Source organism: Acinetobacter sp. CS-2, assembly GCF_016599715.1.
In the GTDB taxonomy this organism is placed as follows: Bacteria; Pseudomonadota; Gammaproteobacteria; order Pseudomonadales; family Moraxellaceae; genus Acinetobacter.
Window position 1 is genome coordinate 1,203,767 of sequence record NZ_CP067019.1, and the last position, 112,879, is coordinate 1,316,645.

Genomic DNA, 112,879 nt, shown 5'->3' on the forward strand with positions numbered 1-112,879 from the left:
AAAATATTGAGACTTTTAATAAGAAAAATATCAATATTTATCACAATACCTGTTTATGAAAATAAAGTATTTAGTAATGAGACCTCTTTCATAAAGCAAAAACATACAGCTTTTGGGTAATTATCTGTACCGAAAATCTTGTAGGATTTATACATCATCTATGGATGATATATATGGATATAAAAATTTTTCTGACCCTCAGTTCAAGCTATACACGGTTATCTCCTGGTCAGCTTTTTATTTAATACTTGATCAATTACAGAAGCCTATCCCGTCTGAAGGCAGATCACCTAAGTGAAGCTTAGACAATCAGATTCTTCTCTATCTTTGCTGAACGTTATCGAAATAAAGGGAAAATACTCAGTTTTAGATTTAATTTAATCACTGGAATCTACAGCATGGAAATGAGTAAAAAATGATTCATTAAAGCAGTCTATTCTTTCTTTTTATCCTTTATATAAAAATATGAAATTCTAAGAATAAATACTACATAACATTTTAATTAAAATGATTTTCTTCGCTTATTAAATTATAAATAGTCTTTAAAAATAATGTTAGCTTTTATCCATTATATATAGGGTAACTAGAGCATTTTATAATGACATCCAAAATTGAAATAAATCTGAAACATGCAGACAATATTCCAAAAGATTTTTATCAACATGACCAATTGGCACATGTTATACAGTCAGATGAAGAAGCAATTGAAGTGGCGCAGCAGCTGGCGGCTGTTTTTGCCAAAGAGGCTTCCAAACGTGATCATGAACGCCTTTTGCCTTTGCAGGAAGTGCAGCAGTACTCAGCTTCAGGCTTATGGGGAATTACGATTCCAAAGCAGTTTGGTGGTGCAGGGGTTAGCTATAAAACTCTTGCAGAAGTGGTAAAAATTATTTCCAGTGCAGATTCCTCATTGGGTCAAATAGCACAGAACCATTGGGCCTTTTTGGAACATATCCGTCTGGATGCCAGTTCAGAACAGCAGGCATTCTTCTTTGACCAGGTGCTAAAAGGACAGCGTTTTGGCAATGCCTTTTCAGAAAAAGGCTCAAAAACAGTGGCAGATCTGAGCACCAAAATCGAGTTCAAGGATGACCATGCGGTGATTAACGGCCAGAAATTCTTTGCTACTGGTGCACTGCTGGCACACTGGATTCCTGTGGTTGCGGTCAGTGATGAAGGCAAGCCATTTGCAGCACTGGTGCCACAGCATACACCGGGTTTAACCATTGTGAATGACTGGAGTGGTTTTGGCCAGCGTACCACTGTGAGTGGTTCAGTACTTCTAGACAATGTACAAGTCGATCTGAAATATGTTGTGCCGATCTATCAGGCATTTGAACGTCCTACGGCAGCAGGAGCAATTTCACAATTTATCCAGTCTGCTATTGATGCGGGTATTGCGCGCGGTGCAATTAACGAAACCATTGCTTATGTACGCCAGCATGCACGTCCGTGGATTGACTCTGGTCTGGAACAGGCCGTGCAAGACCCGTACACCATTGCCAATATCGGTGAATTAAAAATCAAGCTGCGTGCGGCCGAAGCAGTTCTGGCTTTAGCCGGTGAAGCGATTGACCGTGCTTTGGAAAACCCGACGGAAGATACGGTATCTAAAGCGACGTTAATTACGGCCGAATCGAAGGTACTGACCACTGAAATTGCCCTGTTGGCTGCCAATAAGCTGTTTGAACTGTCTGGCACACGCTCAACACTTTCTGAATTGAACCTAGACCGTCACTGGCGCAATGCACGCACACATACTTTACATGACCCTGTACGCTGGAAATTTAATATCGTCGGGAATTATTACCTGAATGATGTTCCACCACCGCGTCATGCATGGAGCTAAAAGGAAAAATATTATGACTCTTCAAGCCAATCAAAACTTATCTCTGGGTGCAGATTACCAACAGGTTGCGGCTAAATTCCGCCCGATTTTTCAACGAATTGCAGATGGTGCGCTGGAGCGTGAAAAGACCCGCACACTCCCGTATGAACCAATTCAGTGGCTGAAGCAAGCCGGTTTTGGTGCGATTCGCGTACCCACTGCTTTTGGCGGTGACGGTGTATCGCAGAAACAGCTGTTTCAACTGCTGATTGAACTGGCAAAAGCCGACTCCAATGTGGCTCAAGCATTACGCGGCCATTTTGCCTTTGTCGAAGATCGCTTAACTGCCAATAAAACTCAATCTCAAAACCTCTGGTTTCAGCGCTTTGTACGGGGTGAAATCGTTGGAAATGCCTGGACGGAAACCGGCAAAGTTGAAATTGGCGATGTGGTGACCCGTGTCACTGAAAATCCACAGGGCCAGCTGGTGGTGAATGGTCAGAAATACTATTCCACTGGAACCATCTTTGCCGATTGGATCGACTTATTTGCCTGGGATGAAACCACGAATCAGCATGTGATTGCTGCGGTGTCGACTCAAGTGCCAGGCATTCAAGTGGTGGATGACTGGAACGGTTTTGGCCAAAAAACCACAGGCAGTGGTACCTTGACCATTCAGCAGGTTGACATCAACCGTGATCATATTTTGCCATTTGAAGAACGCTTTAAATACCAAACTGCCTTCTATCAAGTGGTGCATTTAGCAACCTTGGTCGGTATTGCACAAAGTGCTGTAGAAGCATTTACTCAAGAAGTCCGCAAGCGCACCCGTATTTTCAGTCATGGCAATGCGGATTTGGTCCGCGACGATGCACAAATCCTGCAAGTGATTGGTAAAGCGTCTGCACAGGCTTATGCGGCTGAAGCGATTGCTTTGCGTACTGCTGAAGCACTGGATGGTGCCTATATCAGTCATTTTCAGAATAATGCGGCGGCTGATCAGCAGACAAATGACCGTGCTGAACTGGAGTCTTCACAAGGGCAGGTGGTCATTTCAGAGCTGGTACTGAATTTGACTACAGAGCTGTTCAATGCACTGGGTGCCTCTGCCAGCACTACCGAAAAGCAGCTGGACCGCTTCTGGCGCAATGCCCGTGTTGTGTCTTCTCATAATCCACTGATCTATAAACAGAAAGTCATTGGTGACTGGGTAGTGAATCAGGCACCTTTGCCTTATGTTTGGCAGATCGGCAACAGTCCGGTAGCTAAAAAGCAGGAAATTGCAGCATAAATATGATTTAAAAGATTTAAATAAAACCGCATTGATATGCGGTTTTATTTTATTGAGAGGCTCGAAAAATATAATCTCAGCTTTATTTTAATTCATGTATTTCAGATATTTTTAAATCTTATTTTCTATCTTAGTTTCCAGAATTAAACCTGACCAAAGCCGTTCCAGTCGTCAATGATGGTTACACCTGCAGCATCATGCGGAATCAGTATGCAGGCTGGGTTGCCATTCAGATCGGTCATCCTGACATCCACCCAGTCAGCATACAGGCTGCTGGTGGTATAGTATTTTTGCCATTCAGCACCACAGTCCCGTTTTTTCATTGTGCAAGATGCGTGCTAAATTGTTCAATGGACTCTTTACCGCCTTCCGACCAGGCACTGCCAACTGTTCCACCTTTGTCGATATATTGCAGCCATAACGCTTTAAAAGCCTCATTCTGGCTCAGCAGCAGATCTTCAGTAAAGCCAAAATGCACACGCAATGCCTGAGGTAAATTGGCATCTGCCTGTGCGAGTAATCAGCAGGGTAAACAGTTCAGGAAGGGTGGTATCAAAATCATGATAAGCCTGCATACAGCCGCTGATAGCGGAATGTTGATGATTTATCTGGAGCAAAAAAGAGCACCCGAAAGTGCTCTCATGCTGCATGCTTCCGCACACATTTAGAATGAATGGAACATTAATGAAAAACGGTTTCCAACGCCTTTAAGCCGACTTTAGGGTCGAGCAGGCCATTATAAATGTCTGGGATTTCACGTTCTACGCCAAAAAACTCGTAAATGGCAATCATGGCACCACGTACTGAATATTCCACGGTAAACACTACATCCTCTTCAATTTCCACAAACTGGCCTAAGAATGCAAAGTTTTGCGAGCCTTGAGGGATGACTAAAGGGCGATATCGCCAGGTTTACGGCAGGCGAACAAGGCAGATGCATAGGGCATCATGGCGGTGGTAATGTCGGTGCTTTGCAGCACATGGTCTAAAATGTCATCAAAACCGAGCTGCTTGACCAGTTCCGTTAAAATCTCTTTGCCTGTCGCTTGTGACATGGGCTTTTTGATGTAATCACCTGTATGGTCAATTTGGAAACCGTAGCCCCAAAGGGTGTACATGCCTTCAGGCAAATCGGCAAAGTGTGGCTGTGCCGGAACAACAATAGATAAATGCCAGCCAGACTCAAACCAAGTCATCAGTGCACCTGTACCCGGCTCATTACCGGTATAGTCAATGATGCGTTTTAACAGTACCTCATCTTTCATGGTCAGGGTAAAAGACTCCCATTTATGTTCATCGACATTGCCATAAAAGGTCATGGGACGGCCAAAATCCGGTGCCTTTTTAGCTAATGTATCCCACAATGTCCAGCCATGATCCAAACGGTCACGAATTAATGCAGGTACATCATCCTTGCCACCATAGCGAGAATCTGCGGTAATCGAACCTAGAGTGAAAATGGCCAAGTCATGCGCTTTCAGCTCAATCTGCTCTGTGCCTTCAGGTAGTTTGACATACAGGCGTGTAGCACGGCGCTCTTGTGTGTCTGCATCAGTCATGAAGTCTGCATCTGTTACATAATTGCCAAAGCGCACATCGACACCTTGCTCCACTAGCCAGCGCTGTAGCGGCAGAATCATCGAATCATACTGATTGTATTTGGTGTGCTTTACCCCTGCGAGCGTATGAATGCGTGGCAGCTCTTGAATGAAGCGCAAAAAATAGCGGCGTAGTTCGGCGGCGCTATGCCATTTTTGAAAGGCGAATGTCGTACGCCACATGCGCCAGAAGTTGGTTTCAAAAAATGTTTCATCAAAAAATTCATCAATACGGCGACTACCGATTTTCTCTTCTTTAGACGCCAACAAGCGCAGCATTTGCGCACGGTGCAGGGTATTGAGGCCTAGTTTTGCAGCATCGGCAATGACATGCTGCGCATCAATCAAACGCGCTTGAGCATGTGTTTTCACCTGTTCATTAAACTCACGGCATTCTTCACGTACGGAAATTTCAGGGTTTTCCAAAGAGGGAATACTGGAAAATAAATCCCAAAGGCATAAGTAGGTTTCATCGGTCAGCATGCGTCCACCCCGTGTGACCCATGCCTGTGCAGCATTGGGAGTAGGGCCGCCGTCCATTGATCCACCTGAAATATCCAGTTCTTCCAAAATATGAATATTTTTTGCAGGTACTTTCGCATCACGGATTGCAAAGGCCGCTGCTGCCATACCAGCAATACCGCCCCCGATAATCCAAAGATGGGATTGCTGTGCATCTAACCCATAGCGTTTGTTATTTTGCATTATTAGCCCCTCGTTTAATTAATATGATGTGCAAACGGTTTTAAAACCATAAATTTAGTATGCTTTTTTATATATGAAAAATGTATTAAATATAAAGTTATTTATCCACAATTTTTGTAATTAAAGATTTACTTATTATGGTTTTTATGAATGCTTAACGGACATTAAATGATTTTAATTTATAATTAAAATATTGAATTAAAAATACTTATTTAGTTATTGCTCTATATTATTTTTTAAAATAAAGATTTTTATATAATTCACAAGTGAATTTAAATTTATAATAAAAATCTATCATTAATGTGAAAGGCTTGGTCTATACGGTTTTCAAAGCTGGCTCTGCTGTTGTCACACTGAATTATTAGATCAAATCAGGAAGATATCATCTTTGAATGGTATCTCGAATTCAGTGAATCATAAAATCATTCAGCTTCAGTGGATATGCAATAAAGTCACTGATGCCGGTTTTACTTTTCATTAATAATTCAGTACACAGACTAAAGAAACTTTAAAAACAGGTTTCGATGTGGGCTGTCTTGCGGCAACACTTCCAGCAGGTGCTGTACGGCATCTATCCGCTCAGGGGCACGACCAATAATCCGCAGCAACTGGTCGATATCCTGCATTTGGTAAATTAACTGGCTCAGTCGCGCATCAAAACTATTGCGCCAGATAGTTAAAAATGGACTTTCGGATTTGCTTAAAAAACTTCCTTTATACAAATTGAAAGTACTAGTAAGAAGACCCGCATTCAACGATTGTTCTGCCCGTAAAAAGTCACATTGAATTTCACAGCTCAATTTGTAAATACGCGGTTCAATACAGTTGGGCAGCAGGTTACGCAGTTGGGAAAGTTCAGCTTTAAGGGTCTTGATACTGACATCACGTTCGCCGTACAAGGCATAATGCAGTTCATCTAGGCTGATGCCGTATGGATGCAAGACCAAAATACACAGAATCTCAATCTGCCGGTGAGTCAGGCTTAAAACATGCTGATTAAACTGAATCCACGGCGTGCCCAGCGCTTGAATATACAGGACATTTTTTGTTCAAACTGGATGGCACGCTGTACCAAATCGGCACAGCGCTCTACCGCAAGCAAGCCGAGCGGCGTATGTTTTTTATATTTGGTTGAAAGGTTAATAATGCCATGAAACTGGCCAGAGTACGGATCTAAAATGGGGGCTGCATAGCATACCCAGTCACGGACGCTATCCATTTGGTTTTCATGCGAGTAAACACAGCTGGAGGTATGGCTGTTCAATGTCAGTCCGATGGCATTGGTTCCAACGGCCTGAGTGGACCAATGTCCGCCTTCGACAAAATGAACCTGTTCAGCCGAAGAGAGCATGGCCGAACTGCTCCATGTCCATAACAAGGTACCCTGATGGTCGGTCAAGCCTATTGCCATGCCGGAATCATCCGCAATTTTCAGCAAATCGGCATAATTATGCTGAATGGAACGGCAGAACAAGGAGGGCTGGGATTCCTGGGGTAAAGTCTATATAGGTCACAGTCTTGGATATGCGATTTAACACATGTTCAGCTAAAGCCCACTTCATAAGTTTTATGAACTTACTCACTGAACCAAAATTTTCGATGATGAAAATGGCTTAATCAGCCTAATATTCGATAGTTAACTGTTTAAGCTTTGAAATTAATGGTGTTGCATCTTGTTCATGACTTTTTGCGAGAGTCAGTTTTTGATATCCAAGTTTGTGTGATATAGCGATAGGGTGAGTATCTAACCCTGATATCCAGCTATTTAGATAGCATTAGGTAAAGTGAATATCTTGATATTTTCTAATTTTAAGATGAGATAAATTCACATAATGATTAGAAGACATATTTTTATATCATATTTGGTTTTGGAGATTTTCTGCATCTCATTCAGCATTTCTACTCAAAAATTTAATAATAAAAATAAATAAGTATTTATTATTTATAGATTTATTAGATTAAGAATACTCAATTTTTTAAAGGATAAAGTAGAGCAGGTTCATCCTCATCAAACTAAAGACGAGCAAAGAATATATAAACATGAATTTTACTCATCTTTTTATTAGACTAAATCATTTTTATTCATTTAATCATTCGCGTATAAATTATCCCATTCAGAAATTTTGGTTTTATCTCAAAAATTAGGGTAGCGGATCACTATGAGTAAAGAGTTTGCATGTTCAATTAAACGAATTCGTTTTGACGAAAACTATCAGCCAGCAGACAGCACACGTCTGACTACGAATTTTGCCAATTTAGCACGCGGTGAAAGCCGTCAAGAGAATCTGCGCAGAACTTTAGTGATGATCAATAACCGTTTTAATAGCTTGGCAGCTATTGATAATCCAAAAGGAGATCGCTATTCACTTGAAATCGATATCATCTCTGCAGAACTAGACGTTGAAGGCAACGGTAAGACTTTTCCATTCATTGAAATGCTGAAAAGTACGATTACCGACCATAAAACCAATGAACGTATTGAAGGCATGATTGGTAACAGTTTTTCATCTTATGTACGTGATTATGACTTTAGCGTTGTATTACCGGCATTGGGCTGTAAAACAGATGAGAAGCCAGAGAACTTTGGTGATTTGCATGGCAAGCTTTATCAACACTTAGTCAATTCAGAGATCTTTAAAGCAGAGTTTAAGAAACAGCCTGTGATTTGCCTCAGTGTTTCAACAACAAAAACCTATTACCGTACCGCGAATGTGCATCCTGTATTAGGGGTGGAATATAAAAATGATGAATATTCACGCACAGATGACTATTTCAAAAAAATGGGCTTACGAGTGCGTTATTTCATGCCTGCTCATGCAGTTGCACCTTTGGCATTCTACTTTAGCGGTGATTTACTGCGTGACTACACCGATTTTGAGCTCATCAGTGCGATTAGCACCATGGAAACTTTCCAAAAGATTTACCGTCCTGAAATTTACAATGCCAACTCGAACGCAGGTTTAGTCTATCAGCCAAGTTTGAACTATCAGGATTATTCATTGACGCAAATTGTCTATGACCGTGTTGAGCGCGGCCAACTGGCAGTTAAACAAGGTCAATGGACTGAAGAAAACTTTATCAAGCCTTATAAAGACATTCTTGAGCAATGGGCTGCAAGCTATGCCATTGAAAGCCAAGCTGCTTAATTTATTCAATATAGATGATTACTGATTATGAAAATTTTATTACCGACTTCAACAGCGGGCAGCTTACCGAAACCCTCTTGGCTGGCAGAACCTGAAAAACTTTGGTCACCCTGGAAACTGGAAGGTGAACAACTGCTTGAAGCAAAGCGAGATGCTTTAAGTTTGTCGTTGCATGAACAATTGCAAGCAGGCATTGATATTGTCAGCGATGGTGAACAAACCCGCCAGCACTTTGTGACCACGTTTATTGAACATCTTGAAGGTGTCGATTTTGAGAAACGTGAAACGGTTCGAATCCGTAATCGTTATGATGCAAGCGTACCTTCAGTGGTGGGTGCAGTATCACGTAAAAAACCGGTGTTCGTGGAAGATGCAAAGTTTTTGCGCAGTCAAACCCATCAGCCGATTAAATGGGCGTTACCTGGTCCAATGACCATGATTGATACGCTGTATGATGAGCACTATAAAAGCCGTGAAAAACTGGCTTGGGAATTTGCCAAAATTCTTAATCAAGAAGCTTTGGAATTAGAAGCTGCAGGTGTCGATATCATCCAGTTTGATGAACCTGCTTTTAATGTGTTCTTTGATGAAGTGAATGATTGGGGCATTGCAACTTTGGAGCGTGCACTTGAAGGTTTGCAATGTGAAACTGCGGTACACATTTGCTACGGTTACGGCATTAAAGCCAATACCGATTGGAAAAAGACTTTAGGTTCAGAATGGCGTCAATATGAAGAAATTTTTCCTAAATTACAACAGTCTAAAATTGATATCGTATCACTGGAATGTCAAAACTCACGTGTGCCGATGGATCTGATTGAACTGATTCGTGGCAAAAAAGTGATGGTCGGGGCGATTGATGTGGCAATCAATACCATTGAAACCCCAGAACAAGTAGCAGAAACCTTGCGTAAAGCATTGCAATTTGTTGATGCAGACAAGCTGTATCCTTCAACCAATTGCGGTATGACACCTTTATCTCGTCAAGTCGCTCGTGGCAAACTTGAAGCATTAAGCGCAGGTGCTGCGATTGTTCGTCAAGAGCTTGGTGCTTAACACGAAGTGTGGCTAAACCAGAGCAGGGCGAATGATCCCTAGATCATTTGCCATACTTGAGTCTAGGTACGTCATAAATACATTTGAGATAGAAGATATGATTGAAGCAACTGACTTTAGAAATGCAATGTCCTTGTTAACCACTGCTGTGAATGTAATCACAACACAAGGTACGGCAGGGATGCATGGCTTTACTGCATCAGCCGTATGCAGTGTGACCGATACACCGCCCTCATTGCTGGTCTGTATGAATCAATCCTCTCGCTCACATGCACATTTTATTGAAAATAAAGTGCTATCAGTCAATGTGCTCAGCACACAGCATGAACACATCTCTAATGCATTTGCCTCAAGCAAATTCAATTCTGAAGATCGCTTCAAATTTGGTGATTGGACTACACTCGAAACAGGATCACCTGTGTTAGAAGATGCTTTGGTGAGTTTTGATTGTCAGATTGAAGATATTCAAAACGTCGGTACACATAGCATTTTCTTATGTCGTGTCTTAGCGATTAAACAAAGTCAGCAAGAGGAAAGCCTGGTCTATTTTAACCGCGCTTATCATCAAGTCGGTCAATTAGAAATGGCTTAACCGTCCATTGCTTTAATACTCCATTCTTTAAAAGTCAGCATATCGTGGAACTTATTATTTTTTTAGCCATTGGGGCGCTTGCCGGATTTGCAGCAGGGCTCTTTGGTGTGGGTGGTGGAACAATTATTGTCCCGCTCTTATTTATTGTCTTTACCCAAATGGGTTACAGTGCTGACGTCATTATGCATTTGGCCTTAGGCACTTCTTTGGCAACCATTGTGGTTACCTCGATCAGCTCATTGATGGCTCACCATAAGAATGGCGCAGTCATATGGCCTGTATTTAAAAATCTCGCACCAGGAATGGTGATAGGAGGCTTTGTTGGGGCCGGAATTGCAGGATTACTTTCTGGAATTCATCTTCAGCTGATTGTTGGCGTATTTTTGCTTTGGGTGGCTTACACCATGTTTACAGGTTCCAGAAAAGTGGTAGATACCCATAAAGTACTGCCTTCATCGCCTAAACAAGTAGGTGCAGGCGCTGGGATTGGTGTAGCTTCTGCAATTTTCGGTATCGGCGGTGGCAGCTTAACTGTGCCTTATTTAAATCATTATGGTGTAGTCATGCAAAAAGCGGTTGGAACCTCAGCTGCATGTGGTTTACCCATTGCGATTGCTGGTGCTTTAGGATTTATGATTTTTGGTATGAATGCCCACGCCGCTGTGCCCAATAGTATTGGCTTTGTACATATTTATGCCTTTTTAGGCATTAGCCTGATGAGTTTCTTTACAGCAAAATTTGGTGCAAAAGCAGCACATGCATTATCACCACAAATGCTGAAAAAATGTTTTGCCATATTGCTGTTTATCGTTGGATGTTTTTTCCTTTTTAAAGGACTGCGTTGAAACATATTCAATCTTCAGTATGATGAAAAAGCCCATGGAATATGGGCTTCTGTATTTTTGCAATAGCTAGAATGATTGTCTGAGACGCAGTTGTCTTACTCGGACTGAGGTAACTGATTGTTGAGTCATAAGTATCATTGAACAGCCAGAATGAAATTTGACTTGCTGAAACAAGGACGAAATGTGCTGAAAACAAAAAATAATTTCACAAAATAGTAGGCAGGATTGCTATGTACTTTATACAAAATGATTTAACCCATTTTTGTATGAATCTGATAAGCAAATTCGTGCCATTTGACCAATCAAATCTAAGAAATATGGGGAAAATTTAGATGAAATTTTAAAAGTGAAAGGACGGAAATTTTATATTTATTGATTCTACAGACTTTACTACTGTGCTTGAACATCCGGGGTATTCTGAAGGACAAGACGTCATTGTGATTCCCAGAATCCGTATTGCAGATAAAACAGCCGGATTTCTTTCAGTAGATGGAAAAGCTTGTCAGGCAATATTGGGTACAGAATTCGTTGCCGTGAGCGTATTTACTATCATTGGGCTAAAAATAGCAGAGATAAACTATTAGATACGAACTAATATGAAAACAGGATTTATTATCCACGCATTTATAAAATATACAATAATAGTTTCTTTGAATTGTTGTGTATAAATGTTGAGCAGGGTTGCCTATTTCATTTTCGAGTTTTATATTAAAAATACAGTAGGTCGAGAGACGCTACAAAGTGGTTGGACGGATCAATGACAGCTTGTTGAGCTTGCAACCTTCGGGTTGAAGCAAAAAATCAGCACTAGCCTTCCAACATAAAAGCCCGCAGTAATGCGGGCTTTCTTATTTTAGGGCTAAAAAAATTTCCAATGGACCAATACTCTAGAATTTATTTTAGATAATTGAAGAAATTGATCGAGGCGATTTATTATAAAAATTAAACGTTTTCTAAATAACATGTTTAAGAGAAATATCATCTATTTGTTTATAAAAAATTACATTGCCAAAAAATCTAACATCTCTAAATTATGAATAAATAAAATTTATGCTATAAAAAGTTTATTTAAATAAAGAGAGCAGGGAATAATATGAGCCAATTAATAGAGATAAAGGTTAAAGACCAATTTAGCAATATTCATGCAGTACAGGCATTATTACAGACAATTCCGGAAAATTCAGCTTTGCATAAACTCTCATTATTTCAAAAGATCGAACATATCGTGGTCAAAGGTGAAATTATTCGTCCAAGTATTGAACTGCTTTTTGAAAGCCGTATTTCCACGAGCATTTACCGTATCATTGAATAATGAAAGTATGATAAAAACTCACTATTAAAGGTGAGTTTTTATAAAAAGTAAAAAAATGATTAAAAATAATCAATACATGGCGTTACAGAGCAATATTTAAATCAAACTAAGTTCGACGTCATATTTATTAAACTCTTCTATCAGGTTTTCAATGACTTTGATTCCAATCGCATCACTACAACTGAATATTTCATCCTTACCTTGAGCACTGTTATAACAGATGATTTGCTGGATTAACCAGCGATTTTCAATTTCTGTTTGATCAATAATGATTCGAACAGGTTGCAGGTTTTCACTGACTTGGCGTGGTAACACACTGGTAATCGCAAGTTGGATATGGGTCAGATCTTCTCTAGGACTCAAAAATGTTATTACCCAATTACCTATTTTTTTTAAGTATACGGGATGGTCTGCCGGATGAAATTCTAAATAATGTAAGGATGTCATCGTGAATTCCCCTGAAATAGTTAATATATGCGGTTTTTAGCAATACTTTACCATTCAGCTAAGGTCGTATTTAGAATCACGCCATGGGTTCTTGTTTAATCTAGTTATTGTGTAATAAATCCAATCTTATTGTTTTATAAGTATAAAAATAAATATGTCTTAGATAGCTAAGACCTTAAATAAATAATGAAACATAAAAAAACTCTTAAGCTTGATCAGCTTGGAAGCTTCTTTAGAGAAAAATTGATCTGATTGAGGTAGCAGTTTAATTCCTGTGGAGTAATGCGGCTTTCCTGTAAGGTGGTAATCCATTGCATCTGGCACTGTTTTAAACTGCGTAAATCGTCAGCAGACAGAATACGGCTAATCAGCTGTTTTGCCATTAAACCGCAATGACGTTGCAGCAGTTCAGCCATGAATTGCTTGACCTGTTCAAAATCAAGGATTTCTAGCGTTGTTTGAACTTCATTTTGACAGGATGCCTGCTCAGCTTTTTCATCCGTGATTGAAGATGGGGAAATGCTGGGAACAACAATCTCTTCGGCAGAGTGATCCTTAAGTTGAGTGCTGTGCAGCGCAGGGCTGGTTTTAATTTCTGTATCTAGGTTGTCGGATGTCAAGGGTGTTTCAATGGACGGGTTAGCCGCACGGCTGATCAGTCCCATTTCCAGCAACTGTTCGAGTAATTCGGGTGGCGCGATACGATGCCTGAATTGTTCAGAAAGCAGGTCAAAATCATCGGTGCCAATCAATAGTAATAGTCTGCGCTGACGAGCATTCAGATTCATTGAACGCTGTTTTAAACTTTCAATGCCTAAATCAGTTTTATGAAATTGAGTCATGCTTTAATTTACGTTGCAATAAATTAAGGCTGATTGTAGGGAGGAATCATGACAGGAATATTAAATAATATTACAAATCATTATATTACAGGGTAACAATACTGGTTTTCTCTAGAGCCTTGCGCAAATAAGGGTCCAGATCTTCCTGACGAAGCAGCCATTGCATATAGTCTGCAGGTAAATCTGCTATTGCTGTGCCTCGGTGCTTGCCAAAATTAATGGTTCGAGGAATACGCGCGTCTTCCGATGCCAGATAAAGCTCTTCAATATTTTGAATGTTTAAATGATGGATTTCATGCATTAAAATATTGGCGGTTAAGATAATATCCATATCGGCACGATGTGCTTTTTTAATCATTTCACGGGCTTTTTCACTGCCTTTGCTGATCATATAAATAAGGGCAGAAATATTGTGAGCTTCGGCATCCGGCCAGACTAAACGTGCCAGGGCAAGGGTACAAATGGCTTTGATCTTGCTGGTATCTACACCGCATTTCTCAATGGCACGAATATCATAATCAATATTGTGACCAATAATGTACGTGGTTTCCTGTGGAAGGCTGAAAGTCGTGTAGTGAGGCTGACCCACCAGCTCGGATTCCAGAATATGATGCACTGCCATGGCTGCATACGAAATCGGTTCATCGACACTATAAAGCTGGTCGAAAATTTCGCTCTTGTCTAAGGAAAGTTTGCTGTCATGAATTTGGATGGGTGCATAAGCAATCTCAATCGGCTGTCCATTTAAAGTATGGGTTTCGGTATCGAGAATAATTGCTTGCATGACAGATCCATAACTGTTGCGATTGTTTGAGTCAATTTACCATTTTCAAAGATACCGATACAAACTGAAAATAGGCTCTTTTCCCTGTTCATGCTGATTTTTGTACCGGACTGCTGGTTAAATACACTGCTTCGAAAGCATCACTCGAAATACAGGCTTGAGATGGATATCAGGATAGCCAGTCATGTTGATCAATGCTTATTTGATAAATCGTAAGCGTACCTTTGGGTTTCTGTTTAATGAATTCACTAATCTGTACGCTATCGCTTAGATGACGGCTTTTATAGGTCAGTTTTGTTGATTAGTTATCGGTGCCGCATAAGAAGTGACCACTTTGCTCACGATTTTTTTAATACTTCTATAGCCTAACTCCACGCAAGCCTGGAATCAGACAAATAAAAGCAGACATATTTTGTTAAATTAATAGTGTTTGATATTTGTAAAAGTAAAAAAATAAAATTTATAAAAATCATTAATTTGTATTAATAAGAATTCGGTTTCTTTTTAAATTTTTTATTTGATGTTAAATCGCATTGTTCAAATATTAAATAAAGGTAATAGTTTGTATTCATAATTACTTAAATCATCAAAATAAAAAGATATAAGGAAATGCAAAAATGAAAAAAACATTATTAACGGTGTTTATCAGTAGTTCAGTCATCCTTTTAACAGCGTGTGGAAGTGGAAATGGTGATTCGGTCTTCAATAGTCCAAATAATGGAATTCCGGTCAATGATATTCAGAACCCGGTCGTTTCTACTCCTACGCCTTATACCGAAACAAATATGACTAGTGTGGCGGGTGAAAGCGTAGTGATGACTTATAAAATGTTGGGGGTGAACAGTAAGCAAGTTCAAGCAACTGCATTGATCTTTACACCGAAAACAGCGGCACCTGCAAAAGGCTGGCCAATTGTGGTCTGGGCGCATGGTACGACTGGTGTGGCAGATCAATGTGCACCGAGTCGAAATGCATTGAATATATATATTCAAGCAATGATTGCTCAACTTTTAACTGCGGGTTATGTGGTGGTTGCTCCTGATTATGAAGGTTTGGGAGAACCAAATGGTAATGAGCTTCATCCTTTCTTGAATGTAAAAAGCGAGGCCTATTCTATTACGGATGCGGTTGTTGCTGCGCGCCATTATTTGGGGACAAAAGCATCCAACCAATGGATGGCAGTAGGACATTCACAAGGTGGACAAGCCGCCTTAGGTGCGGCTCAATATGCTTCACGCGCCTCTAACTTGGTCTATAAAGGAACAGTAGCCCTAGCTCCAGCTTCTAACCTTGCGCTTATTTTGACAGCAGGGGAAAGTGCTGCGGGAAAAGAAACCGACCTGAATAAAAAAATTAAAACGTTGTCATCTTTGGATGCATTTACTGCATTAATTACAGCAGGACTGCGCAATCCTCATCCTGATTTGCAATATAGTCAGGTTTTTAAGTCTCCTACGGATAATATTGCGAAAAATGCAGAAATTGATTGCTATGATCAGTTAGAGCAGAAATTTATTAAAGGGATGGATGATTACGTGGCAACAGCGGGTTCAGTCAATATAAATAATTATCCGCGTACTCAAATGAATTTTATGGGTATTCCTGTAGTTAAAACCTTTTTGGAAAAAGATTCGCAGCCACTTCAGGTTAAAGTCTCAACGCCAGTGATTATTTATCAGGGATCACTGGACCCTACCGTTCCCAAACAAGTGACTGACGTACTTTATTCTTCAGCGATACAACAAAACACCAATATCCGTTATTTGACCGATGAATCAGCTGCAACGAAATGGGATCATGGAACGGTCTATGCTTTAAATATTCCTAATATTATTGCAGATGTAAAATCTCTAATGCCAATTCAGTAATTTGTTTTGACTATATATGCTCATGTTTTTTAATCATGAGCATTTTTTTATTTAAAACTGAGTAAAGTTCATTCTCAACATTTATAAACTTCATGCTACAATACGCGCCAATCTTAGCACGGCTTAAAAGCCCTAATTTAATAGGACCTCGCTAATGTTTGCCAATATCTCTATTGCCGAATTTGATCCAGAAATCGCTCAGGCAATCGCTAATGAAGATGCTCGCCAAGAAGCGCACATCGAGTTGATTGCTTCTGAAAACTATTGCTCACCAGCAGTAATGGAAGCTCAAGGATCAAAACTCACTAACAAATATGCAGAAGGCTACCCAGGCAAACGCTATTATGGCGGTTGTGAATATGTAGACGTTATTGAACAATTGGCAATTGACCGTGCTAAAGAACTTTTTGGTGCTGATTATGCTAACGTTCAACCGCATGCTGGTTCTCAAGCAAACTCAGCTGTTTACTTAGCTCTTCTTAACCCGGGCGACACAGTTTTGGGTATGAGTCTTGCTCACGGTGGTCACTTGACTCACGGTGCAAAAGTAAGCTTCTCTGGTAAAACTTATAACGCAGTTCAATATGGTTTAAACCCAGAAACTGGCGAAATCGATTACGAAGAAGTTGAACGTTTAGCTGTAGAACATAAACCACGTATGATCGTGGCTGGTTTCTCTGCTTATAGCCAAGTTGTAGACTGGCAGCGTTTCCGTGACATCGCGGACAAAGTTGGCGCTTATCTTTTCGTAGACATGGCTCACGTAGCTGGTCTGGTTGCTGCTGGTGTTTATCCAAGCCCAGTGCAAATTGCTGACGTAACGACTACGACTACTCATAAAACACTTCGTGGTCCGCGTTCAGGTTTAATCCTTGCTAAAGCAAACGAAGAAATCGAGAAAAAATTACAGTCAGCTGTATTCCCGGGTAACCAGGGTGGTCCATTGGTTCACGCTGTAGCTGCTAAAGCAATCTGCTTTAAAGAAGCAATGGCACCTGAATACAAAACTTACCAACAACAAGTGGTTAAAAACGCTCAAGCAATGGCTGAAGTATTAATCGCTCGTGGTTATGACGTAGTTTCTGGCGGTACTAAAAACCACTTGTTCTTGTTGTCTTTAATCAAGCAAGATATCACTGGTAAAGACGCTGACGCTTGGTTAGGTGCTGCTCACATCACTGTGAACAAAAACTCTGTACCTAACGACCCACGTTCTCCATTCGTGACTTCTGGTATTCGTATCGGTACCCCAGCTGTTACAACTCGTGGTTTCGGTGAAACTGAAGTACGTGAACTTGCTGGCTGGATCGCAGACATCCTGGACAGTAAAGGCGACGAAGCTGTAATTAACGCTGTAAAAGCGAAAGTTGAAACTGTATGCGCTAAATTCCCTGTTTACGCAAAATAAGTTCTGACTTGAGAAAAGCCCCCTCAAGGGGGCTTTTTTTATATATATTAAAAGTCATATTTTTCAAAGCTGGTATTTCTGCTATAACAGAATAAATCCCCCTATAAAAGCTATAAATATTTTGCTGTTGCTGTAATGACATTTTTCGTCCAAAGGAATCAGATAAATGGCTAAACCCACTATTATTATTTCACAACAAGATCTGGAACGTTTAGAAACGATGCTTGAGCATCAGTCTAAACTGACGCCAACCATGCAGCATCTGGAAGATGAGCTTGCACGTGCCCAAGTGGTTGCCCCGCAGGATATGCCGGCAAATGTGGTGACAATGAATGCACGGGTATCAATTACCATTGCCCCTGCGAATGAACCAACTACGATAACCCTGGTTTACCCACATGATTTTCTGGGTGAGAAAGGACAGGTGAATGTACTTGCACCAATCGGTGCAGCAATTCTGGGACTGGCTGAAGGTCAGGAAATTGAATGGCCGCAGCCAGATGGTCACTTAATGAAAGTGAAAATTGAAAAAGTATTGTATCAGCCAGAACGTGTAGGCAATTATCTATAACTTTTTCAAATAAATAGCCCCCCCATTTAGGGGCTATTTTGATGTACAGATAAAAATAATTAATGCTTAATGATTTTATCGAGACAACACATCATCAATGCTGAAACGACAAAGCTCTGGTGCATGTTATTCCCCAGATTATTTTCTTGATGTTTTGACTTGATCATCAATAAATCGCTTTAAAAATTTGACATTTTTATGTTTTTTAATTGCTTGTATTTTTTAATTGTCTGAATAATTTCAGGGTTGAGAAATCTAATCTCAAAATTCTAAATCAGGAAAGTTCAAAACTTCAGCAGGTATTATGCTGATCACTGTCAACGCTTTGACAGTGTTTATGGCCTATTCAGGGCAGACTGTATTTCAACAACATAACGTTGCAATAAAAATTGAAATATAAGGAATCGCCATGAGCCAAACTCAAACCAAACCCTATGATCCGAACTATCAATATCAACATATTCAGGTAAAACCGATTACCGGGCGTATTGGTGCGGAAATTGAAGGGGTTAAATTGTCTTCAATTCTAAATCAAGACACGGTCCATGAAATTAACCATGCTCTCATCAAGTACAAGACCATTTTCTTTAAAAACCAACAACATTTAACTGATGATGAACAGGAAGGCTTTGCCGCTTTATTGGGCAAGCCCTTGAATCATCCAACCGTTCCGGTCAAAAGTGGCACAGCACATGTGCTTGAGCTGGATTCACGTGGTGGACGGGCAGATACCTGGCATACTGATATCAGCTTTATTGAAGATTATCCAAAAGCTTCCATTTTACGCAGTATAGTTGCGCCTGCAGCTGGCGGTGATACCGTTTGGGCAAATACCACAGCGGCTTATAATGATTTACCAGAAGAACTGAAAGCATTGGCAGATCGTTTACGGGCAGTGCATAGCAATGATTATGACTATGCCTCTAAAGTAACCACAAGCCCGCGTATCGATGCAGAAAAATATCGTGCGCTATTTAATTCAACCGAATATGAAACAGAGCATCCATTGGTGCGCGTGCATCCGGAAAGTGGGGAAAAGACCCTGTTATTGGGTCACTTCTTTAAACGTTTTGTGGGTTATAACAGCCAGGATTCACGCCGCCTGTTTGATTTATTCCAGGACTATGCCGTGAATTTAGAAAACATCGTGCGCTGGCGCTGGAGTGTAGGTGATGTTGCCATCTGGGATAACCGTGCTACCCAGCACCGTGCAATTAATGACTATGGGGATGAGCTGCGTGTTGTGCGCCGTGTCACCATTGAAGGGGATATTCCAGTTGGTGTAGATGGTCGCCCAAGTGTGAACCTGAAGAAAGTGGTGAAACAGGACATTTCTAATTTTACCTTTGAAAATGGTCAAATTTTAGAAAAAGCATCTTAATGGTTAGATGCATTGATTTAGGCTGTATGGACTTGTAGGGATCTGAATTCGAGATATACATAGCGCTAAAAGTTGGTTGGTTTAAGCATATAAAAAACCTAGTATTTATATATTAGGTTTTTTATTTTGAATGAGATCATCAATTTCATATGCTCAGTCGCGCAGAAAAATTACAGCAGATTTTTGGGCAGGATGCTGTGTTTTCTGCATTCAATACACAATCCCATCAAACCTTATTGCAACATGTGAAATATCTGCGTTTTTTACCACAGCAACAGATCTTGCATTATCAGCAAAAAATGGACGATATCTATGTACTGTTGTCCGGACGGATGCAGATTGGCTGGCTGCTCAGTGATGGCGAGTTTAAAGTCAGTGATTATGTGAAAATGTATTCGGTATTTAATCTGGTGCCATTTTTACAGCAAAAACCGCTGAATTTTGATTTTTATGCCGTAGAAGTAGTTGAAGTGGCTGTAATTTCAGGTCAGGTTTTTCTGGAACAATTACAACAGCAGCCGCAAGCCATGTGGCAGATCATTCAATTACTGAGTGAACGGATGTATAGTTTGATGGAGAAAAACCGTTATCTGCAAACTGCGAGTATGACGCAAAAAATTGCGCGTCATTTAATAACCTTGGGTCAACAGGCAAGACCAGTAGGTCAGGAAAAATCAACCATTCAATTTAAAATGAGCCAGCAGGAATTTGCCGAATTACTGCATGTGTCCCGGCAAACCTTAAACAAGCAACTACAATATTTTATCCAGCAACGCATTGTAGAGTGGAATTATAGCCAGATTCGGATTATCGATATGCAGCGCCTAAAACAGCTTAGCCAGTTCTAAAGAGATGGCTGAAAAGTTGCCTGGCTAACTGAAATAATCTCGGATAATTGAATGGGATAAGAAATTCAAGGCAATAAAAAAGGCAAAGTCAAAACTTTGCCTTTTATGATCGCGGGCGATCTTAGTGGTGATGACCACCAGCACCGTGTACGTGACCGTGTTCTAATTCTTCAGCAGAAGCTGCACGAATTTCAACGATTTCAACTTCGAAAGTTAAATCTTGGCCAGCAAGTGGGAAGTTAGCGTCTACAACAACGTTGTCGCCTTCAACTGCTTTAACAGTCACGATTTGAACGCCGTCATCAGTTTGAGCCTGGAACTGCATACCCGGTTGGATGTTGTCCACACCTTGGAACATTTGAGCTGGAACTTCTTGTACGAGGTCAGGGTTGTATTCACCATAACCTTCAGCAGCAGGAACGTTTACAGTGAATTTTTCACCAACAGTTTTGCCTTCTAAAGCGTTTTCTAAACCAGGGATGATGTTGCCCGCACCGTGCAAATATGCAAGTGGCTCACCTTGTGATTGGTCGAGAGTTTCGCCCTCTGCGTTAGTCAACGTGTAGTGGAAAGAAACCACGAGGTCATTTGCAATAGCAGTCATGTTATTGATCCATTCAATTTTTTAAGGGTACATCATAAAGTGAAAAGTAGGTTTTGTAGACTAGATTTAGCAAAAATCTGCATTTTTCCCACTCTTATGGTGTTTTTTTAATAGTGGGGATGGTTTTTTTAATTTCAATGAAATTTTAATCTTTTTAGCTGTTTTTCTTGTGACAAAATCCAGAGCTCTTGATTTGTCCAGTCATACGTCAGTAGTTTGATAATGGTTTAACAACACGGCAAGACTTTGAGTGGGAAATTTGAGCATACTATACTGGGGCAGTGAGGAAAGTTGAATTTGAGCTGTCAGGTATTTAGGAGTCATTAGTGTCAGTAAAAAGAAGATGATAAATATCTACCATCTTCTTTTTATTACTTTTATCCAAATGATTATTTTATGAATAGAATTTTTCTGTCATCTGACTCAAGTCAAAACTATTCATCCTTTAGCGTAGAGGATAAATTTTGACCCGAATGTCATCGCTTGAGAAAAAACTAAAAAGCTGTTTAAACCATAGGGCAATTTTCTGGAAAAAATTGGCTTCTTCAATTTGCACATCATTTTCAATGGCAATGGTGCGGATCAACTGGTTATTTTGATAAACCTGCACGGTGGCCAGTTGCATGACTTTGGCTAAAGGTGCTGTCAGGTATTTTTCCGTGATTTCAACATTCAAGTGTGTCTTGGTTTCTTGTAAGGGCTCAATAGCTTGAATCGTACCATTGCCTGTATTCAGCATAACACGCTGATTGACCGTATCATAAGTTTGCAGATCAATCGCATAAGGCTGATCATATAAAGACGTGGTCACAATTTGCGGTTTGCTGGTTTCCAGTTTAAACATTTTTAAAGTAGATTTCACCACAGGCAATTCAGCAATCAGCTGTTTATCTTTAATCGCCACCTCATTACGGGTATAGGTATAGGCCATATCCATCAGGATGTGGGCAACTTCCGCACGTTTTAATGCATTTTTTGTACCCATCACCACCACAATCAGACGACGTTCAGGCAGTGCAGGACTACCAGTAGGGCGATGTGCAGTCAATGCCAGGTTATAACCTGCCGCCTTGGTGAAACCTGTTTTTAAACCATCTACACTTGGGTCAAATTTGAGTGCCAGATTGGTTGCGCGGTGAAAACGCTGGTTATAGCTGAAACTTGGCATGACTGAATAATGCAGATATTCAGGCGTCTGAACGGTCAGTGCTTGACCCAGCAGGGCCATGTCATGAGCAGATGAGTAATGGTCCGGCATGGTCACGCCTGGTGCATTGGCAAAATGCGTATCCTTCATTCCTAAGGCTTTGGCTTCTTTATTCATGCGTTGGATGAAAGCTGGTACAGTACCTGAAATGCGTTCTGCCAAGGTCACCGCTGCATCATTGGCTGACATCACGATCAAACCTGCCAGAAGCTGATCTACAGTAATCTGATCACCTTGTTTAAGATACATCTGCGACTCATCCCACTGCACCATTTTTACTACTGGTGTCGCCGTGATGATTTCATCCTTTTTTAAACGGCCAGCTTCAATTTCTTTCAATGCAATATACGCAACCATCATTTTGGTCATGGATGCCGGTGCACGTTGCTCATGGCTATTATGCTCTGCAATGACCTGACCTGATTGGGTATCAAGAATGGTCCATGCCTGGGCTTCAACGCTTTCAGGAACAAGGTTGAGTAATGCAGCATTGACTATCGTGGAACACAATAAACTTAAGGATGCGAGGAGGTAGATGACAGCTTTCAATGATCTTCCTTATTTACCAATCCATTGGTGGTAGAAATGCAAAAAATATGAGGAATGCTATGCCTTTTTTTTAAGAATGGCTAGTCGGAATTGCAGACAATTGCGACAGTTCAGCATTGCCGGACAAAAAATGCTAAGCTAATTGTTAAGTTAACTTTTTTATATTTTATATTGCCCATTATGTTGCATTATCAAATCGAATTTGACGATTATCGTCAGCATCTTATTCACGTGACACTTCGCTTTTTGGCAGATCCTACTCAAGTATTATCATTGCCGACCTGGATTCCGGGTAGCTATCTGATTCGCGAATTTTCAAAGCATATTGAGTCGGCTCGTGCTTATGATGAAGATGGGCGCATTTTACAAATTCAGAAATTTGAAAAGAATAAATGGCGCCTGTTTAACACTGATCATGAACTGATTACGGTTGAATATGATGTTTATGCATATGACTTGTCTGTACGCGGTGCCTATGTGGACCAAACACGTCTCTATGTGAATCCGGCCTGTACATGTTTGGGACTAGAAGGGCAGGAAGATAAAGCAGTTGAAGTTGAAGTGTTCCTTCCAGATGAACTGAAACATTTCCAGCTGGCAACAGGTTTAATGGCTAAAAGTCTGGTTAAAGGTCGTTATACCTTAAAGGCGGATAACTATGCCCAGTTGATTGATTCACCTTTTGAGCTGGCAGAACAAACACGTTTTAGCTTTGAAGCCAATGGTATCCCGCATGAATTTGTGGTGTCTGGCAAACATGCCATTAATGCGGCACGCATGCAGCAAGATATTGAAAAAATCTGTGCCACTGAAATATCAATGTTCGGTTCTGCACCATTTAGCGATTATACCTTTATGACCATGGCGACAGGCAATAGCTATGGAGGCTTGGAGCATCCGAACAGTACCAGTCTGATTACCCCACGTGACGATTTGCCTAAAGCCGATGAACCTGCTGAACCCTCTGCGGATTATCAGCGTTTTCTGGGGTTGTGCAGTCATGAATATTTCCATTCCTGGTTGGTAAAATTTATTCGTCCTGAAAATTTCGTCAATTATGATTTGAACAAAGAAGGCTACACTTCATTATTGTGGATTTTTGAAGGTTTCACTTCTTATTATGATGACCTGATTTTGCTGCGTAGTGGGGTGATTTCTCAAGAATCCTATCTGAAATTATTAAAGACACAGATTGACCGTTATTTACAAAACCCGGGACGTGCGATTCAAACCGTTGCAGATTCAAGTTTTGATGCCTGGGTGAAATTCTACCGTCAGGATGAAAACTCCAACAACGCCGGTACCAGTTACTACAACAAGGGGTGTTTAGTGGCGCTGTGTCTGGACTTGGGCTTGCGTTTACGCGGTTCAAGCCTGGATGTCTTAATGCGTAAATTGTATAAAAATGCGCAAAATGGTATTCAAGTTAATGAGCGTACCATCTTCGAATTGTGTAATGAGTTGACCGGTGATAACTGGCTTGAACAGATCAATCATTTGATTAATACCACCGATGAATTACCGCTAGATCAGTTACTTCCTGAATTTGGTCTAAGTTTTGATGTTAAAAATGACAAGTCTTTGCCATTTGGCTTAAAGCTTGCCGATAAACCCGAAGGTGTGGTGATTCAACAAGCACGTCGTGATGGTGCAGGGGCAAAAGCAGGTCTTTCTGCGCAAGATATCATTCTCGCGATTGATGGCTTGAAAGCGACCAGCAAACTGGTAGAAAAGTATGCGAAGCAGGAAGGTATATACACCGTTCATGCTTTCCGCCGTGATGAGTTGATGACTTTTGAAGTTCAGGTCGGTGGTTCTGAATTGACGGAAGTTGAACTCAAAGTTGAAGATCAGGCCAAAGCTGAGAAGTGGTTAAAGGCTTAATTTGTATACTCTTTAAACTTTATGTAAAACCGATGCTTAGGCGTCGGTTTTTTATTTATCTAAAGAAAAATCAATAAAAAGAGAAGAACCTGTTATTTTGCAGGATTTTTCAAGGAAGAAAATAATTGGCATCAGATCAAGACGTACTATGCATTGAGCCAAGTTGATGAAGCATATGACAAGTTAAATCAATAATACTTATTAAAGAAAAAAGCCCACTTTCGTGAGCTTTAATTTGAATACTAAAAATTAACCGCGACCACGCCCACGACCACGCGGTGCTTTGGTGTTCGGACGCGTTGTACCGTTGGTCTTGCGACGTGGTTTCTCGCTTTCATCCATTTGCCAGATACGTTTCGTACCAGATGACTTCTTCACGGAACCATCTTTGTTCTTGCGAACCATTGGCTTACCGCCTGTACCACCTGGTTTTTTCACATAAGAACGTGAACGGTAGGGTTCTTCCGCAGGTACATCTTTAAAGTCCGGGTATAACAAAGGCTCGATTTCTTTAGTTTCACCTGGTTGTAAACCCAATTGAACAAGATCAATAGAACCAATTTTCGTACGAATCAAACGTAAAGTTGGAAAACCTACCGCAGCAGTCATACGGCGAACCTGGCGGTTACGACCTTCACAGATTGAAATTTCAATCCAAGAGGTGGGCACAGATGCACGGAAACGAACCGGTGGATCACGGTCCCATAACCATTCTGGCTGTTGTACTTTAATGGCTTTGCCTGGAAGGGTCATACCATCTTTCAGTTCAACCCCTTTACGCAGCTGTTCAAGCGCTTCTTCAGTGACATCACCTTCAACCTGTACCAGATAGGTTTTAAACTTCTTGTTGGCCGGGTTGGTAATAAATTGGTTTAAACCGCCGTGGTCGGTTAAAAAAACTAAACCTTCAGAGTCCATATCTAAGCGACCCGCCAAACGTAAAGTCGGATCGTCTACGAAGTCAGCCATGGTCATGTGTGCTTCGTCTTTACGGAATTGGGAGAGGACGTCATAAGGTTTATTGAGAATGACGATTTTCATAGCAAATAACTTCTTTAATTACATAAGACTAAAAAGGTTAAGTTTTATTCAATGGGGAAATGTTGTTATTTCCCGTATAAATCTTAAACACAATGGAATTCAATTAAACTATTATGCGTTAAGAAAGGACGAAAGTATTGCCTAATCGGCAATTATTTTTAGATATCGCTAGATACAAAGGGAGAACCTAGACAATGGGTTATCAGAAGATCGTTGTTCCTGCGGATGGTAGCAAAATTACCGTAAATGCAGACTTGTCACTCAATGTTCCAAACAATCCTATTATTCCTTTTATTGAAGGTGATGGTATTGGTGTAGATATTACACCGGCCATGAAAGCAGTGGTTGATGCTGCAGTTCTAAAAGCTTACGCTGGTAAACGTTCGATCGAATGGATGGAAGTATACTGCGGCGAAAAAGCAGACAAAATCTACGGCACTTACATGCCGGAAGAAACCTTTGAAGCTCTTCGTGAATTTGTTGTTTCTATTAAAGGCCCGTTAACAACCCCGGTTGGCGGTGGTATCCGTTCTCTAAACGTTGCATTACGTCAGGAATTAGACCTGTACGTATGTGTACGTCCAGTGCGCTGGTTTGAAGGCGTACCTTCTCCGGTTCAACATCCTGAACTGACAGATATGGTGATTTTCCGTGAAAACTCTGAAGATATCTATGCGGGTATTGAATGGAAAGCAGATTCACCAGAAGCCAAAAAAATCATTCGATTCCTGAAAGAAGAAATGGGTGTGACAAAAATCCGTTTCGAAGAGAATTGCGGGATCGGGATTAAACCGGTATCTAAAGAAGGTACTCAGCGTCTGGTTCGTAAAGCGATCCAGTTTGCGATTGATAATGACAAGCCAAGCGTGACGCTGGTCCACAAAGGTAACATCATGAAGTACACCGAAGGTGCATTCAAGGAATGGGGCTATGAAGTTGCGCTTGAGCGTTTTGGTGGCAAACTTCTGGATGGTGGGCCATGGGTCAAAATCAGAAACCCTAAAACTGGTAAAGACATTATTATTAAAGATGTGATTGCGGATGCCTTCCTGCAACAAATCCTGATGCGTCCTGCTGATTACTCGGTGATTGCCACGCTGAACCTAAACGGTGACTACATCTCTGATGCGCTTGCAGCCGAAGTGGGCGGTATAGGGATTGCGCCGGGTGCCAACATTGGGGGAGCCATACAGATGTATGAGGCGACTCACGGGACTGCTCCTAAATATGCCGGGCAAGACAAAGTCAATCCGGGTTCAATTATTCTTTCTGCTGAAATGATGCTACGTGACATGGGCTGGACTGAAGCGGCTGACTTGATCATCAAGGGTATTTCTGGTGCAATTGCCAATAAAACTGTGACTTATGATTTTGAACGCTTAATGCCGGACGCGACTTTGCTACGTTGTTCGGAATTTGGTCAAGCGGTCATTAACAACATGGAATAAGTCATTTGACCTGAATCTGTATAAAAAAAACCTGCGCATATCGCGGGTTTTTTTATGGTTACGGCACACGATTTTTTATAGATCAGGAGCGAAATTTATCATGCAATCTACACAATAGCATGAATAGTTAAGCGGTATGTTCTAGCATCGAACAAACGCGAGCAAGATAGTCAGTATGCGTCTTATTGCGACCGTTATGCTCATTTTGGGAGGTCAGCCCTGGTATCTGGTGGTACAGCAGGCATAGGTTATGCCATCTGCCTGAATTGAAACAGGCTATGCTGGCTTACTGGTTTTGAATTTAGCTGTACGAGTATGCCAGACCAGTTGTAATGTTCCCAATAATAAAACTATCGCAGCCAAGACAAACTGTTGATGATAAGTCACGCTAAAATGTTGCAGGGTACTAAAACTTAATCCGCCAATCAGCTGCACAGATGCAAAGCATAGTGTGGCAATACTCCAGAGCTTTTTATATGCCAGACCATAGAGTTGCAGAATGGTATAGGAGGTTAAAAACACCACTGCCGGATTGAGCATGCCGGTAAAAAAGGAAGAGGCAAAAGTCAGCACTGGACTGGTGTTTAAGGTTGCAATAAAAATGGCCACTATATACAGACTGTAAAGAATTTTTAGGGCGAAAAAATTGCCAAATTTTCTTGCCAGTGAATAGGCAGCAAAAGCTCCTAAAGCACTGCCTAAGCCATACAGAATCCAGTTGAAATTGATCCAGAACAGGTTCAGACCCAGTTCATGGCTCAGGTAGTCAATCCAGAATAATGAATGGGGAATATAGGCAAATGCACTGCAGGCATACACAACCAGCAAACTATAAAAGATTGTGTTGAGTGGAGTTTTAGATTGAGCCGGCACTTTTTGTGCAGACAGATGATGCTTAAATTGTTGCAGTAAAATACTTAAGCAGGCACAAATAATCAGCGCGAAACCACATAAAATCAGCCAGGCAGTCTGTATGGAAATCTGGTCCAGATAAGGCAGGAACAGGGTCGCCAATAAAACCCCCAGACCAATTCCGCTAAAACCAATAAAATTGATTTTAAAACGGTCCTGAATCTCACAGCATTGTGCCACCACACTCGGGGATAAAATCATCAGCAGGCCGCCACTGATTCCCGAAATTACACGCCAAAAAATATACCAGGCTTGCGGAAAACCGGAAAATGCACAGCACATTAAACTGAACATTCCGGCAATCGCGGCAATCTGAATATATAGGGTCATGCTTTTGTTTTGAGGCAGTCGCATGGCTGCAAAGGCACCCATCAGATAACCGAGTAAGTTGGCACTACCTAAAAGACTGGCAAAACCTGTTGACCAATCAAACGCTTCACGCGTGCTGGGTAACAAGGCGGTATAGGAGAAACGTAAAATACCAATCCCCAAGCACATACTGAGGCATAAAAAAAGACTAAGCTTGATATTGGTTGAGGACATCCATGTACTCACAGTATTTATTATTCATTCATCATATAAATAGCATGTGTACCGAACAATAAACAGGATCAGAACAAATAAACACTATAAAAACATGCATGCATACGTGATTAAGTAATCTTTAAGAGTGGTTCTATAAAATTGGCCAAGATATAAATCTTTTATTTTGTAAATTGAGTTTTCTGAATAAAGGCATACAATTTTGCTTCTTTATTATACTTTGTGAAATGATGAATTTCTCCTATCGTGCTGATATCGATGGCTTAAGGGCAATCGCCGTTTTATTGGTGATTTTTAACCATGTCGGATTATCTTTCTTTTCAGGAGGATATATTGGTGTGGATATCTTTTTTGTCATTTCAGGTTATTTAATTACCCTTATTTTAACCCACGATATTCAGTGCAAACGGTTTTCTATTGCACGGTTTTACAAGAAACGTGTGGTACGCCTGGCACCTGCTTATTTTACCGTACTCAGCGTTGTCAGTATTATTGCCTGGCAGGTGATGCTACCTGGGGATCTGACGCAATATTTTGACAGTGTGATGTATGCCACTCTGCTCATGGCGAATATCTATATGCGCAATGAGGTGGGAGATTACTTCAGCCAGGATGCCGAAGGTATTCCTTTATTGCATTTATGGTCGCTTGGGGTTGAAGAGCAGTTTTATATTTTCTGGCCGTTATTGTTGTTGCTGTTTGTTGGAAAGGTGTCGCGTAAATATACCTGGGCCATCATCACGACATTAATCGTAACTTTACTGTTTTATGCCCAGCACACGTTAACGCAAAATGCAGAGAAGGCTTATTACAGTATGCCGGTCCGTGCCTTTGAGTTGCTGATTGGCGCATTAATTGGCTTCCTGCCCCAGCTCAAGCTGCCAAAAAAAATAGTGCAAAGTCTGGTTTGGATCAGTTTGATCGTTTTATTTGCGGCGGCAGTAAATTTTGATCAACAGACACCTTTTCCTGGCGCAATGGCACTGATCCCGTGTTTGGCAACTGCATTTATCATTTATCTCGGGCAATGTTCACCCTCAAGTAATGTGTTACTGAGCAATCGTTTAAGTACCTGGATAGGAAGAATTTCTTATCCCTTGTATTTATGGCACTGGCCGATTATCGTGTTATTCGGCATTTATATGCAGCCATTAAATGTCGAAAATCAGGTGGTGATTGTATTATTGTCCATCCTGTTGGCATTTTTAACCTATCAGCTCATCGAAAAACCCAGCAAACGTTTTGTGATGGCGGCGAATTACAAGGTGATCATTATTGGTTTTCTGGTGCCAGCCCTGAGTTTTATCGCCATTGCCAAGACCGTCAATATAAATCAGGGATTTCCAGACCGGTTTCCACATTCTGTTTATCTTAAACAGGAAGCACTCAACTCATTTGCGCATATCATCCGAAATAAATGTATGGATATTGAGGACCCGAAAGCTTTACCACAACAGGATGACTGTGTATTGGGCAAGCGGAAAACGGCTATCGATTTTTTGTTGATTGGTGATTCGCATGCCAATGCTTATAGCGCAATGCTGGATGTCTGGGCCAAAGATGCCAATTTACGCGGTTATGATGTCACACAAAGTTCAACCTTCTATTTACCTGGAGTGCGGCGTTTTGAATCTAATTTTAATCGCTGGGAAGAGCTGAGCGAATTTAAATTAAGAAATGATGCGATTACTGCTCATCTTGCAAAAACACATTACCGCACCATTATCTTGGCAGGTTCCTATGTGCCATATTTTGGTGATGAAGTGAAGCTGGAAGATGGTATACATCATTCCAATGCAGAGATATTTAAAACCGGTTTTATGAAAGCCTTGAAGATGGCCTATCAGTCCAGTGATCAGGTCATTCTGCTGAATGATGTCCCTCGGCTAGATAGAGATGGAGTGCCGGCAGATTGTAATCTTCGCAATGAAATTTTACATACCCATGCTCCATGTACTGTGTCCAGAAAAAATTATGAAGCACAGCTCATACAATTTAATCGAATTGTTGCCGAAGCAAAACTGAAATACCCTGACCTGAAAATCATTGACCCGACAGAGGTCATCTGTGATCAGCAGGCGTGTAAAATTATGATTAATGATGTGCCTTTATATCGAAATAAAGACAGCAATCACATTAATAATCAGGGTTCACGGCAATTGGGTATTGAATATTTAAAACAGTATGGCAATCCGCTTAAAGACTAGCAATGAATTGCAGTCATAAAAAAACCGCGCTATATAGCGCGGTTTTTTTGCGATTTCAGAAATCAGGACATTAGCGCATTTTTGACAGGAAGCGACCTAAACGGGTAATCGCTTCACGTAATTCATTTTCGGCAGGCAAGAACACCACACGGAAATGGTCTGGAGTCGGCCAGTTAAAACCGGTTCCTTGAACCAGTAACACTTTTTCCGCACGCAATAAGTCGAGCATGAATTTTTCATCATCCTCAATTGGGTAAATTTCCGGATCCAGTTTAGGAAAACAGTACATGGCACCTTCCGGTTTTACGCAAGAGACACCCGGAATGTCATTTAGCATTTCCCAGGCAATATTGCGTTGCTCATATAAACGGCCACCCGGACGGATCAGGTCATTAATCGACTGATAACCGCCTAAAGCAGTTTGAATGGCATATTGCGCCTGATGGTTGGCACAGAGGCGCATCGATGCCAACATGTCCAATCCTTCAATATAGTCTAAGGCACGTGATTTATCACCAGTAATGGCCATCCAGCCTGAACGGAAACCTGCAATACGATACGCTTTAGACAGACCATTAAACGAGATGCAGAGCTGGTCACCAGCAAGCGCAGCAACAGCAACATGCTCAATACCATCGTAAATAATTTTGTCGTAAATTTCGTCAGCAAACAAAATCAGGTCATATTTTTTTGCCAGATCAACAATTTGTTGCAATACATGACGTGGATATACTGCACCAGTCGGGTTGTTTGGATTGATAATCACAATACCACGGGTATTTGGTGTGATTTTACTTTCCATATCCGCAATGTCTGGATACCAGAAGTTTTCTTCATCACATTTATAATGAATTGCAGTACCCCCAGACAGGTTTACGGCAGCTGTCCATAATGGATAATCCGGCATTGGCACCAGCATTTCATCGCCGTCATCCAGCAAGCCCTGCATCGCCATTACGATCAGTTCAGACACCCCATTACCTACATACACGTCATTCACATGCATGTTGAGAATGCCTTTTTGCTGGTAATACTGACAGATTGCCTTACGCGCAGGGAAAATCCCTTTTGAATCGGTATAACCTACCGCATTGGGCAGGTTTAAAGCCACATCATTAATAATTTCTTGCGGCGCTTCGAAACCGAATGGGGCAGGGTTACCGATATTCAGTTTAATAATCTTATGCCCTGCTTCTTCCATTTCGTTGGCCGCTCGTAACACAGGTCCGCGAATGTCGTAGCATACATGCTCGAGCTTAGACGATTTTTTAATTTCGCGTGGGGTGTGGAAAGTGTTCGACATTTTTATGTTCTCGGAAAGAGTGGAGGTCACTTTTGCATAACGGTATAAATAGCTTTTAAATGTCTCGGTTGTTACCAGATCGAGATGATGTTCATCTCTGAGTAAAGCAACAATTTTTTCATGCGTAAAACCTGTCTGTTGATATTGTTTAATCACAGGCAGCAGATTTTTAAAAATTACGCTCTTTTTCTGCGACATTTTTTAATCCTGAGCAAGAGTAGGATTAAGCCTAACACTAAATTTGCTTACAAAAAAGCATTTAATTTTCAGAATTGCTTACCATAATTTTATATTTGCTTACTTTTTGCTTTTTGAATCATTATATTGATTTTGTAAATTGTTGAATAAAGACTAGAAATTTAAGATTGAATGACGTAAATATACGATTATCCTATTTTAAATAGCACGATATAAAGGGACGTCATCATGGGAAAACTCAATAAAACAGAAAGAGAATGGCAAAGAGAGTTATCACCAGACGAGTTTCGCATTACGCGACAAAAGGGGACGGAGCCAGCATTTACCGGTAAGTATTGGAATACCAAGCAGGCAGGGACTTATCTTTGCCGTTGCTGTGGGACAGAATTATTCTCTTCCGAAACTAAATATGACAGTGGTAGTGGCTGGCCAAGTTTTTATCGCCCTGTAAATAGTTCGGTCATTGAAGAACATCAGGATTCGACGCATGGTATGGTCAGAACTGAAATTGTTTGCCATCATTGTGGCGCACATTTAGGCCATGTTTTTGAGGACGGTCCACAACCTACAGGATTGCGCTATTGCGTAAATTCAGCTTCTTTAGAATTAAAAACACAAGAAAAAAGTGACGAGGAAACCTATCCATGACCAACATTTATCAGTTTGAGGCTGAGTTGTTAGATGGAAAAAATAAATCATTTGCCGATTATCAAGGTAAAGTTTTATTAATTGTAAATACCGCAAGTAAATGCGGTTTTACTCCCCAGTTTGCAGGTCTTGAAAAGTTGTATGAAAAATACAAGGATCAGGGATTTGAGGTATTGGGCTTTCCCTGTAACCAGTTTGGTGGGCAAGATCCGGGTTCCAATGAACAGATTGGTGCATTCTGCCAAAAAAATTACGGCGTGAGTTTCCCGATGTTTGCCAAAGTGGATGTAAAAGGGCCTGAAGCCCATATTTTATTCCGCTATTTGACCAATAACAGCAAGGGAATTTTAGGCAATGGCATTAAATGGAATTTTACCAAATTCTTGATTGGCAAAGATGGCAAGGTGCTCAATCGTTTTGCACCCACCACTAAACCTGAAGAGCTGGAAAGTGAAATTGAAGCAGCTTTAGCGCAGTAAGCTGGAATAATAGAAAATAAATAAAATAGGGCGATTCATGAATCGCCCTATTTTATTTTACAGGCTTAGAAATCTATTTCATTTTCACAAATGCAATCAACAGGTCATTTAATCCATACACTATAAGCCAATCATCCACTGGTGAAACAGTGGATGATGCTTGATCTTATTGTCTCTTTAATTCATTAAAGAATGGCTTTAAGACGCTGAATGGCTTGTTCACATTGTGCGATATCGGCGACCAATGCCATACGGACATGATTTTCACCCGGATTGCCTTGTTCGGTATCACGTGACAGATAACGGCCAGGCAGGACTTTAATATGGGCTTTTTCCATCAGCATTTTGGCAAAAGTTTCATCATTGTCTACTTTTAACCAGTAATAGAAACCTGCATCCGGTTTTTTCAGTGGCAGTAAATGTCCCAGTTCATTTTGAAATAATTCAAATTTGGCACGGTATAACTTACGGTTTTCTTCTACATGCACTTCATCATCCCATGCCGCGATTGACGCCAGCTGGTGCTGAACCGGCATGGCAGCACCATGATAGGTACGGTATTGTAAATATGGTTTCAGTAAAGTGGCATCACCGGCAACAAAGCCGGAACGCATACCCGGCAGGTTTGAACGCTTAGACAGGGAGTGGAACACCACACAGTTTTTGTAATCATCACGGCCGATTTCAGCACAGACTTCAAGCAAGCCTACTGGTGCCTCATCAAACCAGAGTTCTGAATAGCATTCATCTGAGGCAATGACAAAATTGTACTGGTCTGAAATTGCGATCAGTTTTTTAAATTGCTCTTTTGACAATACTGCACCAGTCGGGTTGCCTGGGGTACAGACAAATAGCAATGCAGTTTTTTCCCACACTTCTGCAGGAACCGCATCAAAATCACCCAGATAGTTATTTTCTTCTGTGCAATTAATGAAGTAAGGTTTGGCACCCGCAAGCAAGGTTGCACCTTCATAAATTTGATAGAAAGGATTTGGCATCACCACATAAGGGGTATCTTCACGGTTCACTAAAGCCTGAACAAAAGAAAAAATGGCTTCACGAGTTCCAGAAACTGGCAATACATTGCTCTCTGCACTGATGCTATTGAGCTTGAAGCGACGTGTGAGCCAGTTGGCAATGCTTTGACGTAATTCAGGTAAGCCTTTGCTGTTCGGGTAAGTCGATAAATGCTGGAAGTTGTCAATAATGGCCTGTTTTACAAACTCGGGTGCCGGATGCTTTGGCTCACCAATTGATAAGGCAATAAGGGGTAAATCTGCAGTTTGGATATCCTGAAAAAGCTTATTTAACTTTTCAAAAGGATAAGGATGCAATAATGACAAACTTGAGTTCATGAAATCGATACCGCGTAAATTTAAGTTAGTGGTGACCAGAGACTAGACTTGAGGCTTCATCCAGAGCTGACTTCAATTGGGCAGCAAAAATTTCAGCTTCTGAATCAGTCATTGGCTTACCATCTTTTTTGGTGACAAAGAAAATATCTTCTGCACGCTCACCCAAGGTAGCAATTCTAGCAGAATGAATATCTAAACCCTGCATCATAAATAAACCACCTACTTTAGCAAGTAAACCCGGATGGTCGAGCGTTGCAATTTCAACCATGTTTTGCTGTAAAGCGGCATTCAGGGTGATATCCACGGTATTTTCAATATCAAAATGGCGTAATTGGCGTGGAATACGACGTTGCATTAAGCCCGGGTATTTATCTGACTCGCTTAACGCCTTGACCAAAGCATCAATAACCGTCTGTTCACGCTCAGGGTCGGTCAGCAAGGTACCAAAACGATCTAACACCACATAGGTGTCCAGACTAAAGGCCGTTGATGCGGTGATAATCCGTGCATCCTGAACGTCCAGATTCATCCGGTCCAAAATGGCAACGGTGGTGGCAAATAGATTCGGTTGATCCTGAGTGTAAATAAAGATCTGTACCGCATCTTGTGCCGACTGGCGATGGGCACGCATCAAGACCAGAGGTTCGGTGTTGTTGCCATGCTGCAATATGGCACGGGTATGCCAGGCAATTTCATCGGCTGATTCTTTAATAAAATATTCATCGCCCAGTTCTTGCCAGACTTTTTCGACATTGGCCAGAGAGAAGTCATTGACCAATAATTCACTGGCAGCAAATTTGGTGTCTTCAATCAGCATTTGATAATCCACCGGATGTCCAAGACCGGTACGAATCACATCCCGTGCATGGGTATAAAGCTGACGCATTAAGGAAGCACGCCAGGTATTCCAGAGTTTGGGATTGGTCGCGTTAATATCTGCAACAGTTAAGGTATACAGATAATCCAGATGCTCCATATCACCGAGTTTTTCAGCAAAATCTTGAACTACATCCGGATCGGAAATATCTTTTTTCTGTGCAGTCATCGACATCAGTAAATGACTTTGAATCAGCCAGGCCACCAGATTGCATTCACGTTCGGTAAAGCCATGTTTCCGGCAGAATGCAATCGCATCTTCTGCACCCAGTTCACTATGGTCACCGCCACGGCCTTTGGCAATGTCATGGAACAAGGCCGCCAGATAAACAATGTCGCGACGGCGAAGGCGTTGGAACACTGAACTGACCACCGGGAAATCTTTGGCAAATTCAGGTTCTTTAAAGCGGTTTAAATTACGCAGCAATAACAGGGTATGGGCATCTACGGTATAGATGTGGAACAGGTCATATTGCATCAGCCCCATAATTTGCCCAAAGGCCGGAATATAATTGCCGAGCACGCCATAACGTTTCATCGCCACCAGCGTATCATACAGGCGATGCGGTGAACGGATGATCGCCATAAACAGGGCTTGGTGTTCGGGATTATCGCGATAATCTTGATTAATGCGTTTGGCTGCAAGGGTGAGCAGACGTAAAGTGCGGGCACGGATGCCTTCAATTTCAGGGCGATTTGCCAATAAATAGAAGATTTCCAGGATTGCACTGGGACGTTCCGAGAAAATTTTATGATGCTGTACCGCTAGTTTGCCATCGACCAGTTTGAAATTTTCGTTAATTTCTTCAATTTTACGTTCGTAGTTGGGCAAACGTGGGGTAATCACAGATTCATTAAAGTAAGCCAGCAGCATTTCATTTAAGGTGGATACCTGCTGTGCGCTACGATAATAACGCTTCATGAATTGTTCAATCGGATAATTCGGCGATTTATCTTCTTCACGTGTATAGCCAAACAGGGCCGCAATATCACGCTGATAATCGAACAATAAGCGGTTTTCATCGCGTTTGGTGAGGCGGTGCAGATGATGACGGATTTCCCATAAAAAGCTTTCAGCTTCTTCTAGCACACCCAGTTCGAACTCTGAAATAAAGCCTAAATGCACTAGGTCATAAATACGGTTGACCCGGAAGTGACGTTTGGCAATCCAGCCAATCTGGTTGATATCGCGGATGCCTCCCGGCGCATTTTTAATGTCCGGTTCCAGATTGCTTTCTGTATTGTTGTGCTGAGCATAGCGCTTTGCCTGCTCATCCATTTTGGCATCAAAAAAGGTTTTATCGGTCCAGGTTTGCGAAACAATACGGCGTGGCCATTTGGCCAAATGCCGGTTACCACTAATTAAACGCGATTCAATCAGCGCAGTCGCGACGGTCAAATCATTGGTGGCCTGTTCCACACATTCGTAAATGGTGCGTACACTAATACCGGGTTTGAAATTACCGACATCCCAAAGCGAGGAGATAAAAGTAGAAATCAGTTTTTCCTGCTCGGCAGTAATATCATTTTCCGATAAAATCATGATATCGACATCGGAATAAGGCAGCATTTCCCGACGGCCATAACCACCCACGGCAAACAGGCCCAGATCGGTCTGGTCAAGTTCAGCATGTCTCCAGAGAAACTCCAGGGCTTCATCAATCAAATGGGAGCGGGCCAGGATAATTTCCCGGATGGACTGTCCATTTTCAAAACTTTCCTGAAGCTGATTTTCAACATCGGTGCGCCATTGATTGATCGCCTGAATGTCATGGTTACTTTTAACGTAATTCAGCAGTGGAGAAGTATTGATCATGAACAGTGGTCCGTTAATAAGGTTACAAGTTTAGTTTTGTTGAACACTGACTTGAGACGCAGTCTCTAGTGCAAGTTTACGTGCCTGATCTGTTGTTTCAGCACGTGCAGTTGCGACCCCCATACGACGACGTTTAAAACCTTCGGGTTTACCAAAAAGGCGTAAATCGGTGTTTGGGTTGGCTAAAGCAAGATTTAAGCCAGAAAAAGACAAATTGCGATCATCAACGCCTGCATAAATGACGGCACTGGCTGCAACACTATGACGAGATGTATTTACCGGCAGACCTAAAATGGCACGTGCATGTAATTCAAATTCGCTCTGGAATTGCGATGCAAGGGTAACAAGCCCTGTGTCATGCGGACGTGGAGATACTTCACTAAACCATACTTTATCGCCTTTGACAAACAGTTCCACGCCGAAAATACCGCAGCCGCCTAAAGCAGCCGTGACTTTATGTGCAATGCGCTTAGCTTCTTCTAAAGCCACTGGAGTCATGGCCTGAGGTTGCCAGCTTTCGACATAATCGCCAGAGTCCTGACGGTGTCCAATCGCGTCGCAGTATTGGGTTTCGATTTCACCTGTTTCAGCATTTTTGGCACGAACTGTGAGCAAGGTAATTTCAAAGTCAAAATCGATTTGTGATTCCACAATCACTTTACCCTGATTGACCCGGCCACCGGTTTGCGCATATTCCCAGGCCTCATCGACTTCATCAAAGTTCTTAACTCGTGATTGTCCCTTGCCGGAAGAAGACATTACCGGTTTAACAAAGTTGGGATAGCCAATGTCATCACAGGCTGCACGGAATGATTCAATCGAGTCGGCAAAACGGTAAGCTGAGCTCGGCAAGCCCAGTTCTTCTGCTGCCAGACGGCGAATGCCTTCGCGGTTCATGGTCAGGTTGACGGCTTTTGCTGAAGGAATCACGGTGGCAATATTTTGTTGTTCGATTTCAACCAGAACCTGAGTTGCGATGGCTTCAATTTCGGGCACAATCAGATTGGGTTTGATTTTTTCAATCAGTTGTTTGAGTTCTTCGGCATCTGCCATATTCAAGGTATAAGCATAATGTGCAACTTGCATGGCAGGAGCATGGTCATAACGGTCTGCTGCATGAACTTCTACACCTAAACGTTGCAGAGAAATCACCACTTCTTTACCAAGCTCTCCTGAACCTAATAACAAAACTTTAAAGGCAGAAGCTTGAAGGGGAGTACCAATAGTCACGCTCATGTAAATCATCCATGCTTGATTTTATGGACTTTTAGCATAGCAGAACTGATTGGTGAATTAAGCCCGGATTCACATAAAATAATGATATTGTCCAACAATTTTATTTATAAAGTGATCTCTAGCCTTAATTTTAACTCCCGCTAAGTCGCCCCTTTAAAAAGAGGAGACTTTTAAAACACTTAGAAGGAAACGGGCAGATAAGTGTAAATCAAACCATAGGTCAAGGCGGCGGTTAAAGTCGCCGGGACAATCTTCTTAAACTTAAAATAGAGCCCGGTTAAGGTCAGGAAACCTACAAGCATGGCGAAGCTTTTATTGGGGCTTTCCATCAAGGGGGGGAGAGTTGCCACCACCAGCATGGAACTGATCGCGGCAATGCCAATACTGCCTAAAGCTATTCTGATCCAGACTGAGCCACGCTTTTGAGAATTTTGCTGATGTTTTTGAATGACATAAAACGGACCAAAACGCGAAGCAAAATTGGCAATGCCGACAATGATCCCGACCAGAATAATTTCAAGATTCATGGGCTTCTCCCAATGCATCATCATGCTGTTTTAAAACATAGTGTTTAAATAGGCCAGCCAAAATACCGGATAAGATGCCAATAAAAATGGCTGCTGACAAATTAATGAAATAGCAGGCAATCGCGGAAACAATTAAACAGACCGTGACAATAAAGGTATGTTTCTTTTCAAAGGCAGCGAGCAGGAAGCTGAGGAATAAGGCTGGCAGCAAGAAATCCAGCGCGGCTTGTAAAAACTGCGGTAAGGCACTGACCTGGTCGGCAAACAATCCACCCAGGAAAGAACCTAAAGCCCAGGACATCCAGCTAAACAGGCTCAAGCCCAGCATCCAGGACTCTGACCATTCCTGACGGCGTTGTGACAGTTTAATCATGCCCGAGGCAAACACTTCATCGGTCAGGCCCCAAGCCCAGACGGCAGTTTTCTTTAAATTCAGCTTGTCCTGAATCAGGTTTTGCAAGGCCGGACCGTAAAGTACATGACGAATATCTAAAGCAATCACAGTGAGGGCAGTCATCCATATAGATGTACCACTACCCAGTAAAGCCACGACCAGAAACTGGCTGGCACCGGCATACATGGAGCAGGATAGAAATAGTGCTTCCCAAGAGCTAAAACCGAACTGGCTGGCCGAAACACCAAAAGCAAATGAAACAGGAAGATAAGTAAAAATAATGGCTTGGCTGTCTTTAGCACCTTGCCAAAAGCCGGCAGCTTGAACTGGAGGGATTTTGTGCTCAGACACGACACACCTTTGCGGGAGAGTTGAACAACAGGTCAAATGATGATTGAGTATTGTACTCGAATTCACTAGCATAGTGCCGAATTGTTTATCTAAGCGAGCCTGATATGAGGATGTTGAAGACGCGTGGAATGCTGATTGTTTCTTTATTATGCAGTAGTGTTTTGCTACAGGCTTGTGGAAATGACAGCAATAATGCTGAAAAACCTGAAATTAAGCCGGCACCCAAGCTGACCAATGATGCCACCACTTATGCCAACGAAGCCTGGAAATTCATTAATCAGGTGGATGGTTTGGTCTATGCCAAAAAACTGGATGTATTGGAAGAACAGGTCCGTAAACCTGCACGCAAGCTCAGCACGGATTGGCGCATTAATGTCAAAATGACTGATTCTGTGACTGAAGGTAAATATGCACTCTGCCGTAAAGCCTTGACTAGTCTGGAAATCTGGGCGCGTGAGACGATGGATCAATCTAGCTCAGTGGCCCAGAAACAGGCCGATTACGAACGTGATAAACAGCAATGTAAGGATGCGATTGAGCATCCACAGCTGGGCAATACCGATCCGAAAAAGGTTGGGGTTTAAAAAAATCAAAACGGGGCAAAGGCCTCGTTTTTTTATGCCTTAAATGTCATGGTATTTCCTTTTTTGTTATAGTTTTGAAGAATGATTAAGAGAATAAAACGATAATCTGATAAATATATAAAATTATCTTAAAGTGATAAAATATGTATAATAATTTGTGTTTTTATGATGAAAAATTCAATTTAATTCTAAATATATTTAACTTTAGTAACGATCAGGAGTAATAATGATGTTAAATAAAGTGTTTTTATATATAAGTATAGCTGTTGTTCTAAGCGCTTTGAGTAGTGTTGCCACAGCTGCAGAGCCGCTACAAGCCATCCAGTCATCATCGGACAATGAATATGAAGTTGCGCCATGCACCAATGGTTTTGATGATGTCAATGTGTGCCAATTACGTTCATAAGCACGATGTGTAAAATAAATCCATCATCAGGCAAGTTATTCACCTGTCATGCTTGGCCATAAAATGGCTTATGCTGCAACGGTATACATCTCTGAATTATTTTCATAGTTTAAAATTTCATTCATCTTCCGATTTAAGTATTGGGAAAGGCATGCGCGATGCGATGCAGTTCCGCTACATCCAAAATTTCAATTTTCTTAAAAGATACGCACAAAATATTTTGCTGTTCCAACGCTTGTAGTTCCTGATTGATGGTTTGTCGGGAGCAGGTCAGCATTTGTGCCAGTTGTTCCTGGGATAAATGAATGACATTGTTTTCAATACTTAAATGATTGCCATAGCCATTTAAAATAAACATCAGGCGTTGTGCCAAACGCTGGCTGATGCTTTGCGTTTGAATGGAAATCAGTTCTAAAAAAGCAAAGCGCAATTTTTGACTGGTCAGTTGCGCAATGTGATACCAAAAAACTGGATGTTGTTGCAGCAGGGATTGTAGTGCGGTACTCGGTATATGCAGGAGCAGGCTTTTTTGCGTTGCAATCGCATCGTGCGAACGGGGCTGGGCATCCACCAGCGAGATTTCGCCAAACCACATAACCGGTTCAACAATGGCAGCCACCGATTCCTTGCCATGAATGTCAATATAACCTAGGCGAACCGCACCTTCTAAAACGGCATAGATCCCATTAAATATATCTCCTGAACGGAAGATGCTTTGTTCCTTGTCAAAACGCTGCTGCACAGCACAGTTCACAATAAAATCCTTAAATACCGCAGGCAATTGTGCAAACCAGATATTCTGCTCTAAATGTTTAATATAAATGGGTTCGAGCATTTTTATTCCTTTTTAATCTGAGTTGTCGGCTAGCTGACAACTTGCCCTGATATTTTTTTATATAGTGAAATGAAAATATAAGTCTAACAAGGAAGACGGTCATGACCAAATTAGAACAATTACTGAGCCAGTATGCCGCCTATCATCTGGACCAGAAAAATATTTATACCCATTTTGTGGGTATTCCATTGATTGTATTTTCAATCATGTGCCTGACTGCACGTGCCGGTGTGGTCACTTCAGGTGTCGAGCTGACGCTGGCTTTAGGATTACTATTGGCAAGTACAGTGTATTATCTCAGTCTGGACCGCATCTTTGGCCTGATCATGTTGCTTATCTACACGCTTGCTTATCCATCTGCTTATAGGATTGCGCAGCTGGATATGACTGTCTGGTTAAGCATGAGCATTGGCATTTTTGTGGTGGGATGGGTATTCCAGTTTGTGGGCCATTTTTATGAAAAGAAAAAACCGGCTTTTATGGATGATGTGATTGGTCTGGCGATCGGCCCTTTATTTGTCCTGGCTGAAATGGTGTTTATGTTCGGGTTTCGAAAAGGGCTGGAGCAACGCATGCTGGCAGAAGCACGCAAGCAACGTGCTGCAATGGATGCCAAGACCGTGAATCTGAACTGAAAAAGCTCGAAATAAAAAAAGCCAGCATCATGCTGGCTTTTTAAGCTGTTTTGAAACGTCAGAATGGCTTAAACGTTAAAACGGAAGTGCAGCACGTCACCGTCCTGAACCACGTAAGTCTTACCTTCCAAACGCCATTTACCGGCTTCTTTCGCGCCAGCTTCGCCGTTGTATTGTACGAAGTCATCATAAGCAATACATTCAGCGCGGATAAAGCCTTTTTCGAAGTCGGTATGAATCACACCGGCAGCTTGAGGTGCAGTTGCCCCGACTTTAACGGTCCAGGCACGAACTTCCTGTACGCCAGCAGTAAAGTAAGTCTGTAAGCCAAGCAAGCTGTAACCAGCACGAATCACAATGTTCAGACCTGGTTCTTCCATGCCCATTGCTTCTAAAAATTCAGCGCGGTCTTCATCTTCAAGCAATGAAATTTCAGCTTCAATCTGGTTGCACAGCGGAACCACAATGGCATTTTCTTCAGCAGCCAATTTTTTAACCGCTTCCAGATGCGGGTTGTTTTCAAAACCATCTTCAGCCACGTTGGCAATATACATGGTTGGTTTTAAAGTCATTAAACCGAAACCACGTACCAGTTTGCGTTCATCATCATCCAGATTGGCTGCACGTGCAGGTTTACCTTCATCTAGTAACGGTAAAATTTTGTCCAGAACGGCTTTAGTGGCAACAGCATCTTTGTCGCCACCTTTTGCAGATTTAGCCAAACGCGTAACCGCTTTGGTCACAGTTTCCAGATCAGCCAGTGCAAGTTCGGTATTGATGGTTGCAATATCATCCAGCGGGTCAATTTTTCCGTTTACATGAATCACATTTTCATCTTCAAAACAGCGAACCACGTGTGCAATGGCATCTGTTTCACGGATGTTGGCCAGGAACTGGTTACCCAAACCTTCACCTTTAGATGCACCTGCAACCAGACCGGCAATATCCACAAATTCCATCGTGGTTGGAAGCACGCGTTGTGGTTTAACGATTTCCGCAAGTTTGTCCATGCGCAGGTCAGGTACAGGAACAATACCGGTGTTTGGTTCGATGGTACAGAACGGGAAATTTTCTGCAGCAATAGCAGCTTTAGTCAATGCATTGAAAAGTGTAGATTTACCAACGTTCGGCAAGCCGACAATACCGCAATTAAAACCCATGAAATGACTCACAACGTGTTATTTAAAAATTGCCGCTGATTTTACATGAAAGCCATGACAAAGTCAGGTCATGGCTGGATGCTTTGTTGAAAACTCATAAAATGGATAGGGATTTAAATTTTGCGTTTATCCAGTTGGCTGGAGATGGAATCGCCCGTGGCCTGAACCAGCATGACCAGAATCACCAGCACGACAATCACGGCAAGCATAATCTGCATATCAAAACGCTGATAACCATATCGGTAGGCAATATCGCCTAAACCACCTGCGCCAATGGCACCAGCAATCGCCGATGAGTTGATCATGGTCACCAAAGTCACGGTAAAGCCTGCCACAATCCCGGGCAGCGCTTCAGGTAGCAGCACATGCCAGATGATCTGCTTGCGGTTACAGCCAATCGCTTGGGCGGCTTCAATCAGACCCTGATCGACCTCGCGTAAACTGACTTCTGCAATGCGGGCAAAGAAAGGTGTGGCTGCCAAGGTTAAAGGCACTACCGCAGCCCAGACCCCATAACTGGTGCCGACAATCCAGCGGGTCAATGGAATGAGTGCTACCATTAAAATTAAAAACGGTACTGAACGGGTAATGTTAACTACCCAGCCTAAAGCGTGATTGACGCTTTTGGAAGGATAGATGCCATGTTCGGCAGTACTGACTAAAATGACAGCGATAGGCAAGCCAATGATAAAGGCAACCAGGGCGGATACCCCCACCATCAATAAGGTGTCAATGGTGCCGCTAAGTAATAAATCAATGAGCTGGTCGTGCATAGCCAATGACCTCAATCTGTGCAATGTACTGTTTTAATTTCTGCTGGAGTAGTGTGGTATCTACATGTAGATCGGGAATTGCCACAATAAAACTGCCAACCAGATGGTTCTGGATGCTATCGATATGACTTTGATAGAGATGAACCGATGTTTCAAATTGCTCGAAAATCACTTTCAAATCTGGTGAATGCTGAACACTGGAGGCATAACGTAGTTTTAAAATGCTATGTGAACTGTCGGCAATAATCTCTGGCGTTAGCGAAAAAGGTAATTCCAGCTGTTCCAGATTCAGAAGTTCCTGGGTAATGTTTTGCTGTGGATTAGAAAAGACTGACCACACTTCACCCGCTTCAACAATTTCACCATGTTCAATCACCACCACCTGATCGCAAATTTCACGAATGACCTGCATTTCATGAGTAATCAGCACAATGGTGATGCCGAGTTTCTGATTGATTTCCTTGAGCAGAGACAGCACCACAGAAGTACTTTCCGGGTCCAAGGCCGAGGTGGCTTCGTCACAGAGCAAAATTTCCGGATGATTAACCAGCGCCCGGGCAATCCCGACGCGCTGCTTTTGTCCGCCCGATAACTGGGACGGATAGTTGTGTGCCTTGTCACTCAAACCGACCAGTTGCAGGACTTCATTGACCCGAGCTTCAATCTCGCCTTTGTTATAGTTGGCGACTTTTAGCGGTAGGGCAACATTTTCCCATACGGTCTTGGCTGACATTAAATTAAAGTGCTGGAAGATCATGCCAATGCGCTGACGCAACCGGATCAGTTCAGCATGTTTCAGTTCCGCCAGATCCTGCTGGTGAATGTGAATATGTCCTTCGCTAATCTGCTCCAGACCATTTAACGTACGCAGCAATGAAGATTTGCCTGCGCCACTTTTACCGATAATGCCGAAAATCTTGCCTTCAGGAATATCCAGGTTGATGTTCTTCAAAGCATGTACAGATTGTCCTTGTACTTGATAATATTTGTTCAGGTTTCTGATCTTGATATGGGGAACAGAGAAGTCCACCTGTGAACCAAAACTCACCATCTTATTCTCCTTATTTCCAGCCTTCAAACCACATGCCCGTACCAAAATCCCGGTCTAAAATTGTTTTTACTTTTGTAGAATTCTGGAAAGCTTTGACAAAGGTTTCGAGTTTTTTATCGTGATCGACATAATCTTTTCGGGTCACAAAAAGAATGGCATATTTCTTATCCACCGGATCTAAAAACAAGGCACTGTGAGAATCGGCTTTTTTCGCCATATTTAAATAATGAGGAAAACCAAAAATCAAATCTGCATCGTCATAGGCAAGAGCCGTTTGCGGACCTTCTACTTCTAAAAATTTAAGTTGTTTTGGATTGGCCACAATATCTTGCAGGGTTGACAGCTCATTATGGATATCTTTGATTTGAATCAAACCAGCACGATGCAGCAAAATCAATGCACGAGCCGAGTTTACAGGATCACTAGGAATCACCACACGTGCATTTTGTGGCAAGGCATCTAAGGATTTATATTGCTTGGAATACAAACCGACATGGCTGCCACTGCCTATGCCAAAAGCATGTAGGTCATAATGGGTTTTTTTAATCACATTCTTTAAAAACACGCTTTGCTGGAAAAAGTTGGCATCAATATCGCCATTTTGTACCGCAACATTCGGAGCCTGCCAGTCTGAAAATTCAACCAGCTTGACATGAATACCGTCTTTCTCTACTTCTTTTGCAACTGTTTGTAATAGTTCAGCATAAGGTGGGCTAATACCAATCGTCAGGACATTATCCTGTTGCGGGTTTTGCACATAACGATAGGTCATTAATCCTGCAATGATGACAACGACAGTGAGACCAATCAGCAGTTTTTTAAGATTCAGTTTGGAAATTTTAGACATGATTTAAATCCTTATTTCCAGCCCGGGAACCAGAGTTTGGCACCAAAATCGGCGTCCAACGCCTCTTTCACTTTTGGCGAGTTTTGATAGATCTCGACAAATTTTTTCAGCTTGTCGTTTTTATCTTGGTAATCCTCACGCACGGCAAACAGGATGGCATAACGGTTGTCCTTGTTAGAGTCAAATAACAGCGCCTGTTCGGGATCAGCGGTTTTGGCTAAACGCAAGTAGTGCGGATAACCAAAAGCCAGGTCGGCCTCATCAATTGCACGTGCGGTTTGTGGACCTTCGACTTCAACAAACTGCAAGTTTTTCGGATTGCTTGCGATGTCTTTCAGGTTAGACAGATGGTTTTTAGGGTCTTTCAGGGTGATCAGTTTTGCCTGTTGCAATAAAAGTAGAGCACGGCCTTGGTTGACAGGGTCGTTTGGAACCACAACTTTCGCGCCATCTTTTAACTCATCAAAGCTTTTAATTTTTTTGGAATACAAACCCACATGCGTGGCTGCACCTTTGGCAAAGGCTTTGATCTTAAAGTCGGTTTCTTTTTTTGCATTGTCTAAAAAGGGTTGATGCTGGAAGAAGTTGGCATCAATATCGCCGTGATTCAGGGTAATGTTGGGGGTATTCCAGTCGGAAAATTCAACCAGTTTCACATTCAGGCCTTGCTGTTTGGCCTCGACTGCTGCCACCTGTAAAGGCTTGGCAAATGAAGGACTAATACCAATCACCAGTTCATCAGAAGCTGATTTCTTTTGTTGATTCCAGACCACCAGTCCGATAATCACGGCGGCAATAATCACCCCGATAATGGTCAGTTTGGTTTTTGCTGTTTGTGCCATGTTGCACCTCAAAATTTATGCGGATTGTTTTTGCTTTAAGTTGGAATTCGAAGTTGAGGCGGAGCTTGGACATCGAAATTGCTGAACTGGGTGTGAGGTCGACAGTCGATCGCCTTGATTAAACAGTTTGTGTCTTAAACTGCCATGTTCGTAGGCTGTTTTATAACGGCCGCGCTGCTGTAATTCAGGAATCACCAGACGGATAAAGTCATGGTGTGACTCAGGGGCAACGGTGCGGGTCAGGTTAAAGCCATCAATACCGGTTTCATCGATCAGCTGAATCAGTTTTTCAGTCACAGTGGCACCACTCCCGACAATCAGGGGATAACGGCCACCCAGCACATGCTGGGCTTTTAAATCATTTTTGCTGATGCGCTGTTCTTTAAATTTATTGTTGACTGACGCAATGCTGTTGGTCTTTTGATAAGGAATCGCTTCATCATCGGCAAATTTGGACAGGTCAATGCCGACAGAACTGGAGAAATGTGCCAGACCTGCTTCAGGACTGGCATAAGAGCGATATTCATCCAGTTTTTGCTGTGCCAGTTCATCGGTTTCCGCAGTCACCACGGTAATGCCGACAAAGATTTTAATATCTTCAGGATGACGTCCTTGATCGGTAGCTTGCTGCCGAATCTGATCGACCTGCTTTTTGATTTTTGCAGGCTGATCACCGCCAATAAACATGCCTTCCGCATGCTGGGTGGCAAAGGCCATTCCACGCGGTGAAGCACCGGCCTGAAATAACACCGGTGTGCGCTGAATGGAGGGGGAAACCTGAAATACGCCTTGGCTTTGGTAAAATTGGCCCTGATGATTGACCTGATGTACTTTGGTAGGATCGGTAAATATCCGGTTTTTCTTGTCTTTTACAACGGCATCATCTTCCCAGGAACCTTCCCAGAATTTATAGCAAAGTTGTACAAACTCTTCGGCTTGCTCATAGCGCAGGTCATGGTCTTTTAAGCCTTTTTCACCAATTAATCGCTGTGCGCTGTCCAGATACCCAGTGACAATATTCCAGCCAATACGGCCCTGGGTCAGATGATCCAGACTGGCAAAACGTCGCGCAAATTGATAAGGCGATTCATAACTTAAATTGACGGTAATACCGAATCCAAGGTTTTTCGTCACCGCTGCCATGGCAGAAACCAGAGTGCTGGGGTCATGACTCGGCAACTGAATTGATTCTTTTAACGTCAGGTCGATATTGTTTTGATAGACATCATACACCCCGGTAATGTCGGCAATAAATAGGCCGTCAAACAGGCCTTGTTCCAGGGTTTGGGCTAAATCTGTCCAGTAGCTCAGCTCATTAAAACGCTGCGACTCATCACGCGGATGGGCCCATAATCCGTGATTGATATGGCCGACACAGTTCATATCAAAAGCATTTAACAAGATTTTTTTTGGTATAGATTGTGATGCCATTGTCATTACAATGTCCCCCGACGCGGTGGCAATACGCCATTTAAAATATGATTGGCAATGAAATAATATTTCCAGCGCGAAGCATCATGCAGCGTGTGCACGCGGGCATTGCGCCAGAAGCGGTCCAGACCATCTTCGCGCTGGCTACCACGGCTACCGGCCAGTTCAATCAGTTTTGAAGAGGCTTTGAGTGCAGTTTCGGTACTGTGTGCACGTACTTTGGCCACATCTAACGATGCTTTGGCGATATTTTCTGCGGTCGGTGCAGGTCTGGCGGCATCAATTGAACGGGCGGCCTGTTTCAGTAAAACTTCAGAGGCACGCACATCGGCTACAATCCGTCCCAGTTCGAACTTTGTCAGTGGGTCATCTGTGGCTTGATCTACGCCAGAATCAATCCACGGACGGGCCTGACGCACACGGTTTAAAGTTTCTTCAAAGGCGGCACGGGCAATTCCGGTTTCAATAGAGGCATGCAGCAATTGCGCAAATGGACCCGAGATGGTTGGCTCTGAATAGGCAATATCAAATGGCACCACATCTTCAGCCAGCACTTGCACATTATTGAATTTCACTGTGCCGCTGCCTGTGGTACGTTGCCCGAAACCACTCCAGTCATCGATTAAAGTCAAACCTTGGCTATTACGCGGAACAAAAGCCAGGAACTGCTGATCCTGTTCATTGACCACCAGTGTGGGAATGCGATGGGCAAATAAACTGCCGGTGCAATAAAACTTTTCACCATTAATCACATAGCCCTGATCAGTTTTGCGTATCGCGGTTTGGCGTTGTGCAGCGGTTTTGGTTTTAAACTCGGCAAGGGCATTGCCAAAGCGGGCACCTTTTAACACTTCAGCATAGAGTTTCTGTTTTTGCTGTTCGGTGCCGCTATTACGCAGAATCTCCAATCCATAAAAATGGTTTTGCGGAATCTGTCCAATGGAACCATCTACACCACTCATCAGTGCAATCACTTGCGCTACGGTATAGCTAGAGACCTCTGCACCACCATACTGTTTTGGGACGGTAATGGCCCAGAGTCCAGACTGACTATAAGCTTCAATTTCTGCAAAAGGCAGAATGCGCTCGGCATCGCGCTGAATGGCTCCAGCTTTGAACTGTTCCGCTAGATTGCGTGCAATTTCCAGCGCTTCTGCATCGGATTGAATAATATGTGCATGCGCCAATTGCTCTGAATTAAATGAAATAATATTTTGATATGAAGTCATGAGCGATGTCCTTAAATCCAGGCGTGGCGGGCAGGGAGTGTGTGATTGAGGTAATAATCCCCAAGCGCATGTAGCTTCCAGCGCACCGGATCATGCAAGGTATGCACACGGGCATTGCGCCAGTGCTGGTCCAGGTTGTGCTGACTCAGGCTGGAACGGCTACCGCCAAGTTCCAGTAATTTTTCAGAAATGTGCAGTGCAGCATCATTGGCATAAATCTTCGCTTCAGCGACTAAAATAGAGGCTTTGGCCGCCTGTTCATCAGTGACTGATTGCAGCTGATCCAGTTCATCCAGATATTCAGCTGCTTCATCAAGCAGCAAAATGGCAGCATCCAATAGCACCGCAGACTTGCCGACTTCCTGCAAGGTATAGTGTTCAAAGCTGGCTTTTTCCACTTGTGCATCGACAATCGGGCGTGCTTTATGCACCGCCGTCACGGTATCAGCAAAGGCCGCTTCAGCAATACCGACATCAATGGCAACTTGTAATAACTGTGAATACGCGCCGCGGTAATTGGGCTGACTGGAAAGCAGGCGTTCATCAAAAATTAGCAGTGGATCAACTTCAACATGCTCAAGTCTGACTGTGCCACTTGAAGTGGTGCGCTGTCCAAAACCATTCCAGTTATCAATCACATTCACGCCTTCAGCCTGAGCATTGACGATAGTCAGTACTACATAACCTTCGGGATGAATAGCTTTAATCGCGAGCCAGTGAGCAAAACTGCTGCCCGTTGAATAGAATTTTTCGCCATCGACAAAATAACGCCCATTTTCAAAAGTTAATGTGGTTGCCAGGGTTTTGGTATCTTTGGTATTACGTTCCGGCCCACCATTGGCTAAGCGTTTACCTTGTAAAATTTCTTGATAAATAAACTGTTTTTGCTGCTCTGTACCCATCATTTGGATCATATTCAGCAGCGCAATCTGATTTTGTGGGATTTGTCCTACACTGGAATCGGCCTTATTCAGAATGCGGAATACATGTGCCAATGTTTTATTGGAAACGAAAGCACCACCAAATTGCTTTGGAATACGAATACCACCTAAGCCTTTCTGGCTGAACAGATCAATTTCAGCAAAAGGCAATAAACGCTGTTGATCACGTTCATTGCGACCTTCCAAAGCAAAATCTGCGACATGATACGCAGCATGAATAGCTTCAAGATCGTTTTCAATTACATGAACATTTTCAGAAATTAAACGAGACATAATGACACCTTAAATCGATATCAGAACGCTACAAGTAATTGAGTTCAAAATTAAGCAATTGCTTTTGCAAAGCTTATGAAAAATCCTGTTTAAGATAAAAACTGCAAGATTTTTATTTATTTTGCATATATTAAGTGTTTAAAAAACAACATGATTTGAATTTTTTTAAACATTTATTTTTTGAAGTTTATGGGTTTATATCTGCTTTAAAGATAATCAAGACAAAAAAATGTATAAAAATAAAAAACGTATGACTGTTAGCACCAAGATGATATTTTGGATAAAAAGCGCATTGTAATTCCCGGATAGGGTGACTAAAGTATCCGACTGAATTAGATGGTTTTGACTTGGCAGAACTAAAAAAATAAAAGCGGAGTTTTTATGCGAATTTTATACCAGTTTCCTTTATCTCATTTTTGTGAAAAAGCGCGCTGGTTGCTCGATCATAAAGAATTGGATTATATCGCACAAAATTTGGTGCCCGGTGTACATCGTGCTTTTGCACAGCTAAAAACAGGGCAAAATAAATTGCCTATTTTACGTGATCAAGATCTTTGGATTGCCGACTCAACTGAAATAGCCTTATATCTGGATGAGGTATATCCGGAACACTCTTTATTGCGTGCCGATCCACAACAACGTCACTTGGCTTTGGAAATCAATGGGCTTGCCAACGAACTGGGCAGACATGTGCGCCGTTGGGGGCTTGCCCATACCTTGTCGGAAAGTGAAGAATCCTTAGATATTTTAATTGGTGAAAAGGGATATCTACGCCAGTTTGAAAAATATTCCAAACCCCTTATCAAAGCCTTACTTTCCAAAGGCTATCAACTAAATGCAGACAAGGTGGCCGAATCTAAACAGCAGATGGATAGCATCATCCAGAATTTAAATGCAAGATTGATAGAGAATCATGGGCGTTATTTTGTCGGTGAACGTCTTGGCCTTGCTGATATTGCGGTCTGTTCGATGCTTGCACCTATTCTGGAAATTCCCGGGACACCTTGGGAAAAAGAACAGGGCGAAACTTTATCTGAAGAATTTCGACAGTATAAAGAACATTTAATGGCATTACCCTTGGGACAATATGTGCTGCGTATCTATCACACTGAACGGAATGCACGGGTCGATTGGCGTGGAGTTTAAAAGCCAGCGATAATAATACGCACTCTATAGCGCGTATTATTGCAAATCAAATGACTGTATTTTTTTGTTTTGGTCGAACATCTTCCTTTTAATCTATTTCTATTCAAATATAAAAGATGAGTGATGATCCGGAGCAGGACACTTGACTGAATGAGTGTTAAATTCGATATAAGTCTTTAATATATAATTAAAATTAACATTGAGTGTTTTTTATTTTTGAGTGGCTCAGGGTACTTTAAGTAGGCGTCAAGATCTTTCTTTATGAGCTGGAAGGCTTATGGAAAATATTTTCATAATCTTAAAATTTTGTGAAAAATAAATAATTGCTATATCACAAAGCTAATGTAATATTTTGCGTAGCTATCGATTATTGAAAAGAGTACAAAATGGAACTAGATCGTTTTGATAAACAGATTCTTGAAATATTGAGTCATGAAGATGTCAACTTAAATGAGCTTTCGGAACGTATTAATCTGTCTGTGAGTTCGGTTCATCGGCGCATCAAGCATCTGATTGAAGCCAATATCATGACCCATTTAAAGCGTGATATTAACTATGCCAAGCTGGGTTTCAGTTTACATGTGCTCTTGCAGGTGTCTTTAAATAAACATGATACGGATACTTTTGCCAAGTTTTTAGAAGAACTGGAAAGCATTCCTGAAGTCATTAAGGCTTTTTTAGTGACCGGGCAATCCGCCGACTTTATTGTCGAAGTGGTGGCTAAAGATATGGAAAATTATAGTGAAATTCTGTTAAAACGCATCGGTAAAATTGAGCATGTGGTTGCATTACATTCCAGTTTTGTGATTAAGGAATACAAGGTATTGAATTGTAGTGGCTTACTGAACCGGGTTTGAAATTATAGTTTAGGTAGCAGTTTTATATAAAAATGCCTTTAAAGCACATAAAAAAACGCACCATCAGGTGCGTTTTTTTATGTGGAAAAAGAATTAATCATCTAATTGAGCTAACACTTCTTCTGTGAATTCAACGTTGGTATAAACGTTTTGAACATCATCCAGATCTTCAAACATATCAATCATTTTGACGATTTTTTTCGCTTGATCGATATCTGAAATTAAGGCTTTAGTTGAAGGGTTCATCACAACTTCAGCATTGTCAGATTTAAGACCGGCAGCGGCTAAAGCATCTTGAACTGTACCAAAACTTTCCGGAGTGGTAATGACCAAGATTTCATCTTCATCAACTTCAATATCTTCAGCACCTGCTTCTAAAGCCACATCCATGATTTGATCTTCTAAAGAAACATCTTCAAAAGTAATCTCACCGCGTTTAGTAAACATATAAGCAACTGAGCCAGCAGTACCTAAGTTACCATCAGTTTTAGAGAAACAGTGACGAACATCAGGCACAGTACGGTTTAAGTTATCAGTCATTGTTTCAATAATAACTGCAACACCTCCTACACCATAACCTTCATAAGTGATTTCTTTTAAATCGGCATTTTCTTCACCGCCAACACCGCGCTGGATTGCACGGTTGATGGTATCACGTGTCATATTTGCGACTAATGCTTTTTCAACGACAGCACGTAAACGTGGGTTAGACGCAACATCACCGCCGCCTAAACGGGCAGCTGTAACAATTTCACGAATGAATTTTGTGAATACTTTAGCGCGGCTCGCATCTTGTTTTGCTTTACGATGCTTAGTATTAGCCCACTTGGAATGACCCGCCATGCGAAATATGCTCCTTGTAGATTGGCCTTATGCCTATCAGATTATGCAAATTCTACCATAAGCCCTTTTTTCTTAGAAAGAGCTAGATTTTGAGTTTTTAAACAAATAGCAACTAGTTTTTAGGTTCAGGGATCACAATATCCAGTCCAACTTTTTCTCTGTAAAGCTGTTTTAACAAAGCCAGGTCGTGATTAATTTCTGTTGGATAAATCTTGCCTAAAATACCACCTTCTTTGGTTTGCGAATTGGCATACATTAAAACAATAGGTACACCAGCGGCTTTGGCAATATACCAAAAACCTGTACGGATGGGCTTTCTAGATTCACCCGTTTTGGCACGGGTCGCTTCAGGTGCAATCACCAGATTGAATTTTTCATTCTGCTGAAAATGCTCAACCATAAGTGAAACAATATCCTGATTTGCTTTTCGATCAACAGAAATTCCCCCAATAGCTTCTAATAAAGGCTTCATGGGACCTTTAAATAATTCTTTTTTAATCAGGGTATGAATTTTTATATCATAAATCTGGAATAGTGCCAGTGAAAGCACGGCATCCATCATGGATGTATGTTCAAATCCAACAATAACCTGCTTATCTTCAAGTACATCTGGTTCAACATGATATTTCCATCCTGCAAGTTTAAATGCAGATTCACCGATAAATTTTTTTAACATGAATGTAGGGGATATTTGACTATATGAAAGTTGGCTAATTTCTGCCTGTTCTTGTATGTAGTCAAGTGTTAATGAATTAAAAATAACCAAATGGATACGCATTATATGATGGATGAAATATGTGTATTAATTGCTTTTATATATTAAATCTTAAGCTTAAAGATTTAATATGTATCAAGTTATATAAAATAAGACTAAATAGTGACTATTCAGATGAAAAAATACCTATTAGACTTTTGTCGAAGATAAAATTTTTTAAACACAGGGCGCGATGTGGCCTAGGTTTAATGAGGATTGAAAAGAATGATGTATGTTTCGACTTTTCTATTAGCATTTTGTTTGTTTATGCTGGTTGTTGTATGGTCTTTAATCGAAATTCGCATTGAAGAGCAAAAAGAACGCAGTCTTTAGCAGTGATTTGCAGTCGAAGCTGGAAAAATCTTTATAGTTGGATTTTAAAAAATATTTCTTCCCAATCTAAATAAAAATTAAAGTAATACTTTTTAGGTATAAGATTTTCATCTTTTTCACATGATTTGAATTTCAAAAACGTGAGTGGATGAGGATTTAATTTTTGCATTTTTAAAAAATTATAGTCCACAATCATTCATTTAAAAGGTGTTGAATATTTAAAATTGTGTATTAATCATTCTGTTTTTTAAGTTTTACTCTTCTTAATTTATAGGAGTGAAATATTAGCTCTCATTTGAATCTTTCAAACACTTACTATAAAGGTTTTTAGCTATAAAACTTACAATCTGTTCACAGGAGGGTGGGGTGGAGTCTAAGGAAAAATAATCCTCCTTTAAAATATGCTCAGTAATTGTTGTGTTACTGTGCAAGTGAAAGTAAAAGTGCTTGTTTTTTGAAAAAATCTTCGTTAGTATTGCCTCGCTTGAACTTGTTGATATATAACAAATTCAGCTTATCAGGGCCTATAGCTCAGTTGGTTAGAGCAGCGGACTCATAATCCGTTGGTCGACAGTTCAAGTCTGTCTGGGCCCACCAAATAAATCAAGCACTTAAGAGTAATTCTCTTGAGTGCTTTTTTAATTCTAAATCCTATGTAAGCAATCAAAAATAAATGGTGTAAGCAGGGTAGGCAATAAAAAAGTCTCATTAAGAAGCTTTTATTTCTTAGATAGTCAAAAATTACATATTCATATTATAGTCTTTATTTTTAATAACCTATTGTTTTATATTGCTTTATTAAGGTTTTTCTAGAAACTAAAATTATTGATTGATTAAAATTTCTTGCCTTTGAGGATAGTCTCGTCTCTTTAGCACTTAAGTGAATTTTATTTTGTAATTTTCTTAAAAATTAGAGTTAAGTTATTTGAATTATCATAAAAATATGTTAATAAATAACCGTGATCTTTTTTTGATCACTTTGGTGTTTCAGGATGAAATATCAGATTATAGAAGCTGAACTTAAAAAATAAACAATGATGGAGTTTAGAAAATGCTTCAATTACTTATGAAATTATTTTGCTTACATGTGTATGAGTATGAGCATATGGAAGAGATCGGAGAACATAAAGAATGCAGAAAGTGTGGCATCAATAAACCGCTTTAAATGAAACTATGGGGATCATTACAAAGTGAGCTTCGGGCTCACTTTTTAGTTCTTAGAAACAATTGAAAAAAAGATTAAACTACCAATTTAGACCTATTTGAAATTGTAGTTATGAGCATTGATTTTACTGCAGATACTTATATTGTCACTGATCAATTAGCAGACACTTTGGTTTGGTTAAGTCATCATCAGGATTGTTTTGATTCGTTCAGTTATGACACTTTTACTCAGGAGTTGGTGGTTTACCATGCCAATGGAGCAGATATCATTCGTCGGGGAAATTATTTAAATACACGTTATGGCATGTTAATTACCTCGGGTTAAATAAAAAAAGCCCTAAAAGGGCTTTTTTAGAATTTGCTCAGTTTAACTAGCCATTGCATCTACAGAGAGTTCTTTGACTGTTGGTTTGGCTTTTTCTGCGATTAAACCTAACTTGTTAAATAACTGTCTGTCCTTACCTTCACCGGCATTCGGTGTGGTCAAGAGTTTCTCACCTGAGAAAAGCGAGTTGGCACCTGCCATAAAAGCCAGTGCCTGATCAGAATCGGACAAAGACTCTCGCCCTGCAGACAGGCGAATATAGCTTTTAGGCATAATAATCCGGGCAACTGCAATGGTACGAATCCATTCAGTCACATCTAGTTTTTCCACATCAGCCAGTGGCGTACCTTCAATTGGCACTAGCATATTGATGGGTACTGATTCAGGATGAATCGCTAAAGTCGCTAACTCATGCAATAAACCAATACGGTCCTGGCTGCTTTCACCCAAACCGACAATTCCGCCACTACACACTTTCATGCCAGCTTGACGGACAAAATCCAGAGTATTTAAGCGGTCATCAAAGGTACGGGTACTGATCACATTGGAATAATATTCACGTGAGGTATCTAGATTGTGGTTGTAATAGTCTAGCCCTGCATCTTTTAAACGTTCTGCCTGCGATTGGTTGAGCATGCCTAAAGTCATGCAGGTTTCCAGACCCAAGGATTTTACTTCCCGTACCATTTCCAGTACATAAGGCATATCGCGTTCATGCGGATTACGCCATGCTGCACCCATGCAGAAACGAGATGAACCAGAAGCAAGCGCTTCTTTGGCTTCCTGAATCACTTTATCCACGGCAATACGTTTTTCGGCTTCAAGTTTCGAATCATAATGCGCCGATTGTGAACAATACTTACAGTCTTCCGGGCATTTACCTGTTTTGATTGAAAGCAGGGTACTGACCTGAATGGTATTTGCAGGAAAGTATTCACGATGAATGCGCTGTGCTTCAAAAACCAGATCTAAAAAAGGTCGGTTATATAAATCCTGAATTTCTTCTCGTGTCCAGTCATTACGTACATTCATTGGTGAAATTCCATAAATATCTTCATTATTACTTTTATCATACATAATTTATGCCAAATCCAAAGGCATAAACGACCAAATTTAATAGCATCTAACGATTGATTTTTAAAGTTTATGGTTATTGTAAGATTGTATATTTAGTTGCAAATTGAAGCTGTTTACTATAAATATCACTGCAAAGTTTTTTTATTATTTTTATAATTTTGTCCTGATCTGGAGTTTATGTTTTTTATTAAGGCAAAACTTTGTCAGTATCTTGAAATTAAAAAACTGGAGTAACGGCTGTTAATTTTGGCTCAGTATGGAACTGGATTTGGCCAGCTGTTCTTGAATTGCCCAGTCAATATGGACTTGCACAATCTCATCATGCTGGTCGCGAGTTTGCTTTAAAGTTTCCATAATTTCTGTGGAAAATGGCGCATTGCCCAAACCAATGGCAATATTACGCATAAAGCTTTGGTAACCGGTGCGCCGTAGTGGACTACCTTCGGTATGGGCTAAAAAAGTCTGTTCATCCCAATGCCATAAGTCCAGTAAACTCACCTGATCTAAACCATGTCGCGGATTAAAATCTTCAATTGTGGCTTTCTTGGCAAAACTGTTCCAGGGACAAATCAGCTGGCAATCATCACAGCCAAATACACGGTTACCAATCCCACGGCGCAATTCTTCAGGAATGATGCCTTGATATTCAATGGTCAAATAGGCAATACATTTACGTGCATCCAGCATATAGGGTTCAACAATCGCCTGGGTTGGACAAATATCAATACACGCTGTACAAGAACCGCAGTGCTTGCTGCTTGGACCATCAAAGGGCAAATCCAGCGATGTAAATAGCTCGCCCAGGACAAAAAAAGAACCTGATTTTTTATGGATCAGTAAGGTATGTTTTCCGGTCCAGCCCATGCCGGCATTTTCAGCCAAAGATTTTTCAAATATTGGAGCAGAATCAGCAAAGGGACGGGATTCAAAATCTCCCACTTTTTCCCGAATTTTGCTGGCCAGGGTTTTGAGACGGCCACGCATGGTTTTGTGGTAATCACGGCCACGTGCGTAACGTGCAATGATGGCGGCATTTGGTTCATCCGGGACATAACGTGGTTTGGGTGTTTCTACCAAGTAGTTCATCCGGACACAGATAATGCTTTTGGTCCCCGGCACCAGTAAAGTCGGATCGGCCCGTTTTTCCAGATTTTCTTCCAGAAATTTCATGTCGCCGTGATAGCCACGTTTCAAATATTCTTGAAAACGTGGCAATTCTTCTTGAGCATCCGGTTTGGCAATGACACAATCACTAAAGCCTAATTGCAATGCCTGGGCTTTAATCCACGCTTTCAGCGCTTCAGGATCGGTTTGATCTAAAGGAATTTTTTGTGATGCTGTGGAAGAAGCCATAATGATATAAAAAAGGAAGAACAATGCCTCAGCAAGTTTACCATAGCCCTGTTTATCATAGCCAAAGTATTCAAGCCTGGGAGCAACGCTGGTTTGCCCGGCAAAACAGTTCTTATGGCTTAATGCAGCAAGTGGCTTGGAGGATTGCGCAGCGCTTAGTTCCTGTTTTCCAGCAACAGAATATACAAAATATTGCAGTGTGCTGTGGGCAGGGCAATAATGCTGGAGATGGTTATCTTACGGCTAAATATTTAAAACAATACGGTTTTGATGTAGATATTTATGCTGCTGAATTGGGCGCATCCAAAGATTTGCACACTGCCTGTCAGGAGGCAGTAGATGCAGAAATCAACATCTATGCAGGGTTTGTATTTCAAAAAAAATATGACGCTTATATTGATGCGCTGTTTGGCATTGGTTTAAACCGTGAGCTGGGTGCAGACTGGCAGCAGATCATTCAAGGAATTAATGCTCAAACAGGTCTGAAAATCGCCATTGATATTCCAAGCGGCTTACACGCCAATAGCGGTCAGCCCTTACCAAGTGCCATCAAGGCAGATTACACCTATACCGCGCTAGGCCTAAAGGCAGGACTTTTTACCGGTCAAGGCAAAGAGTTTGCCGGACAGGTAGAGGTGATTTCCCTCATTCCTGCCGATGCCGAATTACAGCCCATTGCCCAGCTTTCGCCAAGGTCTATTTCTTTGCCACAGCGTGAGGCTTTTGGTCATAAAGGCAGTTATGGCCATGTGCTGGTGGTAGGTGGTCATGAAAATATGGGCGGCGCAGTGATGATGGCGGCAGAATCGGCGTTTAGTGCGGGTGCAGGTAAAGTCACCATTATCTGCCATGAAAAACATCACACTGCAATTTTGGCCCGTGCACCGAATATTATGCTGCGTGATATCAATGCCTTGACCAAAGCGGAGATTCAGCAGCTTTTAGATCATGTTGATGCGGTGAGTTTCGGGATGGGACTTGGCCGTGACAGCTGGTCGGAACAGCAATATTTTAAATGGTTCCCTAAAATCAATGCCGCCGAACATTTACAGGTCGTGCTGGATGCAGATGCATTGTGGTTTCTAGCCGAGCATCCAGAAGCATTAAAATCGGATACTTATGCCACACCGCATCCGGGTGAAGCAGCAAAATTGTTAGCTTGCTCGGTAAAAGAAGTTGAAAGCGACCGGATAGCCGCCATTCATCAACTTCAGGAAAAATATGCCGGACAATGGGTACTGAAAGGTTCTGGTAGTCTGATTCTGCAAGATCAGCTGTGGATTTGTACTGCTGGCAATGCAGGCATGGGAACTGGCGGTATGGGCGATGTATTGGCCGGTATGACTGCCAGCTTAAAAGCCCAGTTTGCCGGGAAAATCCAGCTGCATGAAATTGTAACTTTGCATGCCTTGGCGGGGGATTGGCTGGCGGAGCAAGGCATACGCGGTTTACAGGCCCATTATATGCATGCAGCAATTTATCATGTGGTGAACCAAGGATAGGGTCAATGAATAGGGCAGTTAAACTGATTATTCAGGGCAAGGTTCAAGGTGTCGGTTATCGTCGTGGGCTTGCACAGCAGGTTGAAGAATTAGAGTTGAAAGGTTATGTGAAAAATCTCTCCACTGGTGAAGTGGAGGCCATGGTTGGCGGTGATGAACTGACTATTCAGGAGCTTTTGCAACGAAGTTGGCTAGGACCGAGTCGGGCAGAAGTTTCACGAATTATTCAAACACACCAGCCCAGCCAGATTCGAATCTGAAAGATTTTAAAATATTGTATTAAATGGAAACTTGACCAGAATAATGATCTAAGAGGGAAAGATGGATAAATATCTGATAGTGGCTATAGTCGTGATCGTATGTATATTCATCGTCATTTATACGCAGCGCGCTGATACGGGTACGGCGAGCAGATCATTTAAAGACATTGTGCAAAAAGAATTTAGCCCATATAAAGTTATTGAAAGAAATGGTGTGATTGTTATCGGTGAGCACAATAGGCATGATCAGTTCGAAGAACGAATCTTGATTCGAATTGATCCAAACCAAAAAAAGAACATCAGGAACTTTGGACAGAGAATAACTTTTACCTATAGCAAGCAACCCTCGATCCGGGAAATGCGTCAGGATTTTGCACCTTATCTTTAAACATGCTTAACGTCTTCTACCGCTGTAACGGCTACGACCACGGGCCATACCCCCTAAAGCATTCAGCACCGCCATTTTACTCATGCTGCCTGAAGCATGGGCATGACAAATCGCAGCAGCCAGGGCATCGGCAGCATCCTGCTGTGGTTTGATGCTTAAATTTAAAATCCGCATCACCATCATTTGTACCTGCTCTTTATCTGCTGCGCCATAACCGACCACAGACTGCTTGATTTGACGGGCAGTATATTCGGCTACCTGTAAATCCAGATTTACCAAGGCAGCAATGGCTGCGCCACGGGCTTGTCCCAGCTTTAAAGCAGAGTCCGGGTTTTGTGCCATAAACACCTGTTCGACTGCGGCTTCGGTAGGGCCATGAAATTTAACAATCCGTTCCACACCTGCAAAAATCCGTTTCAAGCGTTCAGGCATTTCCGGGGTTTCGGTACGAATGGTTCCTGCATCTACAAATGTTAATTTTTGCCCATCTTTTTCGATAATGCCATAACCTGTTAAGCGTGAACCGGGGTCAATACCGATAATTAATGACATGCAAAGCCTTTAAAAATAAAATAATGCCCATATTGTTACATAAGCGTAGCAAAAAAGCTTGATAGTGATTAAGCAGTTAATGACTACACCTTATTCATTTTGTTGAGATTAGATTAATTTTCATGAAATTATTTCTTATTGTACTGGTTGGCTTAATCCTGGAAGTTTTTGTCTGGATTGGCGTGGGTGACCTCGTCGGCAGCATGTGGTACGTATTTTTCTGGTTTGTGATTGCCTTCTTTATCGGGATGAACCTGATTCGTAAATATTCAGCGGGTTTAATGCCACAAATGCAGCAAATGCAAATGGGACAAATGAGTGGCGATCCTGCATTGACCAATAATTTGCCTAAAATTCTGGCCGGTTTTTTCCTGCTTATTCCAGGCTTAATTACCGATGTTTTGGCATTGTTAATTTTGATTCCGGGCGTTCAGAATGCCTTTAAAAATGTCATGATGAAAACCATGGCCAAACGTCAGCAAGCGATGATGGATAAAATGATGGGTGGCATGATGGGCAACATGAATGGCATGGGCGGTGATGCTCAAGGGCAAAACCCATTTGCAGATTTAATGCGTCAAATGCAAGACATGCAGCAAGGCGGTTCACAGCGTCGCGATTCCAGCATCATTGATGGTGAAGCACGTGAAGTGACACCAGAAGCGAAAAAAATTGAAATGAAAGATGTTAAAAAATAATTTTTAAAATGACATTTTTTAGCCGAATCATCATGCTTCGGCTTTTTTATGTTCTGAATTTTTATCTAAATTATTTAAAGCTGCCATCATGCAAAAAATTGAACAGGCGATATAATACGTTTTTTAAAAATCTCCACTATTTCTATGTCACTGCTTTTGACCATTTGTGCACTGCATTTTGTTGCACAGCTTAGCCCGGGACCTGATGTTTTATTGATTGCCAGAAGTTCAGCATCGACCTCAAGAGCCAATACATTAAAGATTATTTTGGGTATTTCAGTCGGCATTCTGGTTTGGGTGGTGCTGACTTTGCTGGGTTTCACTGTGCTGGTTGAACAATTTCCATGGATACAACAGATTTTAATGTTGGTTGGTGGACTGTTTCTGGCACGGATGGGCTGGGCCATGCTGAATGGCGGTTTAAAAACCCTTAAACAGCACACCGGCATAGAGACGGATGGTCAACAAGTTGCGACAGCAGATGCGCAAAATTATTTTTTATCGGGATTGTTGACCAATCTATCCAATCCTAAAACGCTGATTTATTTTAGTAGTGTCTTTTCTTTGGCCTTAAGTTCTTCAGCTTCAAGCCATTTAAAAACACAGCTGGCCATTATTATTCCGATACAAACCTTTTTGGTCTTTACTTTACTGATGCTGATTTTGTCCATGCCAAAAATTAAAACGGCCTATCAGCGTTCTGGTAGTTATATTGATGTGGTTTCGGGCGGGTTATTTCTGATTTTTGCCATCTGGTTATGGTATGACGTATTTGCCATGTTTTAATGCTCTTTGCTGATATCATCAGTCGCAGGAGTAGATGAGGGAGCAGGGGATATGACTTCCTCATTTTTTTGTGGCTGTACATAACGGTTGGGTTTTAAGGTCGCTTCTGTATTTTCTGAACCTTTATAGCTACGGCTACGGTTGGCACGTTCGCGTAAGCCGCCTTTTTTAATCAGTTGAACCATAAATCCTCCAAGTCATTTACTGCTATTTTACTAAAAATATGAGTATATGGGGGTAGAATCAAATACCCAGATTTAAGGGTGATTTATTTCCATTATAAATAGAGTCTGTTGACATTTACTGTTCACAATTAAACCTATAAAGGTAGCCATAAAAATATACAGGCTAAAGCAACAGAACTTTGATAATTTCTTTTGAGCTTGTCATATCGAGTAGCTATTCCTCTAAATTGCTTTAATCTACAAAACATATTCTCAACTAAATGTCTGATTTTATATAAATACCAGTCCATATGATCATTGTTTGACTGGCTGTTTGCTTTCTTTGGTCTATTGGCCTTTGCTCCTGTTTTTCTAATCTGTTCACGTAAGGGGTCTGAATCATAGCCTTTATCTGCGCATACCACTTCTGTCTATTTTAAATCTAATGTTGCTATTAAATCAGGTGCAACTTTGATGTCATGTGTAGTGCCATCGGTAATCATGAAATCAATAGGATTGCCATGTGAATCAACAATCAAATGTATTTTTGAGGAGTTTCCTCCTACACTTTTAGAAATGGATTGATTCGCTATACCGGCAGAATGTTGATGAGCACGTACGTGAGAGCCATCAATAAAAATCCACTCCATATCGGGGCATGATGCTAATAATTTGAATAATATAAGTAACTTACCACTGCTTGACCAACGATTAAAACGTTTGAAAATAGAGTTTGATTGACCGAAATAGGAAGGAATATCTCGCCACGGACAGCCTGTTCTGATTCTATGGAGAATAGCTTCAATAAAATTACGTAAATTTGAGTTGTGATGAATAGATAAATTACGCAAAATAGCTTTCAACTTTTGCCAGTGTTGATCTGTCAGCATGGTACGAGGCATAGCGAATAGTAAGGTTGGGTTTGGCGATTTGATTTTACTACTTCGCTATTTTTTATACTAAAAGTGTCAACACACCCTAGAATTTCTTTATTTTGAGGGTTTATAATTTTTATAGAAATTAGTAGGTTAATTGGGCTTTGATAATATTTTGGCTTGGGCAGCTTTATTTGTGACTCAATAGGCTTGTATCACAAAAAATACTGGCCTAATATTTTATTAAAACGCCAGTCCATAAGCGCTAAGGGTGGAAAATAAAAACAAAAATAGTAGAAAGTGGTAGGAGTATACTTATGTTATATCAATATCATTGTGCCTGTTGTAACAAGGTTGTTGAATCAACCGAAAAAAAGTGTACAAATTGCGGTTCACATAATATTAAAAGTCCATACGGTTTCTGGATTTTTTGTATTTTAACCTGCCTGGCAGCCGTGATTTTCTTTAAAATGGTCCAGGTTTATTTACAGGATCATCAAGATGTTCCTGTGCAACCTTCGGTACTTGAAGTGATTAGTACCCGACAATAACAGGATTCAGTTTGAAGGATTGAAAAAATCCTGATTTTTAATGGTCAGGATTTTTAGTGTGGATCAATTTTAGATGTTTAAAAAGTCTGCCTGATTGATGGTAGACAGAGGTTGATTTACTTCAAAAATTTTTCCACGAATATTATCGATGCCAAAACTTTGCAGACGTGCAGTGTGCATGTGTAAGTATTTTTCTGCATTGGCTTGGTTGTCAAATAAATAGATGCCGCCCGCTTCCTTGGTGGCACTATTTTCTGTCCATATTTTCCATAGCAAGCCATCTTCCTGATTAATGCTTTCGGCAAGTTGTTGATAGGCTTGACTCATTTCCTCGCCAAATGGACCTTGAGAAGGGAAGTCAACTTGAAGAATAATAGCCACGTTTTTATCCTATGCCATAAAATGATGATTGATCATAACATTTTAGGCTTTGCTATATTATTTTAAAGCAGAAATAAAAAAGCCCACAAGAATGTGGGCTTTTTGATGGAAAAATTACAGTCCGGCAGAGGCTTTAAGCGCTTCGACTTTATCGGTTTTTTCCCAGGTAAATGCAGTATCTGAACCTTGACGGCCAAAGTGACCATAAGCAGCAGTTTGCTTGTACATCGGTTGAATCAGGTCTAACATGCGGGTAATACCATATGGGCGCAAGTCAAAGTGTTCACGAACCAATTGAATAATGAATTCTTCAGGCACTTTTGCAGTATTAAATGTATTGATTGAAATTGAAGTTGGCTCAGCAACACCAATCGCATAAGACACCTGAATTTCACACTTGTCAGCCAGGCCAGCTGCAACGATGTTTTTCGCAACATAACGACCTGCATAAGCAGCAGAACGGTCAACTTTAGATGGGTCTTTACCAGAGAAAGCACCACCACCATGACGTGCCATACCGCCGTAAGTATCGACAATAATTTTACGGCCAGTCAGACCACAGTCACCTACAGGACCACCAATCACAAACATACCGGTAGGGTTGATGTGGAATTTGGTGTCTGCATGGAACATTTCTGCAGGAATGATTTTCTTCACGATTTCTTCAATCACAGCTTCTTTCAAGTTGGCTTGTGAAATTTCAGGATCGTGTTGGGTAGAAAGTACCACAGCATCCAGACGGACAGGCATGCCATTTTCATAGGCAAAAGTGACCTGACTTTTCGCATCTGGACGTAACCATGGTAACGAGCCATTACGACGTAGCTCAGCCTGTTTTTCCATCAAGCGGTGTGCATATGAAATTGGAGCTGGCATTAACACGTCAGTTTCACGGCTGGCATAACCAAACATCAAGCCCTGGTCACCGGCGCCCTGATCTTCAGGTTTTTGGCGGTCTACACCCTGAGCAATTTCAGGAGATTGCTTACCAATCATGTTGATCACGGCACAGGTTGAACCGTCGAAACCGAGGTCAGAGTGGTGGTAACCAATACCATTTACGGTTTGACGTACGATTGCTTCAAAGTCAACATTTGCAGTTGTTGTGATTTCACCGGCAAGTACTACCGCACCCGTTTTTACAAGCGTTTCACAAGCAACCCGTGCATAAGGGTCTTCTTTTAAGATTGCATCCAAAATAGCGTCACTGATTTGGTCAGCCATTTTATCCGGATGGCCTTCGCTTACAGATTCCGAGGTAAATACAGCGTACTCGCGCATAAGTCCTATCACAGTTAATTCAAAAGACGCAATATGTTACATCGAGTTGGACTTTTGGGCCAGTTCTAGACGATAAAAATGGATGAATTTATTTCAATTCAATGACTTTTTAATTGATATGGGCATCTAAAAAACTGATAAGTCGTTAAAAATGAGCCTGAAACAGTAATTTTGCTTATAACAAAAATTTGCTTAAGCAAATATTTAATCCTTGCTTCAAAAGCATTTCTGTTTAATCAAAAACGATTATAAATATATTTAATGGTTTAAAAATTTATATATATTATTGTTATATATTAACTTCGACAAAAAATCATTTTGAAAAAAGCCTGAGGGGATGAAACTTCATAAAAGTGAAGCGATAAAGTTAAGAGGAATTAAATTTTTCAGTTAGTTTTGTTTAAAGTGAATCAAATTCATTTTTGAGACTTGTGAATGTTTATTCATCAATTGGGTAAGGCCAAAAAAATTTAAGGGGCTGTAGTAGATTAGCTTTGTGATAATCTATTTTTATGAAGATAACTCGATGTAAATTAAATAAAAAAAACTCAAAAAAACTACTAGAGTTTTTTGTCGCTGAAGTTACAGCTCGAACTGCTGCCGATTTGCTTGGTATACAATCCAATTCTGCAGCACTATTCTACAAGAAGATTCGCGAAGTCGTTATGTATCATCTTGACCAAGATGCCTTAGAAGTTTTTCAAGGGCATATTGAATTAGATGAGAGTTATTTTGGTGGAGTTCGCAAAGGAAAGCGTGGAAGAGGTGCAGCTGGCAAAGTGATTGTCTTTGGATTACTTAAACGTAATGGTAAAGTTTATACGATCATCGTTCCTGATACCAAATCAAGCACATTAATGCCTGTAATATCTAAGAAAATCAATCCAGACAGCATAGTTTATACAGATCATTGGCATAGTTATAATGCTTTGGATATCGATGGCTTTAGCCATCATCGCATCAATCATTCAAGCCATTTTGCTGATGGTCAAAATCATATCAATGGCATCGAAAACTTCTGGAATCAGGCTAAAAGATTACTTAGAAAATACAATGGTATTGACCGAAATGCCTTTCCATTGTTTATTAAAGAATGTGAATTTAGGTTTAACTATGGCAGTCCAAAACAACAACTTAAAACACTATTAAATTGGACAGAAATTTAATCTTATCTACTACAGCCCCAAATTTAATTTACCCTGCAATTCTGTAGTGGGCATTTATCAAAGAATAAGCAATAAAATGATTCTGTATATTCTGTACATGAGGAAAAGCTTTAAAGCCTATATTCAATAACAAAGTAGAGGTTTTTCATCATTGTTGGATCTTCTTGATTTTTCCCACATGAAGAAATAAAAGAACTGGTGAAAAAACATTCTCATGCAATTAATAATCGTTAAAATGTCATCTATAAATTTTAGATTAAATAAGCCAAGGTATTTACTCATGCGCTAAGTCGCTGCAAATGATGTGAAATTGAGCTTTGCCTGCATTAAAATATGTCCAGTGGTGAATAAATGCCGAAATGTTAGCTATTAGACTTTACCCCTTGCTGTTTTTTTAAGACAATATAGCCAGCTTTGAATTTTCCTATTCATCATATTCTTTAAACGATTTAGTTGGACTCTGACCTATGACAACCCCGCTTAACGAACGTCGTATTGCAAACGCAATTCGTGTATTGGCAATGGATGCTGTGCAAAAAGCAAATTCAGGACATCCAGGTGCTCCGATGGGGATGGCAGACATCGCTGATGTCGTTTGGCGCGAATTTTTAAATCACAATCCGCAAAACCCGCAATGGGCCAACCGTGACCGTTTTGTATTGTCTAACGGCCATGGCTCTATGTTGCAATATGCACTATTGCATTTGACCGGTTATGATCTTTCTATTGAAGATTTAAAATCTTTCCGCCAGTTACATTCTAAAACCCCAGGTCACCCTGAATTAGGTTATGCACCAGGGATTGAAACCACGACTGGTCCATTAGGTCAGGGTATTGCCAATGCGGTTGGTTTTGCGCTGGCTGAAAAAACTTTGGCTGCTCAATTTAACAAAGATGACATCAAGGTTGTTGACCATTTCACTTACTGTTTCCTGGGTGATGGCTGCTTGATGGAAGGTGTTTCTCACGAAGCATGTTCACTGGCGGGTACTTTGGGTCTGGGTAAACTTGTCGTTTATTACGATGACAACGGCATTTCTATTGATGGTGAAGTAGAAGGCTGGTTCTCTGACGATACAGAACAACGTTTCCACGCTTATGGTTGGCAAGTGATTAAAGTGGATGGTCACGATAGCGATGCGATCCGTCAAGCAACTGTTGCAGCAAAAGCTGAAACGGCTAAACCGACTTTAATTATCTGTAAAACAATTATTGGCCTGGGTTCACCAAACAAACAAGGTAAAGAAGATTGTCATGGTGCACCACTGGGTAATGACGAAATCGCCTTGACGCGTGAAGCTTTGGGTTGGACTGAAGGTCCATTCGAAATTCCTGCTGACGTTTATGCAGCTTGGGATGCCAAAGACAAAGGTGCTCAATCTGAATCCGCATGGAATGAAACTTTTGCTGCATATGCTGCAAAATACCCAACTGAAGCAGCTGAACTTAAACGTCGTTTAAGCGGTGAATTACCGGCTGATTTTGTCGCTAAAGCAGATGCTTATATTGCTGAAGTGAATGCAAAAGCAGAAACTATTGCGACTCGTAAAGCCAGTCAAAATGCACTTCAGGCACTTGTACCATTATTACCAGAAGTTCTGGGCGGTTCTGCTGACTTGGCAGGTTCAAACCTGACCTTGTGGAAAGGTGCGCAAGGCGTACAAGACAATCCGGCGGGTAACTATGTTCACTACGGTGTACGTGAATTTGGTATGACTGCAATTGCCAATGGTGTAGCACTTCACGGTGGTTTCATCCCTTACGTTGCAACATTCCTAATGTTCATGGAATACGCGCGTAATGCAGTACGTATGTCTGCATTGATGAAACAGCGTGTGATTCATGTCTATACCCATGACTCAATCGGTCTGGGTGAAGATGGTCCTACGCATCAACCGGTAGAACAGATTGCCTCTTTACGTGGTACACCAAACTTAAATACCTGGCGTCCATGTGACACTGTAGAAGCTTCTATTTCATGGAAATCTGCATTGTTACGTAGTGAAGGTCCTACAGCGTTAATTTTCTCTCGTCAAAACCTGCCTTTCCAGACCCGTACTCAAGCACAAATTGAGAATGTTGCTAAAGGCGGTTATGTGCTGGCTGAAGAAAAAGGCGAATTAAAAGCGATTATTATTGCGACTGGTTCTGAAGTTTCATTGGCGATGGAAGCATATGCACAGCTTGATGGGGTACGTGTAGTGTCTATGCCATGTGCTGAAGAGTTCGTGAAACAGGATGCTGCTTACCGTGAAGCGGTTCTTCCATCTCATATTCGTGCGCGTGTCGCAGTTGAAGCTGCGCATGTAGATTACTGGTGGAAATTCGTGGGTCTAGATGGTCGCGTGATCGGTATGACCACTTATGGCGAATCTGCGCCTGCAAAAGATTTGTTCCAATACTTCGGTATTACCACTGAAGCGGTTGTTGCAGCAGTAAAAGACATTACCGCTTAATCAATTCGATTAGTAGGTTAAAAAGACGCCCCAGTAAAAGGGGCGTTTTTCATTGAAGAAATAACGATTTGTAACGAATGATTTAAACGTCTAGGTTTAAAATTAATTCATTCATACAGTATTCAGCCCGGAGTGCATGATTGCCCCAAGTGAGGAAAATATGAGCCTTTATGATCAGATTAATGATGAAATTGTCCTGATGGATGCTGGTGAACAGAAATGGATTGGTGCAGACCTCGAACTTGATGCCATGGTTGCTGTGGAACTCATGCTGCAAGACTTGCAGGAAGACAAGGTGATCAAGATCCGCCGTAAGAATCATGAAAAGCATAGCGGTTTAAAGCAAATCGACCGTATTTTGGTTGAAAAGTTATAAAGATGAAACATCTTGAACAAGCCCCAATGGGGGCTTTTATTATTTTGGACATTTAAAAATGTGAACAGTTACGAATAGACGGGCTGTACTTTTCATTACTTGATCATGATTTTTATAAACTGTATATTTTTGTATTAAATATTTAATAAAAACAAGACAGAAGCAACAAAGCCATAAAATTGCAGATCAGGGTTTAAAATAATTTATGATGATGATCAATATATTAAGATGAGGTGACTACATCATTTCATTTATGGAGCTAGATAACGGGTAATTGTTCTATTCTTGCAACATATCGTTTTATCTATATCGGTGAATTAAGATAAGAAAGGTATAGACTAATAACCATTCTAAAGCGAGATAACGACACATGAATTTCAAAGCAATAACTTTAGGTTTGGCGGTTGCATCGGTAGCAACATTGTCTTTGGCAAAACCTGTGACTTACCAAATTGATCCAACCCATACAGCGACTGTATTTACCTGGAACCATTTTGGTTTTTCTACCCCATCTGCAAACTTTAGTGATATTCAAGGTACCATTAACGTAGATAATGCAAAACCTGCAAATTCATCTGTGAATGTGACTATTCCTTTATCGAGTTTAAATACCAATGTAAAAGCATTGGATGAGCATTTAAAAACAGCAGATTTTTTTGATGCAGCCAAATATCCTAACATCACTTTTAAAAGTACCAAGGTTCAAGCTTTAGGTAAAAACAAATACAAAATCACGGGTAACCTGACCGTGAAAGATGTAACTAAGCCGGTAGTTTTGGATGCAGTGTTAAATAAGCAGGGTGTACATCCAATGACTAAAGCAGAGGCTATTGGTTTCAATGCAACGACTTCATTCAACCGGTCAGCATTTGGCGTAGGGGCTTATGTACCAAATGTGGGTGATAAAATCACGGTAAACATTACCACTGAAGCATCAGTAGCAAAGTAATATATTAAATTACAATTACTTAACAGGATTAGCCACTTTCTATAGGTGGCTTTTCTATTTTAAAAATTCACAAAATAGGATTAATTGTCACAGTTTTTACAGCATAATTGGTATTATTGTTAGCAATCTACACCAAATCTGCACCAAGAAATGAAGATACCAAAGCCCATCCAGCGAGGGTCGAGCTGGCGCATTACCGTGACTTATCAAAAGCAAAGGTACTCATGTACTCGTGATACCGCAAAAGAGTGTGAGGACTGGGCAGCAATAAAACTGCTTGAGCTTAAAACTGGTCGAGCAAATGTCGAAAATGGAATTAAGCCGGCATTTCCATTTAAGCAACTTTGTGAAAAGTATTATTCCGAACATGGCAGCAAATTAAAGTCGGCACACATTATTCGAAATAAGCTGGATAATTTGGAGCGCATCACTGGCGAACTAGCCACAAAATCTATTCATGACTTTCATCCGAATGATATTGTCAGGTGGAGAAATAAGCGTGTACTTGAGGTACAAAGCAGCACAGCATTACGCGAGTTCGCCATGTTTTCATCAATATTCAGTTATGCACAAAAAGAGCTATTCCTGATTGAGAACAATGTCTGGAAAACAGTTGTAAAGCCATTCAAAGGAAAACCAAGGAATCAACGAGTATATCCTGAGAATGTAGAGCAGCTGCTGGATCGTCTGAAGTGGGACCAAAATACAAGACCAATCAAAGTTATTCACTATGTTGCATGGTCCATACTTTTTGCACTGGAAACAGCTATGCGAAAGGGCGAGATACTAGCAATGACCAGGGGGGATATTAGGGAAGGATTTATCCATTTACCCATGACTAAAAATGGCGAATCTCGAAACGTTCCGCTGTCTACTGAGGCAAAAAGACTTTTATCCTTAATACCGGAAGATCAGAAAATTATTGTGCCGGTAGGTGAGAAGTCATTTAGGCGGACGTTTTATCGTGTGCGTGGTGAGGTAGGTCTGGATCATATCAACTTCCACGACACACGCCATGAAGCGATTACAAGAATGGTAAAGGTTCGCAAGTTGCCAGTGGAGATACTAGCGAAGATTACAGGCCATAAAACAATTGGCATCCTGATTAATACTTACTATAACCCGGATGCACAAGACTTGGTGGAGATGTTCAATAACACCGAGAGTTAATTAACTCTCGGTCTGCCTTTTCTTACTTTTTGGGTGAGCAGGGTATGGGCAAGTTTTGGATTGTAGAGTGACTTGCCTTCAGTACCTTGATTAATGCTGATCAGCCTGTCACGGATAGTGTTCACACTAAGGTTATAAATTCTTGCCAAGTGTGCAGCTGTCACCAGTTGCACATCAACTTCTTTCAATTCCTTAACAATCCCACCACCAATGTTTTGACCAAGCATAATTGATGGCGGTGTATCAGACTCAAGAATAACAGCGTATTTAAATGCACCCATCAACCCACCTCCAATCTTTTACCTGCTTTGATTTCCGAATCCGTGGCATGAGAAAACCATTTTTTGGGATAACAATAGACTTTACCTTTTTTGCACTTCACAACAATATTTTTCCCTATTGTTGTTTCGTATTTAAAAATCCTTGTTTCCTTAGCATTGCATCTTGAAACAACCAAATCGCCATCTTCAAAAATATTGTGCTGGCGGCGGTATTCAAGCATGTGTTCGCGCAATCCCTGAGCATTCATAATAAAATCAATGTTGGGTTGGTTTAAAATATCCTTGCACTTTTCATAACCGCCAAAATCGCTGATCACTCTTTCATAGAACTTCATGGCACCTCCCTTAAACTTTTCAAAACTTCAAAAGGCAACTTCACATCAACACTGGCTTCGTCATTTCGCATCCAAAAATCAACAGCGATATGATAAAGCGCAGATACCTGCTCAGCCGTAAGCGTTTTGACTGTGCCAGTTTTACTAATTACATGCGGAGCCAAGTCTTCAGCAAAGTCTTTTGCGATTTCTAGAATCTCAGTCATTGTTTTAATCCTTGCTTAATGCGACTGCCGGTCTTAATTTCTTCATCGGTAGCGGGGTCTTTAAGTTGAATAATCACAGGACCGTCACGAAAGTCACTGGACACCATCTGTCCATCTAATTGCTTGCGTTCTCTCATTGTTAAATTGCGCCATTTCGCGATACACCAACTGCCTTTAAGAATCCCAATTGGCATATCCATGCACATTGATCCATAGCTATAGCCATGATCTTGCAACCATTTTCTAGCAGCATTCACAGCACTAAAATCACCAGTTTGATTAAATTCGATTTCAGTCATTGGCTGGCTCCAAATCAGGGTATTTGATTAAATCCATCAAGTACGCGTCAGTTTCACAGGTTGGACAACCATCGTGGATTTCACCTGTATCTTGATCAACAAGGTTTTGCTCAAGATCATAATCACTTTCAAATCCAAGTCCGCAGTTGGTGCAACGAATTGTAATTTCAGTCATTGGCTGGCTCCTGTGTTTCAACTGCCATCCAATGGGTAACTTCCACAGGTTCCTCATATTCATGCCCTGTGTCTGACTCAATATACCCTTGCAAAAATTCACCACCCTTAAACACACAATGCTTAATAGCATCAAAAGCAATTACATCTTGACCATCTATTGGTAGTTTATTCTCAACAGAAACCCATCCCGGCACCGCTTGGGCTTTGGCTGCTTTCCATCCAACGTATGCGTAATCCCTGCGAGTTATCGCACCCTCATCGCCTTGGTTTGCTAAGTTATCAATGCCAAGGTATTCTTTTTTAAACCAAGCCTTAAAACACTTCTCTTTCTTTTCAATATCCATCACTTCACCCTAATACTTGAAAATTGTGGTGTTTTAAATTGATAGCTGTCATTTTTGTACAATGCTGACAGCGTGTTCTTGATCGCCTTTTAAGCTCTGCTTCATCCTCTTTTAGTCGTTCACGCTGCTCGTTTATGTCCTTTTGTATCCGAGCAAAATAACCAACTGAATCTTTAATCCATAAAACTGGATTTACCTTTGCTCCGCATTTTTTGCACAATAACTCAAGAGACTTGGTATCGATTTCAACAATCATGTGCTGGCATTTTTTCGAGTTGATTCGAGGAAATTCCAGAACATTGTTCTCAGTATCAATAACTGTATGTTCCTGGAAAGGGTATTTGTAGTTTGGCTTTACCGGCTCATCCATCACGCCACCTCAACTTTCAAAACGTACTTTTTACCGCCACTGGTGAACTCAACCGCTTCGCCTTTTCCAAGCAGGTAATGCCCAATGGCTTCCAAATTTTTTGAGCTCAAACCTGTTTTGGCTCTTGCTCTGCGGCGGTCACACTCAAGACAGATATTTGATTTCACAGATCGCTCTGAAGTACCGCACGATCTGCATGGCGCAACCGGCTTATAGCTTTTTAAACCTTGCTTTTCAGCACGTGTACGCAAAATGTGATTCTGGTGACTATTAGGTCTTTCAGCACTTTGCAAAACAGTATCTGCATTGCAGTAATTAAACTCGGCTTTATTGGTATTTACGGCCGGCTTAATCTCACCACCATTTGCCACAAATTTTGCGACTGCTTCTGAGTAGTCAGGTTTGATTTGAGTTCCAATCATTACGCCACCTTCGCCAAATTATTCATCATCACAGCCTTGCGAAATTTGCCAGCCATGGCCCATTTCAAGTCATCAACAAAGCTTTTTCCATTGTTGAAATACTGCTTTAAAAACACTTCATAACGCCCGGACAAATAATCATCCAGATCATAAAATTCCTTTACCTCATGGCGCTCGAAATGGATCACGCCACGCTTTGTTGACCCTTTGCACTCTTTAGTGATAACCATCAGGTTCTTTTTGAGTGTAATTTTGTGACCGCCTCGATCTAGCCATTCAATGAAAGCTGGCGAAATACTGTTGGGTAGTCTCATGCTGCTTTCACTCCCTTTACTTGAATGCCAGACGTTGTGTGCGGACAAATTCAACACCCTCACACTCAAGAGATTCACGGCTTTGAAGTAAGGCGCGTTTATCCACCTCAACCACAGTCTTTTCCTTTTTAAATTCAGAAGGAATCTTACCCTCATCTTTAACAACGACTGACCAAGGATTTTGGCGAACCTTTACAGACAAAACCGGATCTTTGATTTCCTCCACACCAAAGGTCAGCATTTGCTGCAATAGCAGATTGCTTAGATAGCCAGCGGTCTGATCTAACTTTTTAGCCTTGTCTGCAATCCGCTTGGACTCGGCAGCAATCATTTTGCTTTCAAGCTCTAACTGGTGGACATACTTAGCAACATTCTTTGCTTTTTCTTTCCAGTTTTCCTCAGTGCCTACCATATCCATAAGCAATTCCTGAACTTGATTGCTGTTTGGGTCCGCACCTTCAGCAAGCAGCTCCTGAATATTTTCAATTTTTACAGCTAACTCAGTGCCAAATTCATATAAAGTTGTCATAATCATCCTCCCCAGGATTGAGGGCTGACTAAGCCCTCAGTTCTTTTTATTTATATATGATTCAAAATGGTAGATCGTCATCTAAGTCAGCAGGTTGAGCCGCCTTTGGCTGATTGCCATATCCTGTATTTTGTGGCTGTGCATATCCACTAGGTTGAGCGCCATTCGACTGACGAGTTGCGTCACCCATCGCAAGCAAACGCTCAAGGGCTTTAGGTAATAGCTCCGGTGTTGTTTTGCGCTCCAATACCTCTTTGGCCATCAACTCACTTTCAGCATTAAATGAAGCGAAAAAGTTCATTTGGTGGCGTTGTTGTCCTTGGCCATTAAGATAATTTTCACGCTGCAATAATAATCCGATACGTTTGCCTGCCATTTCTGGTGCAACAACACAAGTTTTCTTAACTTTTTGACTAATTTCATAGTCCCATTTTTCCAACTGCTGATCAGTAGGAGTGAGTGATCGAACTCCGCAGCATGCTAATAAGGCGTTGACCTTGTGAGTGCCAGATAATGGGTTGCCGTCCTTGCTAACAGTCCAAATTGTAAAAGTGCTATATTCTTTTGAGTCGGTTTCAAAGTTCACCTCAAAGCCTTGTGCGCCATTTTTTGAAGTGATGAACTCCATCGACTTAATAACCCCGACATATTTGCCAGTCTGTTCGATACGACCGCCAGCGTCCGCTTGTTTAGCTGATTCAGTATTTAGTGTGAATTGTTGATAAGTAGTCATGATTTATTCCTTATGCTTCAGTTGCTTGGTTGGTTTCAGTTGTCAGTCCGTAGTATTCACAGATGGCCTTATCAACTGCGTTTAGATCATTCTCGACATGCTCGTTTTCGAACAAGCCGATAGGGGATTTCACTGTGTTATGACCATTGTTTTTGGTCATGAAAACGTGCTGCTCATTAATGATTGCTGTCTGTAGGCAGATTGTAACCATGCCTTCCAGGGTGATTTTTTCATCCAGCATCTTGCCAATGGTTTTAATCTTTGTTTTCCCTGATTCACTTTCCTCTGTATGGCTCAGGATGTAGACGCGCTTGTCATCTGCAAGCTGGGCAGCAGTTGTAAATATTTCCCATGTGCTGCGACCGATCTCGGTAAATTTTGCAAAGCCTGTTTCCTGGCTTCTGCGCATGTATTCGTTCGCCATGACGTACTGATAGTCATCAATCACAATGATTGGGCGGGTTGATTTGTTCATGATTGCCATGATTTGCTGCGGATTGTCTGTAACCACAATCGAACCACCTTCTTTAGTAAGCGGCTTCCAGTCAGCAGATCTGAACGGCAGTGGTTTTTTAACCACCTGGATTAATAGCACTTCACTTGGGTTTAGATTGCGAAGGCTTGTTGATTTACCAGTACCAGACTGGCCTAAAATTAATGTTGCTATACTCATTATTCAGTCCTCAGTATTCAGTATTGATCGTTGGCAGCCTTAAGCCACCATCCCCATTTCAAATTTTTCAACCGCATCCTCTTCAAGCCATTCATTCAACTCATAAACCTGAGATTCAGTTAGAATGAAATGCAAGCCTGCTGGTGTTTCTTCAAAGTCAGATCGAGTGACCAAAGCCAAAGTTTTGTTGTCTACTTCAAGCTTGGTGTAATCCACATCACGGCCAGATTCAGGGTGAAATTGCTGTTCCATATACATTGAATCCGTCAATTCAACCGCTTTGATTTCACAATCAATGGATTGGTTGCCGACCATGAAAGAGAACTGCACGTTGTCTGCATCAACCTCGATACGTGATGAGATTGAAAGCAGCGGAAAACACGGAGCAAACAATTCAGGTTTAGTTTGAGCGTTCATGGTTTGCCTCCATCTGAAACTTAACCGCCTGCACTGCCTGACGATCCACATCATCTGAACAACTACGAACTGCAAAAGGTGTTGCCAAAATTGGCGAACTAAAAACCACTACTGCAATCACGTCACGCATAAAAGCTTTGAGCTTATTGCGTTTATTCGCCCGAGCAATCTGTTCACTAGAAGGCGGCTGCTGGTAAAGAATCCCTGTTGATGGGATATGGCCAAACTCTGGGGTTTGACTGTGGGAAGGTGTTTGGTTCATACTTATCTCACTCTTTGAGTAAAAGTCCCGTCGGTCGAATGTCAGGGACTTTTTTGTTATCTGGTGAAATTTAGTTTACCAAAGGAAACTTCAAAGTCAACAATAAAGTTTATTAAAAGAAACTTATTTTTATATTTGGAAACTTGTATGTTTTAATAGACAAAAGAAAACCCACCGCTGGGGTGGGTTAAAAGTATTTACTAGATATCAATAACAATAATTATTCATTTGCAGCTTGTGGAAGCTCTGACTCTTGATCACTTCTACTTGAATCATACTCTGCTTCGATTTCGCTGCTTCCTGAATCAATTTGCTCACCTGGGTTTTCTCCTCCGCATTCTGGATTATCATTTGCTTGTAATCCTGAGGTAGATGGTAAGTCGGCATTTTGTTGTTCATTTTCAGTGTTCTCTAAAAAGAGGTTTGCATTCATGACTAGATTATGGTCATTTCCATTTTCAAAGGCAATGACCAAGTCTTGTATTTTGGTTAATATTTTTATCTCTTCATGTGTGTTTGGTTTTCGAACATTTTTAAACAGTTCTTTTAATTCTTTTCTATCAATAACAAAACCATGTGATGAATAAGATAATAACAACTTACCTAAAGCATTAGATTTCAATATCTTGTATTTTTCATTTAGCCTCTTACCGTACTCATATGCAATAAAGTTTGCACGTTGTATTTCACCCATTCGAATAGGATCGATTTGTGAGTAAATTGGAGAAAGGAGGTTAGATGTTAAATTGGTTGCAACTTCCGCAGCTAATTTTGTAGAAACCCTACCGCCCATTCTGACGTCAATTAAAGTCTCTCTGAATATTTTGACCGCTTCAGTTTTTAGAGCTTCAAATGCTTGAGGTAAATCAAGACCAGAAGTTTTTTCACCTAATTCAGAAGATTTATTTAATTGTATATCTAAAGGGCCTAGCTCACCTTTGTCGTCTACTATTAATTCATTTGCACCAATACAAATTAATGTACCTGCAGATTTACAATAGGAAGGAATTAGCACACTAAAACCATCTTCATAATAGTGCTGTAAAGCTCTACCAATACGATAGCCTGCATCAGGATCTCCACCAGGTGTAACTAAAATCAAACATGCTTTTTTCTTATTAGATGACTTACCGATTTCTGTAATGCGATCATACCCAGATCTTGAAATATCAGCCATATATAAGATGTAATCAATATCACCCACTAATTATTCTCCACCCGATCTGTTCTAAAGGCTGCGTCGGATTCGCAGTTTTTAAATAGATTCAATATCATCAAAATACTTATTAACAGAATGAACCCACTCAGGTATAGATTCAAAATTTTCAAGTTTTGGAGTTTCACCAAACATAGCAATTATGTTTTGTGACAACGGGTATTTGATATTTCTTTTTTTAGCTAAAGCTGCCACATATTCATCAAATGATTCAAAGTCAGCAATTCTTGGATGATACTTATTTTTTATCAAGCGCTTATATGTGAAAACATAGACAAATAGTGAAATAATTACCGCAAGAAAAGATTCACCCGAACCATTTGATCCAATAAATGTTAAAAGCGACATAAATATAAAAACAGCAATATACTGCCAACGTGCTTTTTTTATATCTTTTAAAGTTATATTTTTACTTAATGCATAGTGAATTAAAGGTATGCATGAAATAATAAAAATATTAGTAATAAAACGAATAGAATCCATAAACCCTCTTATTTTTAATATATTCCTATCCAGCTCGCCAAAATTGACGACCCATAACTTTAAAATTTAGACCGTTTTGCTCCGATACTTCACGATCTCTGTATTTTGCATTTAAGCTATGCAGGGTGAGTTTCCCGCCTTCCTCTTTGAATATCTGCTTAATCATTCCTTCACCCTCAAAATAAACAGCATAAATTTCACCATCTACAATTTCAGTTTGAGAGATATCAATACCCACTAGATCGCCATCATGAATAAAGTCAGTCATGCTGTCGCCCTTGGCTTTAATGATCCTCATACAACTTGGATCAACATGCTTCCTTTGAAAGAATGATGGTGTAAATGGAAACTTCCCATTAATAACATCAAAATGAAATTCTATAGATTCACCAACACCACACGAAAAATTAGCTTCCACGACATCAATCCAAATAAACCCATTTTCTGTTTCGTAATCAATAACAGTTGGCTTATGCACTTCATCAACATCAAATGAAGCATCACTTTTGCCAGTCAAATTATGCTTATTCATAAACTCTTGCATATTGAAATTATTGAAGAGCTTTTCTTCTTCACCTGTAAGCAGCCAGTTCTGAGATGTTTTTAATACTGCTGCTAATGCCGGAAGGAATTCTGCCTTGGGTGTATTTGTTCCGGCTACCCATTTAGATACAGCTCCTTTTGTGGCTCCGGTTGCCTCAATTATTGCTGTTTGTCGAAGACCAAGCTCTTTCATTCTTTGAATTATACGGTCGCTAATAGTGGTCATACAAAATCCCTCATTTCCTGTTTCCTATAGTAAACAAGCACCTTGATATATGAATAAACTTATGGTTTACTAATGGAAACTATTAGTTTATAAAGGTAAACCATGACTGTTGATGAGCTAAAACTTCATTACGGAGTTAAAACCGATTCTGAACTCGCTCAGAAGGTCGGATACACCAAGGGCGCTGTTAGTAAATGGCGAAGCAAGGGCATATCCCTAGAAACCCAAGCTTTATTGCAACTAAAAACAAAAGGGAAGGTTAAGGCCAATCTACAAGCTTTAACTGCATAGGTGAATTTATGAGTCTTGAAAAGAAATCTACACATGTCCGTTTATCTCCGGAAATCCATGAGCGAGCTAAAACACTCGCTGAAATTAAGGGTAAAGACCTTGCTCAATATCTGGCGTTTCTTCTTGAAAAAGAAATCGTCGGTGAGTGGCATGTACTTAATTTACAAGCAAAATCCTTTGAGCGCTTGGGATTAAAAGCTTTAGTGCGGGATATCTCTACTGAGGTGAGCTTCGGAGAGGGACTGGAAGGGATTAACGAGAATTTAGGCAAAGAAAAAGCCTGATGGGAAAGATCAGGCTTCATGTTCTTTAAACGAGGTAAATCATTTTGAACTATCAAATTTTAGCAGAAATTGAACTAAATCGAAAGATAAGTTTGCTTCAAAAAGCCGCTGAAAATTACGCACTAAATCGAACACTTGAAAACTCAATGGCACTCGCTAGAGCTAAGGCTGCGTTGTGTGCTTTTGTGATGGAGGGTGTTTGATGAGCGCATTAAAAATTCAACCTTTGGATAATGTTGACATTCATCCAAGCACAGCAAAAAGGAATGAGCATAAAGCTATGTCCAAAAAGGAAGATGGTTATACACCATTGCCTAATTTTGTTTGTGATGAAGGGTATTTGGCTGCTTTAAGCGGTGAAGCCATCAAGTGCCTTGTTTTGCTAAATAGGCATATCAAAGGATTCCGTGAAGATAATAAATCGATTGGCGAATCTTTAATTTTGAAATTGGCTGGCTTTAAGGATAAGCGAACTGTTCGCAAAGCTATGTCAGATTTAGCAAAATTCAACCTTGTAAAAATCACAAAAACTTTGGGTAAAGCGACAACATATGAGGTCACTTTTGAGGATAGATTATCTATTGAACTAGTAACATCAAATGATACTGGTACATCAAAAGTAGTTACATCAAATGTACCTAGACTAGTAACATCAAATGATACTGGAACTAGTAACATCAAATGTCACTCTGTAAAAGAAAAGAAAATAAACTTAAAAGAAAGGGATCAAGAAAACCCAATCGATGAAGTTATGAATATCTGGAAACCAGACTTGCATCAGCTCAATTCGTGGATGCAAAGATCAGGCTTACCGAAAATCAATCAAACTCAGGTTGATGAATTACTTCTTGAAGTCAACCCTCACTACGAAAACAAAATCCGCACTGGTGCAGTAACCAGCACTCAGATGTATTCAAACTTCGTGAAGTGGATTAAGCGTGACAACAAACTTGTTGAAAAACTCATGCAGCAGGCTGCATCTGCAAATGCTCAACCAGTAATCCCTCAAGACTATCAATCTGACATGGGGGATTGGTAATGTCGAATATTCACAATTTATCAATCGAGCAATGTGTTCTTGTTGCTTTGATGACTGTCCAAAATTCACTTGAAACCGTGATGAATGATCTGGATGCAGAATGTTTTTACGCTGAACGACACAAGGCAATTTTCAACGCCATCACCGACCTGTCGAACGAAAACAAACCGTATGACGTAGTGTTTGTTGAACAAAAGCTGATTGAAACAAAACATCATGAATTGGTCGGTGGCACTGAATACTTGATGCGCATGTTCACCGAATCACCAAGCTCGTTCTACAGCCTGGAATCATATGTTGCTGAACTCAACAAGTTTAAATCACACCGTGAAGTTGAACAGATCGGCCAAAGCATCCAGGAGAAGGCGAAGGACCTAACCGTACCTGATATTCACAATGCTGCTGAAAACATCCTGAGTGGGTCAAACACAAGCGACAAGGCTGAGAAATCCAGTTTTACGTTTGAGGAAGCTTTGAAGCGTGCCGGTGAACAGTTAATCCAGAAAGCTGAAGCCAAAGCAAGTAAGCAATACACCGGCGTTAAGTTCAACCTGCCTCATTTGGACAACGTAGTGGGCACCATTCAGCGCGGACACTTCTGCGTGATCGGCGGTAGACCCGGATCAGGAAAATCGACTCTGGCGCAAATGGTGGCGATTCAGACCGCTATGCAATTCCGTGAAGCGGTATTGGTGGTATCGGCTGAGATGGATGTAGAGACATTCACGAACCGTTGTATCTCCGCATTGACCCATATTCCGTATGACAACATTCACAATGCTGAATTGTACGACGGCATGATGAGAGACTTCGCTAATGCCCAGGAGCGTTTTAACAAGCTACCGATCCATATCGAAGATAAGCAAAAACCAACCATTGCAGAGATTCACTCTTATGCACGCAAGGCCAAGCGCAACTACAAAAAATTGGGCTGCATCATTATTGATTACTTGCAGCTTGTGCGTGACCCAACCAAGAAAGACCGCTATCAGGAAGTCAGCTCAATCAGTCGTGACCTCAAGGCCATGGCCAAAGAGTTTGATTGCCCAGTAATCGCACTGGCACAGCTCAACCGTGAATCAGAAAAAGGAAAACGTCCAAAGCCGAGCGATTTAAAAGAGTCAGGCCAGATCGAGCAGGATGCAGATCAGATTTTGTTGGTTCATCCAATTATGAACAGTGATGACGAAATGCCAAGCGGTGTGACTGAAATCATTATCGGCAAGAACCGTCATGGCAAGAAGGGTGTGGTCCGGGTTGTGGACCGTTTGGATATCTGCCGTTTTTCTTCGATTCGTAGTGATGAGGAACAAGGCTTAGGGGGTGGGGTGTGAAGAATAGATTTTATTTACGTTCACCGCATGGCAATACCGGATCAAACATGGTTTTTCATGCGATTGATGGCAAGGGCTATACCTCAAATTTAGATTTAGCTCATGTTTACACATTGGAAGAAGCACAAAAGGAGTGGGAATTAGCTCGTGATGGTGAATACCCAATTTCCGCAGATCATATTGATTCACTGAGCATCTGGAAGATAGATCACCAGTATTTACCATCAAAATCAGACTTAAGCCCATCTGATAAATATGTGCTTTTTATTAAAGGCATCTGGGATGGAAACGATGTTTACTGGAGCGATTTGAATGGTAATAAATCAACCAATTTTTTACATGCTCAAATAATTGGACGCACAGCTGCTGAGTGCATTAACCACAATGATTATGTAGTGGTGCCTTTTGAATTGGCAGATAAGAAAAAACGTCGGACATTTAATTTTGCTTTGCTTAATCATAGAAAAATGATGATTGCAGCAGGCTTAAGAACTCCAGAACGCATAAAGAAATCATGTCGTAGAGTCATAAACCCAATGACCCGATTTAACTGCCCAACATGCGGAAAAATTAACTGGCAACACAATCCATATGATTTTGATGGATGTAAGCATTGTGATGAAGGGATGCATATTTCTTTTCAGTGGGGTGCCGCATGAAACACCCATTAGACGATAAAACAATCCTACTCATCTGCCTTATTGCTTTGATTTGCTTGTGTGCATTGGCGAGTGGATCTGAAAGTAAAAACTTTGTGCTGGGGTGGGTATGAACGAAATCATTCAACAACGAATTGAGTTTGTGCAAGCGGGCAAAGACATCACTTATGCACAGTTAATCGCTAAGCGTAATTTGCGTGAAGAACTTGAAACCGAAATGGAGAAGTATTTAGCGCGTGGTGGGAGGGTTGAAACACTCAAGGGTACTGAGTTTGTACCACGCCCACCGCGCAAACAAACCAAAATCAAAGGGCATGCGTCAAAGTCCCAGGTGGTGAAAATCAGAAATTGGGTGAATGCAGTAAGCACCACCCCAACCAGGCGCGAACAACTTTCAAGAACTACAGGAATTCATATTAATCGCGTTCGATCACTGCTTGCACCACCAGCAACACATGGTGCACGGATGACACAAAGTGAGTTTTCTTTGTTCATGGAGGCGATTCCATTCATCGAAAGACAAGAAGCGCAAAAGGATGCGGCATGAGCACCGAAGCAGATAAAACTTATATCAATCTCATGATTTTAAGGACTTTAGCAACAACAAAAGGGCGTATCTCAGTTAAGCGGATACATAACGAAATTGAGCCAAAAGTGGGCCTGACTGTTCGAAGCATACAGCGGTATCTGGTTGGGCTGGAATATTGGGGTTTAGTGAAGGGTGATGGTGAATGCCCTTAAGGATTCTCTCTAACATTGCAGGCAATAGAGTTACTAACCGATATGGCGCAAGGAGTAGCCACATGCAAAACCACGACTTAAAAATACTACGGGACAAGATCAACGGCTCAATTCCACATGATGAAGATGAGATGGAGCTTCAAGAACAATGGAATCAGGTGCATGCGGAGTTGGAAGCGTTGAAGGCTGAGGATGAACGGAATTATGTGGAGTGTGGGCGATGAGTGATTTTGAAAAGTGGTTTGTAGACCAGGATTTCTACACAAACATGCGGTTTACTTATGGCGAAAATTTATTTCATAAAGACTTGGGTGTTTATCGGATACTACCAGTTCAGATGGCGTTTAAGGCTTGGGAGGATCAAAAAGCCAAGCTCAACAACATGGAAGCTTGTTATATCGGGGTGAAGAAGCAGGTTGAGGCTGTTTCACAAGTGCTTTGCGAGCTTAAGGAATCTCTAAAGGATTTTCGGGAAATGGATTTATACGACAAGGGGTATCGAGTTACCACTGAGTATGTAATTGCTGATTTAGAACAAGCCCTGCGAGGTGCCAATGACTGACCTGATTATCGGCATTGATCCAGACCTAGAAAAATCAGGGGTGGCTATTCTTAGCCAATCCCTTGAGCTTAAAAATTTAACATTTTCTGAAACTGTGGAGTTATTCCGCAGTCAGCAAGACCAAATCAAGAAAGTTGTCATTGAGGCTGGATGGGAAAATAAGAAGTCTAATTTTCATAGTCGTGTAGGACAGCATAAGAGCGTCGGAGAGCGAATTGCCAAGAATGTAGGGGAAAACCATGCGACAGGTAAATTACTGGCTGAAATGGCGAAATCGTGCGGTTTGGCGGTGGTACTGGTGAAGCCTTCACGCTCAAAAGTGGATTCAAAGGAATTTAATCGTATTACGGGTTGGCAGGGCAGAACGAATCAAGAGCAGCGTGATGCGGCAATGTTGCTAATTTCAGAAATTAAGCGAGGGTGAGATGGCTTTAGTAAAAATTTGGGATAAAGAAATTAAAGGGAAATTGTGGGCTGTTGGGGATATTCATGGCTGCTACAACCTGCTTATGACTCGACTTAAAGAAATTGGTTTTGATTTTGAAAATGATTTGTTAGTTGCGGTTGGTGATCTGGTGGATCGTGGAATTCAAAACATTCAGTGTGTTGAGTTGTTATCCAAGCCATGGTTTACGTCAGTGCGCGGTAATCATGAGGATTTATGTATTGGTGGACTGCATAACGAATCCTATAAGCGCTGTCATGTGGCGAATGGTGGTGAGTGGTTTTATATGCTGGATGGGCAGGCGATGTACAACATTGCAAAAACCTTCGCTGAGTTACCAGTGGTTTTAGAGATCAGTCACAACGGTAAAAAGTTCGGATTTGTTCATGGGCACATTGAGCAGAACAATTGGGATGAATTCAAAGAGACTTTCACTCAAGAGCTAACAGCATTCCGCGATCCATCTGAGTTGGCCATGTGGGGACGTGACCGGCTGGACGAAGATAAAAAGCAATATACCCATGTGTCCGGCATTGATGCGGTAATCATGGGGCACACAGTCACTCAAAAACCTTGTAAGCGTGACAACTGTTACTGGATTGATACCGGTGCAGTTCATTGGGGAACAATGACAATTTTAGACTTGAGTTTGATTTAAGAGGGCAATGGGATGAATGCAGCGGTTAAAACACAAGTAATGGATTGGTCAAAATTTACAGCTGAAGAATGGTTAAAGCAGTACGGTGCATACATTCAAACCTGTCGCATGAAGTCTGGGAATGAGCCGGATAGTCTTGGGGTGAATCAGATCTACTGGCTGATCTGTGAAAACAATAAAGGTGTGGCACCACGCAAGGATCAGATCATTTGCAAGATTGATGATTTTGAAGCGGAGCATGTGCGGAAGATCATCATTGAAGTGAGGCAATCAAAACTGATTTGTGATTCGGCTAAGGTGGCTGTTCAGCTGTTTATTGAGAAGAATGTGAGAGGGATGTCAGACCGAAAGATGGAAGATGAATTTAAATTAGGCCGGAATGTTTTAAGAAATATGATTTATGCCGGGAAGTTTTACCTAGCTGGTCACGATAAACGATTACGCATTGATTAGTATTTGACTGGCATGCCGAGATATGGCATATTTGTGTTACAGTCGACGCAGTGTAAGTAAATTGCTGTGTTAGATAGAAAGCTCGCCAAATGGTGGGCTTTTTTAATGCCTGCAAAAAGCCAATTTGCAGAACATGCCTTGAGTAAATGCCTAGATGTTTTAGGCAATTCCAGTTAGGGTTTGGCAACCCGACCTAAAGAGGATTGAAAGCAAGTAAAGCAGACCGTGCATGTTAGGTTTGTGTGATTGTGAGTAGCGGTAGATCAGTTGCCGAGCTGATTAATATCGTAATCTAAGGCAAGGGTGTGGCAGATCACCACATCCTTTTTATGCCCTGAGAAATGCCTGTGTAAGCAATATCAGGGCACCTATGGCGGTTTTCTTATTCGTAGTGGTTTAAGATTAATTACCGCCTCCAGATTACTGACAAAATTACCGACATTATTACGGCATGTTTTAGTTAAAAAATAGAATAAATCATTGGTTTTAATAAATAAATTATTGATATTATTTCAGACAGATTTAGTTATTTTTAGTTATTTCGATTTGCAATGAAATAAGGATATCCGCATGCTCCAATTGTTAATGTGTTTATTCGGCCTGCATGGTGCGATAGAAATCGATTACACAGTTGATGATGAAGAAATCAAGGTGTGTCGGGATTGTTTGAAAGAAGTTAAATGAACCCTTGTCACTTCGGTGACTTTAGCCGAACGGATTACGGCACATAAGACCCCACGTGTACTAGGTCATGGTGGGGTTTTTCTTTTCTTATTGGTGGTTACATGACAGACAAAGTGCAAGCGAAACAAGACTTAGAATTTTGCAGTGCTGAGCTGTCTAAGTATCAGAATCTTAGTAGATCTGGTTTAAAGCGTCACCAGTTAATGGCGATTGATGAAATCATGATAGGGCTTAAAGAGCGGATCAAAAATTTACGTACGGTTCTGCATGCGTGATTCAAAAAGACTGGCTGAGATTAGAAAGCTTCCGTGTGTAAGGTGTGGTAATCCAAACTCACAAGCGGCTCACAGTAATTCAGCGAAGCACGGTAAGGGTAGAGGGATAAAAGCAGATGATTCATTTACAGTTCCTTTGTGTCACGTGTGCCATTCTGATTTTGATCAATACAAGCTGGGCAATCGGGCAGAGAGTGAAGCCATGTTTGAGAGGTGGCTGGTGAGAGTGGATCGGATGTTGGTGATGGAAGATAAAGAAGTTTTTTAACTGAGCCATGTGGCTCTTTTTTTTGTGAGAAGAAAATGTCAAAAAAACTATTAGCGCATGCATTGTGTGCATATATCGGAACCAAATCAGTCTTAGCCACAACCATGACCCGCGGCGAATACAATGAATATCGCGGTTGGCAGATTCCGGAAAATGAAGATCCAGGCGAACAAGGTTATCTGGTTGAATACGTGGATGGTGGTAAGCCAAACGATGATCGTCATGCTGGCTATATCTCTTGGTCACCACGTGATGTTTTTGAAAAGTCATATCATCAATCCCAAACGCCAAAAGATCGAGTGCGTTTAGAGCAGCGTGAACTACATACAAAACTTGATGCACTGGAAAACTTCTTAGATAAGGGTCAGCCAAGTTTTATTAATGATGAGCAGTGGGCATTGCTTCAAGAACAGCAAAAGCACATGGACGCATACAACGATGTATTGGTGAAGCGCATCACATTATTTTAAGCAGCACGGAGGGTAGGAAATGCAAAAAGCCGTGTTTCCTATCAACTCCCACGCCGACATCACTAAAGCCATTAATTATATGCACACCAATTACACTCAGGCGATTAATGAGGGTAAGCCGTTAAGGGTGGTGATTGATCGGAAACAGGATGACAGATCCACTGCACAGAATAGGCTCATGTGGATGTGGCTTGGTCAGATTGAAAGAAAGACTGGTCAGGATAAAGATTCACTGCATTATGAGTTTAAGAAGAAATTCCTAATTTATATCTATCGTCGTGATGATCAAGAGTTTGCTGAGACCTGTAATGCGATTGCAACGCTTAAGCAGAATGAGTGTGAAGAATACAGGGTGATTGCAGAGCAGGTGATAAGACTTTGCAGCACAACAAAATTAAGCGTTAAGCAGATGACCGAGTATTTGAATTGTGTGCACGATTTTACTGTGACGAAATTAGGTATTCATTTGACTGTGCCAGATGATTTGAAGTGGGCTTATTACGATGGATGTTGATGATTATTTCTGGAAAACCAAGAAATGTCCAATTAAAACCAAACCACGTGCTAAGCCTCTACCAAAAGCAAAAGATGCATATTTAGAAGCAGAAGAAGAATTCGAACATGCTTTAAATGTCTTGGGTATCAAGTACGAAAAGAAATTTCAGTTTAAATCGACCAAGCACTGGCGTTTTGATTTCCACCTGATTGAGCACAGAATTTTAGTTGAGATTTCAGGTGGACCATGGTCTGGTGGGCGTAAAGGCAAATTAGCGAATAAAGCCTGGAGCATGGATCGTTATGATCATGCTAATGAGATGGGTTTTACCGTTGTTCGATTAGAGTCAGCCAACAGATACAAGATTGATGAGTTTGGGCCATTACAGATAGAAGCTCAATTCGCATCTCAATGGCTGAAAAATTTGAAGAGAGAATCACTCAATGGACCAGTTCAGACCATTCCCACCATCGAATCTGATTGATCAGGCTGAGGAAGAAGAAGCGATTCGCTTGGCACCCGCCGTGGATCTAAAAGAATGGGTCATTAAAAATTGGCTGACCATTGGTGGTGAACTCCACAACCCGGATCATGACCACATTGCTGAGCTGCTGCACGATGATGAAACCTTCTTGGCATTTGCTTGGGCTTCATCGGCCGCCGTAGCTAAAAAACGAATGGTGCTGGGTCAATGTGAAAAAGTCATGTTTAACCAGGGCGGGTGGAAGAAGGCCCGACAAGAACAACAGATGCGTGACTGGTTCGGCTTTGTCCCTCAATACCTGATTACTGTAGATGCGGCATTTTGCGAACAAACTTCAGATCGTGAATTTTGTCGTTTGATTGAACATGAGCTTTATCACATCGGTGTTGAACGTGATGCAGATGGTGAAATCATCTACAGCGACCATACCGGTCTACCTAAGCATTATTTGGCTGGCCATGATGTGGAAGTGTTCTTCGGTGAAACGAAACGTTGGGGTGCTGATGAGTCTGTTAAACGGCTTCTGGAAATCTCCAAGAATGCGCCGTTTGTATCTGAAACTAATATTGCCGCGTGCTGTGGGAACTGTGTGATTAATTGAGCCTAATGGCTCTTTTTTGGCCTATCTTGCTTTACGTAGCTTTACGGAGGGGTGGCTGTGGCAGCACTTAAAGAGCCTGTAAAAATCTTTATAGTTCAGTCTCTTGCTTGCTTTGAAACCCCTCAACAAGTGGCAGACGCTGTAAAGCAACAATTTAAGATTGAAATTGAGCGCCAGCAAGTGGCCTTATATGATCCGACCAAATACGCTGGACGAAACTTAAGTAAAAAGTTGAAAGACCTTTTTGAGAAAACACGGGAAGATTTTAGGTCTAATGTTTATGACATCCCATTAGCCAATAAGGCAGTGCGCCTTAATGAACTCCAGAAAATGTATGGCGACTGGAATAAGAATAAAAAAATGAAGCAACTCATCATTAAGCAGATTAAAGATGAGATGCATGGTTATGAACTTCAATTGCTAGATGCACAGCTGAAGCAGCTTGAGATAGACAAAATTAAGAATGGTGATGGTGAGGGCGCTGATGATCCGACTCCAGTGAAAGTCACAATTCAGGTTGTAGATGCGAGTAAATCAAATGCCGAACATCAATCCGACCCTGAATGTACCTCAGGCTAACTTTCTACAGCTGAAAAATAAGTTTCGTGCATTTGTTGCTGGGTTTGGTAGCGGAAAAACTTGGGTTGGGTGTTCAAGCCTGTGTGATAAGTCTTGGGAATTCCCTAAGGTGCCACTGGGCTACTTTGCTCCAACTTATCCGCAGATCCGGGATATCTTCTTTCCAACGATTGATGAGGTGGCATTTGACTGGGGGCTGAAAACCAAAATCTACGAATCGAATAAAGAGGTCGATATCTATTACGGCCGGCAATATCGAAGCACGATTATTTGCCGATCTATGGAGAAGCCTCAGACGATTGTAGGTTTTAAGATTGGTCATGCACTGATTGATGAATTGGATGTGATGCCTACCGTTAAGGCACAGCAAGCATGGCGGAAAATCATTGCTCGTATGCGTTACAAGCAAGCTGGATTGACCAATGGTATTGATGTTGCGACTACACCAGAGGGCTTTAAGTTCACTTATGAGCAATTTGTAAAAGAGGCCAATTCAACTCCGGCTAAGCGCGCACTGTACGGAATGATTCAGGCATCTACTTATGACAATGAAGCCAATCTACCGGATGATTATATTTCATCACTGTTTGAGTCATATCCACCACAATTGATTTCAGCATATTTAAAAGGTCAATTTGTAAACCTTACTAGTGGTGCGGTTTACCCTGATTTTGATCGAAAGCTAAATCATACGGATGAAGAAATACGGCCCCATGAGCCTTTAATCATCGGTATGGACTTTAACGTCCTGAAAATGGCAGCTGTGGTTTATGTGATTCGTGAAGGTAGACCTCTGGCACTGGATGAAATGGTTGGGGTGCGTGATACACCGACTATGGCCACATTGCTTATTGAGCGCTTTCCATTTCATGAAATGACTGTAATACCGGATGCAGCCGGCCAAGCCAAATCTTCAAAAAATAGCAGTGAATCAGATCATCAGATTTTGAGAGACAAGGGTTTTCGGGTGGAAGTGAATGGGACAAACCCGGCAATCAAGGATCGTATCAATGCGGTGAATGCCTTGATCTTAAATGGTGAGGGTGAGCGCACATTACTTGTGAATACCAATAAATGCCCACGCTTTACCGAAACTTTAGAGCAGCAAATTTACGATGATTTTGGTATGCCGGATAAGAAATCTGGGCTTGACCATGTTGGGGATGCTGGCGGTTATCCTCTGGTTAAACGATTCCCGATCATTAAGCCGGTTACCCGTATCGATATACCAATGTTTGGATTTTAATTATGAGCATTACAAACACCCATGCTGACTATGATAAGCACATTGCGACTTGGAATAAGTTGGACGATGTTTGTGATGGTCAGGAAGTTATTAAGTCTAAGAAAGAAACATATTTAAAAAAGCCTGAGTTATTCGATTCAGTTAAAGATCCAGGTGGCAATAAGCGATATGGAGAGTATTTGCATCGGGCCATTTTCCCGGGTGTAACTGGTCGTACATTGGCAAGTCATATCGGCTTAGCCTTTGGTAAAGCACCGGTATTTAATCGACCGGATGATCTGGAATATCTGGACCGGAATGCAGATGGTGCTGGGCGTTCTATTTACCAGGTATCACAGCGTGCAATGCGGCTGATTAATCGCAATTATCGCTGTGGTGTGTATGTAGATCATCCTAATGTAGAACCAAGCCGAAACCGGGCAGAAGATAAGACCAAAGGTGCTTATCCGATGATTCATATCATCAAAGCATCTGCGGTTGAAGATTGGGATTACATCATTGTTGGCAATCAAAAAAAGCTGAGCTATGTCAAAATTCATGAAACGGTTAAAGAGCGTGATGGATTTAGCTTGTCCACCATTGAGCAGTATCGATTGCTATGGTTGAAAGTGGTAGACGGTCGCTTTGTTTATGTGGTTGAAGTCCATAAGAAGAATGAGAAAGGTGACTGGTATTTAGATCAGACATCAACTCCGACTGATTATGACGGCAATACATGGGATTACATTCCATTCACTTTCTGTGGTGCTATCGACAACTCAGAAGAAATTGACACAGCACCTTTGTATGAACTGGCCGAGATTGAACTTTCATATTACCGGAGTTCTGCTGATGTAGAGGAATCTGCATTTATTGTAGGACAACCTACATTGTGCTTTCCAAATATCACGCCAGAACAGTACGCGATGGTGAAAGAGTCGGGTGCCAGTGTTGGTAGTCGCACCGGTATCCCAACGGATGGTAAGTTTATCCAGGCGGATGAAAACGGTTTGGCATATAAGCGTATGCAAGACAAGTGGGACCAGATGAAAGAACTGGGTGCCCGGCTGATTGAGGTTGGGTCTGCCAATAAAACGGCTGAGCAGGCCGGGAATGAAAACTCTATTCAGCATTCAGTCTTGTCGCTGGTGGCAGCTAACATTTCAGAAGCGATGACCATGGCCCTGCGCTGGTGTGCAAAGTTTGCCTTACCAAATCATGATCTTAAAGTGGATGAGCTGAGCTTTACGATTGCTCAGGACTTCAATAAGCCGAAATATGATTCAACACGCTCTAAATTGATTTATGAAGCCTGCCTTGCTGGTGAGTTGCCGATGTATGTTTGGTATCACTACGAGCAGACAGGTACTTTCCCTGAAGATAAATGGGAAGATATCGTGAAGAAAATTGAAAAGCGGAATGATGGCACTGTGGATGCATAAATATGAACACATCAGCGCAAAAAGCCTTACTTGATGCGCTGACTCAACATCAGGCATATCTATATCGGGCATCCTCACAGAATGTAAATGATCTGATCAAAGTTTTTGACAAGTTGTCGAATGAGCAGCTCCTTAAATTTGGTGATTTACTCGAGAACTTAACTGAATCAGAACGCAAAGCCTTACAAGGTCTCAACTTTTCAAGCAAAGCTAAGGCCAGTCGTAATATTGAGGAAATCAAAGCCACTTTAAACGAGTGGTTTTCTTCATTAAATACCCAGATGTCAGAGATATTTGAACAGTCTGCTATTGCCTTGGCTGTATATGAGGCTAGTTATACCATTGCGCTAATGGGCGAAACGCTTCAGGTTGATGGTGAAAAGCTATATCAGAAAGCCAAAAAGATGCCTTTCTCTGGCGGTCAGCTGGTTGATTACCTGTTTGCTGATATCGCGGAAAATTTACGCAAGAAAGTGGAATACGTCATTCGTGATGGTATTTCACAAGGCCAGACTAATCAGCAGATTATTAATCGAATTAAGGGGCGAAAGTCACTTGATTATAAAGATGGATTGCTCCAGTCAGAACGTTATGTCATTGAGCGCCAGGTAAGAACAGCCAGGAGCCATGTATCGAATACATCGTATTTACAGACCTACGAAGCTCTTGGATTTACACATATTAAATTCGTCAGTGTGCTTGATGGGCGTAGTAGTTTTACGTGTGCAAACCTAGATCAAACCATGTGGAAGATTGATGATCCCAAAATTAGAAGACCTCCACTTCATCCAAATTGCAGATCGACGCTGATTGGTGTTGATGCTGATGGAAATCTGGGTGGGGTGCGTCCATTTGTGGCGGACGAGCGGAAAATCAAGAATATCCCCAAAGATGAGCGTGATGGCATCATTGGTCAGGTCGAGGCGAATACTAAATTTTCAGATTGGTTTAAGGATCAGGGTGATGATTTTCAGCGCAATTGGTTGGGGAGCACACGCTTTGAGCTATATAAAAAATCAGACTTTCCAATTGATAAATTTGTTGATCCAATTGGGCGAAAATACACGCTTGATGAGTTGCGAAAAATGGACAAAAAAACCTTTGAAAACTTAGGTTTATGATGTTTCTGTGGTATAATTTTTAGACAAAACAAAACCCCAAAAGACGGCTATCTTAAGGGGTTTCTGATCACAACTTATCTACTTGGAGATAATGTCATGACTGATTCGAATTGTACTTGCAAAACTTGTGGTTCGCAATTTAAACCAGTGAAAGGTAAGCGTAATATTTACTGTGGAATGCCTTGCTATCGTGTTGCACAAAAGCGCGGTGATTATATTGGTTCAAAAGGTACTACTAGAAAGCATCAATGTGCACATTGCAATGCCGATGTTTTAGGTAAATCTAAAAGTAGTAGGCGTAATGGGGCTTTGTCCGAGAATATATTTTGCAACCGTATTTGTTACGATGCTTTCAAGGCAGACTTGAAAAACAAGGTTTTAAGAAGATGTGCAGGTTGTGATAATGAGATTAGTCGTGCACATGGTCATGGGACTAATGCGAAATATTGCTCTAATGATTGCAAACTAAATCATAAGAAATCAAAAGATCGGCACTGTATTTCTTGCGGTGTGTGGTTTAGCTCGCTGAAATGGAATAATACAATTGGGCGTTTGGTTGCTGATAATTTCAGAAAAACATGCTCTGAAGAGTGTTATATAAACCAAATCAAAACAAACCAAGAGCGAAAAGACAAAATAAGCCAAGCCTTTCAGGGTGCAAAACACCCTAATTGGCAAGGTGGCTCGTCTTACATGGAAGCCAATAAGTTTAGAGGCTCTAATTGGCAGGTGATACGCCAGAAAATTATAAAAAGAGATGATTTTAAGTGTATTCAATGCGGTTTAACCCGTGAGCAACACTATGAAAAATATGGGCGTGACTTATCTGTAAACCATATCAAGCCATTCCATCAATTTGGTGGGAAAAATGAGCTGGCAAACAAACTAAGTAATTTGGAAACGCTCTGCGATTCATGTCACACAAAGACTGATTGGCAGTATCGAAAATCGAATTCGATTCAACAAATTCTGTGTTTTGCGTGAGCTTAAGGCTTTGGATGAAAAGACGTTTGAGGTGGTGGGGTTATGAAGGTGAAGTATGACTGATGTAATGGGTGCGGTATATCTTTGGCTTTTTATTATTGTTGCTGTGGTTTTTTCAATTGGTTTTGCATGTGGAACTTATTTCATATGACTATATCTGAACAGCAAATCATTAATGACTTAATTTTAAAGGCTTGGACTAAGAAATGAAAGAAATTACGATTCAAGAATATTCAGTGCTAAAGAAAAAACTTGAAGCTGAGATTGCAGGCTTTGTGCAAAATAAAGTTGCAGAATTTCAGCATCAAACAGGGATTCAGCCCACAAATATTTATATTTTTACTGAAACCATGAAAGCATTTGGCTTGCCTGATGCGGTTGTAGTTACTAGCAGTGAAATCGAAACAGATATTTAAAATTTAACCAAATTCAACTTAAGCACCCAACCGGGTGCTTTTTTATTGCCTGCTGAAAGCGGATGCGGACAGCGTAACGAGCGGATGCTCATTTTAGAAATAGGGTCGGATGACTTATGAAATTGAAATTAGACGAAAACGGTCATGTAGTGGTTCAAGATGGCAAGCCTGTTTATGTCCATGATGATGGTAAAGAGGTAGCTTTTGATGCACCGCAGACAGTGGCAACGATTACTCGCCTGAATGGTGAAGCTAAAACTCATCGTGAAGCCAAAGAGCAATTTGAAGCACAGGCTAAAGCTTTCGAAGGGCTTGACCCTGTAAAGGTAAAAGAGGCGTTAAACATTGTTCAAAACTTGGATGCTAAAAAACTTGTGGATGCAGGTGAGGTAGACAAGGTGAAGGCTGAAATTACTGAAGCGTTAAAACAGACCTACGAGCCACAACTCCAAAAACTTACACAAGAACGTGATTCTGTGCAGCAGCAATTACACAGTGAATTGATTGGCGGTGGTTTTGCTCGTTCTAAGTTCATTCAAGACAACATCGCTGTACCGGTAGACATGATTCAAGCCACGTTTGGGAAAAACTTCCAGATCGAAAACGGCAAAGTCGTGGCAGTTGGTGCCGATGGTCAAAAAATCTATTCACGCACTCGCCCGGGTGAAATCGCAGACTTTGATGAGGCCTTGGAAACTTTGGTTGGTGGATACCAGCACAAGGATTCAATTTTAAAAGGTTCTCAAGCTGGTGGCGGTGGGTTCCAGGGTGGTGGTCAAGGTGGTGGTGCAAAAACAATGACGCGCCAGCAGTTTGAATCTCTTGATCCTGTTGGCCGGGCACAATTCACGCGTGAAGGCGGACAAATTCAATAATATTTTTAATGGAGTTTAGCTTATGGCTAACGATTTAAATGGTTTAATCCCTACGATTTACAATGCGCTCGATACAGTATCACGTGAGCTTGTTGGTATTATTCCAGCAGTTTCGTCTGATATGACATTTGAGCGTGCAGCAAAAGGCCAGAAGGTGAAATCACCTGTAACCTCTGGTGCAACTGCTACTGACATCACACCAGACGTAACGCCACCAGATGATGGGGACCAAAACATTGGTTCTGTCGAAATGGAAATCACTAAAGCACGTCGTGTTCCTGTTCGCTGGAACGGTGAGGAAAAGCGTGGTCTGGACAACAATGGCGCATCATACAATGTAATCCTGCGTGACCAATTCGCTCAAGGTATGCGTACTCTGGTGAATGAAGTTGAAGCGGATTTGGCGGCATTACACTTAAAAGCGTCACGCGCAGTTGGTACTGCTGGCACAACTCCTTTTGCAAGTGGTTTAGGCGATACAGCACAAGCACTGAAGTTGCTTAAAGACAATGGCGCACCAGCATCTGATTTGCAGATGGTAATTGATACTACTGCTGGCGCAAACATGCGTACATTGGCGCAGCTTAATAAGGCGAATGAAGCTAACGACGATAGCTTGCTGCGTCGTGGTGTATTGCTTGATGTGCATGGTTTTGCGATTCGTGAATCCGCTCAAATCAAATCGCATACAGCCGGTACTGGTGCATTAGCAACTACTGATACAACAGGTTATGCAGTGGGCGCTAAGGAAATCACGCTTGCGAGTGCTGGCACCGGAACCATCCTTATTGGTGACGCTATTTCATTTGCTGGCGACCCTAACAAATATATCGTTGTTGCTGGCGATACGGATGTGTCGAATGGCGGCAAGGTGACTATTGCGGCTCCCGGCTTACGTAAAGCAATCCCAGCAGCTGCGACAGCAATCACTGTGACTGCTGGTTCTGTGCGAAACATGGTTTTCCCTCGTTCTGCGATTGCACTGGCAACACGTGCACCTGCATTACCGCAACAAGGTGATTCTGCTGTTGACCGTACAATCATCACTGATCCAGTGAGCGGCTTGTCCTTTGAAGTATCTGTATATGCTCAATACCGTCAGGTGCAATATGAAATTGCGCTGGCATGGGGCTGTGCTGCACTCAAGCCTGAACATCTCGCGATTGTTTTGGGGTAAGCATTAAATCAAGGACGCTTTGTGCGTCCTTTGTTTTTGGAGAGCAACATGCCACAGATGAAAACAGTAAAAGTTAAACCATGGTCAAAAGATCAAGGTAACTATGTATTAATTAATGAATTGGATTTTGATCCAAAGATTCACGCACTCTATGAAGAAGTAGAGCAAAAAGAGCCAGCCAAACGCTCAACCAGAACTGTAAAACCAACGGAATAACAATATGAGCTTTATTACTCAACAAGACGCTGAAACTATCCTTGGTCTGGACTTTGCGCCTGATGGTGATAAAGCTCGCCTAGTTTTACTTGCAAATACCTGGATGAAAAATGAAGTCGGATTCGTTCCAGATCCAATTGATCCACTTTTAAAAGATGCTACATGTGAAATCATCAAAGGCATTCAGGCTAGTGTGATTTATTCGGGTATTGCTCGGCAGACAACCAGTGAAAGTGTAAAGGCCGATACAGTACAGGTTAGTGAAACATTTGCTGAAGGCAGTCGCGAAATATCAGAGTATGAGCAAATCGCTAAAGCCCTGATTGATTCGCTTAATCTTGTGAATCCAGACGCTACACAGGGCTTCGGATTTGAGGTGTATCGGGCATGATCAATAACAACTATGTGCCGGAGTGGTTCACCACACCATTTGAGCACATGCGTTACACCCTGGTCAGAAACCAAGATCAACTCGATATTCTATTTGATACTGTAAAAGCACCATTTGAATTTTTAGAAGGTGGCGCAGATGCCCGGGTAAACTTTAATGATGACCATGCAATTGTTCAGATTAAAGATTGCGACTGGTGGGATGTAAATCAGATTCATGGCCTTCTACTTCATGAGGCTGTGCATATCTGGCAAGAGTTAAAGTTAAAAATGGGTGAAGAAAACCCAAGTATCGAGTTTGAAGCTTATTCAATTCAAGCACTAGCTCAAGACTTATTTGAGCTTTATGAGCGGAGTGAATGCAGTGATCAAAAATAAAATCCAATCCAAGGTTGGTAAGGCATTTGATAAAAAGCTCGGTGATGCAGTCGATACTTTTACATGTTCCAAAGAAATCCAGTCAGGTAACTTTGATTTTGCAACGCAGACCTATCCGGTGATTACAGTTGAAGCTTATACCGGACGTGGTGTGCTGTTTGGATCGTACTTAAAAGATATGGTCAAACCGACTGATTATCAGGTGACTGACTGCAAGGCCATTGTGCTACAGAATGAAGTGACTCAGGTGCCACAGATTGGTGACGTCTGGACTACCAGTAAGGGCCGGTTTAAGTTGGTAAATATTGGGGTTGATTCAGTAAGTGCTACTTATACAGCTCAATTAAGAAAGGTGAGCGCATGATTTGTATTGATGATCAAAACCTTATACACCAAGCCATGCATACGGATGGCGTTTATCATGTTGATGTAGGGCAGTCCGAACCTAGAGTTAAAGAAGTCTTGCTGGATGGCATTAAGTCACCACGTGTAATTTTTTGCGACACAAATAAAGGCTATCTCATAAAGCATAAACAGGCAGTGGATGGAAATCTTATTGTGGAAAATGGTGATTTTATTTATGAAATAATAATAGGTAAGGTTGAGGTAGTTAAAGATGTCATGGAAAAACAAGCCAACTAATTTTGCACTCAACGTTCTGAAAGATGCAGATGACCACCTTAAAAAGATTGTAGGGGATACGCTACAGCAAGTGATTACTCGATCCCCGGTTATGGATGGTGAATTTCGAGCATCACATAAAGTCACACTTGATTCTCCGCAAACCACCTATGAGAAAGGCTTTGACTTGTCAGGTGGTACAACCCTAGCGGAAGGCTTAAAGGTGGCATCTACAGCAAAAATAGGTGGTCTTGTTTATATCCAGACGTTAAGTCCTTATGGCACACGCTTGGAAAATGGTTGGAGTCAGCAAGCGCCTAATGGCGTATTTGCTCTAGCGTTTCAATCAGTAGCGAGTAAATACAAATGATGACACTCCCACAAGTAGAAACCGCAATCTACATAAAGATTGGGCAATTCACCTATCCAGATACTACAGTTCGAATTGAGAATCAGCCTTTATTTAATGGTCAGCAATTTGTGCCGCCAATAGATAAACCATGGTGTAAAGTTTTTATACAGTACGCAGACAGTCAGGTGGCATCTATTGGCAATAGTCCATGTATTCGCGATTACGGCATTATTTCAATTCAATGCTTTACGCCAAAGAACATCGGAACACTTGCTATGACCGAATTGTGTAACGCATGGCGCTCGTTCCTGCAATCATTCGGTGTATCTCATCTTGAAGTCTACAAAGTCCACGCACCACAAAGCATGGATGACCAAGATTTTTACGCAAAAATAATTAGAGCTGAGTTCCGAGTGAACTAGCTTAAACCCTTAATTAAACCGTCCTTATTGGGCGGTTTTTTTATGCCTGAAATATGGCAACCCACTGGCTAGAACGACGGTTCGAAAAGCACGTTTCCATGTTCAACGTGCCTGCCAGTTTCTTTTTTTTTGAGCATGATCAGGAGAATGCTATGAAGATGGTAGCGCAACCGCAGACTGTATTTTTTCACAATACTCAATTATCAATTGTTGAATACAACAATCAGCCTTACGTGCCAATGAAATTGGTTGTCGAAGGTATGGGGTTGGACTGGAAGAGCCAGCACAGAAAGCTCGCTTCAAATCCGAGATGGGGTATGGTCAAAATGACCATCCCTTCAAGTGGTGGTATTCAGGAGATGCTTTGTATTCCACTGCGAAAACTATTTGGATGGTTTAATTCAATCAGTGCAAACAAAGTAAAGCCTGAATGCAAAGAGGCTGTCATTAAATACCAAGAAGAATGTGATGACGTGCTTTGGAATCACTGGGCAGGCAAATTAAATGCTAGATACAAGGCTTTTGATGAGCTGAATGCAATTGATATGGATGACAAGATATCAAAAGCAAAAGGAACTCTTTTTAGCCTTGGTATGCACCAGCGTAAACGCGAAAAGAAAATCAACAAGCAGAAACGTCAAGACTGGATTAATAAAAATACCCTATTGCTTAATTTTGGTGCCGACCTATGAGTGATGATTTAGATGAATACATCGAAATGCGCCAAGAGCTTGAGACAATGACGCACGCAGAACTTGTTGAAGAAGTCATTAATCGAATGAAATTCCAACAGCAAATTGTTATTGATAACTGGAATGAAAATAAGGAGCTTCGGAAAGAAGTTCAGGATAGTCGTAGATTTCTCGAATCCACTTCTGAAAATTTCAAAAAATGGAATGAAGACCTAGATGAGATTGTGGCAAAAGGGCTGTACTGGAAAAGATCCTTTTATGTCCTTTTGGTGCTCATGATCATTGTTCTTATTCATTCATTTATACAGACATAAACCCCGCCAAGTGCGGGGTTAATTATTTCAATGCCACCGAAAGGTGGTTTTTTTATGCCTTGAATAGGAGAAAACCATGAGTTCGGGCGCAAAACAATTAGTGCAGATTGCAAAGGAAACTGTTATTGGAACAGTACCTTCGCCATTTGCGCGTCAAACCTTGGCATTTACTGATGTTTCATTAAACCAAAGTGTTGAAAAAACAGAGTCAGCTTCAATTACGGATAGCCGATTGCAGCAATCATCCATGATTACATCGGCGGAGTATGCAGGCGAGTTGAGCGCAGAAGCTCAGTATGGTGCGTATGATGATCTAATGGCAGCAGCAGCTTTTAATGCTTGGACAGCCAATGTCCTAACTTTTGGTGGCACCAATCGCCAAACATTCAGTGTATTGCTTGGTTATACCGACATTGCGAACTATCACACCTTTTCAGGCTTGCATGTAAATACATTTGGTATTGATATTCCTGAAGCTGGCCTGATCGGCTTAACTTTCGGCTTCATGGGTACTAAGCGAACCCCAGCAGCAGTAGTACCCGCTGGAACGATTACACCTGCATCATCAAATCCGCGTATGTCGAATATCTCAGTAGGTGATTTACTTGTCGATGGGGCATCTGTTAAAGGTACAGCCTGCATTACTGCATTCTCATTCAATTGGGATAACTCAATGCAAGTGCAAAAATGCTTGGGTGCTGGTCTTGAGGTTGGTGCAATTCTTGAAATGTCAGCCAAGGGTACAGGTAGCTTTACTATGGCTTGGTCTACTAAGGCTGCAGAGCTTTATGAGGGCCAGTTTACAAACGCAACGATTTCGCTATCAATTCCAATCACGGATACAGCAGGGAATAAATACGTTTTAAATATTCCTAAAGTTGAGCTTACAGCATCGCTTGCAACTGGTGGTAAAGACGACATCCTGAACACCACATTTGAATACACAGTTGTGGATCAAGCACCAACACTTACACGCACACCTAAAGTTTAATCAATAGCCGCCTTCGGGCGGTTTTCCTTTGGAAGATCAAACATGGCTTTAAAAGTAGCAATCCAACAAAGCAAAGAAGTCGCTCTCTGGAAAGAATATAAAGATAGTAAAGGCGATGTATTGGCAGAGTTCAAGATCCGTGGCTCTGACTACAAGGCGTATCGGGTAGCAGTTGAACGTGCACAGAATCAGTTGTCATCGAAAGGCTATGATGTGGCGACTGCGGGTAATGATGACAAGCTTTACCATGAGCTTTTATTAGAAGCTGCTGCATGTCACTTAGTGGCTGACTGGAAAGGCGTGGTCTTTGTTGAAAATGACAAAGAGTTTGAGCCAGAATGTTCACCTGAGAACGCAACCAAACTTTTCAATATGGGTGATATTGGCGTGGCAATCTGGGCCTTTGTAAAAGCACAAGCCGACCAAATTCAAACTGAAGCAAACAGCTATCGAGATGAAGTGTTGGGAAAGTCCGAGAACTCTACCGATACATCCAATTCGCCAGTGAAAAAGAAGCGAGCGAGTACAACCAAAAGCAGCGAGCAATAGCTGAAGCATTAGGTAGACAACCACCAAAAGAGGTGAAAAAGCCTGAGTATAGCTATACAGCCAATGCCTTAATTGAAGCCTACAACGTCATTTCACGCTCACGCAGATATGAGCAAGGCACACCATTGGCATTAAGCATTGCCGACCTTAATGCCTATTGTGAGCAATACGAGCTACCAGTAGAGCGTTATATTTTCAATGCGGTCATCTTTGATCTGGATAATCGGTTTATTGATGAGGCGTATAAGAAGATGAAAAAGAAATCAGCTTAGGTTGGTTTCTTCTTAAACATTGGTAATTTATCTAAGTATCTTTTGTACTGTGATTGCATCAACTTGGTTGCTTCGAGATATAGTTTTTGATCGCCAATAAGATTATCTCCGTGCTGGGCGTGTAGCTGATCTATCGACATTTGACAGGCTTGAACGCTAGCAGTAAAGAACCCCTCAAGGAAGGTGTTTACCGCTTTTTCGAATTCTTCTTCTGAGTAACTTTTTGTATTCTCAAAGCTCTGCTCTAAACGCAACTGAGCTTCTGCATTAATGGATCTACTATTGGTTTTAGCCACCTCTGCAATTCTAAGTTTTAATTCAGCAGGTATGCGCAAGTTAAATTGAACTTCGTCAGACATGGGTAATCCAAAAATTGTTAGCATTTCATTAGCAAAATATATTGACACAGTGATTTTATTTTTGCTATGTTAGATATTGTTAGCAATTAGCTAATATTTTAATAGTAAGGAGTTGCTAATGCAGCAAAACATTACGCAATTAAATGTTCGGGTTCCGCAAGAGATAAAGGATTTTTTGCAAGAAGGGGCGAAAAAAGATGAAAGATCTTTGAATAGCCATATTGTGAAAATTTTTAAAACTCTTAAAGAGCAATCTAAAGAAGCGAAAGCATGAAATCAACAGGCACAAAAAAACCTTGCCCGACTACCAATCAAATGCAAGGTCTAGTTGCCACCACTAAGGATGAAGACTTATGACAAGTTTAGCACAAATTGAACCGCAAAAAGCAAATATCGTTGCTCGCTATAAAGGCATACCTGTCTTAACAACAGCAATGCTTGCTGAGTTTTATGGTACTGACACTGATAACATTAAACAAAACTACACTCGTAATAAGGAACGTTTTATTGAAGGTAAACACTTCTTTAAAATCGTGGGTGATGAATTGAAAAATTTTGTGGGTGACTTAAAGTCACTCGCAAATGATTTGCTAACCTCTCAAAGAGGTGAGCAAGATTTGCTTAGCGGTGTTGATGGTGATCAGAGTTTGCTCGTGAATATTATTCACGCACAAATTTCAAACAAAGTACGTGTTCTTATTTTATGGACTGAACGCGGAGCTGCTAGACACGCCAAGATGCTAGACACCAATCAAGCATGGAATGTGTTTGAGCAACTGGAAGATTGTTATTTTGCTGTACAGGAATACACAAAGCAAAAAGCAAAATCCACTCCAAAGGACCGCGAAAATCTACGTCACGCTGTATCAAACTTAGTTTCACGTGTGAAAATCAATTTTTCAGATGCATATATTATGGTTGGGCAGCGGTTCAATGTGAAAAGCATTGAGGAAATCCCACTAGATCAACTTGATGACGCAGTTGAATATGTTCACGGGCTTATCCTTACATTTGATAAGTTTCAAAACCACTCACCCGTAGATGTGAATGCGATTCAAGATTGTCACGGTGTATTGCAGTATCGCTTGATTGAATACCATAAAGGCTTGGAATCAGAAGTTAAGCGTTTAGGTGGCAAAATGCCTGAATATCCAGCATTTAATCCTGAAGATATTGCTCAGGCATTGATGTCTAGAATTCTTCAGGGCAAGCAAATGATGATCAAATTAAATTATCAAGGTGGTTTTGCACTTGAGCTTGTGCCAAGAGATGCAGTGATGGTTGATGCTAAAAATATACCTGAGTTAGTAAGTCGAACCGACTTGGTAGCTAAGGAGCAAATTCCATTGATTATGCAAAGTGCAATGGATCGTTTAGTTAAGTAATACTAATTTCTAAGTGAACCGCCCCAGTGGCGGTTTCTTTTTGTCCAGAGAATTAGTATCTTGTGATTACTTATAAGAGGGTATTCACATGAAAAAAATTGCTTTATTTTCCGCATGTTTATTTATGGCAATTTCAAATGCCCAAGCCAAAAACAAATATGAGCCAGATTGCAAGGTGAGTGGGTTTGATAATCAAACTACCTGCTTTATAAAGCCTTATGGTGTATGGGTTGACAATAAAAGAACAACATTGAGTTTTGTTTCATTTGGTGGAACATGGACAAGCGCGGCACCAGATAGCATAGGGTTGGCAGTTTTTTACGGTGACGCCTCCACAAACATAAAGTCCGTATCTTTTAATATTGATGGCGATATATCTGAATTTAAGGTTGATATCTTGTCAAATAAGGTGAGTAGACAAGGTAACTTAGCGAATACCACAGCGCTTGTAGTGGTTCCAGTGGATTATGTGCGCCAGTTGGTGAAGTCTAAAAATATCAAATACCGAGTATCAACAATAACGGATGGGTACAGAGAGGGTTTCTTTTATTCTGAAAAAGGAGTGGCGTCTGAGCCGATTACCACGCTAAAGGCTTTGCTTGAAAAAGTGGACGCCAAGCAACCAAACAAGGGGAATGCCTTATAGGGTATCCCTCTTTCATATAGTCTACAGCTCGCATTCTGCGGGCTTTTTTATTGCCCGCAGGAAAGTGAAATGGCTCAAGAATCTGTATTAAGAATCGTAATCGACTCAAGAAATGCTGAACGAAATGCACATGCTTTAGCGAATGAATTGGAAAGCATTGAGAAGAAGGGTGATTTCGCCACTAAATCAATGGATTCAATGTCTGTGGCGACTCGCCAGCTGGCTGGGTACATGGCTGGTATTGTGACAATTAGTGCAGCCATTAATAAAATCGACACCTATACTGGTATTAATAACAAGTTGAAGCTTGTTACCAACTCACAACAAGAACTAAATCAAGCGATGCAAGATACCTTTGCTATTGCTCAGAAATCCGCATCTTCATGGGGTGCTGTGAATGATGTGTATTCCAAATACATGTCAAATGCAAAAACCTTAAATTTAACTCAAGAACAAACAGCACGATTAACTGAAATTACCTCTAAAGCTGTGGCAATCAGCGGATCAACCACAGAGTCAGCGGCAGGAGCTTTATTTCAGTACGGTCAGGCTCTTGATGGAAATATCCTACGTGGCGAGGAATATAACGCGCTTGTTGATGGTGCTGGTGGTTTGCTTAGCGCGATGGCGAAAGGCTTAGGGGTTACACGCGGTGAGCTGCGTCAAATGATGCTCGACGGGAAATTAACAGGCGAGGTTATTACCAAGGCACTCTTAAAAGCTGGTGATAGTGTTGATGAGTTGTTTAATAAAACTGATGTCACTATCGGGCAGTCACTTACAGTTTTAAGCGATAGCATAACCAAATTTACAGGTGAAGCTGCATCTGGTTCTGGTGCTGCAACTGTTCTAGCTGGGTCAATTAAAGTTCTAGCAGAAAACCTTGATCTTATTGCTGATGGTGCGATTGTTTTAGGTATTGGTTATGTCACAACTGCGATTGCCACTAAAACAGTAGCAGTTAAAGCCGATATTGCTGCAACTTTGACTCAGCGAGCAGCAACCCAAGCACAAGCAATTGAAGAGGTTAAGCTTGCTACAGCAGCTGTAAATGATGCAAAAGCGCACCTTGCTTTAACCCAAGCTACAGCAGCAGCTACACAAGCCAAGTTCGGAGCTACAGCGGCAGCAACCAAGTATAAAATGGCGACTGATGCAGTTACTCAGGCTGTGATCCGTCAAGAGGCAGCAGAAAAAGCGGCTTTTGGGTCAACTGTAAATATGTCCAGGGCTAGTGCCGGATTACTTGGATTTTTGGGCGGCCCCGCAGGGATCGGCTTGACGCTGGCAACGGTTGCAGCTGGCTACATATTGATGCGTGATAATGCAGAAAAAGCCACCGCCTCAATTGATATCCAAGGTCAATCGGTTGATGACTTGGTAGTGAAGTATCGAGCATTGAATACACTTCAACGGGATAATGAAACTAAAGCGTTGTCAGATCAGGTAGAAGATTTAAGTCTTAAATTTAGAGTAGCATCTTCTGATTTAACATCATTCATGCAGGCTTTACCGGTCTCGGATGAAAAGATCAATACCTGGAGTAAATTACACTCTCAGTTCTCACTAGGTAAGATTTCTAGCAATGAGTATTACGAGTCTATTAAGGCTTTAAACATCCTAAATATCGATCAATTAAATAAAGTTCGTGGTTTGATTAATGGGTATGAGTTCAGCAATACAAAAATGAAAGAAGCTGAGGCTGCTCAAAAGGCGTTAGCATCTGCTGCTAAAAAAACGACTGGCGACTTGAAAGATCAAGCCGTCGGTGTTGCGAATTTGGATGAAAAATTAAAAGCACTTTTGTCCACAGCAACAAGTGAAAATAATAAAAACAAAATCTGGATTAATAATATTGGTGCGAGTGCTGATGTATGGGGAACCAAATGGGCTGATTTTGTCGAAAAGTTCAAGGAGGCAAATAAACTACCAACCGATAAGGCTTTAGGTACAGAGCAGCTAAAAATTGCTCAAGAACAGTTTTTAGTTCTGCAAAAACGCCAAAACCTTGAAGAAAAAATATCTCAAGCAGCAAAAAACCAAACTAAGGAGTTAGAGAAACAGCAGAAAATAATGCAGGTGAACTCAAAAGTTCAAGCATTATCCACTAAGTATAATATTTCCGCTAAAGCTAATGCTGCTGGTATTCCTAGCGGTGTAATTGAAGCCATGATTATGCAGGAGAGTAAAGGAAATAAAAATGCAGTTGGTCCTGTTACTCGAAGTGGAGAAAGAGCTAGAGGTTTGGCTCAATTCATGCCGGCAACCGCTAAACAATATGGCGTAAATGTGTTTGATGAACAATCAAGTATCAATGGCATGATTAAATATATGTCTGCACTGATTAAGCAATTTGGAGGTGATGTAAATAAAGCCATCATGGCTTATAACGCTGGACCTGGTAATGTTCAATCGGGTGCTGCTTATGGATTCAAAGAAACCAAAAACTATTTAAAAAATGTTAAATCTTATGCTGCTGGATTCAATGGATTCTCTGGAACATCAAAAGAATTTGATTCAGTTCTAAAAGATGCTGAGGATAAGTTAAAAGAGCAAGCAGATTTAAGAAAGAAACTTGAATTAGGTGTTGCCGATGAAGTTAAACGAATCAATGAAAAACTTAAAGATGACTTAAAAAGCATTGATGATGCAAAGTTTGACCCTAAAGATGCTGAAAAGCTAAAAGCTGAATATCAATCACGGGCAGACAATGAAATCGCAATTGCTCTGTATACGCTCAAAACAAAGCTTGATGACTATAGCTCATTCAAAAAAACTGAATCCCAATTATTGGAAGATAGTTTTAATGAAAAGAAATTCTATGCTGCACGCGACATAGAGTTAACAAAGGAGCAGCGTGACAAAGCTGTTGCTTTGCTTGATGAGCAATTGAAGCAGGAGCAGGCATTAATAAAGCTTGCTTATGAAACTCGCCTCTTTCAAATGCGTGAAGCTTTTATGTCCGAAACCGCAGCTATGCAGGAGCGTTATCGTTTGGAGCGTGAGCAGATCCTTCTAAACTCCAAGCTAAGCCAAGAGCAGAAACAGCGCGAAATTGCTTTAAGCAAGGCTTTGCAAGAGGAAGAAAATCGCAAGCGTTTAAATAGCGCAGTTCAGCAATGGGGTGGCATCCAAGCTGAAATGAACGGCACTGGCGATCAGTACCGTTTAGAGCAAGAGCGATTTGGTCGATATGGCGCATCTCAGGATGTATTTGATGCACAAATGAGTCAGGTAGATCAAGCTGCCCAAGACCCTAATGCCAACATGCAGGAGCTTGCAGCGCAACGTGAAGCGATTTGGCAAGAGCATCATAATCGGATGACGGCTATTGAGTCGGATTATCAAGCATCATCGTATAGCCTTCAACTTGGCTACGGTCAGCAAGTGACAGGCGCGCTTTCAGGAATGTTTGGCGCAATGCTTGGCGAGTCATCATCAGCATATCGTGCTTTATATGGCGCACAACAGGCATTCGCGCTAGCTCAGGTAGGTATGAACGTCTGGAAGTCTGCATCTGATGCTTATGCGAATGAGCCGGGTACTGTATGGCAAAAGATTGGTGCTGCTGCAAAAGCAACACTGGATCAAGGTACATTTGTGGCATTGATTCAGGCTGCTACCCCTAAAGGCTTCGCCAACGGTGGCTACACAGGTCACGGTGGTAAATACGAACCAGCAGGCGTCGTCCATAAAGGTGAAGGTGTTTTAACCCAAGAGGAAGTTAAAGCTCTAGGTGGTCCACAAGGATTTGAGGATTTGCGAAAGTCGATTCGTCGAGGTTATGCGACGGGTGGACTGGTTGCAGATACTCACCGTGTTGGTATGGGGGCTGTGAGTGCGATTAATCCGGGTGGTGGTAATAGCTCTAGCTCAGGTGGCGGGGATGTTTATTACACGCAAACCATTCATATTGCGTCTGATGGATCTGCAACTAGTGAATATGATGCAAAGCAATTAGGGAAAATGATGGAAAATATGACTCTGGCTGTGATTCGCAGAGAGCAACGCCAAGGAGGTCTGTTATCTAAATGAGCAATCAAAAATTCACATGGTGCCAAGACTTAGAGGGTAATGCTCAAACTTCATCATTCAATACGCTTTCGAGCAAATTTGGTGATGGTTATGAGCAAAATATCTCGGTTGGTATTAACAATAGATCTGGGCAATGGCCATATCAACGCACAGCAAAGAAGGATGAGATTTTAGCAATCAAAGCCTTTTTTGATGCACATAAAGGTGCGGATTCATTTTTATGGGATTCGCTACTTGATGGTGAAGTGAGAGTAAAAGCTGGCGAATACCAAATCTCAAAAGTGGGAGGTTTAGTGTGGCGAATCTCCACAACCTTTACCCAAGTCTTTTACCCTTGATTTAAATCAATTTCACGCCCCACATGTTGGGGCTTTTTTGTGAGAAAAAACGATGCCTACAGTAAAGAAAACACTAAATCGTACACCTCAGAAAATTTCGGACGGAAACTTTCCAGCTTACATGCAGTCAATGGGCGGTCTGGTCCGTTTTGCTTTTTCATCGACTCAACCGACTGATCTGACGATCTACCATCAGGACATGCAGATTTATACCGATGGTAGCCTTGGTGCCATGTGGGCTTGGGCTGCACATTACGATGAAGTCATTGTCGCCATTTCAACGTAGGACAATCCATGAGTAGAACAACAGTACTAGCAGGTGGGCTTCATACACCACCAACGACTCGGATCGCCCAGGGTAGTACAGATAAAGGACCGCTCACTGGTTCAACTATCTACCTGATCGGCTCATCCGAAGGCCTACTGGGCAACCGCATACCAGCAACAACTTAATTTTAAAAAATCAGGAATTATTATGGCTAAGCAAGTTATTAATCAAGGCACAGCACCTACTGGCGCAGGTGGTGATACTTTTCGAACAGGCTCGGCAAAACTGCAAGCAAATGACAATGAGCTGTATAACTATCTTGGCGATGGAACTAATTTAAATAAACTGGGTACTGCTGCTTTTAAAAACACAGGTACTCAAGCGGGCAATGTGATGGGGGTTGGGGCGTTTGGGTTGGGTGGGAATGCAATTCAAAACAGTTTTAATGGTGAAGCGGGTGGTTCATTTTTATGTAATGCATCCGCTATAGATCAATTTTTGGGCAGATACTCAGCGGGAGTAAATATTCCTTATGTATCGCAGAGTTTTGGTTTTCAGATTGGGGTTATTGATCTTGATACTAGTCCTTCTGTTGTATATAGATTTAAGAAAGACAACTCTTATACGGCAGTACAAAAATTATATGGGCAATACAATACCACTGTCGATTCAAACGGTTTCATTAAAGCAGCCTCTCCAATTGTTAAACTGTTTTCTGAAAAAATCGAGCTGAATGATGAAGCTCAAAAACAAGAAATTGTTTTTGAAAAACTCGGCACAGGTAATTATTTAATTAAGGGCTCGACAGGTTTTGCGCAAGAAGGTTGGTATATCGAAACCCCGAAAGATGCAAACGGCAACGTTTTATTTTCAGTGATTTACAAAACACTTGAGAATGGTGATATTTCAGTAAAAACATATAAGAAAAAGTTTGATTTTGAAACTGTCTCTATTGTTACTGATTTGGAAAATCCAATTGATATTACTGAAAATCGTTGGATTGACTTACGATTGCAAGAGTTGCCACAACCTGAAATCGAAATCCCTGAACCAATTGCACCACCTGACTTTCAACCCACTGGTTTGGCTGAAGCGGTTGCTACAGTAATGGAGTCATACAATGACACTGAACAGTGATTTTCAGAAACTCTATGTAGATGGTCTGATCACGCTGTTTGAACTGGATGCTCGTACTTTAGGTGCGGGCATTTTACGTTTTCATGGTCATATCTCTTATGAAGATTGGGAGCGTATTTACAGCTATATCGGATCAGACGGGTTGCTCGGGGATACAGCTCAATTAATTGGTGAAGTGTTTGAAAGTGCTGAATCAAAAACATGGTATCGCAACATCATTTGGCAAGGTGAAACTTTCGAGCCGATGGCGCTTGAAGTGTCGGGTCTTGAGATGCGCTCAGATGGTAAAGCTTCAGCGCCAACTTTAAGCATGGAGAACAATATTGGCGGCATTCAAGGCGCTGTGTCTATTTACTGCTTACAGTTTGGCGACTTTGCAGGAGCAAAACTCAAAGTCATTACCACGCTGGCTAAATATCTGGATGCTGAAAACTTTAGTTCTGGCAATGCCACAGCTAATCCAAGCGAGAAGCGGGAGCAAATTTGGTTCATTGAGCAAAAGACTTCTGAAAATTCTCAGCAAGTGACGTTTGAACTTTCTAATCCAGTGGATTTTGAAGGGCTAAAAATACCAACGCGACAAATCTCAAATTACTGCAATTGGGAATATCGAAGTGAAGAATGTGGCTACATCGGATCTGCAATGTTTACTGAAAAAGACGAACCGACAGACAACCCTGCTTTAGATCGATGTAACTACAGAACGTCAGGCTGTCGTTGTCGAGAGAATGAGCTTCATTTTGGTGGATTCCCTGCATCCTCAATGGTGTAAAAATGAAATTAAATAAAAAATATTGTTTATGTGGTGGTGTATTTAAGCCCACTGGAATTGTATTAACTTCATGCCCGCCACAAATACAGCATCAATGCGATAAGTGCTCAAAAATAGAGGCATTCTATGAAACTAACCGCAAAACTTAAAAAAGCAATCCAGGCGCATGCTGCTGAAGTTTATCCAGATGAATGCTGCGGTGTGATTGTGAATAAGACATATATTCCATGTCGCAATATTTCAGACAATAAAGATCAGTTTGAAATTCATCATGAAGACTTGGCGCATGCTGAAGATCAAGGTGAGATTCAAGCCTATGTACATTCACATCCCAATGCTACAACACGTGCTTCGGATTTAGATTTACTGCAAATTGAACTTCATGAAAAGCCTTGGGTAATTTGTGCTTGGCCTGAAGTAGATTTCCAAGTCTATAAACCATGTGGCTATAAAGCGCCACTCATTGGCCGTGATTACCACCATGGATACCAAGATTGCTATTCAATAATTCGTGATTTTTATAATCGTGAGTTGGGTATTCAGTTGATTGATTTCGAGCGTAAAGATGATTGGTGGAGTGATAAAAACCACAAATCCCTTTATTTGGAAAATTTAGATGAAGCTGGATTTTATGAAGTCAAAGAACCTCAGTATGGTGACATGTTGGTGTGTAATGTTGGTCGCACAGAACACCCGAATCATGCTGTGATTTGGCTGGGTGATCAGTGGCAATTAAAGTCAGAAGAAAGCACAAGTTGTTTTGGTGGACCATTAATCCTACATCACCCGTATGGCCGTAAATCTGTTCGTGAAATCTTTGGTCAGCAATGGCAAG

The 112,879-nt window shown here is 41.3% G+C and carries 130 protein-coding genes, 1 tRNA gene and 5 pseudogenes (1 of these 136 only partly in view); 84 read left to right on the forward strand and 52 right to left on the reverse strand.

The genetic code is table 11. The features are described 5' to 3' along the window. Positions 1–598 precede the first annotated feature (598 nt). On the forward strand, positions 599–1,849 hold the full coding sequence (locus JFY49_RS05925) for an SfnB family sulfur acquisition oxidoreductase (protein ID WP_180081061.1): 1,251 nt from the start codon (positions 599–601) through the stop codon (positions 1,847–1,849). A gap of 13 nt (positions 1,850–1,862) precedes the next feature. Continuing rightward, positions 1,863–3,119: an acyl-CoA dehydrogenase family protein gene (locus JFY49_RS05930; RefSeq protein ID WP_200224444.1), complete on the forward strand. Its 1,257-nt coding sequence runs from the start codon at positions 1,863–1,865 to the stop codon at positions 3,117–3,119. Between the two features lie 149 nt (positions 3,120–3,268). Here the strand turns inward: JFY49_RS05930 and JFY49_RS17505 are convergent. From JFY49_RS17505 to JFY49_RS05950, 3 pseudogenes are all read right to left on the reverse strand, one after another. Next, positions 3,269–3,676: pseudogene (locus JFY49_RS17505) on the reverse strand (monooxygenase); the annotation flags it as partial. A gap of 124 nt (positions 3,677–3,800) precedes the next feature. Beyond that, positions 3,801–5,422: pseudogene (locus tag JFY49_RS05945) on the reverse strand (oleate hydratase). A 497-nt stretch (positions 5,423–5,919) separates the two neighbouring features. Beyond that, positions 5,920–6,920: pseudogene (locus tag JFY49_RS05950) on the reverse strand (transcriptional regulator); the annotation flags it as partial. 661 nt (positions 6,921–7,581) lie between these two features. Here JFY49_RS05950 and JFY49_RS05955 point away from each other — a divergent pair. The 5 genes from JFY49_RS05955 (at position 7,582) to JFY49_RS05975 (ending at position 12,373) form a co-directional block, all read left to right on the forward strand. Next, complete coding sequence (locus tag JFY49_RS05955; RefSeq protein WP_200224445.1) at positions 7,582–8,568, forward strand: DUF1852 domain-containing protein; 987 nt, start codon at positions 7,582–7,584, stop codon at positions 8,566–8,568. A 27-nt stretch (positions 8,569–8,595) separates the two neighbouring features. After that, positions 8,596–9,624, forward strand: coding sequence for a methionine synthase (locus JFY49_RS05960; RefSeq protein WP_200224447.1), 1,029 nt, complete (start codon positions 8,596–8,598; stop codon positions 9,622–9,624). A 97-nt stretch (positions 9,625–9,721) separates the two neighbouring features. Next, the gene (locus tag JFY49_RS05965; RefSeq protein WP_200224449.1) at positions 9,722–10,216 is read left to right on the forward strand and encodes a flavin reductase family protein; all 495 of its coding nucleotides are present in this window, start codon (positions 9,722–9,724) and stop codon (positions 10,214–10,216) included. A gap of 44 nt (positions 10,217–10,260) precedes the next feature. Beyond that, positions 10,261–11,061, forward strand: a complete 801-nt coding sequence (locus tag JFY49_RS05970) for a sulfite exporter TauE/SafE family protein (RefSeq protein WP_200224451.1) — start codon at positions 10,261–10,263, stop codon at positions 11,059–11,061. A 1,093-nt stretch (positions 11,062–12,154) separates the two neighbouring features. After that, positions 12,155–12,373 (forward strand): hypothetical protein, encoded by a 219-nt coding sequence (locus JFY49_RS05975; RefSeq protein ID WP_086195017.1) that lies wholly within the window; start codon positions 12,155–12,157, stop codon positions 12,371–12,373. A 96-nt stretch (positions 12,374–12,469) separates the two neighbouring features. Here the strand turns inward: JFY49_RS05975 and JFY49_RS05980 are convergent, their stop codons facing one another. The 3 genes from JFY49_RS05980 to JFY49_RS05990 form a co-directional block, all read right to left on the reverse strand. Next, on the reverse strand, positions 12,470–12,736 hold the full coding sequence (locus tag JFY49_RS05980; RefSeq protein WP_227609556.1) for a hypothetical protein: 267 nt from the start codon (positions 12,734–12,736) through the stop codon (positions 12,470–12,472). A 299-nt stretch (positions 12,737–13,035) separates the two neighbouring features. Continuing rightward, positions 13,036–13,662, reverse strand: a complete 627-nt coding sequence (locus tag JFY49_RS05985; protein ID WP_200224454.1) for a hypothetical protein — start codon at positions 13,660–13,662, stop codon at positions 13,036–13,038. A gap of 85 nt (positions 13,663–13,747) precedes the next feature. Beyond that, positions 13,748–14,446 carry a putative quorum-sensing-regulated virulence factor gene (locus JFY49_RS05990; RefSeq protein WP_086195020.1) on the reverse strand — a complete coding sequence of 233 codons (699 nt, stop codon included), beginning with the start codon at positions 14,444–14,446 and terminating at the stop codon, positions 13,748–13,750. Positions 14,447–15,063: 617 nt separating this feature from the next. On the opposite strand from JFY49_RS05990, the gene JFY49_RS05995 reads away from it, so the two are divergent. From JFY49_RS05995 to JFY49_RS06015, 5 genes are all read left to right on the forward strand, one after another. Then, a complete protein-coding gene (locus JFY49_RS05995) occupies positions 15,064–16,314 on the forward strand; it encodes an alpha/beta hydrolase (RefSeq protein ID WP_200224456.1) in 1,251 nt (416 codons plus the stop codon). Positions 16,315–16,468: 154 nt separating this feature from the next. Beyond that, positions 16,469–17,722 carry a serine hydroxymethyltransferase gene (gene glyA / locus JFY49_RS06000; RefSeq protein ID WP_086195022.1) on the forward strand — a complete coding sequence of 418 codons (1,254 nt, stop codon included), beginning with the start codon at positions 16,469–16,471 and terminating at the stop codon, positions 17,720–17,722. A 166-nt stretch (positions 17,723–17,888) separates the two neighbouring features. Next, positions 17,889–18,293 (forward strand): nucleoside diphosphate kinase regulator, encoded by a 405-nt coding sequence (rnk, locus tag JFY49_RS06005; protein WP_200224459.1) that lies wholly within the window; start codon positions 17,889–17,891, stop codon positions 18,291–18,293. A 409-nt stretch (positions 18,294–18,702) separates the two neighbouring features. Continuing rightward, positions 18,703–19,674, forward strand: a complete 972-nt coding sequence (locus JFY49_RS06010; RefSeq protein WP_200224461.1) for a TauD/TfdA dioxygenase family protein — start codon at positions 18,703–18,705, stop codon at positions 19,672–19,674. Positions 19,675–19,823: 149 nt separating this feature from the next. Beyond that, positions 19,824–20,522 carry a Crp/Fnr family transcriptional regulator gene (locus tag JFY49_RS06015; RefSeq protein WP_200224463.1) on the forward strand — a complete coding sequence of 233 codons (699 nt, stop codon included), beginning with the start codon at positions 19,824–19,826 and terminating at the stop codon, positions 20,520–20,522. A gap of 121 nt (positions 20,523–20,643) precedes the next feature. Here JFY49_RS06015 and slyD read toward each other — a convergent pair whose 3' ends face one another. Both slyD and JFY49_RS06025 read right to left on the reverse strand, forming a co-directional pair. Beyond that, a complete protein-coding gene (gene slyD, locus JFY49_RS06020; protein ID WP_092819263.1) occupies positions 20,644–21,126 on the reverse strand; it encodes a peptidylprolyl isomerase in 483 nt (160 codons plus the stop codon). A 445-nt stretch (positions 21,127–21,571) separates the two neighbouring features. Continuing rightward, on the reverse strand, positions 21,572–22,882 hold the full coding sequence (locus JFY49_RS06025; protein ID WP_200224465.1) for a D-alanyl-D-alanine carboxypeptidase PBP6B: 1,311 nt from the start codon (positions 22,880–22,882) through the stop codon (positions 21,572–21,574). 180 nt (positions 22,883–23,062) lie between these two features. Between JFY49_RS06025 and JFY49_RS06030 the strand changes: the two genes are divergently transcribed. Beyond that, positions 23,063–24,766, forward strand: coding sequence for a M61 family metallopeptidase (locus tag JFY49_RS06030; protein ID WP_200224467.1), 1,704 nt, complete (start codon positions 23,063–23,065; stop codon positions 24,764–24,766). A 249-nt stretch (positions 24,767–25,015) separates the two neighbouring features. On the opposite strand, the gene JFY49_RS06035 is transcribed toward JFY49_RS06030, so the two are convergent. Beyond that, positions 25,016–25,807: an rRNA large subunit pseudouridine synthase E gene (locus tag JFY49_RS06035; protein ID WP_166170249.1), complete on the reverse strand. Its 792-nt coding sequence runs from the start codon at positions 25,805–25,807 to the stop codon at positions 25,016–25,018. Between the two features lie 194 nt (positions 25,808–26,001). On the opposite strand from JFY49_RS06035, the gene icd reads away from it, so the two are divergent. After that, positions 26,002–27,255 (forward strand): NADP-dependent isocitrate dehydrogenase, encoded by a 1,254-nt coding sequence (gene icd / locus JFY49_RS06040; protein ID WP_200224469.1) that lies wholly within the window; start codon positions 26,002–26,004, stop codon positions 27,253–27,255. 276 nt (positions 27,256–27,531) lie between these two features. Here the strand turns inward: icd and JFY49_RS06045 are convergent, their stop codons facing one another. After that, the gene (locus JFY49_RS06045; protein ID WP_200224817.1) at positions 27,532–28,710 is read right to left on the reverse strand and encodes a YbfB/YjiJ family MFS transporter; all 1,179 of its coding nucleotides are present in this window, start codon (positions 28,708–28,710) and stop codon (positions 27,532–27,534) included. A 230-nt stretch (positions 28,711–28,940) separates the two neighbouring features. Here JFY49_RS06045 and JFY49_RS06050 point away from each other — a divergent pair, with 230 nt between their 5' ends. Further along, complete coding sequence (locus JFY49_RS06050) at positions 28,941–30,917, forward strand: acyltransferase family protein (RefSeq protein ID WP_180043529.1); 1,977 nt, start codon at positions 28,941–28,943, stop codon at positions 30,915–30,917. Between the two features lie 70 nt (positions 30,918–30,987). On the opposite strand, the gene JFY49_RS06055 is transcribed toward JFY49_RS06050, so the two are convergent. Beyond that, the gene (locus JFY49_RS06055; protein ID WP_200224472.1) at positions 30,988–32,418 is read right to left on the reverse strand and encodes a pyridoxal phosphate-dependent aminotransferase; all 1,431 of its coding nucleotides are present in this window, start codon (positions 32,416–32,418) and stop codon (positions 30,988–30,990) included. A gap of 228 nt (positions 32,419–32,646) precedes the next feature. On the opposite strand from JFY49_RS06055, the gene msrB reads away from it, so the two are divergent. Together msrB and JFY49_RS06065 are read left to right on the forward strand one after the other, a co-directional pair. Next, the gene (gene msrB, locus JFY49_RS06060) at positions 32,647–33,066 is read left to right on the forward strand and encodes a peptide-methionine (R)-S-oxide reductase MsrB (protein ID WP_086195034.1); all 420 of its coding nucleotides are present in this window, start codon (positions 32,647–32,649) and stop codon (positions 33,064–33,066) included. Beyond that, positions 33,063–33,545, forward strand: a complete 483-nt coding sequence (locus JFY49_RS06065; protein ID WP_180043525.1) for a glutathione peroxidase — start codon at positions 33,063–33,065, stop codon at positions 33,543–33,545. The genes msrB and JFY49_RS06065 overlap by 4 nt, the downstream gene beginning before the upstream one ends. Positions 33,546–33,730: 185 nt before the next feature. Here the strand turns inward: JFY49_RS06065 and dapC are convergent, their stop codons facing one another. The 5 genes from dapC to JFY49_RS06090 all read right to left on the reverse strand — a co-directional run bounded on the left by dapC (position 33,731) and on the right by JFY49_RS06090 (position 40,100). Further along, complete coding sequence (gene dapC / locus JFY49_RS06070) at positions 33,731–34,900, reverse strand: succinyldiaminopimelate transaminase (RefSeq protein WP_200224473.1); 1,170 nt, start codon at positions 34,898–34,900, stop codon at positions 33,731–33,733. 25 nt (positions 34,901–34,925) lie between these two features. Further along, positions 34,926–37,592 (reverse strand): [protein-PII] uridylyltransferase, encoded by a 2,667-nt coding sequence (glnD, locus tag JFY49_RS06075; RefSeq protein ID WP_180043521.1) that lies wholly within the window; start codon positions 37,590–37,592, stop codon positions 34,926–34,928. Between the two features lie 30 nt (positions 37,593–37,622). Then, entirely contained in the window at positions 37,623–38,837 is a 1,215-nt protein-coding gene (gene purT / locus JFY49_RS06080; RefSeq protein ID WP_180043519.1) for a formate-dependent phosphoribosylglycinamide formyltransferase, read from the reverse strand. A gap of 170 nt (positions 38,838–39,007) precedes the next feature. Next, positions 39,008–39,355: an L-valine transporter subunit YgaH gene (gene ygaH / locus JFY49_RS06085; protein WP_180043517.1), complete on the reverse strand. Its 348-nt coding sequence runs from the start codon at positions 39,353–39,355 to the stop codon at positions 39,008–39,010. Beyond that, on the reverse strand, positions 39,345–40,100 hold the full coding sequence (locus JFY49_RS06090) for an AzlC family ABC transporter permease (RefSeq protein WP_086195040.1): 756 nt from the start codon (positions 40,098–40,100) through the stop codon (positions 39,345–39,347). The genes ygaH and JFY49_RS06090 overlap by 11 nt, the downstream gene beginning before the upstream one ends. A gap of 104 nt (positions 40,101–40,204) precedes the next feature. Between JFY49_RS06090 and JFY49_RS06095 the strand changes: the two genes are divergently transcribed. Together JFY49_RS06095 and JFY49_RS06100 are read left to right on the forward strand one after the other, a co-directional pair. Beyond that, the gene (locus tag JFY49_RS06095) at positions 40,205–40,684 is read left to right on the forward strand and encodes a hypothetical protein (protein ID WP_200224475.1); all 480 of its coding nucleotides are present in this window, start codon (positions 40,205–40,207) and stop codon (positions 40,682–40,684) included. 226 nt (positions 40,685–40,910) lie between these two features. Beyond that, complete coding sequence (locus tag JFY49_RS06100) at positions 40,911–41,090, forward strand: hypothetical protein (RefSeq protein ID WP_200224477.1); 180 nt, start codon at positions 40,911–40,913, stop codon at positions 41,088–41,090. A gap of 133 nt (positions 41,091–41,223) precedes the next feature. Here JFY49_RS06100 and JFY49_RS06105 read toward each other — a convergent pair whose 3' ends face one another. Beyond that, positions 41,224–41,925, reverse strand: coding sequence for a Crp/Fnr family transcriptional regulator (locus JFY49_RS06105; RefSeq protein ID WP_180043513.1), 702 nt, complete (start codon positions 41,923–41,925; stop codon positions 41,224–41,226). Between the two features lie 101 nt (positions 41,926–42,026). Here JFY49_RS06105 and JFY49_RS06110 point away from each other — a divergent pair, with 101 nt between their 5' ends. Further along, positions 42,027–42,560, forward strand: a complete 534-nt coding sequence (locus JFY49_RS06110) for a DUF962 domain-containing protein (RefSeq protein WP_200224479.1) — start codon at positions 42,027–42,029, stop codon at positions 42,558–42,560. A gap of 68 nt (positions 42,561–42,628) precedes the next feature. Here JFY49_RS06110 and ychF read toward each other — a convergent pair whose 3' ends face one another. The 8 genes from ychF to JFY49_RS06150 all read right to left on the reverse strand — a co-directional run bounded on the left by ychF (position 42,629) and on the right by JFY49_RS06150 (position 51,107). Then, positions 42,629–43,720 (reverse strand): redox-regulated ATPase YchF, encoded by a 1,092-nt coding sequence (gene ychF, locus JFY49_RS06115; RefSeq protein ID WP_086195044.1) that lies wholly within the window; start codon positions 43,718–43,720, stop codon positions 42,629–42,631. A gap of 113 nt (positions 43,721–43,833) precedes the next feature. Next, positions 43,834–44,493, reverse strand: coding sequence for a methionine ABC transporter permease (locus tag JFY49_RS06120; RefSeq protein ID WP_180043509.1), 660 nt, complete (start codon positions 44,491–44,493; stop codon positions 43,834–43,836). Next, on the reverse strand, positions 44,474–45,544 hold the full coding sequence (locus JFY49_RS06125; protein ID WP_200224482.1) for a methionine ABC transporter ATP-binding protein: 1,071 nt from the start codon (positions 45,542–45,544) through the stop codon (positions 44,474–44,476). Before JFY49_RS06125 ends, JFY49_RS06120 begins: the two co-directional genes overlap by 20 nt. A 10-nt stretch (positions 45,545–45,554) precedes the next feature. Continuing rightward, positions 45,555–46,391: a MetQ/NlpA family ABC transporter substrate-binding protein gene (locus JFY49_RS06130; RefSeq protein WP_200224484.1), complete on the reverse strand. Its 837-nt coding sequence runs from the start codon at positions 46,389–46,391 to the stop codon at positions 45,555–45,557. Positions 46,392–46,402: 11 nt separating this feature from the next. Further along, positions 46,403–47,233 (reverse strand): MetQ/NlpA family ABC transporter substrate-binding protein, encoded by an 831-nt coding sequence (locus JFY49_RS06135; RefSeq protein ID WP_200224486.1) that lies wholly within the window; start codon positions 47,231–47,233, stop codon positions 46,403–46,405. Positions 47,234–47,248: 15 nt separating this feature from the next. Further along, complete coding sequence (locus JFY49_RS06140; RefSeq protein ID WP_200224488.1) at positions 47,249–48,670, reverse strand: LLM class flavin-dependent oxidoreductase; 1,422 nt, start codon at positions 48,668–48,670, stop codon at positions 47,249–47,251. Next, positions 48,670–49,893: an SfnB family sulfur acquisition oxidoreductase gene (locus JFY49_RS06145; protein WP_200224490.1), complete on the reverse strand. Its 1,224-nt coding sequence runs from the start codon at positions 49,891–49,893 to the stop codon at positions 48,670–48,672. Before JFY49_RS06145 ends, JFY49_RS06140 begins: the two co-directional genes overlap by 1 nt. An 11-nt stretch (positions 49,894–49,904) precedes the next feature. Then, positions 49,905–51,107 (reverse strand): SfnB family sulfur acquisition oxidoreductase, encoded by a 1,203-nt coding sequence (locus JFY49_RS06150; protein WP_200224492.1) that lies wholly within the window; start codon positions 51,105–51,107, stop codon positions 49,905–49,907. 381 nt (positions 51,108–51,488) lie between these two features. On the opposite strand from JFY49_RS06150, the gene JFY49_RS06155 reads away from it, so the two are divergent. Together JFY49_RS06155 and JFY49_RS06160 are read left to right on the forward strand one after the other, a co-directional pair. After that, positions 51,489–52,253, forward strand: coding sequence for a glutathione S-transferase family protein (locus tag JFY49_RS06155; protein WP_200224494.1), 765 nt, complete (start codon positions 51,489–51,491; stop codon positions 52,251–52,253). A 386-nt stretch (positions 52,254–52,639) separates the two neighbouring features. Continuing rightward, complete coding sequence (locus JFY49_RS06160) at positions 52,640–53,110, forward strand: Lrp/AsnC family transcriptional regulator (protein WP_086195053.1); 471 nt, start codon at positions 52,640–52,642, stop codon at positions 53,108–53,110. 93 nt (positions 53,111–53,203) lie between these two features. Here the strand turns inward: JFY49_RS06160 and JFY49_RS06165 are convergent, their stop codons facing one another. Both JFY49_RS06165 and JFY49_RS06170 read right to left on the reverse strand, forming a co-directional pair. Next, a complete protein-coding gene (locus JFY49_RS06165; protein ID WP_086195054.1) occupies positions 53,204–53,953 on the reverse strand; it encodes a YebC/PmpR family DNA-binding transcriptional regulator in 750 nt (249 codons plus the stop codon). A gap of 112 nt (positions 53,954–54,065) precedes the next feature. Further along, positions 54,066–54,629: a 1-acyl-sn-glycerol-3-phosphate acyltransferase gene (locus JFY49_RS06170; RefSeq protein ID WP_086195139.1), complete on the reverse strand. Its 564-nt coding sequence runs from the start codon at positions 54,627–54,629 to the stop codon at positions 54,066–54,068. 931 nt (positions 54,630–55,560) lie between these two features. Between JFY49_RS06170 and JFY49_RS06175 the strand changes: the two genes are divergently transcribed. Both JFY49_RS06175 and JFY49_RS06180 read left to right on the forward strand, forming a co-directional pair. Continuing rightward, a tRNA-Ile gene (locus JFY49_RS06175) sits at positions 55,561–55,637 on the forward strand. 679 nt (positions 55,638–56,316) lie between these two features. Then, on the forward strand, positions 56,317–56,529 hold the full coding sequence (locus JFY49_RS06180) for a hypothetical protein (RefSeq protein ID WP_200224497.1): 213 nt from the start codon (positions 56,317–56,319) through the stop codon (positions 56,527–56,529). 42 nt (positions 56,530–56,571) lie between these two features. Here JFY49_RS06180 and bioB read toward each other — a convergent pair whose 3' ends face one another. Further along, the gene (gene bioB, locus JFY49_RS06185) at positions 56,572–57,561 is read right to left on the reverse strand and encodes a biotin synthase BioB (protein WP_180043122.1); all 990 of its coding nucleotides are present in this window, start codon (positions 57,559–57,561) and stop codon (positions 56,572–56,574) included. Positions 57,562–57,846: 285 nt separating this feature from the next. Next, a complete protein-coding gene (gene queG, locus JFY49_RS06190) occupies positions 57,847–58,959 on the reverse strand; it encodes a tRNA epoxyqueuosine(34) reductase QueG (protein WP_200224498.1) in 1,113 nt (370 codons plus the stop codon). Between the two features lie 23 nt (positions 58,960–58,982). On the opposite strand from queG, the gene JFY49_RS06195 reads away from it, so the two are divergent. The 3 genes from JFY49_RS06195 to JFY49_RS06205 all read left to right on the forward strand — a co-directional run bounded on the left by JFY49_RS06195 (position 58,983) and on the right by JFY49_RS06205 (position 61,109). After that, positions 58,983–60,461 (forward strand): NAD(P)H-hydrate dehydratase, encoded by a 1,479-nt coding sequence (locus JFY49_RS06195; protein ID WP_200224499.1) that lies wholly within the window; start codon positions 58,983–58,985, stop codon positions 60,459–60,461. 5 nt (positions 60,462–60,466) lie between these two features. Next, a complete protein-coding gene (locus JFY49_RS06200) occupies positions 60,467–60,721 on the forward strand; it encodes an acylphosphatase (RefSeq protein ID WP_180043115.1) in 255 nt (84 codons plus the stop codon). Positions 60,722–60,782: 61 nt separating this feature from the next. Beyond that, a complete protein-coding gene (locus JFY49_RS06205) occupies positions 60,783–61,109 on the forward strand; it encodes a hypothetical protein (RefSeq protein ID WP_180043114.1) in 327 nt (108 codons plus the stop codon). A 6-nt stretch (positions 61,110–61,115) separates the two neighbouring features. Here JFY49_RS06205 and ruvC read toward each other — a convergent pair whose 3' ends face one another. Beyond that, positions 61,116–61,661: a crossover junction endodeoxyribonuclease RuvC gene (ruvC, locus tag JFY49_RS06210; RefSeq protein ID WP_086195067.1), complete on the reverse strand. Its 546-nt coding sequence runs from the start codon at positions 61,659–61,661 to the stop codon at positions 61,116–61,118. A 122-nt stretch (positions 61,662–61,783) separates the two neighbouring features. On the opposite strand from ruvC, the gene JFY49_RS06215 reads away from it, so the two are divergent. Further along, positions 61,784–62,359, forward strand: coding sequence for an FxsA family protein (locus JFY49_RS06215; protein WP_200224500.1), 576 nt, complete (start codon positions 61,784–61,786; stop codon positions 62,357–62,359). A 144-nt stretch (positions 62,360–62,503) separates the two neighbouring features. Next, positions 62,504–63,145, forward strand: a complete 642-nt coding sequence (locus tag JFY49_RS06220; RefSeq protein ID WP_200224501.1) for a LysE family transporter — start codon at positions 62,504–62,506, stop codon at positions 63,143–63,145. Here JFY49_RS06220 and JFY49_RS06225 read toward each other — a convergent pair. Together JFY49_RS06225 and JFY49_RS06230 are read right to left on the reverse strand one after the other, a co-directional pair. Continuing rightward, on the reverse strand, positions 63,142–63,330 hold the full coding sequence (locus JFY49_RS06225) for a hypothetical protein (protein ID WP_200224502.1): 189 nt from the start codon (positions 63,328–63,330) through the stop codon (positions 63,142–63,144). The genes JFY49_RS06220 and JFY49_RS06225 overlap by 4 nt on opposite strands. A gap of 134 nt (positions 63,331–63,464) precedes the next feature. Continuing rightward, positions 63,465–64,211, reverse strand: a pseudogene (locus JFY49_RS06230) (IS5 family transposase). A 290-nt stretch (positions 64,212–64,501) separates the two neighbouring features. Here JFY49_RS06230 and JFY49_RS06235 point away from each other — a divergent pair. Beyond that, positions 64,502–64,735: a hypothetical protein gene (locus JFY49_RS06235; protein ID WP_180176757.1), complete on the forward strand. Its 234-nt coding sequence runs from the start codon at positions 64,502–64,504 to the stop codon at positions 64,733–64,735. A gap of 69 nt (positions 64,736–64,804) precedes the next feature. Here JFY49_RS06235 and JFY49_RS06240 read toward each other — a convergent pair whose 3' ends face one another. Next, positions 64,805–65,116 (reverse strand): monooxygenase, encoded by a 312-nt coding sequence (locus JFY49_RS06240; protein ID WP_180176756.1) that lies wholly within the window; start codon positions 65,114–65,116, stop codon positions 64,805–64,807. Positions 65,117–65,230: 114 nt separating this feature from the next. Next, on the reverse strand, positions 65,231–66,397 hold the full coding sequence (gene metK / locus JFY49_RS06245; RefSeq protein ID WP_180176755.1) for a methionine adenosyltransferase: 1,167 nt from the start codon (positions 66,395–66,397) through the stop codon (positions 65,231–65,233). 512 nt (positions 66,398–66,909) lie between these two features. On the opposite strand from metK, the gene JFY49_RS06250 reads away from it, so the two are divergent. The 5 genes from JFY49_RS06250 to JFY49_RS06270 all read left to right on the forward strand — a co-directional run bounded on the left by JFY49_RS06250 (position 66,910) and on the right by JFY49_RS06270 (position 72,514). Beyond that, positions 66,910–67,563: an IS1595 family transposase gene (locus tag JFY49_RS06250; RefSeq protein WP_200224503.1), complete on the forward strand. Its 654-nt coding sequence runs from the start codon at positions 66,910–66,912 to the stop codon at positions 67,561–67,563. A 467-nt stretch (positions 67,564–68,030) separates the two neighbouring features. Continuing rightward, a complete protein-coding gene (gene tkt / locus JFY49_RS06255) occupies positions 68,031–70,019 on the forward strand; it encodes a transketolase (protein WP_200224504.1) in 1,989 nt (662 codons plus the stop codon). 160 nt (positions 70,020–70,179) lie between these two features. Then, the gene (locus JFY49_RS06260) at positions 70,180–70,395 is read left to right on the forward strand and encodes a hypothetical protein (RefSeq protein ID WP_200224506.1); all 216 of its coding nucleotides are present in this window, start codon (positions 70,180–70,182) and stop codon (positions 70,393–70,395) included. A gap of 370 nt (positions 70,396–70,765) precedes the next feature. Then, on the forward strand, positions 70,766–71,344 hold the full coding sequence (locus tag JFY49_RS06265) for a YceI family protein (protein WP_200224508.1): 579 nt from the start codon (positions 70,766–70,768) through the stop codon (positions 71,342–71,344). A gap of 150 nt (positions 71,345–71,494) precedes the next feature. Next, positions 71,495–72,514 carry a site-specific integrase gene (locus tag JFY49_RS06270; protein WP_200224510.1) on the forward strand — a complete coding sequence of 340 codons (1,020 nt, stop codon included), beginning with the start codon at positions 71,495–71,497 and terminating at the stop codon, positions 72,512–72,514. Here the strand turns inward: JFY49_RS06270 and JFY49_RS06275 are convergent. The 17 genes from JFY49_RS06275 to JFY49_RS06355 all read right to left on the reverse strand — a co-directional run bounded on the left by JFY49_RS06275 (position 72,511) and on the right by JFY49_RS06355 (position 80,344). Then, positions 72,511–72,795, reverse strand: a complete 285-nt coding sequence (locus tag JFY49_RS06275) for a DNA-binding protein (protein WP_200224511.1) — start codon at positions 72,793–72,795, stop codon at positions 72,511–72,513. The two genes, JFY49_RS06270 and JFY49_RS06275, sit on opposite strands and share 4 nt — an antisense overlap. Beyond that, positions 72,795–73,130, reverse strand: a complete 336-nt coding sequence (locus JFY49_RS06280; protein ID WP_200224513.1) for a hypothetical protein — start codon at positions 73,128–73,130, stop codon at positions 72,795–72,797. Before JFY49_RS06280 ends, JFY49_RS06275 begins: the two co-directional genes overlap by 1 nt. Continuing rightward, a complete protein-coding gene (locus JFY49_RS06285) occupies positions 73,127–73,336 on the reverse strand; it encodes a hypothetical protein (protein ID WP_200224515.1) in 210 nt (69 codons plus the stop codon). The genes JFY49_RS06280 and JFY49_RS06285 overlap by 4 nt, the downstream gene beginning before the upstream one ends. Beyond that, positions 73,333–73,635, reverse strand: coding sequence for a hypothetical protein (locus JFY49_RS06290; protein WP_200224517.1), 303 nt, complete (start codon positions 73,633–73,635; stop codon positions 73,333–73,335). The genes JFY49_RS06285 and JFY49_RS06290 overlap by 4 nt, the downstream gene beginning before the upstream one ends. After that, a complete protein-coding gene (locus tag JFY49_RS06295) occupies positions 73,628–73,810 on the reverse strand; it encodes a hypothetical protein (RefSeq protein WP_200224519.1) in 183 nt (60 codons plus the stop codon). The genes JFY49_RS06290 and JFY49_RS06295 overlap by 8 nt, the downstream gene beginning before the upstream one ends. Further along, positions 73,803–74,156, reverse strand: coding sequence for a DUF551 domain-containing protein (locus tag JFY49_RS06300; RefSeq protein ID WP_200224521.1), 354 nt, complete (start codon positions 74,154–74,156; stop codon positions 73,803–73,805). Before JFY49_RS06300 ends, JFY49_RS06295 begins: the two co-directional genes overlap by 8 nt. 4 nt (positions 74,157–74,160) lie before the next feature. Further along, on the reverse strand, positions 74,161–74,526 hold the full coding sequence (locus tag JFY49_RS06305; protein ID WP_200224177.1) for a hypothetical protein: 366 nt from the start codon (positions 74,524–74,526) through the stop codon (positions 74,161–74,163). Next, complete coding sequence (locus JFY49_RS06310) at positions 74,526–74,948, reverse strand: hypothetical protein (protein WP_200224180.1); 423 nt, start codon at positions 74,946–74,948, stop codon at positions 74,526–74,528. The genes JFY49_RS06305 and JFY49_RS06310 overlap by 1 nt, the downstream gene beginning before the upstream one ends. After that, entirely contained in the window at positions 74,948–75,262 is a 315-nt protein-coding gene (locus tag JFY49_RS06315) for a hypothetical protein (RefSeq protein WP_227609543.1), read from the reverse strand. Before JFY49_RS06315 ends, JFY49_RS06310 begins: the two co-directional genes overlap by 1 nt. A gap of 16 nt (positions 75,263–75,278) precedes the next feature. Beyond that, a complete protein-coding gene (locus JFY49_RS06320; protein WP_200224182.1) occupies positions 75,279–75,791 on the reverse strand; it encodes a siphovirus Gp157 family protein in 513 nt (170 codons plus the stop codon). 61 nt (positions 75,792–75,852) lie between these two features. Then, entirely contained in the window at positions 75,853–76,524 is a 672-nt protein-coding gene (locus JFY49_RS06325; protein ID WP_200224184.1) for a hypothetical protein, read from the reverse strand. A gap of 10 nt (positions 76,525–76,534) precedes the next feature. Then, a complete protein-coding gene (locus tag JFY49_RS06330) occupies positions 76,535–77,197 on the reverse strand; it encodes an AAA family ATPase (RefSeq protein ID WP_200224186.1) in 663 nt (220 codons plus the stop codon). A gap of 39 nt (positions 77,198–77,236) precedes the next feature. Beyond that, positions 77,237–77,614, reverse strand: a complete 378-nt coding sequence (locus JFY49_RS06335) for a hypothetical protein (RefSeq protein WP_200224187.1) — start codon at positions 77,612–77,614, stop codon at positions 77,237–77,239. After that, the gene (locus tag JFY49_RS06340; protein ID WP_200224189.1) at positions 77,598–77,876 is read right to left on the reverse strand and encodes a hypothetical protein; all 279 of its coding nucleotides are present in this window, start codon (positions 77,874–77,876) and stop codon (positions 77,598–77,600) included. The genes JFY49_RS06335 and JFY49_RS06340 overlap by 17 nt, the downstream gene beginning before the upstream one ends. 220 nt (positions 77,877–78,096) lie before the next feature. Next, on the reverse strand, positions 78,097–79,080 hold the full coding sequence (locus JFY49_RS06345) for an SDH family Clp fold serine proteinase (RefSeq protein ID WP_200224190.1): 984 nt from the start codon (positions 79,078–79,080) through the stop codon (positions 78,097–78,099). 51 nt (positions 79,081–79,131) lie between these two features. Further along, a complete protein-coding gene (locus JFY49_RS06350) occupies positions 79,132–79,575 on the reverse strand; it encodes a hypothetical protein (RefSeq protein WP_200224192.1) in 444 nt (147 codons plus the stop codon). 25 nt (positions 79,576–79,600) lie between these two features. Continuing rightward, entirely contained in the window at positions 79,601–80,344 is a 744-nt protein-coding gene (locus tag JFY49_RS06355; RefSeq protein WP_200224194.1) for a LexA family transcriptional regulator, read from the reverse strand. A gap of 102 nt (positions 80,345–80,446) precedes the next feature. On the opposite strand from JFY49_RS06355, the gene JFY49_RS06360 reads away from it, so the two are divergent. The 40 genes and pseudogenes from JFY49_RS06360 (at position 80,447) to JFY49_RS06550 (ending at position 103,104) form a co-directional block, all read left to right on the forward strand. Continuing rightward, positions 80,447–80,635 (forward strand): hypothetical protein, encoded by a 189-nt coding sequence (locus JFY49_RS06360; RefSeq protein WP_131289010.1) that lies wholly within the window; start codon positions 80,447–80,449, stop codon positions 80,633–80,635. 8 nt (positions 80,636–80,643) lie between these two features. Continuing rightward, positions 80,644–80,919: a hypothetical protein gene (locus JFY49_RS06365; RefSeq protein WP_200224196.1), complete on the forward strand. Its 276-nt coding sequence runs from the start codon at positions 80,644–80,646 to the stop codon at positions 80,917–80,919. Between the two features lie 44 nt (positions 80,920–80,963). Next, entirely contained in the window at positions 80,964–81,122 is a 159-nt protein-coding gene (locus JFY49_RS06370) for a hypothetical protein (protein ID WP_200224197.1), read from the forward strand. Continuing rightward, complete coding sequence (locus tag JFY49_RS06375; RefSeq protein ID WP_200224199.1) at positions 81,122–81,958, forward strand: replication protein; 837 nt, start codon at positions 81,122–81,124, stop codon at positions 81,956–81,958. Before JFY49_RS06370 ends, JFY49_RS06375 begins: the two co-directional genes overlap by 1 nt. After that, positions 81,958–83,292 (forward strand): replicative DNA helicase, encoded by a 1,335-nt coding sequence (locus tag JFY49_RS06380; protein WP_200224201.1) that lies wholly within the window; start codon positions 81,958–81,960, stop codon positions 83,290–83,292. Before JFY49_RS06375 ends, JFY49_RS06380 begins: the two co-directional genes overlap by 1 nt. A gap of 47 nt (positions 83,293–83,339) precedes the next feature. Further along, positions 83,340–83,951 carry a hypothetical protein gene (locus JFY49_RS06385; protein ID WP_200224203.1) on the forward strand — a complete coding sequence of 204 codons (612 nt, stop codon included), beginning with the start codon at positions 83,340–83,342 and terminating at the stop codon, positions 83,949–83,951. Positions 83,952–84,060: 109 nt separating this feature from the next. Next, positions 84,061–84,498 carry a hypothetical protein gene (locus tag JFY49_RS06390; RefSeq protein WP_200224523.1) on the forward strand — a complete coding sequence of 146 codons (438 nt, stop codon included), beginning with the start codon at positions 84,061–84,063 and terminating at the stop codon, positions 84,496–84,498. Continuing rightward, on the forward strand, positions 84,495–84,692 hold the full coding sequence (locus tag JFY49_RS06395; protein WP_200224525.1) for a hypothetical protein: 198 nt from the start codon (positions 84,495–84,497) through the stop codon (positions 84,690–84,692). The genes JFY49_RS06390 and JFY49_RS06395 overlap by 4 nt, the downstream gene beginning before the upstream one ends. Before the next feature lie 62 nt (positions 84,693–84,754). Then, positions 84,755–84,916 carry a hypothetical protein gene (locus JFY49_RS06400; RefSeq protein ID WP_200224527.1) on the forward strand — a complete coding sequence of 54 codons (162 nt, stop codon included), beginning with the start codon at positions 84,755–84,757 and terminating at the stop codon, positions 84,914–84,916. Continuing rightward, positions 84,913–85,254 carry a hypothetical protein gene (locus tag JFY49_RS06405; RefSeq protein ID WP_200224529.1) on the forward strand — a complete coding sequence of 114 codons (342 nt, stop codon included), beginning with the start codon at positions 84,913–84,915 and terminating at the stop codon, positions 85,252–85,254. The genes JFY49_RS06400 and JFY49_RS06405 overlap by 4 nt, the downstream gene beginning before the upstream one ends. Further along, positions 85,247–85,678: a hypothetical protein gene (locus JFY49_RS06410; RefSeq protein ID WP_200224531.1), complete on the forward strand. Its 432-nt coding sequence runs from the start codon at positions 85,247–85,249 to the stop codon at positions 85,676–85,678. The genes JFY49_RS06405 and JFY49_RS06410 overlap by 8 nt, the downstream gene beginning before the upstream one ends. 1 nt (position 85,679) lies before the next feature. Then, complete coding sequence (locus JFY49_RS06415; RefSeq protein ID WP_200224532.1) at positions 85,680–86,357, forward strand: metallophosphoesterase; 678 nt, start codon at positions 85,680–85,682, stop codon at positions 86,355–86,357. Positions 86,358–86,369: 12 nt separating this feature from the next. Further along, on the forward strand, positions 86,370–86,810 hold the full coding sequence (locus JFY49_RS06420; RefSeq protein ID WP_200224534.1) for a hypothetical protein: 441 nt from the start codon (positions 86,370–86,372) through the stop codon (positions 86,808–86,810). Between the two features lie 785 nt (positions 86,811–87,595). Next, positions 87,596–87,769 (forward strand): hypothetical protein, encoded by a 174-nt coding sequence (locus tag JFY49_RS06425; RefSeq protein ID WP_200224536.1) that lies wholly within the window; start codon positions 87,596–87,598, stop codon positions 87,767–87,769. Next, positions 87,762–88,037, forward strand: a complete 276-nt coding sequence (locus JFY49_RS06430) for a DUF968 domain-containing protein (protein ID WP_200224537.1) — start codon at positions 87,762–87,764, stop codon at positions 88,035–88,037. Before JFY49_RS06425 ends, JFY49_RS06430 begins: the two co-directional genes overlap by 8 nt. 104 nt (positions 88,038–88,141) lie before the next feature. Next, positions 88,142–88,309, forward strand: a pseudogene (locus JFY49_RS06435) (DUF2829 domain-containing protein); the annotation flags it as partial. Positions 88,310–88,336: 27 nt separating this feature from the next. After that, positions 88,337–88,507, forward strand: a complete 171-nt coding sequence (locus tag JFY49_RS17750) for a crAss001_48 related protein (RefSeq protein ID WP_413784600.1) — start codon at positions 88,337–88,339, stop codon at positions 88,505–88,507. Positions 88,508–88,526: 19 nt separating this feature from the next. Then, complete coding sequence (locus tag JFY49_RS06440; RefSeq protein ID WP_200224538.1) at positions 88,527–89,021, forward strand: recombination protein NinB; 495 nt, start codon at positions 88,527–88,529, stop codon at positions 89,019–89,021. Beyond that, a complete protein-coding gene (locus tag JFY49_RS06445; protein WP_200224539.1) occupies positions 89,011–89,487 on the forward strand; it encodes a hypothetical protein in 477 nt (158 codons plus the stop codon). Before JFY49_RS06440 ends, JFY49_RS06445 begins: the two co-directional genes overlap by 11 nt. Beyond that, on the forward strand, positions 89,447–90,088 hold the full coding sequence (locus JFY49_RS06450; protein WP_200224540.1) for a putative metallopeptidase: 642 nt from the start codon (positions 89,447–89,449) through the stop codon (positions 90,086–90,088). Before JFY49_RS06445 ends, JFY49_RS06450 begins: the two co-directional genes overlap by 41 nt. Positions 90,089–90,145: 57 nt before the next feature. Further along, positions 90,146–90,667, forward strand: coding sequence for a DUF2280 domain-containing protein (locus JFY49_RS06455; protein WP_200224542.1), 522 nt, complete (start codon positions 90,146–90,148; stop codon positions 90,665–90,667). Continuing rightward, positions 90,627–91,913, forward strand: a complete 1,287-nt coding sequence (locus JFY49_RS06460) for a terminase large subunit domain-containing protein (RefSeq protein ID WP_200224819.1) — start codon at positions 90,627–90,629, stop codon at positions 91,911–91,913. The genes JFY49_RS06455 and JFY49_RS06460 overlap by 41 nt, the downstream gene beginning before the upstream one ends. A gap of 2 nt (positions 91,914–91,915) precedes the next feature. Then, positions 91,916–93,334 carry a DUF4055 domain-containing protein gene (locus JFY49_RS06465; RefSeq protein ID WP_200224543.1) on the forward strand — a complete coding sequence of 473 codons (1,419 nt, stop codon included), beginning with the start codon at positions 91,916–91,918 and terminating at the stop codon, positions 93,332–93,334. 2 nt (positions 93,335–93,336) lie between these two features. Then, positions 93,337–94,455, forward strand: coding sequence for a minor capsid protein (locus JFY49_RS06470; protein WP_200224224.1), 1,119 nt, complete (start codon positions 93,337–93,339; stop codon positions 94,453–94,455). A gap of 96 nt (positions 94,456–94,551) precedes the next feature. Further along, complete coding sequence (locus JFY49_RS06475) at positions 94,552–95,439, forward strand: HNH endonuclease (RefSeq protein WP_200224225.1); 888 nt, start codon at positions 94,552–94,554, stop codon at positions 95,437–95,439. Positions 95,440–95,645: 206 nt separating this feature from the next. After that, positions 95,646–95,855, forward strand: coding sequence for a GnsA/GnsB family addiction module toxin (locus JFY49_RS06480; protein WP_200224226.1), 210 nt, complete (start codon positions 95,646–95,648; stop codon positions 95,853–95,855). A 116-nt stretch (positions 95,856–95,971) separates the two neighbouring features. Next, the gene (locus tag JFY49_RS06485) at positions 95,972–96,730 is read left to right on the forward strand and encodes a DUF6651 domain-containing protein (protein WP_200224228.1); all 759 of its coding nucleotides are present in this window, start codon (positions 95,972–95,974) and stop codon (positions 96,728–96,730) included. Positions 96,731–96,752: 22 nt separating this feature from the next. Then, entirely contained in the window at positions 96,753–97,907 is a 1,155-nt protein-coding gene (locus JFY49_RS06490; protein WP_200224229.1) for a P22 phage major capsid protein family protein, read from the forward strand. Between the two features lie 48 nt (positions 97,908–97,955). After that, positions 97,956–98,123, forward strand: a complete 168-nt coding sequence (locus JFY49_RS06495; protein WP_200224230.1) for a hypothetical protein — start codon at positions 97,956–97,958, stop codon at positions 98,121–98,123. Positions 98,124–98,127: 4 nt separating this feature from the next. Further along, positions 98,128–98,514: a hypothetical protein gene (locus tag JFY49_RS06500; RefSeq protein WP_200224544.1), complete on the forward strand. Its 387-nt coding sequence runs from the start codon at positions 98,128–98,130 to the stop codon at positions 98,512–98,514. Then, positions 98,511–98,891, forward strand: coding sequence for a hypothetical protein (locus JFY49_RS06505; protein WP_200224546.1), 381 nt, complete (start codon positions 98,511–98,513; stop codon positions 98,889–98,891). The genes JFY49_RS06500 and JFY49_RS06505 overlap by 4 nt, the downstream gene beginning before the upstream one ends. Then, on the forward strand, positions 98,881–99,255 hold the full coding sequence (locus JFY49_RS06510) for a glutamate 5-kinase (RefSeq protein ID WP_200224796.1): 375 nt from the start codon (positions 98,881–98,883) through the stop codon (positions 99,253–99,255). The genes JFY49_RS06505 and JFY49_RS06510 overlap by 11 nt, the downstream gene beginning before the upstream one ends. Next, positions 99,252–99,533 carry a hypothetical protein gene (locus JFY49_RS06515; protein WP_200224548.1) on the forward strand — a complete coding sequence of 94 codons (282 nt, stop codon included), beginning with the start codon at positions 99,252–99,254 and terminating at the stop codon, positions 99,531–99,533. The genes JFY49_RS06510 and JFY49_RS06515 overlap by 4 nt, the downstream gene beginning before the upstream one ends. Next, a complete protein-coding gene (locus JFY49_RS06520) occupies positions 99,508–99,882 on the forward strand; it encodes a hypothetical protein (protein ID WP_200224550.1) in 375 nt (124 codons plus the stop codon). The genes JFY49_RS06515 and JFY49_RS06520 overlap by 26 nt, the downstream gene beginning before the upstream one ends. Next, complete coding sequence (locus JFY49_RS06525) at positions 99,879–100,286, forward strand: hypothetical protein (protein ID WP_200224552.1); 408 nt, start codon at positions 99,879–99,881, stop codon at positions 100,284–100,286. Before JFY49_RS06520 ends, JFY49_RS06525 begins: the two co-directional genes overlap by 4 nt. Before the next feature lie 152 nt (positions 100,287–100,438). Next, positions 100,439–100,978: a phage antirepressor N-terminal domain-containing protein gene (locus JFY49_RS06530; RefSeq protein ID WP_227609559.1), complete on the forward strand. Its 540-nt coding sequence runs from the start codon at positions 100,439–100,441 to the stop codon at positions 100,976–100,978. Then, positions 100,975–101,292: a hypothetical protein gene (locus tag JFY49_RS06535; protein WP_200224554.1), complete on the forward strand. Its 318-nt coding sequence runs from the start codon at positions 100,975–100,977 to the stop codon at positions 101,290–101,292. The genes JFY49_RS06530 and JFY49_RS06535 overlap by 4 nt, the downstream gene beginning before the upstream one ends. A gap of 76 nt (positions 101,293–101,368) precedes the next feature. Further along, positions 101,369–102,283, forward strand: coding sequence for a phage tail tube protein (locus JFY49_RS06540; RefSeq protein ID WP_200224556.1), 915 nt, complete (start codon positions 101,369–101,371; stop codon positions 102,281–102,283). A 42-nt stretch (positions 102,284–102,325) separates the two neighbouring features. Next, positions 102,326–102,832 (forward strand): hypothetical protein, encoded by a 507-nt coding sequence (locus JFY49_RS06545; protein WP_200224557.1) that lies wholly within the window; start codon positions 102,326–102,328, stop codon positions 102,830–102,832. Positions 102,833–102,864: 32 nt separating this feature from the next. Next, positions 102,865–103,104, forward strand: coding sequence for a hypothetical protein (locus JFY49_RS06550; protein ID WP_200224560.1), 240 nt, complete (start codon positions 102,865–102,867; stop codon positions 103,102–103,104). Here JFY49_RS06550 and JFY49_RS06555 read toward each other — a convergent pair. Next, complete coding sequence (locus JFY49_RS06555) at positions 103,101–103,463, reverse strand: Arc family DNA-binding protein (protein ID WP_200224562.1); 363 nt, start codon at positions 103,461–103,463, stop codon at positions 103,101–103,103. The genes JFY49_RS06550 and JFY49_RS06555 overlap by 4 nt on opposite strands. Before the next feature lie 118 nt (positions 103,464–103,581). Between JFY49_RS06555 and JFY49_RS06560 the strand changes: the two genes are divergently transcribed. From JFY49_RS06560 to JFY49_RS06600, 9 genes are all read left to right on the forward strand, one after another. Next, entirely contained in the window at positions 103,582–103,737 is a 156-nt protein-coding gene (locus JFY49_RS06560; protein ID WP_200224563.1) for an Arc family DNA-binding protein, read from the forward strand. A gap of 79 nt (positions 103,738–103,816) precedes the next feature. Further along, positions 103,817–104,848, forward strand: coding sequence for an ORF6N domain-containing protein (locus JFY49_RS06565; RefSeq protein ID WP_200224564.1), 1,032 nt, complete (start codon positions 103,817–103,819; stop codon positions 104,846–104,848). An 88-nt stretch (positions 104,849–104,936) separates the two neighbouring features. Further along, entirely contained in the window at positions 104,937–105,494 is a 558-nt protein-coding gene (locus JFY49_RS06570) for a hypothetical protein (protein ID WP_200224565.1), read from the forward strand. Positions 105,495–105,563: 69 nt separating this feature from the next. Beyond that, entirely contained in the window at positions 105,564–109,529 is a 3,966-nt protein-coding gene (locus tag JFY49_RS06575; RefSeq protein ID WP_200224567.1) for a tape measure protein, read from the forward strand. Continuing rightward, the gene (locus tag JFY49_RS06580) at positions 109,526–109,867 is read left to right on the forward strand and encodes a phage tail protein (protein ID WP_200224568.1); all 342 of its coding nucleotides are present in this window, start codon (positions 109,526–109,528) and stop codon (positions 109,865–109,867) included. The genes JFY49_RS06575 and JFY49_RS06580 overlap by 4 nt, the downstream gene beginning before the upstream one ends. A 52-nt stretch (positions 109,868–109,919) precedes the next feature. Beyond that, positions 109,920–110,153 carry a hypothetical protein gene (locus JFY49_RS06585; protein WP_200224569.1) on the forward strand — a complete coding sequence of 78 codons (234 nt, stop codon included), beginning with the start codon at positions 109,920–109,922 and terminating at the stop codon, positions 110,151–110,153. A 189-nt stretch (positions 110,154–110,342) separates the two neighbouring features. Then, positions 110,343–111,272 (forward strand): phage tail protein, encoded by a 930-nt coding sequence (locus tag JFY49_RS06590; RefSeq protein WP_200224570.1) that lies wholly within the window; start codon positions 110,343–110,345, stop codon positions 111,270–111,272. Then, positions 111,256–112,044 (forward strand): phage minor tail protein L, encoded by a 789-nt coding sequence (locus tag JFY49_RS06595; protein ID WP_200224268.1) that lies wholly within the window; start codon positions 111,256–111,258, stop codon positions 112,042–112,044. Before JFY49_RS06590 ends, JFY49_RS06595 begins: the two co-directional genes overlap by 17 nt. 126 nt (positions 112,045–112,170) lie before the next feature. After that, positions 112,171–112,879 carry the 5' portion of a C40 family peptidase gene (locus JFY49_RS06600; RefSeq protein ID WP_200224571.1) on the forward strand. It continues 38 nt past the right edge of the window, so 709 of the gene's 747 nt are visible here — the first part of the coding sequence; the start codon lies at positions 112,171–112,173; its stop codon lies beyond the right edge, outside the window.

Coding starts and splice junctions, on each gene's coding strand:
- JFY49_RS06105 (WP_180043513.1), bottom strand. CDS start 41,925: ATGCTCGAACCCATTTATATTAAACATTTAGAGCAGAATATCTGGTTT.
- JFY49_RS06410 (WP_200224531.1), top strand. CDS start 85,247: ATGACTGACCTGATTATCGGCATTGATCCAGACCTAGAAAAATCAGGG.
- JFY49_RS06095 (WP_200224475.1), top strand. CDS start 40,205: ATGAGGATGTTGAAGACGCGTGGAATGCTGATTGTTTCTTTATTATGC.
- JFY49_RS06560 (WP_200224563.1), top strand. CDS start 103,582: ATGCAGCAAAACATTACGCAATTAAATGTTCGGGTTCCGCAAGAGATA.
- JFY49_RS05995 (WP_200224456.1), top strand. CDS start 15,064: ATGAAAAAAACATTATTAACGGTGTTTATCAGTAGTTCAGTCATCCTT.
- JFY49_RS06130 (WP_200224484.1), bottom strand. CDS start 46,391: ATGTCTAAAATTTCCAAACTGAATCTTAAAAAACTGCTGATTGGTCTC.
- JFY49_RS06365 (WP_200224196.1), top strand. CDS start 80,644: ATGAGTCTTGAAAAGAAATCTACACATGTCCGTTTATCTCCGGAAATC.
- JFY49_RS06320 (WP_200224182.1), bottom strand. CDS start 75,791: ATGACAACTTTATATGAATTTGGCACTGAGTTAGCTGTAAAAATTGAA.
- ychF (WP_086195044.1), bottom strand. CDS start 43,720: ATGGGTTTTAATTGCGGTATTGTCGGCTTGCCGAACGTTGGTAAATCT.
- JFY49_RS06135 (WP_200224486.1), bottom strand. CDS start 47,233: ATGGCACAAACAGCAAAAACCAAACTGACCATTATCGGGGTGATTATT.
- JFY49_RS06015 (WP_200224463.1), top strand. CDS start 19,824: ATGCTCAGTCGCGCAGAAAAATTACAGCAGATTTTTGGGCAGGATGCT.
- JFY49_RS06200 (WP_180043115.1), top strand. CDS start 60,467: ATGAATAGGGCAGTTAAACTGATTATTCAGGGCAAGGTTCAAGGTGTC.
- rnk (WP_200224459.1), top strand. CDS start 17,889: ATGGCTAAACCCACTATTATTATTTCACAACAAGATCTGGAACGTTTA.
- JFY49_RS06160 (WP_086195053.1), top strand. CDS start 52,640: ATGGAACTAGATCGTTTTGATAAACAGATTCTTGAAATATTGAGTCAT.
- JFY49_RS06220 (WP_200224501.1), top strand. CDS start 62,504: ATGTCACTGCTTTTGACCATTTGTGCACTGCATTTTGTTGCACAGCTT.
- glnD (WP_180043521.1), bottom strand. CDS start 37,592: ATGATCAATACTTCTCCACTGCTGAATTACGTTAAAAGTAACCATGAC.
- JFY49_RS06575 (WP_200224567.1), top strand. CDS start 105,564: ATGGCTCAAGAATCTGTATTAAGAATCGTAATCGACTCAAGAAATGCT.
- JFY49_RS06110 (WP_200224479.1), top strand. CDS start 42,027: ATGACCAAATTAGAACAATTACTGAGCCAGTATGCCGCCTATCATCTG.
- JFY49_RS06470 (WP_200224224.1), top strand. CDS start 93,337: ATGAACACATCAGCGCAAAAAGCCTTACTTGATGCGCTGACTCAACAT.
- JFY49_RS06265 (WP_200224508.1), top strand. CDS start 70,766: ATGAATTTCAAAGCAATAACTTTAGGTTTGGCGGTTGCATCGGTAGCA.
- JFY49_RS06170 (WP_086195139.1), bottom strand. CDS start 54,629: ATGTTAAAAAAATTTATCGGTGAATCTGCATTTAAACTTGCAGGATGG.
- JFY49_RS06150 (WP_200224492.1), bottom strand. CDS start 51,107: ATGTCTCGTTTAATTTCTGAAAATGTTCATGTAATTGAAAACGATCTT.
- JFY49_RS06580 (WP_200224568.1), top strand. CDS start 109,526: ATGAGCAATCAAAAATTCACATGGTGCCAAGACTTAGAGGGTAATGCT.
- JFY49_RS06385 (WP_200224203.1), top strand. CDS start 83,340: ATGGTTTTTCATGCGATTGATGGCAAGGGCTATACCTCAAATTTAGAT.
- JFY49_RS06315 (WP_227609543.1), bottom strand. CDS start 75,262: ATGAGACTACCCAACAGTATTTCGCCAGCTTTCATTGAATGGCTAGAT.
- slyD (WP_092819263.1), bottom strand. CDS start 21,126: ATGACTGCTATTGCAAATGACCTCGTGGTTTCTTTCCACTACACGTTG.
- JFY49_RS06565 (WP_200224564.1), top strand. CDS start 103,817: ATGACAAGTTTAGCACAAATTGAACCGCAAAAAGCAAATATCGTTGCT.
- JFY49_RS06425 (WP_200224536.1), top strand. CDS start 87,596: ATGACAGACAAAGTGCAAGCGAAACAAGACTTAGAATTTTGCAGTGCT.
- purT (WP_180043519.1), bottom strand. CDS start 38,837: ATGATTTACATGAGCGTGACTATTGGTACTCCCCTTCAAGCTTCTGCC.
- JFY49_RS06540 (WP_200224556.1), top strand. CDS start 101,369: ATGAGTTCGGGCGCAAAACAATTAGTGCAGATTGCAAAGGAAACTGTT.
- JFY49_RS06145 (WP_200224490.1), bottom strand. CDS start 49,893: ATGACTTCATATCAAAATATTATTTCATTTAATTCAGAGCAATTGGCG.
- glyA (WP_086195022.1), top strand. CDS start 16,469: ATGTTTGCCAATATCTCTATTGCCGAATTTGATCCAGAAATCGCTCAG.
- JFY49_RS06030 (WP_200224467.1), top strand. CDS start 23,063: ATGTTGCATTATCAAATCGAATTTGACGATTATCGTCAGCATCTTATT.
- JFY49_RS06395 (WP_200224525.1), top strand. CDS start 84,495: ATGAGCACCGAAGCAGATAAAACTTATATCAATCTCATGATTTTAAGG.
- JFY49_RS06595 (WP_200224268.1), top strand. CDS start 111,256: ATGACACTGAACAGTGATTTTCAGAAACTCTATGTAGATGGTCTGATC.
- JFY49_RS06480 (WP_200224226.1), top strand. CDS start 95,646: ATGAAAGAAATTACGATTCAAGAATATTCAGTGCTAAAGAAAAAACTT.
- JFY49_RS06285 (WP_200224515.1), bottom strand. CDS start 73,336: ATGACTGAGATTCTAGAAATCGCAAAAGACTTTGCTGAAGACTTGGCT.
- JFY49_RS06570 (WP_200224565.1), top strand. CDS start 104,937: ATGAAAAAAATTGCTTTATTTTCCGCATGTTTATTTATGGCAATTTCA.
- JFY49_RS06340 (WP_200224189.1), bottom strand. CDS start 77,876: ATGAACCAAACACCTTCCCACAGTCAAACCCCAGAGTTTGGCCATATC.
- JFY49_RS06140 (WP_200224488.1), bottom strand. CDS start 48,670: ATGACAATGGCATCACAATCTATACCAAAAAAAATCTTGTTAAATGCT.
- JFY49_RS06440 (WP_200224538.1), top strand. CDS start 88,527: ATGCAAAAAGCCGTGTTTCCTATCAACTCCCACGCCGACATCACTAAA.
- JFY49_RS06515 (WP_200224548.1), top strand. CDS start 99,252: ATGATTTGTATTGATGATCAAAACCTTATACACCAAGCCATGCATACG.
- JFY49_RS06525 (WP_200224552.1), top strand. CDS start 99,879: ATGATGACACTCCCACAAGTAGAAACCGCAATCTACATAAAGATTGGG.
- JFY49_RS06590 (WP_200224570.1), top strand. CDS start 110,343: ATGGCTAAGCAAGTTATTAATCAAGGCACAGCACCTACTGGCGCAGGT.
- JFY49_RS05955 (WP_200224445.1), top strand. CDS start 7,582: ATGAGTAAAGAGTTTGCATGTTCAATTAAACGAATTCGTTTTGACGAA.
- JFY49_RS06215 (WP_200224500.1), top strand. CDS start 61,784: ATGAAATTATTTCTTATTGTACTGGTTGGCTTAATCCTGGAAGTTTTT.
- JFY49_RS06415 (WP_200224532.1), top strand. CDS start 85,680: ATGGCTTTAGTAAAAATTTGGGATAAAGAAATTAAAGGGAAATTGTGG.
- JFY49_RS06165 (WP_086195054.1), bottom strand. CDS start 53,953: ATGGCGGGTCATTCCAAGTGGGCTAATACTAAGCATCGTAAAGCAAAA.
- queG (WP_200224498.1), bottom strand. CDS start 58,959: ATGGCTTCTTCCACAGCATCACAAAAAATTCCTTTAGATCAAACCGAT.
- JFY49_RS06305 (WP_200224177.1), bottom strand. CDS start 74,526: ATGGATGAGCCGGTAAAGCCAAACTACAAATACCCTTTCCAGGAACAT.
- tkt (WP_200224504.1), top strand. CDS start 68,031: ATGACAACCCCGCTTAACGAACGTCGTATTGCAAACGCAATTCGTGTA.
- JFY49_RS06100 (WP_200224477.1), top strand. CDS start 40,911: ATGATGTTAAATAAAGTGTTTTTATATATAAGTATAGCTGTTGTTCTA.
- ygaH (WP_180043517.1), bottom strand. CDS start 39,355: ATGAATCTTGAAATTATTCTGGTCGGGATCATTGTCGGCATTGCCAAT.
- JFY49_RS06350 (WP_200224192.1), bottom strand. CDS start 79,575: ATGGATTCTATTCGTTTTATTACTAATATTTTTATTATTTCATGCATA.
- JFY49_RS06535 (WP_200224554.1), top strand. CDS start 100,975: ATGAGTGATGATTTAGATGAATACATCGAAATGCGCCAAGAGCTTGAG.
- icd (WP_200224469.1), top strand. CDS start 26,002: ATGGGTTATCAGAAGATCGTTGTTCCTGCGGATGGTAGCAAAATTACC.
- JFY49_RS06330 (WP_200224186.1), bottom strand. CDS start 77,197: ATGAGTATAGCAACATTAATTTTAGGCCAGTCTGGTACTGGTAAATCA.
- JFY49_RS06475 (WP_200224225.1), top strand. CDS start 94,552: ATGACTGATTCGAATTGTACTTGCAAAACTTGTGGTTCGCAATTTAAA.
- JFY49_RS06010 (WP_200224461.1), top strand. CDS start 18,703: ATGAGCCAAACTCAAACCAAACCCTATGATCCGAACTATCAATATCAA.
- JFY49_RS06310 (WP_200224180.1), bottom strand. CDS start 74,948: ATGATTGGAACTCAAATCAAACCTGACTACTCAGAAGCAGTCGCAAAA.
- JFY49_RS05960 (WP_200224447.1), top strand. CDS start 8,596: ATGAAAATTTTATTACCGACTTCAACAGCGGGCAGCTTACCGAAACCC.
- JFY49_RS06500 (WP_200224544.1), top strand. CDS start 98,128: ATGAGCTTTATTACTCAACAAGACGCTGAAACTATCCTTGGTCTGGAC.
- JFY49_RS06205 (WP_180043114.1), top strand. CDS start 60,783: ATGGATAAATATCTGATAGTGGCTATAGTCGTGATCGTATGTATATTC.
- bioB (WP_180043122.1), bottom strand. CDS start 57,561: ATGAATGTACGTAATGACTGGACACGAGAAGAAATTCAGGATTTATAT.
- JFY49_RS06225 (WP_200224502.1), bottom strand. CDS start 63,330: ATGGTTCAACTGATTAAAAAAGGCGGCTTACGCGAACGTGCCAACCGT.
- JFY49_RS06420 (WP_200224534.1), top strand. CDS start 86,370: ATGAATGCAGCGGTTAAAACACAAGTAATGGATTGGTCAAAATTTACA.
- JFY49_RS06505 (WP_200224546.1), top strand. CDS start 98,511: ATGATCAATAACAACTATGTGCCGGAGTGGTTCACCACACCATTTGAG.
- JFY49_RS06520 (WP_200224550.1), top strand. CDS start 99,508: ATGTCATGGAAAAACAAGCCAACTAATTTTGCACTCAACGTTCTGAAA.
- JFY49_RS06045 (WP_200224817.1), bottom strand. CDS start 28,710: ATGTCCTCAACCAATATCAAGCTTAGTCTTTTTTTATGCCTCAGTATG.
- JFY49_RS06180 (WP_200224497.1), top strand. CDS start 56,317: ATGAGCATTGATTTTACTGCAGATACTTATATTGTCACTGATCAATTA.
- JFY49_RS06065 (WP_180043525.1), top strand. CDS start 33,063: ATGACCAACATTTATCAGTTTGAGGCTGAGTTGTTAGATGGAAAAAAT.
- JFY49_RS05930 (WP_200224444.1), top strand. CDS start 1,863: ATGACTCTTCAAGCCAATCAAAACTTATCTCTGGGTGCAGATTACCAA.
- JFY49_RS06400 (WP_200224527.1), top strand. CDS start 84,755: ATGCAAAACCACGACTTAAAAATACTACGGGACAAGATCAACGGCTCA.
- JFY49_RS06390 (WP_200224523.1), top strand. CDS start 84,061: ATGAACGAAATCATTCAACAACGAATTGAGTTTGTGCAAGCGGGCAAA.
- JFY49_RS06235 (WP_180176757.1), top strand. CDS start 64,502: ATGTTATATCAATATCATTGTGCCTGTTGTAACAAGGTTGTTGAATCA.
- JFY49_RS06335 (WP_200224187.1), bottom strand. CDS start 77,614: ATGAACGCTCAAACTAAACCTGAATTGTTTGCTCCGTGTTTTCCGCTG.
- JFY49_RS06155 (WP_200224494.1), top strand. CDS start 51,489: ATGCGAATTTTATACCAGTTTCCTTTATCTCATTTTTGTGAAAAAGCG.
- JFY49_RS06545 (WP_200224557.1), top strand. CDS start 102,326: ATGGCTTTAAAAGTAGCAATCCAACAAAGCAAAGAAGTCGCTCTCTGG.
- JFY49_RS06055 (WP_200224472.1), bottom strand. CDS start 32,418: ATGTCGCAGAAAAAGAGCGTAATTTTTAAAAATCTGCTGCCTGTGATT.
- JFY49_RS06125 (WP_200224482.1), bottom strand. CDS start 45,544: ATGGTGAGTTTTGGTTCACAGGTGGACTTCTCTGTTCCCCATATCAAG.
- JFY49_RS06270 (WP_200224510.1), top strand. CDS start 71,495: ATGAAGATACCAAAGCCCATCCAGCGAGGGTCGAGCTGGCGCATTACC.
- JFY49_RS06195 (WP_200224499.1), top strand. CDS start 58,983: ATGCCTCAGCAAGTTTACCATAGCCCTGTTTATCATAGCCAAAGTATT.
- JFY49_RS06555 (WP_200224562.1), bottom strand. CDS start 103,463: ATGTCTGACGAAGTTCAATTTAACTTGCGCATACCTGCTGAATTAAAA.
- JFY49_RS06290 (WP_200224517.1), bottom strand. CDS start 73,635: ATGACTGAAATCGAATTTAATCAAACTGGTGATTTTAGTGCTGTGAAT.
- JFY49_RS06260 (WP_200224506.1), top strand. CDS start 70,180: ATGAGCCTTTATGATCAGATTAATGATGAAATTGTCCTGATGGATGCT.
- JFY49_RS06325 (WP_200224184.1), bottom strand. CDS start 76,524: ATGACTACTTATCAACAATTCACACTAAATACTGAATCAGCTAAACAA.
- dapC (WP_200224473.1), bottom strand. CDS start 34,900: ATGAACTCAAGTTTGTCATTATTGCATCCTTATCCTTTTGAAAAGTTA.
- JFY49_RS06445 (WP_200224539.1), top strand. CDS start 89,011: ATGGATGTTGATGATTATTTCTGGAAAACCAAGAAATGTCCAATTAAA.
- JFY49_RS06355 (WP_200224194.1), bottom strand. CDS start 80,344: ATGACCACTATTAGCGACCGTATAATTCAAAGAATGAAAGAGCTTGGT.
- JFY49_RS06585 (WP_200224569.1), top strand. CDS start 109,920: ATGCCTACAGTAAAGAAAACACTAAATCGTACACCTCAGAAAATTTCG.
- JFY49_RS06530 (WP_227609559.1), top strand. CDS start 100,439: ATGAAGATGGTAGCGCAACCGCAGACTGTATTTTTTCACAATACTCAA.
- JFY49_RS06275 (WP_200224511.1), bottom strand. CDS start 72,795: ATGGGTGCATTTAAATACGCTGTTATTCTTGAGTCTGATACACCGCCA.
- JFY49_RS05985 (WP_200224454.1), bottom strand. CDS start 13,662: ATGACTCAATTTCATAAAACTGATTTAGGCATTGAAAGTTTAAAACAG.
- JFY49_RS06450 (WP_200224540.1), top strand. CDS start 89,447: ATGGACCAGTTCAGACCATTCCCACCATCGAATCTGATTGATCAGGCT.
- JFY49_RS06375 (WP_200224199.1), top strand. CDS start 81,122: ATGAGCGCATTAAAAATTCAACCTTTGGATAATGTTGACATTCATCCA.
- msrB (WP_086195034.1), top strand. CDS start 32,647: ATGGGAAAACTCAATAAAACAGAAAGAGAATGGCAAAGAGAGTTATCA.
- JFY49_RS06295 (WP_200224519.1), bottom strand. CDS start 73,810: ATGACTGAAATTACAATTCGTTGCACCAACTGCGGACTTGGATTTGAA.
- JFY49_RS06405 (WP_200224529.1), top strand. CDS start 84,913: ATGAGTGATTTTGAAAAGTGGTTTGTAGACCAGGATTTCTACACAAAC.
- JFY49_RS06465 (WP_200224543.1), top strand. CDS start 91,916: ATGAGCATTACAAACACCCATGCTGACTATGATAAGCACATTGCGACT.
- JFY49_RS06485 (WP_200224228.1), top strand. CDS start 95,972: ATGAAATTGAAATTAGACGAAAACGGTCATGTAGTGGTTCAAGATGGC.
- JFY49_RS06460 (WP_200224819.1), top strand. CDS start 90,627: ATGCCGAACATCAATCCGACCCTGAATGTACCTCAGGCTAACTTTCTA.
- JFY49_RS05925 (WP_180081061.1), top strand. CDS start 599: ATGACATCCAAAATTGAAATAAATCTGAAACATGCAGACAATATTCCA.
- JFY49_RS06050 (WP_180043529.1), top strand. CDS start 28,941: ATGAATTTCTCCTATCGTGCTGATATCGATGGCTTAAGGGCAATCGCC.
- JFY49_RS05975 (WP_086195017.1), top strand. CDS start 12,155: ATGAGCCAATTAATAGAGATAAAGGTTAAAGACCAATTTAGCAATATT.
- JFY49_RS06280 (WP_200224513.1), bottom strand. CDS start 73,130: ATGAAGTTCTATGAAAGAGTGATCAGCGATTTTGGCGGTTATGAAAAG.
- JFY49_RS05965 (WP_200224449.1), top strand. CDS start 9,722: ATGATTGAAGCAACTGACTTTAGAAATGCAATGTCCTTGTTAACCACT.
- JFY49_RS06430 (WP_200224537.1), top strand. CDS start 87,762: ATGCGTGATTCAAAAAGACTGGCTGAGATTAGAAAGCTTCCGTGTGTA.
- JFY49_RS06250 (WP_200224503.1), top strand. CDS start 66,910: ATGAAGATAACTCGATGTAAATTAAATAAAAAAAACTCAAAAAAACTA.
- metK (WP_180176755.1), bottom strand. CDS start 66,397: ATGCGCGAGTACGCTGTATTTACCTCGGAATCTGTAAGCGAAGGCCAT.
- JFY49_RS06035 (WP_166170249.1), bottom strand. CDS start 25,807: ATGAAAATCGTCATTCTCAATAAACCTTATGACGTCCTCTCCCAATTC.
- ruvC (WP_086195067.1), bottom strand. CDS start 61,661: ATGTCATTAATTATCGGTATTGACCCCGGTTCACGCTTAACAGGTTAT.
- JFY49_RS06300 (WP_200224521.1), bottom strand. CDS start 74,156: ATGGATATTGAAAAGAAAGAGAAGTGTTTTAAGGCTTGGTTTAAAAAA.
- JFY49_RS06120 (WP_180043509.1), bottom strand. CDS start 44,493: ATGCACGACCAGCTCATTGATTTATTACTTAGCGGCACCATTGACACC.
- JFY49_RS06495 (WP_200224230.1), top strand. CDS start 97,956: ATGCCACAGATGAAAACAGTAAAAGTTAAACCATGGTCAAAAGATCAA.
- JFY49_RS06380 (WP_200224201.1), top strand. CDS start 81,958: ATGTCGAATATTCACAATTTATCAATCGAGCAATGTGTTCTTGTTGCT.
- JFY49_RS05990 (WP_086195020.1), bottom strand. CDS start 14,446: ATGCAAGCAATTATTCTCGATACCGAAACCCATACTTTAAATGGACAG.
- JFY49_RS06360 (WP_131289010.1), top strand. CDS start 80,447: ATGACTGTTGATGAGCTAAAACTTCATTACGGAGTTAAAACCGATTCT.
- JFY49_RS06490 (WP_200224229.1), top strand. CDS start 96,753: ATGGCTAACGATTTAAATGGTTTAATCCCTACGATTTACAATGCGCTC.